Annotated in this window: 107 protein-coding genes, 1 tRNA gene and 1 pseudogene (2 of these 109 cut by a window edge); 35 read left to right on the plus strand and 74 right to left on the minus strand. The window is 69.5% G+C overall.

What is annotated here, in order from left to right:
• Positions 1-310 carry the 5' portion of an ArsR/SmtB family transcription factor gene (locus tag EV141_RS04405; protein ID WP_130484720.1) on the minus strand. Its footprint begins 89 nt before the window's first position, so the window shows 310 of its 399 coding nt (coding positions 1-310); the start codon lies at positions 308-310; its stop codon lies beyond the left edge, outside the window.
• Between the two features lie 128 nt (positions 311-438).
• On the opposite strand from EV141_RS04405, the gene EV141_RS04410 reads away from it, so the two are divergent.
• Positions 439-1218: an aminoglycoside phosphotransferase family protein gene (locus EV141_RS04410; RefSeq protein ID WP_130484721.1), complete on the plus strand. Its 780-nt coding sequence runs from the start codon at positions 439-441 to the stop codon at positions 1216-1218.
• On the opposite strand, the gene EV141_RS04415 is transcribed toward EV141_RS04410, so the two are convergent.
• From EV141_RS04415 to EV141_RS04430, 4 genes are read right to left on the minus strand one after another with little or no spacing between them, the layout of a single operon-like run.
• Positions 1209-2009, minus strand: a complete 801-nt coding sequence (locus EV141_RS04415; protein WP_241969003.1) for an ABC transporter permease — start codon at positions 2007-2009, stop codon at positions 1209-1211. The two genes, EV141_RS04410 and EV141_RS04415, sit on opposite strands and share 10 nt — an antisense overlap.
• Positions 2006-2992, minus strand: coding sequence for an ABC transporter ATP-binding protein (locus EV141_RS04420; RefSeq protein ID WP_130484722.1), 987 nt, complete (start codon positions 2990-2992; stop codon positions 2006-2008). The genes EV141_RS04415 and EV141_RS04420 overlap by 4 nt, the downstream gene beginning before the upstream one ends.
• Positions 2989-3285, minus strand: coding sequence for a transcriptional regulator (locus EV141_RS04425; RefSeq protein ID WP_130484723.1), 297 nt, complete (start codon positions 3283-3285; stop codon positions 2989-2991). The genes EV141_RS04420 and EV141_RS04425 overlap by 4 nt, the downstream gene beginning before the upstream one ends.
• Positions 3282-3956 (minus strand): hypothetical protein, encoded by a 675-nt coding sequence (locus EV141_RS04430; RefSeq protein ID WP_130484724.1) that lies wholly within the window; start codon positions 3954-3956, stop codon positions 3282-3284. Before EV141_RS04430 ends, EV141_RS04425 begins: the two co-directional genes overlap by 4 nt.
• A gap of 119 nt (positions 3957-4075) precedes the next feature.
• On the opposite strand from EV141_RS04430, the gene hrpA reads away from it, so the two are divergent.
• Positions 4076-8035 (plus strand): ATP-dependent RNA helicase HrpA, encoded by a 3960-nt coding sequence (gene hrpA, locus EV141_RS04435; RefSeq protein ID WP_130484725.1) that lies wholly within the window; start codon positions 4076-4078, stop codon positions 8033-8035.
• Positions 8036-8150: 115 nt separating this feature from the next.
• The gene (locus tag EV141_RS04440; RefSeq protein WP_130484726.1) at positions 8151-9119 is read left to right on the plus strand and encodes a DUF2332 domain-containing protein; all 969 of its coding nucleotides are present in this window, start codon (positions 8151-8153) and stop codon (positions 9117-9119) included.
• On the opposite strand, the gene EV141_RS04445 is transcribed toward EV141_RS04440, so the two are convergent.
• From EV141_RS04445 to EV141_RS04475, 7 genes are all read right to left on the minus strand, one after another.
• The gene (locus EV141_RS04445) at positions 9109-9717 is read right to left on the minus strand and encodes a hypothetical protein (RefSeq protein WP_130281245.1); all 609 of its coding nucleotides are present in this window, start codon (positions 9715-9717) and stop codon (positions 9109-9111) included. The genes EV141_RS04440 and EV141_RS04445 overlap by 11 nt on opposite strands.
• A gap of 104 nt (positions 9718-9821) precedes the next feature.
• Complete coding sequence (locus tag EV141_RS04450) at positions 9822-11192, minus strand: GntP family permease (RefSeq protein ID WP_130281243.1); 1371 nt, start codon at positions 11190-11192, stop codon at positions 9822-9824.
• Complete coding sequence (locus EV141_RS04455; protein ID WP_157985501.1) at positions 11189-12451, minus strand: glycerate kinase; 1263 nt, start codon at positions 12449-12451, stop codon at positions 11189-11191. Before EV141_RS04455 ends, EV141_RS04450 begins: the two co-directional genes overlap by 4 nt.
• Positions 12452-12544: 93 nt before the next feature.
• Entirely contained in the window at positions 12545-13672 is a 1128-nt protein-coding gene (locus tag EV141_RS04460) for a sugar diacid recognition domain-containing protein (RefSeq protein ID WP_185740088.1), read from the minus strand.
• Positions 13659-15410, minus strand: a complete 1752-nt coding sequence (locus EV141_RS04465) for an amidohydrolase (RefSeq protein ID WP_130484730.1) — start codon at positions 15408-15410, stop codon at positions 13659-13661. The genes EV141_RS04460 and EV141_RS04465 overlap by 14 nt, the downstream gene beginning before the upstream one ends.
• A gap of 37 nt (positions 15411-15447) precedes the next feature.
• A complete protein-coding gene (locus tag EV141_RS04470) occupies positions 15448-16437 on the minus strand; it encodes a ribonucleotide-diphosphate reductase subunit beta (RefSeq protein ID WP_130484731.1) in 990 nt (329 codons plus the stop codon).
• Positions 16438-16647: 210 nt separating this feature from the next.
• On the minus strand, positions 16648-19143 hold the full coding sequence (locus EV141_RS04475; protein WP_185740089.1) for a ribonucleoside-diphosphate reductase subunit alpha: 2496 nt from the start codon (positions 19141-19143) through the stop codon (positions 16648-16650).
• A gap of 319 nt (positions 19144-19462) precedes the next feature.
• Here EV141_RS04475 and EV141_RS04480 point away from each other — a divergent pair, with 319 nt between their 5' ends.
• Positions 19463-20668 (plus strand): MFS transporter, encoded by a 1206-nt coding sequence (locus EV141_RS04480; RefSeq protein ID WP_130484732.1) that lies wholly within the window; start codon positions 19463-19465, stop codon positions 20666-20668.
• Here the strand turns inward: EV141_RS04480 and EV141_RS04485 are convergent.
• A complete protein-coding gene (locus tag EV141_RS04485) occupies positions 20665-21228 on the minus strand; it encodes an NADPH-dependent FMN reductase (protein WP_130484733.1) in 564 nt (187 codons plus the stop codon). The genes EV141_RS04480 and EV141_RS04485 overlap by 4 nt on opposite strands.
• Positions 21229-21321: 93 nt before the next feature.
• Between EV141_RS04485 and EV141_RS04490 the strand changes: the two genes are divergently transcribed.
• Positions 21322-22173 carry an aldo/keto reductase gene (locus tag EV141_RS04490; protein WP_130484734.1) on the plus strand — a complete coding sequence of 284 codons (852 nt, stop codon included), beginning with the start codon at positions 21322-21324 and terminating at the stop codon, positions 22171-22173.
• Between the two features lie 130 nt (positions 22174-22303).
• Here the strand turns inward: EV141_RS04490 and EV141_RS04495 are convergent, their stop codons facing one another.
• The 5 genes from EV141_RS04495 to EV141_RS04515 form a co-directional block, all read right to left on the minus strand.
• Positions 22304-23155 carry an endonuclease domain-containing protein gene (locus EV141_RS04495; protein ID WP_157985502.1) on the minus strand — a complete coding sequence of 284 codons (852 nt, stop codon included), beginning with the start codon at positions 23153-23155 and terminating at the stop codon, positions 22304-22306.
• 324 nt (positions 23156-23479) lie between these two features.
• The gene (locus EV141_RS04500; RefSeq protein ID WP_130484736.1) at positions 23480-24448 is read right to left on the minus strand and encodes a siderophore-interacting protein; all 969 of its coding nucleotides are present in this window, start codon (positions 24446-24448) and stop codon (positions 23480-23482) included.
• Positions 24449-24551: 103 nt separating this feature from the next.
• Positions 24552-25934 (minus strand): MFS transporter, encoded by a 1383-nt coding sequence (locus tag EV141_RS04505; protein ID WP_157985503.1) that lies wholly within the window; start codon positions 25932-25934, stop codon positions 24552-24554.
• A complete protein-coding gene (locus EV141_RS04510) occupies positions 25931-26917 on the minus strand; it encodes an aldo/keto reductase (protein WP_130484738.1) in 987 nt (328 codons plus the stop codon). Before EV141_RS04510 ends, EV141_RS04505 begins: the two co-directional genes overlap by 4 nt.
• 9 nt (positions 26918-26926) lie before the next feature.
• Complete coding sequence (locus EV141_RS04515; protein ID WP_130484739.1) at positions 26927-27772, minus strand: alpha/beta fold hydrolase; 846 nt, start codon at positions 27770-27772, stop codon at positions 26927-26929.
• A 302-nt stretch (positions 27773-28074) separates the two neighbouring features.
• On the opposite strand from EV141_RS04515, the gene EV141_RS04520 reads away from it, so the two are divergent.
• Positions 28075-29025: a DUF4349 domain-containing protein gene (locus EV141_RS04520; RefSeq protein ID WP_130484740.1), complete on the plus strand. Its 951-nt coding sequence runs from the start codon at positions 28075-28077 to the stop codon at positions 29023-29025.
• Here the strand turns inward: EV141_RS04520 and EV141_RS04525 are convergent.
• The 6 genes from EV141_RS04525 to EV141_RS04550 all read right to left on the minus strand — a co-directional run bounded on the left by EV141_RS04525 (position 28949) and on the right by EV141_RS04550 (position 34409).
• A complete protein-coding gene (locus EV141_RS04525; RefSeq protein WP_130484741.1) occupies positions 28949-30097 on the minus strand; it encodes a mannitol-1-phosphate 5-dehydrogenase in 1149 nt (382 codons plus the stop codon). The genes EV141_RS04520 and EV141_RS04525 overlap by 77 nt on opposite strands.
• A 6-nt stretch (positions 30098-30103) precedes the next feature.
• Entirely contained in the window at positions 30104-30541 is a 438-nt protein-coding gene (locus EV141_RS04530; RefSeq protein ID WP_130484742.1) for a PTS mannitol transporter subunit IIA, read from the minus strand.
• Between the two features lie 100 nt (positions 30542-30641).
• Positions 30642-32096, minus strand: coding sequence for a PTS mannitol transporter subunit IIBC (locus tag EV141_RS04535; RefSeq protein ID WP_130484743.1), 1455 nt, complete (start codon positions 32094-32096; stop codon positions 30642-30644).
• Positions 32097-32146: 50 nt separating this feature from the next.
• Positions 32147-33826 (minus strand): phosphoenolpyruvate--protein phosphotransferase, encoded by a 1680-nt coding sequence (ptsP, locus tag EV141_RS04540; protein ID WP_130484744.1) that lies wholly within the window; start codon positions 33824-33826, stop codon positions 32147-32149.
• On the minus strand, positions 33826-34089 hold the full coding sequence (locus EV141_RS04545) for an HPr family phosphocarrier protein (RefSeq protein ID WP_130484745.1): 264 nt from the start codon (positions 34087-34089) through the stop codon (positions 33826-33828). The genes ptsP and EV141_RS04545 overlap by 1 nt, the downstream gene beginning before the upstream one ends.
• Positions 34090-34091: 2 nt before the next feature.
• The gene (locus EV141_RS04550; protein ID WP_157985504.1) at positions 34092-34409 is read right to left on the minus strand and encodes a PTS sugar transporter subunit IIB; all 318 of its coding nucleotides are present in this window, start codon (positions 34407-34409) and stop codon (positions 34092-34094) included.
• Positions 34410-34570: 161 nt separating this feature from the next.
• Here EV141_RS04550 and EV141_RS04555 point away from each other — a divergent pair, with 161 nt between their 5' ends.
• Positions 34571-36481: a BglG family transcription antiterminator gene (locus EV141_RS04555; protein ID WP_130484746.1), complete on the plus strand. Its 1911-nt coding sequence runs from the start codon at positions 34571-34573 to the stop codon at positions 36479-36481.
• Positions 36482-36512: 31 nt separating this feature from the next.
• Here EV141_RS04555 and EV141_RS04560 read toward each other — a convergent pair whose 3' ends face one another.
• From EV141_RS04560 to EV141_RS04575, 4 genes are all read right to left on the minus strand, one after another.
• Positions 36513-36908 (minus strand): hypothetical protein, encoded by a 396-nt coding sequence (locus tag EV141_RS04560; RefSeq protein ID WP_241969005.1) that lies wholly within the window; start codon positions 36906-36908, stop codon positions 36513-36515.
• Positions 36909-37043: 135 nt separating this feature from the next.
• On the minus strand, positions 37044-38414 hold the full coding sequence (locus EV141_RS04565) for an AAA family ATPase (protein ID WP_130484747.1): 1371 nt from the start codon (positions 38412-38414) through the stop codon (positions 37044-37046).
• A gap of 50 nt (positions 38415-38464) precedes the next feature.
• The gene (gene sufU, locus EV141_RS04570) at positions 38465-38941 is read right to left on the minus strand and encodes a Fe-S cluster assembly sulfur transfer protein SufU (RefSeq protein WP_130484748.1); all 477 of its coding nucleotides are present in this window, start codon (positions 38939-38941) and stop codon (positions 38465-38467) included.
• On the minus strand, positions 38938-40269 hold the full coding sequence (locus EV141_RS04575; protein ID WP_130484749.1) for a SufS family cysteine desulfurase: 1332 nt from the start codon (positions 40267-40269) through the stop codon (positions 38938-38940). Before EV141_RS04575 ends, sufU begins: the two co-directional genes overlap by 4 nt.
• Before the next feature lie 65 nt (positions 40270-40334).
• On the opposite strand from EV141_RS04575, the gene EV141_RS04580 reads away from it, so the two are divergent.
• From EV141_RS04580 to EV141_RS04590, 3 genes are all read left to right on the plus strand, one after another.
• Positions 40335-40730, plus strand: coding sequence for a hypothetical protein (locus tag EV141_RS04580; protein WP_130484750.1), 396 nt, complete (start codon positions 40335-40337; stop codon positions 40728-40730).
• Positions 40731-40941: 211 nt separating this feature from the next.
• Entirely contained in the window at positions 40942-42225 is a 1284-nt protein-coding gene (locus EV141_RS04585) for an MFS transporter (RefSeq protein ID WP_130281190.1), read from the plus strand.
• Positions 42212-42967, plus strand: coding sequence for a helix-turn-helix domain-containing protein (locus EV141_RS04590; RefSeq protein ID WP_157985505.1), 756 nt, complete (start codon positions 42212-42214; stop codon positions 42965-42967). The genes EV141_RS04585 and EV141_RS04590 overlap by 14 nt, the downstream gene beginning before the upstream one ends.
• 2 nt (positions 42968-42969) lie before the next feature.
• Here the strand turns inward: EV141_RS04590 and EV141_RS04595 are convergent, their stop codons facing one another.
• The 10 genes from EV141_RS04595 to EV141_RS04640 form a co-directional block, all read right to left on the minus strand.
• Positions 42970-43470, minus strand: a complete 501-nt coding sequence (locus EV141_RS04595; protein WP_130281186.1) for a Na+/H+ antiporter subunit E — start codon at positions 43468-43470, stop codon at positions 42970-42972.
• Positions 43470-45245, minus strand: a complete 1776-nt coding sequence (locus EV141_RS04600) for a complex I subunit 5 family protein (RefSeq protein ID WP_157985506.1) — start codon at positions 45243-45245, stop codon at positions 43470-43472. Before EV141_RS04600 ends, EV141_RS04595 begins: the two co-directional genes overlap by 1 nt.
• Entirely contained in the window at positions 45245-46780 is a 1536-nt protein-coding gene (locus EV141_RS04605; RefSeq protein WP_241969008.1) for a complex I subunit 5 family protein, read from the minus strand. Before EV141_RS04605 ends, EV141_RS04600 begins: the two co-directional genes overlap by 1 nt.
• Positions 46777-48234: a complex I subunit 5 family protein gene (locus EV141_RS04610; protein ID WP_130281182.1), complete on the minus strand. Its 1458-nt coding sequence runs from the start codon at positions 48232-48234 to the stop codon at positions 46777-46779. The genes EV141_RS04605 and EV141_RS04610 overlap by 4 nt, the downstream gene beginning before the upstream one ends.
• Complete coding sequence (locus EV141_RS04615) at positions 48234-48530, minus strand: NADH-quinone oxidoreductase subunit K (RefSeq protein ID WP_198674338.1); 297 nt, start codon at positions 48528-48530, stop codon at positions 48234-48236. The genes EV141_RS04610 and EV141_RS04615 overlap by 1 nt, the downstream gene beginning before the upstream one ends.
• Positions 48527-49507: a hydrogenase subunit MbhD domain-containing protein gene (locus EV141_RS04620; protein WP_130281180.1), complete on the minus strand. Its 981-nt coding sequence runs from the start codon at positions 49505-49507 to the stop codon at positions 48527-48529. The genes EV141_RS04615 and EV141_RS04620 overlap by 4 nt, the downstream gene beginning before the upstream one ends.
• Positions 49504-49827, minus strand: coding sequence for a cation:proton antiporter (locus EV141_RS04625; protein ID WP_130484753.1), 324 nt, complete (start codon positions 49825-49827; stop codon positions 49504-49506). Before EV141_RS04625 ends, EV141_RS04620 begins: the two co-directional genes overlap by 4 nt.
• Complete coding sequence (locus tag EV141_RS04630) at positions 49827-50090, minus strand: MrpF/PhaF family protein (RefSeq protein WP_130281176.1); 264 nt, start codon at positions 50088-50090, stop codon at positions 49827-49829. Before EV141_RS04630 ends, EV141_RS04625 begins: the two co-directional genes overlap by 1 nt.
• A 10-nt stretch (positions 50091-50100) precedes the next feature.
• Positions 50101-52830: a cation-translocating P-type ATPase gene (locus tag EV141_RS04635; RefSeq protein ID WP_130484754.1), complete on the minus strand. Its 2730-nt coding sequence runs from the start codon at positions 52828-52830 to the stop codon at positions 50101-50103.
• Between the two features lie 179 nt (positions 52831-53009).
• On the minus strand, positions 53010-53501 hold the full coding sequence (locus tag EV141_RS04640) for a cupin domain-containing protein (RefSeq protein WP_130484755.1): 492 nt from the start codon (positions 53499-53501) through the stop codon (positions 53010-53012).
• Between the two features lie 68 nt (positions 53502-53569).
• Between EV141_RS04640 and EV141_RS04645 the strand changes: the two genes are divergently transcribed.
• Positions 53570-54394, plus strand: a complete 825-nt coding sequence (locus EV141_RS04645) for an aldo/keto reductase (protein ID WP_130484756.1) — start codon at positions 53570-53572, stop codon at positions 54392-54394.
• 323 nt (positions 54395-54717) lie between these two features.
• Here the strand turns inward: EV141_RS04645 and EV141_RS04650 are convergent, their stop codons facing one another.
• Together EV141_RS04650 and EV141_RS04655 are read right to left on the minus strand one after the other, a co-directional pair.
• Positions 54718-55812, minus strand: a complete 1095-nt coding sequence (locus EV141_RS04650; RefSeq protein ID WP_130484875.1) for a HigA family addiction module antitoxin — start codon at positions 55810-55812, stop codon at positions 54718-54720.
• Positions 55813-55827: 15 nt separating this feature from the next.
• On the minus strand, positions 55828-56121 hold the full coding sequence (locus EV141_RS04655; protein WP_241969010.1) for a type II toxin-antitoxin system RelE/ParE family toxin: 294 nt from the start codon (positions 56119-56121) through the stop codon (positions 55828-55830).
• Positions 56122-56415: 294 nt separating this feature from the next.
• Between EV141_RS04655 and EV141_RS12490 the strand changes: the two genes are divergently transcribed.
• Both EV141_RS12490 and EV141_RS04660 read left to right on the plus strand, forming a co-directional pair.
• On the plus strand, positions 56416-56550 hold the full coding sequence (locus tag EV141_RS12490; protein WP_260437764.1) for a hypothetical protein: 135 nt from the start codon (positions 56416-56418) through the stop codon (positions 56548-56550).
• 118 nt (positions 56551-56668) lie between these two features.
• Positions 56669-57346, plus strand: a complete 678-nt coding sequence (locus EV141_RS04660; protein ID WP_130484758.1) for a DUF3223 domain-containing protein — start codon at positions 56669-56671, stop codon at positions 57344-57346.
• Between the two features lie 254 nt (positions 57347-57600).
• Here EV141_RS04660 and EV141_RS04665 read toward each other — a convergent pair.
• The 4 genes from EV141_RS04665 to galU all read right to left on the minus strand — a co-directional run bounded on the left by EV141_RS04665 (position 57601) and on the right by galU (position 60301).
• Positions 57601-57673: transfer RNA gene (locus EV141_RS04665), tRNA-Ala, on the minus strand.
• Between the two features lie 72 nt (positions 57674-57745).
• Positions 57746-58729, minus strand: a complete 984-nt coding sequence (locus tag EV141_RS04670; protein WP_130484759.1) for a hypothetical protein — start codon at positions 58727-58729, stop codon at positions 57746-57748.
• 18 nt (positions 58730-58747) lie between these two features.
• On the minus strand, positions 58748-59398 hold the full coding sequence (locus EV141_RS04675) for a GNAT family N-acetyltransferase (RefSeq protein ID WP_130484760.1): 651 nt from the start codon (positions 59396-59398) through the stop codon (positions 58748-58750).
• A 9-nt stretch (positions 59399-59407) separates the two neighbouring features.
• Entirely contained in the window at positions 59408-60301 is an 894-nt protein-coding gene (galU, locus tag EV141_RS04680; RefSeq protein ID WP_130484761.1) for a UTP--glucose-1-phosphate uridylyltransferase GalU, read from the minus strand.
• A 57-nt stretch (positions 60302-60358) separates the two neighbouring features.
• Between galU and EV141_RS04685 the strand changes: the two genes are divergently transcribed.
• From EV141_RS04685 to mscL, 3 genes are all read left to right on the plus strand, one after another.
• Entirely contained in the window at positions 60359-60946 is a 588-nt protein-coding gene (locus EV141_RS04685) for a 5-formyltetrahydrofolate cyclo-ligase (protein WP_130484762.1), read from the plus strand.
• Positions 60947-61015: 69 nt separating this feature from the next.
• Entirely contained in the window at positions 61016-61330 is a 315-nt protein-coding gene (locus EV141_RS04690; RefSeq protein ID WP_130484763.1) for an FmdB family zinc ribbon protein, read from the plus strand.
• A 44-nt stretch (positions 61331-61374) separates the two neighbouring features.
• A complete protein-coding gene (gene mscL, locus EV141_RS04695; RefSeq protein WP_130484764.1) occupies positions 61375-61809 on the plus strand; it encodes a large conductance mechanosensitive channel protein MscL in 435 nt (144 codons plus the stop codon).
• On the opposite strand, the gene EV141_RS04700 is transcribed toward mscL, so the two are convergent.
• Genes EV141_RS04700 through EV141_RS04710 form a run of 3 tightly spaced genes read right to left on the minus strand, consistent with a single transcriptional unit; the run spans position 61806 to position 66278 of the window.
• Positions 61806-62237 carry an ACT domain-containing protein gene (locus EV141_RS04700; RefSeq protein ID WP_241969012.1) on the minus strand — a complete coding sequence of 144 codons (432 nt, stop codon included), beginning with the start codon at positions 62235-62237 and terminating at the stop codon, positions 61806-61808. The genes mscL and EV141_RS04700 overlap by 4 nt on opposite strands.
• Positions 62234-62443, minus strand: a complete 210-nt coding sequence (locus EV141_RS04705) for a hypothetical protein (RefSeq protein ID WP_130484765.1) — start codon at positions 62441-62443, stop codon at positions 62234-62236. The genes EV141_RS04700 and EV141_RS04705 overlap by 4 nt, the downstream gene beginning before the upstream one ends.
• Positions 62444-62462: 19 nt before the next feature.
• Positions 62463-66278, minus strand: a complete 3816-nt coding sequence (locus tag EV141_RS04710; protein WP_375880245.1) for a DEAD/DEAH box helicase — start codon at positions 66276-66278, stop codon at positions 62463-62465.
• Positions 66279-66448: 170 nt separating this feature from the next.
• Between EV141_RS04710 and EV141_RS04715 the strand changes: the two genes are divergently transcribed.
• The gene (locus EV141_RS04715) at positions 66449-67699 is read left to right on the plus strand and encodes a hypothetical protein (RefSeq protein WP_130484767.1); all 1251 of its coding nucleotides are present in this window, start codon (positions 66449-66451) and stop codon (positions 67697-67699) included.
• Positions 67700-67812: 113 nt separating this feature from the next.
• Here EV141_RS04715 and EV141_RS04720 read toward each other — a convergent pair whose 3' ends face one another.
• The 12 genes from EV141_RS04720 to EV141_RS04775 all read right to left on the minus strand — a co-directional run bounded on the left by EV141_RS04720 (position 67813) and on the right by EV141_RS04775 (position 83105).
• A complete protein-coding gene (locus tag EV141_RS04720; RefSeq protein WP_241969014.1) occupies positions 67813-68481 on the minus strand; it encodes a response regulator transcription factor in 669 nt (222 codons plus the stop codon).
• On the minus strand, positions 68474-70042 hold the full coding sequence (locus EV141_RS04725; RefSeq protein WP_130484768.1) for a sensor histidine kinase: 1569 nt from the start codon (positions 70040-70042) through the stop codon (positions 68474-68476). Before EV141_RS04725 ends, EV141_RS04720 begins: the two co-directional genes overlap by 8 nt.
• Positions 70043-70171: 129 nt before the next feature.
• Positions 70172-71047, minus strand: coding sequence for a class I SAM-dependent methyltransferase (locus tag EV141_RS04730; RefSeq protein WP_130484769.1), 876 nt, complete (start codon positions 71045-71047; stop codon positions 70172-70174).
• A gap of 45 nt (positions 71048-71092) precedes the next feature.
• Positions 71093-71566, minus strand: a complete 474-nt coding sequence (locus EV141_RS04735; protein ID WP_130484770.1) for an SRPBCC family protein — start codon at positions 71564-71566, stop codon at positions 71093-71095.
• Positions 71567-71676: 110 nt separating this feature from the next.
• Positions 71677-74676 carry an alpha-mannosidase gene (locus tag EV141_RS04740; RefSeq protein WP_130484771.1) on the minus strand — a complete coding sequence of 1000 codons (3000 nt, stop codon included), beginning with the start codon at positions 74674-74676 and terminating at the stop codon, positions 71677-71679.
• Positions 74677-74695: 19 nt separating this feature from the next.
• Positions 74696-75565 carry a carbohydrate ABC transporter permease gene (locus tag EV141_RS04745; RefSeq protein WP_375880242.1) on the minus strand — a complete coding sequence of 290 codons (870 nt, stop codon included), beginning with the start codon at positions 75563-75565 and terminating at the stop codon, positions 74696-74698.
• Positions 75562-76497, minus strand: coding sequence for a carbohydrate ABC transporter permease (locus EV141_RS04750; RefSeq protein WP_130484772.1), 936 nt, complete (start codon positions 76495-76497; stop codon positions 75562-75564). Before EV141_RS04750 ends, EV141_RS04745 begins: the two co-directional genes overlap by 4 nt.
• Before the next feature lie 64 nt (positions 76498-76561).
• The gene (locus EV141_RS04755) at positions 76562-77932 is read right to left on the minus strand and encodes an extracellular solute-binding protein (RefSeq protein ID WP_130484773.1); all 1371 of its coding nucleotides are present in this window, start codon (positions 77930-77932) and stop codon (positions 76562-76564) included.
• A 107-nt stretch (positions 77933-78039) separates the two neighbouring features.
• A complete protein-coding gene (locus EV141_RS04760; RefSeq protein WP_130484879.1) occupies positions 78040-79254 on the minus strand; it encodes an ROK family transcriptional regulator in 1215 nt (404 codons plus the stop codon).
• Positions 79255-79344: 90 nt separating this feature from the next.
• Complete coding sequence (locus tag EV141_RS04765; protein ID WP_130484774.1) at positions 79345-80244, minus strand: SMP-30/gluconolactonase/LRE family protein; 900 nt, start codon at positions 80242-80244, stop codon at positions 79345-79347.
• Between the two features lie 9 nt (positions 80245-80253).
• Positions 80254-82353 carry a heavy metal translocating P-type ATPase gene (locus EV141_RS04770; RefSeq protein ID WP_130484775.1) on the minus strand — a complete coding sequence of 700 codons (2100 nt, stop codon included), beginning with the start codon at positions 82351-82353 and terminating at the stop codon, positions 80254-80256.
• Positions 82354-82385: 32 nt separating this feature from the next.
• A complete protein-coding gene (locus tag EV141_RS04775; protein WP_157985507.1) occupies positions 82386-83105 on the minus strand; it encodes a CDP-alcohol phosphatidyltransferase family protein in 720 nt (239 codons plus the stop codon).
• A gap of 193 nt (positions 83106-83298) precedes the next feature.
• Here EV141_RS04775 and EV141_RS12330 point away from each other — a divergent pair, with 193 nt between their 5' ends.
• A complete protein-coding gene (locus tag EV141_RS12330; protein WP_185740090.1) occupies positions 83299-83463 on the plus strand; it encodes a hypothetical protein in 165 nt (54 codons plus the stop codon).
• 86 nt (positions 83464-83549) lie between these two features.
• Here EV141_RS12330 and EV141_RS04780 read toward each other — a convergent pair whose 3' ends face one another.
• Positions 83550-84206: a class F sortase gene (locus EV141_RS04780; protein WP_241969017.1), complete on the minus strand. Its 657-nt coding sequence runs from the start codon at positions 84204-84206 to the stop codon at positions 83550-83552.
• 17 nt (positions 84207-84223) lie between these two features.
• A complete protein-coding gene (locus EV141_RS04785) occupies positions 84224-84943 on the minus strand; it encodes a CHRD domain-containing protein (protein WP_130484777.1) in 720 nt (239 codons plus the stop codon).
• A 124-nt stretch (positions 84944-85067) separates the two neighbouring features.
• Between EV141_RS04785 and EV141_RS04790 the strand changes: the two genes are divergently transcribed.
• Positions 85068-85403: a ribonuclease E inhibitor RraB gene (locus EV141_RS04790; protein WP_157985508.1), complete on the plus strand. Its 336-nt coding sequence runs from the start codon at positions 85068-85070 to the stop codon at positions 85401-85403.
• 19 nt (positions 85404-85422) lie between these two features.
• On the opposite strand, the gene EV141_RS04795 is transcribed toward EV141_RS04790, so the two are convergent.
• The gene (locus tag EV141_RS04795; protein WP_130484779.1) at positions 85423-87156 is read right to left on the minus strand and encodes an amidase; all 1734 of its coding nucleotides are present in this window, start codon (positions 87154-87156) and stop codon (positions 85423-85425) included.
• A complete protein-coding gene (locus EV141_RS04800) occupies positions 87153-88199 on the minus strand; it encodes an agmatine deiminase family protein (RefSeq protein WP_130484780.1) in 1047 nt (348 codons plus the stop codon). Before EV141_RS04800 ends, EV141_RS04795 begins: the two co-directional genes overlap by 4 nt.
• Positions 88200-88395: 196 nt before the next feature.
• Here EV141_RS04800 and EV141_RS04805 point away from each other — a divergent pair, with 196 nt between their 5' ends.
• Together EV141_RS04805 and EV141_RS04810 are read left to right on the plus strand one after the other, a co-directional pair.
• Complete coding sequence (locus EV141_RS04805; RefSeq protein ID WP_241969018.1) at positions 88396-89127, plus strand: nucleoside/nucleotide kinase family protein; 732 nt, start codon at positions 88396-88398, stop codon at positions 89125-89127.
• Positions 89128-89129: 2 nt separating this feature from the next.
• Entirely contained in the window at positions 89130-90122 is a 993-nt protein-coding gene (locus tag EV141_RS04810) for a LacI family DNA-binding transcriptional regulator (RefSeq protein ID WP_241969055.1), read from the plus strand.
• Positions 90123-90184: 62 nt separating this feature from the next.
• Here EV141_RS04810 and EV141_RS04815 read toward each other — a convergent pair whose 3' ends face one another.
• The 3 genes and pseudogenes from EV141_RS04815 to EV141_RS04825 form a co-directional block, all read right to left on the minus strand.
• Positions 90185-90943: an ATP-binding cassette domain-containing protein gene (locus EV141_RS04815; RefSeq protein WP_130484782.1), complete on the minus strand. Its 759-nt coding sequence runs from the start codon at positions 90941-90943 to the stop codon at positions 90185-90187.
• A gap of 2 nt (positions 90944-90945) precedes the next feature.
• On the minus strand, positions 90946-91977 hold the full coding sequence (locus EV141_RS04820; protein WP_130484783.1) for an ABC transporter permease: 1032 nt from the start codon (positions 91975-91977) through the stop codon (positions 90946-90948).
• 89 nt (positions 91978-92066) lie between these two features.
• A pseudogene (locus tag EV141_RS04825) lies at positions 92067-93176 on the minus strand (substrate-binding domain-containing protein).
• 158 nt (positions 93177-93334) lie between these two features.
• On the opposite strand from EV141_RS04825, the gene EV141_RS04830 reads away from it, so the two are divergent.
• The 5 genes from EV141_RS04830 (at position 93335) to EV141_RS04850 (ending at position 96223) form a co-directional block, all read left to right on the plus strand.
• Positions 93335-93964 (plus strand): TetR/AcrR family transcriptional regulator, encoded by a 630-nt coding sequence (locus EV141_RS04830; protein ID WP_241969019.1) that lies wholly within the window; start codon positions 93335-93337, stop codon positions 93962-93964.
• 130 nt (positions 93965-94094) lie between these two features.
• Positions 94095-94391 (plus strand): hypothetical protein, encoded by a 297-nt coding sequence (locus EV141_RS04835; RefSeq protein WP_130484784.1) that lies wholly within the window; start codon positions 94095-94097, stop codon positions 94389-94391.
• A 107-nt stretch (positions 94392-94498) separates the two neighbouring features.
• On the plus strand, positions 94499-94816 hold the full coding sequence (locus EV141_RS04840; protein ID WP_130484785.1) for a DUF7882 family protein: 318 nt from the start codon (positions 94499-94501) through the stop codon (positions 94814-94816).
• Positions 94813-95019 (plus strand): hypothetical protein, encoded by a 207-nt coding sequence (locus tag EV141_RS04845; RefSeq protein WP_130484786.1) that lies wholly within the window; start codon positions 94813-94815, stop codon positions 95017-95019. The genes EV141_RS04840 and EV141_RS04845 overlap by 4 nt, the downstream gene beginning before the upstream one ends.
• Before the next feature lie 85 nt (positions 95020-95104).
• Positions 95105-96223, plus strand: a complete 1119-nt coding sequence (locus EV141_RS04850; protein ID WP_130484787.1) for a glycoside hydrolase family 26 protein — start codon at positions 95105-95107, stop codon at positions 96221-96223.
• A gap of 13 nt (positions 96224-96236) precedes the next feature.
• Here EV141_RS04850 and EV141_RS04855 read toward each other — a convergent pair whose 3' ends face one another.
• The 4 genes from EV141_RS04855 to EV141_RS04870 form a co-directional block, all read right to left on the minus strand.
• Positions 96237-97046, minus strand: coding sequence for an ABC transporter permease (locus tag EV141_RS04855; protein ID WP_130484788.1), 810 nt, complete (start codon positions 97044-97046; stop codon positions 96237-96239).
• 11 nt (positions 97047-97057) lie between these two features.
• Entirely contained in the window at positions 97058-97969 is a 912-nt protein-coding gene (locus tag EV141_RS04860) for an ABC transporter permease (RefSeq protein ID WP_241969021.1), read from the minus strand.
• Between the two features lie 93 nt (positions 97970-98062).
• Complete coding sequence (locus EV141_RS04865) at positions 98063-99238, minus strand: ABC transporter substrate-binding protein (RefSeq protein WP_130484789.1); 1176 nt, start codon at positions 99236-99238, stop codon at positions 98063-98065.
• Positions 99239-99330: 92 nt separating this feature from the next.
• Entirely contained in the window at positions 99331-100407 is a 1077-nt protein-coding gene (locus EV141_RS04870) for an ABC transporter ATP-binding protein (RefSeq protein WP_130484790.1), read from the minus strand.
• Between the two features lie 163 nt (positions 100408-100570).
• Here EV141_RS04870 and EV141_RS04875 point away from each other — a divergent pair, with 163 nt between their 5' ends.
• The gene (locus tag EV141_RS04875) at positions 100571-101332 is read left to right on the plus strand and encodes a FadR/GntR family transcriptional regulator (RefSeq protein ID WP_130484791.1); all 762 of its coding nucleotides are present in this window, start codon (positions 100571-100573) and stop codon (positions 101330-101332) included.
• 52 nt (positions 101333-101384) lie between these two features.
• A complete protein-coding gene (locus EV141_RS04880) occupies positions 101385-102077 on the plus strand; it encodes a cache domain-containing protein (protein WP_130484792.1) in 693 nt (230 codons plus the stop codon).
• On the opposite strand, the gene EV141_RS04885 is transcribed toward EV141_RS04880, so the two are convergent.
• On the minus strand, positions 102074-103132 hold the full coding sequence (locus EV141_RS04885; protein ID WP_130484793.1) for a Glu/Leu/Phe/Val dehydrogenase dimerization domain-containing protein: 1059 nt from the start codon (positions 103130-103132) through the stop codon (positions 102074-102076). The genes EV141_RS04880 and EV141_RS04885 overlap by 4 nt on opposite strands.
• Positions 103133-103348: 216 nt before the next feature.
• Here EV141_RS04885 and EV141_RS04890 point away from each other — a divergent pair, with 216 nt between their 5' ends.
• The 5 genes from EV141_RS04890 (at position 103349) to EV141_RS04910 (ending at position 110431) form a co-directional block, all read left to right on the plus strand.
• Positions 103349-103951 (plus strand): PadR family transcriptional regulator, encoded by a 603-nt coding sequence (locus tag EV141_RS04890; protein WP_130484794.1) that lies wholly within the window; start codon positions 103349-103351, stop codon positions 103949-103951.
• Between the two features lie 90 nt (positions 103952-104041).
• Positions 104042-105682 (plus strand): ABC1 kinase family protein, encoded by a 1641-nt coding sequence (locus EV141_RS04895; RefSeq protein WP_130484884.1) that lies wholly within the window; start codon positions 104042-104044, stop codon positions 105680-105682.
• Between the two features lie 101 nt (positions 105683-105783).
• The gene (locus EV141_RS04900; protein WP_241969023.1) at positions 105784-106806 is read left to right on the plus strand and encodes a 3-oxoacyl-ACP synthase III; all 1023 of its coding nucleotides are present in this window, start codon (positions 105784-105786) and stop codon (positions 106804-106806) included.
• Positions 106803-109460, plus strand: coding sequence for an alpha/beta fold hydrolase (locus EV141_RS04905; protein WP_130484796.1), 2658 nt, complete (start codon positions 106803-106805; stop codon positions 109458-109460). The genes EV141_RS04900 and EV141_RS04905 overlap by 4 nt, the downstream gene beginning before the upstream one ends.
• On the plus strand, positions 109457-110431 hold the full coding sequence (locus EV141_RS04910) for an NAD-dependent epimerase/dehydratase family protein (RefSeq protein WP_130484797.1): 975 nt from the start codon (positions 109457-109459) through the stop codon (positions 110429-110431). The genes EV141_RS04905 and EV141_RS04910 overlap by 4 nt, the downstream gene beginning before the upstream one ends.
• A gap of 17 nt (positions 110432-110448) precedes the next feature.
• On the opposite strand, the gene EV141_RS04915 is transcribed toward EV141_RS04910, so the two are convergent.
• The 3 genes from EV141_RS04915 to EV141_RS12420 all read right to left on the minus strand — a co-directional run bounded on the left by EV141_RS04915 (position 110449) and on the right by EV141_RS12420 (position 111643).
• Positions 110449-110877, minus strand: a complete 429-nt coding sequence (locus tag EV141_RS04915; protein ID WP_198675497.1) for a TraR/DksA family transcriptional regulator — start codon at positions 110875-110877, stop codon at positions 110449-110451.
• A gap of 172 nt (positions 110878-111049) precedes the next feature.
• Positions 111050-111289, minus strand: coding sequence for a hypothetical protein (locus tag EV141_RS04920; RefSeq protein WP_130484798.1), 240 nt, complete (start codon positions 111287-111289; stop codon positions 111050-111052).
• 96 nt (positions 111290-111385) lie between these two features.
• On the minus strand, positions 111386-111643 hold the full coding sequence (locus tag EV141_RS12420) for a serine hydrolase (protein ID WP_338418558.1): 258 nt from the start codon (positions 111641-111643) through the stop codon (positions 111386-111388).
• Here EV141_RS12420 and EV141_RS04930 point away from each other — a divergent pair.
• Together EV141_RS04930 and EV141_RS04935 are read left to right on the plus strand one after the other, a co-directional pair.
• Positions 111585-111884: a substrate-binding domain-containing protein gene (locus EV141_RS04930; protein WP_185740092.1), complete on the plus strand. Its 300-nt coding sequence runs from the start codon at positions 111585-111587 to the stop codon at positions 111882-111884. The two genes, EV141_RS12420 and EV141_RS04930, sit on opposite strands and share 59 nt — an antisense overlap.
• Before the next feature lie 101 nt (positions 111885-111985).
• Positions 111986-113427 carry the 5' portion of an L-aspartate oxidase gene (locus EV141_RS04935; protein ID WP_130484800.1) on the plus strand. 298 nt of this gene lie beyond the right edge of the window, so the window shows 1442 of its 1740 coding nt (coding positions 1-1442); it begins with the start codon at positions 111986-111988; the stop codon falls past the right edge of the window.

Here is a 113427-nt window from a genome sequence, read left to right on the forward strand (position 1 = left end):
GTTCGCTGCCGTCGAGGTCGATGTCGTCGATGGCAGCAGCCTCGCGCAGGGCGAGGAGGTGTTCGACGATCGCAGCGAGCGCCCCGATCAGTCGCGGATTGAGTCGATAGATGCGGGCATTCTCGTCGGGCCTCGCGCTCACGAGCCCCGCCTCGCGCAGTGTCGTGAGATGCTTCGACACGGCCTCGCGGCCAATGCCGTGATGATGCGTGATGTCGGCGGCGAGTTGGCCGGCGGTGTGCTCGCCGCTCGCCAAGATCTCGACGATGCGCCATCGCACGGGGTGAACCACGAGATAGAGGATGTCCATCTCGCGAATGTGCCCTGCACGGCACGTGCCATGAGGGGCACATTCGCCAAACGCCAGACCGACATTCGCGAGAAGCCTGTCGGGAGGAGCCGCGTCGTCAGGATCGCGTGGCCGCGTACCCTAGCTCGGTGGGTAAGCGACTCGAGGGCGGCAATATGAACGCGGTCGAGCGCGAGGGCGACACCGTGCTGCGGAACGCGGGCCCGTGGACCCCAACGGTGCACGCGCTGCTGACGCATCTCCGCGCGGCCGGAATCGACGGCGTCCCCCAACCGCTCGGCATCGACACGACCGCGAACCCGCCGCGTGAGCAGCTCACGTACATCGACGGACACGTTCCGCTGCACCCCTTGCCTGAGTGGGTGTGGCACGACAACGTGCTCAGCGACGGCGCGAGTTGGCTTCGCCGCATGCACAACGCCAGTGCCACGTTCCCTCGTGACGGACAGACGTGGCAGCAGCCGGTCCGCGAACCCGCCGAGGTGATCTGCCACAACGATTTCGCCCCGCACAACCTCGGGTTCGATGCCGATCACAGGCTCATCGGCGTCATCGACTGGGACATGTGCTCGCCCGGCCCACGCATCCGCGACCTCGCCTACTTTGCCACCCGCGCCGTGCCTCTGATGGCCGAGCCGCCCGCGGGCGCACCATCCGGCGACCAGGTTCGCCCGCGCATCCAGCGCATAATCGACGCGTACGGCAGCGATGCGAGCGTTGACGAAGTCCTCAAGCAGGCAGTTGCCGGCCTGCGCGAACTAGCCGCCTACTCACGCAAGGCGGCTGACCGGCTCCACAAGCCCGAACTGCGCGAGCACGCCGCGCTCTACGACCGCGACGCCGCCGCGATCGAAAGCGGCGACATCGGCAGCTCCGAGCGGAGGAGCGCGACCGACGCTCAGCGGTAGCGGCGGCCCTCATCTCGGCGGTACAACCAGAGGGCGAGTAGCGCGGTGCCGAGCGTCCAGGCGATCGCGCCCGCGAGCATCCACAGTTCGGGGGTTGTTCCCTCGACGGCGGCGAGCGTCAGCTCGCGCGCGTGACGCGACGGGAAGAAGCGCGACAGCGTCTCCAACCACTCGGGGAACAGCTGCGGAGGGAAGAACAGCCCGCCGCCGAACGCGAAGCCGAACATGCCGACCTGAATCACCGCGATCGCCGCCTTCGACGAAAACGCGTAGCCGATCGACGCGCCCAGCAACAAGAACGGGATGCTCGTGACTGCCAGCGCGACAAGCCCCGCCACCAGCCCGATCACCGACACGCTCGCCTCCGTCGCCACCGCGCCGACGATCAACACCGGCACGATCGCGAGAAAGCTGAAGACGGCCGTCGACGAGATCTGCGCCGCGATGCGCACCATCGCCGGCAGCGGGAGGCTGCGCAGGTACGGATCCCACGGCTTCTCGCGGTTCTCGGCCACCGTCAGCCCCAAGTTGAAGAGGGCGCTCACCATGACGGCGAACACGGCGAGGCCAAGCACCGCCTGCGTCGCAAACACCGGATCCTCGGCCACCGCGCGGTTCGGCACCACAAAAAACAGCAGGCTCAGCGCCGGAAACGCCATCGTGCCGATCACCGCGATCGGAACCCGCAGGGTCTCGATCACGAGCATCCGCAGATGCATCGCATACAGCGGCAACGCTGGGGCGGTGGATGCGCGGGGCGCGTCAGTGGGGCGGGCGGCGGTCGACGTCATGATGCGCTCCGATCGGATGCGGCGAGCGGGGTCGCCTGCTCGGTGAGGGTGAGAGCGAGGAAGGCCTCCTCGAGGGACGCGCCGCGCACCGTGAGGCGCTCGAATGCCGCACCGCTCGTCACGAGCTCGCGCACGAAAGCGTCAGCATCGTCGACGGTGAGGCGCAGGCGGCCGGCGGCAGCAGCTCCCTCCCCCACCACCTCGTCGCGCACGACGTGCGGCAGGGCCGCGACGCGAGCCGGCTCCGGTGACGTGAGTTCGACGACCGCCGACATCACGCGATCGCGCACCGCGGTGAGCGTGTCGTCGGCGAGCACGCGGCCGTGATCGATCACGATGACCCGCTCGGCGAGCGCCTCAATCTCCTCCAGGTAGTGGCTCGTGACGACGACCGTCGTGCCGGCCGCGTGGTGGCGGCGAATCGCCGCCCACAAGACGTGGCGCGCATCCACATCGAGCCCCGTCGTGGGCTCGTCGAGCAGCACCAGCTTCGGGCGACCCACGAACGCCAGGGCGACCGCGATGCGGCGCTTCTGCCCGCCCGACAGCGAACCGCACTGGCGGCGCAGCAACTCGGAGAAGCCGAACTCGTCAGCGATCTCGGCGGTCGGCACGCGGTCGGGGTAGTGCGCGGCGACCAGGTCGACGACCTCACCGACGCGCAGAGTGTCGGGCAGCGCCGTTTCCTGCGGAGTGCTGCCCAGGCGCAGCCGCGAGCGGGCGTCGCTCGGCGAGCCTCCGAACAGCTCGACGGTGCCGGAGGTGGGGCGCCGTCGACCCTGGACGAGGCTCAACAGGGTCGACTTGCCGGCCCCGTTCGGGCCGAGCAGGCCGATGAGTTCGCCCGCGTTCACGTCGAGCGTGACGTCGTCGAGAGCGGTCAGCTCGCCGAAGCGGCGGGTGGCGCCGACGAGGCGCGCGAAGGGCGCGTCGGTGGACGCGAGCGTCGCGGCGCCGGTCGCGCCAGAGGCGTGAGCTTTCATGCGTTGTCTCCCAACAGTGATCGAAGCGTGTCGGTGTAGTCCTCGAACGCGCGGCGGCCGCGGCGGGTAAGGGCGACATAGGTGACGGGCGTGCGGCCCTTGTGGGCCTTATCAACGACGACGTACTCGGCGTCTTCGAGCTTGCGCAGGTGGGTCGACAGGTTGCCGGCCGTCATGTCGAGCAGTTCCTGCAGTCGCGGGAAGGTGATGCGGTCGCCCTCCTCAAGGCTCGCGAGCGTCGCCGAGATGCGCAAGCGCGCGGCGGCGTGGATGACCGGGTCGAGTTCGGTCACGCCCGTCGCCCCCTCCGCAGGTTCAGGTGCATGACGAGGCCGGCGACGAGAAACGAACCGCCGCCGAGCAGCGCCATGACGAGGTTGTTCGTCGGGGCGCCGAAGAAGGGCGCCACGACACTCGCCACGATGATGATCACGCCCAGCACCAGCTGATCGACCGACCGCCACAGGGCAGCTCCCATGAAGTAGAGCAGGCCCGCGACGAGACCGTACGCGGCGGGATAGTAGAGCGACAGCAGCTCGGCGCTCGCCCCCTCGCGCGCAAACGCGATGCCCAGCAGGTACACCGCGATTGATCCGGCCCACCAGCCGAAGCCGTACACCGCTCCCGAGAAGCCAGAGGCGCCGCGCACGCCCCGGCTGATGCGGATACCCAGTACCGCTGACGTCACGATGGCGCTGACGAGCAGCACGCCAAAGATCGTGCCCGCGACCGGGAGCGGCAGTAAGAACCACGGGTTGCCGCCCTCGTAGCCCGACCAGAGGGCCAGAAAGCCGACACCCCAGGCAACGCCCCAGACGCCGAGGATCCACGGGATGCCCGAGAGCTGCTGGCGTGCGACATCCGCGTTTTGCTGCTGAATGAGTGCGAGCGCGGCTGCGGGGTCAATGGGCTCGTCGTCGACGGCGTCGGGCGATGGACCGGGGTCGTTGTGGGGCGTGGTCATAAGTACTTTGTAACGCAAAGTACTTTTCGAATCAAGAGAGTTTGTGGATGCGCAGCACACCTCGGCAGCGCCGGCACCGCAGCATCCGCGCAGGCCCCGCGCCGTAGACTGGCGGGCTGATGATCGCCGACGCCGCGCCGGGACCCGCCCCGCGCATCCACTACCCACCGGATCTGCCGGTGTCGCAGCGGCGCGACGACATCCTCGAGGCCCTCCGCGACAACCAGGTCGTGATCGTCGCCGGCGAGACCGGCTCGGGCAAGACGACGCAGCTGCCGAAGATGCTGCTCGAGCTGGGGTTCGAGCGCATCGCCCACACGCAGCCACGGCGCATCGCGGCGCGCACCATCGCTGAACGCGTCGCCGAGGAGCTCGGCACCCGCGTCGGCGAAACCGTCGGCTACAAGGTGCGCTTCACCGACGAGGTCACCGACGCGACGCGCCTGACGCTGATGACCGACGGAATCCTGCTCGCAGCCCTCCGCGGAGACCGCGAGCTGAACCGCTACGACGCGATCATCATCGACGAGGCGCACGAGCGCTCGCTCACCATCGACTTTCTGCTCGGCTACCTCAAGCAGCTGCTGCCCCGCCGCCCCGAACTGAAGCTGGTCATCACCTCGGCGACCATCGACCCCGAGAGCTTCGCGAAGCACTTTGCCGCTGGCGACGGCAGCCCGGCGCCCATCATCGAGGTGAGCGGGCGCACCTACCCGGTCGAGGTTCGGTACCGGCCGCTGGTGCCCGACGCCGTCGACCCGGGGGGCGGCAGTGCGATCGGCAGTGCGGGCGACGACGGCGACGAGTCGGACGGCGCCGACGCCCCCAGCACCCCCGACGACGCCGTCGACATGATCGAGGGCATCATCGCGGCCGTCGACGAGCTCGAACGCGACACCGACGGCGACGTGCTCGTCTTCTTCAGCGGAGAAAACGAGATTCGGGATGCGGCAGACGCGCTCCGCGGCCACTTCCAGAAGCGGGGATCGCGAGGCGCCGCCACCGAGGTGCTGCCGCTGTACGGGCGGTTGTCGGCCGCCGAACAGCATCGCGTTTTCGAGAGGCCAGCCCCGGGCATCCGTCGCCGCATCATTCTCGCGACGAACGTCGCCGAGACGAGCCTGACGGTGCCGGGAATCCGCAGCGTCGTCGACACCGGCACCGCGCGCATCTCGCGCTACTCGGCGCGGGCGAAAGTGCAGCGCCTGCCCATCGAGCCGATCTCGCAGGCGAGCGCCAACCAGCGCTCGGGCCGCGCGGGGCGCACGAGCGACGGCATCGCGATTCGCCTGTATTCGCAGCTCGACTACGAGAAGCGGCCCGAGTTCACCGACCCCGAGATTCTGCGCACGAACCTCGCCGCGGTGATTCTGCAGATGATCTCGCTGGGGCTCGGCGACATCGAACGCTTCCCCTTCCTCCAGCCGCCCGATAAACGGGGCGTCAAGGACGGGGTCGACCTGCTGATGGAGCTCGGCGCCGTCGAGAAGCGCGGCGACGAACTGCGCATCACCCGCGTCGGCCGTGCGATCGCGCCGCTGCCGCTCGACCCGCGCTACGCGCGCATGGTTGTCGAGGCGCAGAAGCTCGGCGTCGCGCGCGAGGTCATCGCGATCGTCGCGGGGCTGAGCATTCAAGACCCGCGCGAGCGGCCAGCCGAGCACCGCGAGAAGGCCGACCAGCTGCACGCGCGGTTCCGCGACCCCACCAGCGACTTCATCACCCTGCTGAACCTCTGGAAGCACCTGCAGCGGCGGCAGAAAGAGCTCAGTGGCAACGCGTTCCGGCGCGAGGTGCGCGGCGAGTTCCTCAACTACCTGCGCATTCGCGAGTGGCAGGACGTGGAACGCCAGGTCAGGCGTCTGCTACCGAAGAACGCCGTGCCCGGCGGCGCGATGCCCGATGCCGCAGACGCCGACACGGTGCACCGCGCGCTGCTCTCGGGCCTACTCAGCCACATCGGGCTGCGCGACGACCGCGACGCGGGCAGCCCTACGGCGACGAACAAGGGCCGCGACGGCCGCTCCCCCGGCCGCGCAGCCCGTGGGCGCGAGTACCTCGGGGCCCGGCAGCGGCGCTTCGTGATCTTCCCCGGCTCGGGGCTCGCGAAGAAGCAGCCCGCCGCCGTCATGGCCGCTGAACTCGTCGAGACGAGCCGGCTGTTCGCCCGCACGGTCGCGCAGATCGACCCCGCATGGGCTGAGCCACTCGCGACGCACCTCGTGAAGCGCCAGTACTCGGAGCCGCGGTGGGAGAAGCGCCAGGGCTCCGCCGTCGTCGACGAGAAGGTGACGCTGTTCGGCGTGCCGATCGTGCCGCGCCGCCGCGCGCAGCTCGCCCGCATCGATGCGCCGCTCGCCCGCGAGCTGTTCATCCGCCACGCCCTCGTCGAGGGTGACTGGGACACCTCGCGCCTCGACAAGCGCCTCACCGCGTTCCACCGCACGAACGCGCAGCTGCGCCGCGAGCTCGAAAAGCTTGAGGAGCGCCAGCGTCGCCGCGACATCCTGCTCGACGACGAGCGGCTCGTCGACTTCTATGAGGCGCGGCTGCCGGAGGAGGTCACCGACGTTCGCCGCTTCGAACGGTGGTGGCGGGATGCGCGCCGCGAGCATCCCGATTTGCTCACGCTGACAAAAACCGACCTGGTCGACGCGGAGGAGTTGCCGCAGGCCGACGACGACGCGTACCCGACCCGGCTGACGCTCGGCGATCAGACGCTGAGCGTCGGCTACCGCTTCGAGCCGGGCAGCGTCGACGACGGCGTCACGGTCACGGTGCCGCTGCCGCTGTTGCCGCGGCTCGACGACGCGGGCTTCGACTGGCTGGTGCCGGGCCTGCGCCACGACCTCGTCACCGCGCTCATTAAGACGCTGCCGAAGTCGGTCAGGCGCAACGTGGTGCCGGCCGCCGACTGGGCGACGCGGTTGCTCGAGGCGGTGCCCGATGGGGCCGACCTGCGCGAGCTGCGCATCACCGAGTTTCTGGCGCGCGAGATTCGCCGGCAGACGTTCACGCCGGTCGAGCCCGACGACTTCGACCTCGAGCGCCTGCCCGCGCACCTGCGCATGGGCTACGCCGTGGTCGACGACCGCGGCCGGCGCCTCGCCCGCGGCACCGACCTGGCCTCGCTGCAGGAGAAGCTGAAGACCCGCACCCGCGACTCGGTGGCGCGCGTCGCCACGGCGGCGGCGAGGGCTCCGATCGAGCGCGGCGGCGTCACGGTCTGGGATGACGCGCTCGGCGAGGCGGGAACCGTGCCCCGCCAGGTGGAGGTGCGGCGGGCCGAGACAACCATTCGGGGGTATCCGGCGCTGGTTGACGAGGGCGCGGCGGTGGCGCTGCGCCTGCAGGTGTCGATCGACGACCAGCTGCGCGCGCACCGCGCGGGCGTGCGGCGCCTCGTGCAGTTGGCCGTGCCGTCGCCGCTGTCGTATGTACAAGAGCATCTGACCCACGCCGAGAAGCTGTCGCTCGCGGCCTCCCCGTACCGGTCGACGGCGGCGCTGATCGACGACGCGCTGCGCGCCGTCATCGACGCTGAACTGGATGCTCGGGCTGAGTTGCCGTGGACGCGCGCCGATTTCGAGGCGGTCCGCGACGCGGTGAATCGCGGTTTGCCGGACCGGTTGTTCCAGATTGTGGCGACGGCAGCATCCGTGTTGGCGGCGGCCCGCGAGGCGGACGTCGCTATCAGCCGCACCTCGTCGCTCGCGCTGATGGCGCCGCTCGCCGACTGCCGCGCGCAGTTGGGGCAGCTGGTGTTCGACGGCTTCATCGGCCGCACGGGGCTCGAGCGCCTGCCGCGACTGGTCGTCTACCTGCGCGGCATCGCGCACCGCGTCGAGAAGCTCGCCGACAACCCGGGCCGCGACCGCGCCGGCCAGACCGAGTTCGAGACGGCGCAGCGCCTGTTCGAGCAGGCGGGTGGGAGTCTGCCGCTCGCGGCGGATGCTGCGCCTCGCCTGAACGCGGTGCGCTGGATGCTCGAGGAGCTGCGCCTGTCGCTCTTCGCCCAGCCGCTCGGCCCGCAGGGGCCGATCTCGGTGCAGCGGGTGCGGAAAGCGCTCGCGGATTAAGCGATTCGCGGTTCCCCCGGGCCAGGCTGCGACGTCTGCGCGGGAAGGCGGCAATGCGGTTGGCGGATGTGCCGTTTACGGCACACAGCTCGATGGGGATCGCTACGGTTGTCGGATGGATTCGCTCTCGAGCAGGTGGGATCGCTGGGCGCGGTTGGAGGCAGACGGGTCGAGCCCGCAGTACGCCGCGTGGGCTCGCGCGATCGCGGCGAACAACGCGCTGATCGACCTCATCGACGCTCTCCCGGCCGGGAAGAAGCAGCCCAATCTGGTGTTCGCGGCCGCGCGCTGGCACGGCGCACCCTCGGGGGCCGACGCGTTCATCGACCGGCTCAGCGCGCACTGGGCCGCTGTGCGCGAGACGGTGCTCACTCGGTCGACCCAGACCAACGAGGCCGCCCGCACCGCGTACCTCGCGGTGGCGCTCGCGCGCATCCCTGGGCCGATCGCCCTGCTGGAGGTGGGGGCCGCTGCTGGCACCTGTCTGATTCCCGACTACTACCGGTATGCCTTCGATGTCGATGGCACGCGGTCAGAACTCGTGCCCCGTCACGACGCCGGGCACGTGACGATCACCTGCGAGTTGCGGGGTATGGCCGCCCCGGCCGCGATGCCCCACATTGTGTGGCGGCACGGCATCGACCTCAACCCGGTTTCGCTCGACGACGCCGACGAGGTGGCCTGGCTCCAGACACTTGTCTGGCCCGAGCACACCGAGCGCCGCGAGCGTCTCGATCGAGCGCTGCAGACGGTGGCCGTGGCGCGCCCTGCGATCACGCGCGGCGACCTGCGCGACGATCTCACGGCGCTCGTCGCCGACGCTCCCGACGACGCGACGCTGGTGGTCGTGCACAGCGCCGTCTTCGCCTACCTCACCCCCGACGACCGGATGCACGCGGCAGCATCGCTGCGCGCGCTCGCCGACCACGTCATCAGTCTGGAGGGGCGCGATGTGATGGCCGACGTTCAGGTTTCGGCAGCCGACCACGAACGCGCGGAGCGACTGTTCGTCCTCGCGCTCGACGGCGAACCGCTCGGGCTCGCGGCTCCGCACGGCGGGCGGCTTGAGGCGCTCAGTCGCTGAGCTCGCCCGCTGGGCGCAGCAGCACGGTCAGCAGGGTGACGACGAGCACCACAATCGCGAGCGCCACAAAGCCCGCGAGCGCCGCGACCACCAGTTCGGTCACGAGTGATTCGAGACCCCCGCCCAGCGCGCGCAACGCGACGATCGTGGCAACCAGCGCAAGCATGAGAGCGACGATGACCCCGCCGGCCGAGAACGTACGCCGGCGCACGCGGTTCGACAGCCCGCCGAGCACGCCCAGAACGGGCAACGCCAGCCCCACGTTGGTCACCGACGGAGCCGATGCCGAGGTGACAAGAACAGCCACCAGGAGGGGCGCGGCGAGCGCCGTCGCGACGGCAACCAACAGACGCGAGCTCGTCGAGGCCGTGTCACGCTGCCGCGGCGCCCGCCATGCCGCTCGCAGCACGATGGCCGCGAGCGCCACGAGTCCCGCCAATGACAGAGCGACGCCTGCGGTGTCGAGCGCGGCGGGGCCGGCAACCGTCAGTGCGATACCGGTGCTCACGGCCAGTACCGCCCACGCGGTGAGCGAGGAGGCAAGCACGACAACCCAAGGAGACACAGACCGCGTTGCGTTCTTCGCCGGCACACTCATGCGAGCGAGTCTGCCATCCGACCATTTGACGCATGTGCAGCATCCTCAGACGCCTGTGGGCGCGGGCCCGTCCCCGGAACCCACGCCCACAGCATCCCCCACCCCTAGAGGAGGAACAGCGACAGCACCCACACCGCGGCGAAACCCGCGACGCCCTGAACGGCGGTGGCCGGCGTCAGCGTGCGGTACGCCGTGGCGACAGGAATGCGGCTGAGCTGCGAGACGACCCAGAAGTAGCTGTCATTCGCGTGCGACACGACCATGGCTCCCGCGCCGGTCGCGAGCACCGCGAGCACGGCGCCGATCGGGCTGTCGAGGCCGAGGGAGCCGAGCAGCGGGAAGAGCAGCGTCGACGTGGTCACCAGCGCCACCGTCGACGAACCCTGCGCCGACTTAAGCGCTGCCGAGACGAGGAACGGCACCGCGATACCGAGACCGAGGCTGGCGAGCGTCTCGCCCAGCACGTCGTCGAGCGTCGACGCGGCGAGCACCGCGCCGAAGCTCGCGCCCGCCGCCGTGATCAGCAGAATCGGCGCCGAGACGCGAATACCCTCCGCGACGCGGTCACTGAACGAGTCGTTGTCGCGGCGCGCACCCCCGAGCGCGAGAGCCGCAACGATCAGACCGACGGCCAACGCGACGGCGGGCGCACCGAGCAGGCGGAAGGCGATCGTCAGCGGCGACTCCTCGCCGAACGGCGCGGTCGGCAGCGCCGCCACCGAACCGAGGCAGATCAGGATGATCGGCACGAGAATGGGCAGGAACGATACGAACGCGCTCGGCAGCTTGCCGTAGCTGGCGCGCAGTTCCTCCCACGAGGCGTTGGCCGCGATAGCGTCCTCCGACTCCTCCGGAAGCAGGGGGATGTCGGACTTGCGGTACAGCTGCGCGAACGCGAGCCCGGCCGCGGCGGACACGGCCGCCACGATCAGGCCCAGGCCGATGATGAGGCCCAGCTGGTCGAGCACGTCGTAGTTGCCCGCGGCCGCGATCGGGCCCGGCGTCGGGGGCACGAAAACGTGGGTCGAGTACAGCCCCGTCATAAGCGCGATCGTCATGACGATCGGGTTAGCGGCGGTGCGCACCGTGACCGCCTTCTTCAGCGAGTTGAGAATCACGAAGCCCGAGTCGCAGAAGACCGGAATCGACACGATGTAACCGATGATCGTCATTGTGAGACCCGGGAATCGCTTGCCGAGCACGCGCAAGATCGCCTCGGCCATCGCGATCGCGGCGCCCGTGCGCTCGAGAATCACGCCGATGATCGTGCCGAACACGATCACGATGCCGATGTTGCCGAGCGTGCGCCCGAAGGCCTCGGTGATGGTCGGCACGATGTCGAGCGGCGCCAACCGCAGCGCAAACGCGCCCACGAACGCTGCGCCGAGCAACGCGAGGAACGGGTGCAATCGGAATCGGGCCGTCGCGACGACGATCGCCGCGACAAGCACCAACAAGATGATGACGTCGATCATGAACCTTCTCCTTTGATGGTTCCTGCAGTGGTCGGCCCCGCGGACGCGGGGTCGGCGGAAGACACGGGCTCAGCGCTCGAGAGCGAACGCCGACCCACCGTGACTCCGAGGTCAATGAGGCTCGCGACGCGGTGCGCGGCCGCCTCAACGAGAGCGCCGGCGCGGGCCTCGAGCTCGCGCAGCTCGGCCGCGCCATCAGCGATCGGTACGGCTGCGGCGATACCGGCTGAGCGCAGCTCGTCAGCGCTCAACGCGACGCGACCGGCAATGACGACAACGGGAATACCGGCCGCGCGAGCGATCGCCGCGATCGCGCCGGGAGCCTTCCCGCGCAGCGACTGCGCATCCAGAGCCCCCTCCCCCGTGATCACGACATCGGATGCGCGAATCGCCTCCTCGAGGCCGATCGCGTCCGCGACCAGGTCGATGCCCGGCTCGAGCTGCGCCGACATGACGGCGTGCAGCAGCGCGGGGATGCCCCCGGCCGCGCCGCCGCCTGCGACGGTGCGCATGTCGACGCCGGTGCGCGCCTGCACGACCGTCGCCAGCCGGTCGAGACCGGCGTCGAGCGCGGCGATGTCGTCAGCGTTCGCCCCCTTCTGCGGGCCGAACACGGCCGCCGCGCCGTCGTCACCGACGAGCGGGTTCGTCACATCGCACGCAATGCGCCAGCGCGCGGCGAGCGCACGGCGGTCGAGCGCGCTGAAGTCGACTGCGTCGAGTGTGGCGAGCGCGCCGCCGCCCGAGGCGATCTCGCGACCCTGCGCATCCACGAATCGGGCGCCCAGCGCGCGCAGCAAGCCGACGCCGCCGTCGGTCGTGGCAGAGCCCCCCACCGTCACGAGCAGCTCGTCTGCCCCCGCATCGAGTGCGGCGCGAACGAGCGCGCCCACACCGGCCGAATCGGCCTCGACGGCGCGCAACGGCTGGTCGGCGACGTGCGGAAGCCCGTTCGCTTCGGCCGCCTCGATGATGGCGCGGCCCGACGGCATGACGGCGATGCGCCCGAGCCGGGGCCGACCGAGGGCGTCGGTCGTCGGCACCTCGACGACGCGCGCCGTCGTCGCGGAGGCCAACACATCGAGGGTGCCCTCCCCGCCGTCAGCGACCGGAAGAAGGCGAATCTCAGCCGCGGAGCCCAGCGCAGCCGTGACGCCGGCGGCGATGTGCGCGGCCGCAGCGTCAGCGGTCAGGCTTCCCTTGAAAGAGTCGGGAGCGACCAGGACGCGGAGCGGCGATGCCGACGACGATGTGAGCACGTCACGAGCGTAGAAACGGATGCACCGCGCGTCACCGGCGATGTGCCCAATATTTTGCCGTTCGCGCGTCGAAATACTGGGCGATATGCACCCTTACGGCGAGGTGCGCGCCTCGGCCCGGTCGGCGAGCAGTGCCAGCGCGATCCGCGGAATCGCCCCCGTGTCGGTGATCGACCACCCCGCGCGGGCCTCGATGCGCTCGATGCGAGCGGCCACCGAGTTGCGGTGCAAGCCCAGCTGGGCGGCGGCCCGCGACACCGAACCGCTCGCGGCGACAACGGCGCGCAGCGTCTCGCGCTCCCGCGGCGTCAGGCGCCCCAGCGTGCGGTCGATCAGCTCGCGTCGTGCTGCTGACGGCATCGAGGCGACCACCGCCTCCGCCTCCAGCTCGGCGAGCTCGGCGCCCCCCGCCGGCACGAGAGCGGGAGCCGTCAGCAGCGCCCGAAGGCGACGCACCGCGTCGCTGAGCGCTGCGGCCGTGGGCAGCAGCCCCGAATCGAGGATGCTCGCCTCGGCTTCGCGCGCCCGCACCCGAAACGCGTCGACCCGCTCCTCGCTGGCGCCGCCCACGACCAGCCACAGTCCATCCAGGTCGACGACGGCGAGACCCACACCGACGGCGCGCGCCGCGCGCAGCAGGCGCGCGGCCGCGGCAGGCGCCGTCGCCGGTCCGCTCGCCGCGTCGCGGAGGCTGCGCGGATCGACCGCGACCACGACCCGATAGGGCGCGGCGAGCATCCCGCCCGCGGCCGCAGAACGGGCGGCCAGCTCGCCCTCGCCGAGCGACCCGGCGGCGAGACCCGCGATCAGATCGCGGGCGATCGCGTCGCGGGCCGTGCGCGCATCCTGCTCAGACTCGGCGTCGAGGATGAGCCGCAGCGCCAACAGCAGCAGGGTCGCGACCTCGTCGACCTCGGCCGGATCACCGGTCACCCCGACGACGCCGAGCACGGCACCGTCGACGATGAGCGGGGCGTTCACGCCGGCGCGCACATCGTCGCGCGCCTCGTGCGGGTGCACCCGCACGGCGACGCGCTCGGCCGCGGCACGCGCCGCCGCCCAGTGGGTGCTGCCCACCCGATCTCGGTCGAGGGAGGCGATGATCACCCCCTCGGAATCCATCAGGTTGACGTTGTGCGCGACCGACGCGGCCACCTGATCGACGAGGCGCTGCGCGAGCGCCGGATTCAGGGCACCGTCGGCACCGCTACCCGACGACACGGCGCCCGGCGATCCAGGTGGCCACGTTCCGCGTCTCGTGGATGCTGCCCGCCGGCCCCGCAAACGGGTCGCGGTCGGTCGCGGCGAGGTCCGCGACAGCGCCCACCTCGATGACGCCGGCGCCGCGCGCGACGCGACCGCGCGCATCCACAACCGGGTCGGCCGGGCCGCGACCCGTGATCCAGGCGGAGCCAGCGGTGTAGGCCTGCAAGGCCTCACCGAGGGTGAGCGCCTCGTCGGCGAGCAGCGGTTCGGGGTCGTGCTCGGGGTCGGAGGCCGGCAGCGCACGGTTCACCGCCACGTGGATCGCGTGCCAGGGGTCGGGGGTCGAGACCGGCCAATCGCTGCCCGCGCACAGGCCGGGTGCGTGTGACACCGGAGCGCCTGCCCCGTGCGAGCGCAGCACCGACGCGAACGGGTACTGCGTCGCCGCGCGCTCGGGGCCCACGATGGGCACCGTCAGCTCGCGCATCTGCGGCTCGTTGCACGCCCACAGCGCCTGCATGTTCGCCGTCACGCCGAGCGCGGCGAAGCGGGCGACGTCATCGGGGTGCACGAACTGCAGGTGCGCCAGGTGGTGGCGGCCGGGGGTGCTCCAGCCGTTGCGCTCACGTGCGGCCGCGAAACCGTCAAGGGCGTCGCGCACCGCCCGGTCGCCGATGACGTGCACGTGGGCCGAGAAGCCCGCCGCGTCGAGGGCGACGATCGCGTCGACCAGATGCTGCCCGCCGACAAACGCAATGCCGCGAGGGTGCTCACCCTCGCCGAGCGGGCCGAGGAACGGCTCGAGCATCGACGCCGTGCCGTTCTCAACCACGCCGTCGGCCATGATCTTCACCGCCGGCAGGCGGAAGCGGGCGCCCTCGCCGAGCTCGGCCACCAGGGCGTCGCGTCGCGCCGCCAACGCGGGCACCTGCTCGACGCCACGGTCGCGGTCCCACCAGAGCGCGCCCGTCACGTCGACCAGCAGCCGACCCTCGTCGAGGGCTCGGCGGTAGACCAGCGCCGTATCCGACGCCCCGAAGTAGTCGCCGACGATCGCGTCTTGCCACCCGGTGATGCCGAGGCTGAGCGCGTAGCGCTGCGCCTCGAGCAACGCCGCGAACTCCTCGTCGGGCGTCGGGTCGGGGGCGACCGCCGCGACAAGCTTCGCGGCCCCCTCGTGCAGGGTTCCCGACGGCGAGCCGTCGGGCAATCGCTCGATGCGGCCGTCGGCCGGGTCGGGGGTGTCTTCGGTGATGCCGGCCAGCGCGAGCGCCGCCGAGTTCGCCCACGCGCCGTGGTGGTCGCGGTTGAACAGGAACACAGGCCGAATCGGCTCGACCGCGTCGAGCAGGGCCGCCGTCGGCGTGCCGCCGGGGAAGGCGCTCATCGCCCAGCCGCCGCCCGTGATCCAGGCGCGGGAGGCGTCGCAGCCGCGGGGCGGGTTCGCCGCGGCAAACCGCGCCACGATCTCGAGGTACTCCGCGAGCGACGAGCCCTCGCTCAGGTCGCACGACAGCCGCTCGAGCCCACCCTGAATGGGGTGGATGTGCGCGTCGACGAAACCCGCGTGCAGCAGGCCGCCCGCCAGATCGACTACCTCGGTGCCGGGCCCGCGCAGGTGCGCGAGATCAGCATCCACCGCGACGATGACGCCGTCGGAGACGGCGACGTCGAGGCGCTCCGGAAACGACGAACCGCCCGTGCCACGCCAGACGACCCCGTTCGTAAACAGGAGGTCGCAAGGCGCGGGCACGGGCGGTTCGATCGAGCGCTACAGCAACAAGAACCGACTAGCTGCGCGAGCTCGAGCCCGAGTTCACCTCGTAGGAGGTGTTCACCGACTCGAAGAAGTTCACGAGCTGCAGGGTGTCGTTCGCGGTCGCCATCCACTTGGCCGGGTTCGCCACGTTGTACTCGGCCTCGAAGCCCAGCTCCTCCAGGCGACGGTCGGCCAGGTACTTGACGTACTGGTTGATGTAGTTGGCGTTGAGGCCAAGGATGCCGTTCGGCAGGAGGTCGTGGTTGTACGCCTCCTCCATTTCGACCGCGTCGAGAATCATCTGACGGATCTCGTTCGCGAACTCTTCGGTCTGCAGGTCGGGGTTCTCTTCGAGCACCGTGAGGATCAGGTTGATGCCGAACTTCAGGTGCAGCGACTCGTCGCGCACGATCCAGTCGACGAGCGAGCCGAAGTTGCGCAGCAGGTTTCGCTGACGGAACGACAGCGCCACCATGAAGCCCGAGTAGAACCAGATGCCCTCGAGGATCACGTTGTACGCGACGAGGTTGCGGATGAAGTCTTGCTTGCCCTCGGTCGTCGTGATGTCGAGGGTGTCTTCGGTCATGCGCTTGATGAATGTGACCTCGAACTCTTCCTTACGCGCCATCGACGGCACGTCAACGTGGCTGTCGTAGGCAGCAACGCGGTCGATCGGGAAGGTCTCGAGCACGTACTCGAAGCTCATGCAGTGGTTCGCCTCTTCCCACATCTGCTTCGCGAGGTACAGGTGCGCCTCGGGAGCCTTGACGTAGGGGTAGACGCCGAACGCGAGCGCCTTGTTGACGAGCAGCTCGTTCGGGTTGAAGTACGACATGAGGAAGGTGATGGCGTGACGCTCTTCGTCCGTCATCTTCTTGAAGTCGGCGATGTCTTCGCCGAGCTGGACCTCGTTCGGGAACCAGGTGTTCGCCACAGCCTGGTCGTACAGGTCCATCGCCCACTTGTAGGTGACGGGCTTCAGAAGGAGGCCCTCCTGAATGCCGGTGCCAAGGATGCCCATGTGCGTCTCGCTTCTTTCTCGTGAGAGGGAGGTGGTGCGGATCTTCTGATCGGGAAGTCGGTGGGCCCCGGATGCGCGTCATGCGCACCCGGGGCGGGTCACGGAGTGGTTACTGGCAGCTCTCGCAGTGCAGCTCGTCCATCGGGTCGACCGGGACGACGTAGTCGAACACTGACTCAGAACCGCCCGAGCGGGTCGACGACGCGCCCATCACTCAGCCGCCTTGGAGGCGCCGCCGAAGCCGAAGCCCTTGCGTGAGGGCGCGACGCTGGCCTGCGTCGCGCCGGCGCTTGCGCCGGTGTCGGCTGAGGAGCCCGCGGCTGAGGGGCCGCCGGCCGCGCCGAAGCCCTTCTTCTGGCCGCCGCCGATGGCCTCGGACTTGTTGACCTTGACCGTCGACTGCTCGGCCGTGTGACGCGGCTTCATGTGCAGGTAGTAGGTCGTCTTCACGCCCTTCTTCCACGCCGCCGAGTAGATGTCGACCATGTCGTCGATGTCGCGCGTCTCGAGGTACATGTTGCGGCTGATCGCCTGGTCAATCCACTTCTGAGCACGGGCCGCGACCTCGAGGAAGGCGTACGGCGACAGCTGGAAGCTGGTCTTGTACGACGCCTTCACGTCTTCGGGGATCTCGGGGATGCTCTGGATGTCGCCCTGGCTACGCAGGATCGACTCGCGGGTGCGCTCCCAGAGACCCCGCTCCTTCAGCGCCTCGACGAGGTTGCGGTTCACCTCGAGGAACTTGCCCGAGCTGGTCGAACGGCTGAAGATCTGCGAGAACTGCGGGTCGAGACCCGGCGTGGTGCCCGCAACCAGACCAATGGATGCGGTCGGCGCGATTGCCATGAGGGTCGCGTTGCGCACGCCGCCCTTCACGCGCTCGCGCAGCGCATCCCAGTCGAGACGCGTGGTGCGGTTGACCTGCACCTCGATGCCACGGTCGGCCTCGGTGAGGTCGATCGTGTCGAACGGCACGAGGCCCTGCGACCAGCGGCTACCCGCGAAGTTGTCGTAGGCGCCACGCTCTTGGGCCAGCTCGACCGAGGCCTCGATGGCCGCGTACGAGACGTGCTCCATGATCTCGTCGATCAGCTCGAACGACTCTTCCGAGTCGTACGAGTAGCCGAGCTTCTCGACGAGGTCGGTGAAGCCCATGACGCCGAGGCCGATGGCGCGGTTGGTGGTGTTGGCGTGGTCGGCCTCGTCAACACTCGACACGGTGATGTCGATGAGGTTGTCGAGCTGACGCACGGCGAGCTTCGCGCTCTCGGCGATCTTCGCGAAGTCGACCTTGCCGTCGGTGAAGTGCCGGCTCAGGTTGATCGAGGCGAGGTTGCAGACCGAGATGTTGTCGCGGTCTTGCGGCAGGCAGATCTCGGTGCAGAGGTTCGACAGGTGGATCGTGCCCGTGTTGTTGTTGATCGCACGGTTGTTGATCGTGTCTTTCCACGTCAGCCACGGGTGGCTGGTGGACTGCAGCGAGATGAGAATCTGCTTGAACTGCTCGCGAGCGCCCAGCTTCTTGAACATTTTGATCTCGCCGCGCTCGGCCATCGCCACGTACTCGGCGTAGCGCTTCGAGAACTCTTTGCCGTACAGCTCGTTGAGATCGGTGACCTCGAGCGGGTCGAAGAGGTACCAGTCGTCGTCGTTCTGCACGCGCTTCATGAACTCGTCGCTGATCCAGACGGCGGTGTTGGCCGTGCGGGTGCGGCGGTAGGGGTCACCCGAGTTCTGACGCAGGTCGAGGAACTCGGGGAAGTCCATGTGCCAGTTCTCCATGTAGAAGCACAGGGCACCGAACTTCTTGCCACCACGGCTCACGGCGCGCAGCACCGAGTCGATGGTGTGCATGAACGGGATCGGACCGGTCGAGGTGGTGTTGTTCGAGCGGATCGGCGAGCCCTGGGCGCGCAGCTTCGTGACCGACAGGCCGATGCCGCCGGTGCCCTTGGTGAGCCACATGACGTCGCGCACGCTCTTGGCGATGTGCTCGATGTCGTCGTGCATCTCCATGACGAAGCAGTTCGACAGCTGCGGGTAGCTGGTGCCCGCGTTGACGAGCGTCGAGCCGGCGGCGAGGTACTCGAGCGCCGACATCTTCTTGTAGAAGGCGATGGCGTGCTCGGTGGGGTTCGCCTCGTTGAGCGACAGGCCCATCGCGACGCGCATCCAGAAGTACTGGGGCACCTCGAGGGGCTCGTTGTTGCGGGCCTTGATGCCGTAGCGATTGTTCAGCGTGACGACGCCGATGTACTTAAGCAGCTCGTCGTTCTCAGGCTCGAGCTCGGCGGCGAGCGCCTCGAGGTCGAACAGGCCCGAGGTGAAGCGCGGGTCGAGCAGCGCCTCGTCGACACCGCGCGCGATCGTCGCGGCGAAGTGCTCGCGGTGCAGACGCTTCAGGTCGGCGGCGTCGGTGTAGTCGCCGAGCACGCGCTTGTAGATGGTCTTGAGCAGCAGGCGAGCAGCGACCTGGTCGAAGGCCGGGTCGTCTTTCACGTTCTGCAGCGCGACCTGAATGACCGCCTCGTCGAGCTGCTGGGTCGTGATGCCGTCGAACAGCGTCAGCTCGAGCTCGCTCGCGATCTGCGTCACCCAGGTGATGTTCTCGTCGAGGCCCTCAGCGGCGTGCTCGATGGCGATGTTGATCTTGTTGGCGTCGTACGGCTCTCGGCTGCCGTCACGCTTCACGACCGTGATGCTCACTGGTGCTCCATTCGGGCCCGCCCGGCGGGTCTTCGATCGGCCGGTTTCCCGGCGGTTCTGCTGTGGTTTCGAGGGTGTGTGGCCCGGGTCTGACCGGGTCGATCGCGGCATCCCCTTGCCGCGGTCTGGCCACTATATATCGGGGCACTGACAAACATCACCCCCTATATCTAGTGGGCGTGTCGTCCACAGCTGTGCATAACTTGTGGGGCTTATCCACAGCATGGCGGGTACCTCCGACACGCGGTCGGGATGCGCAAAAACGGGGTGATCGCAGGCGACAATTCGCCCTTCATCCAGCCCGTAGGCTGGTGCTCTCGTGAGCGGCTACATCGACCTGTTGAAAACCCCGGGAGTGGCGCGGATCATCTCCGCCCAGCTCGTTGCCCGGCTTCCCTCCGGCATGCTCTCGCTCGCCTTCCTGATCCACATCGAGACGATCTTCGAGTCGTACGGCGCGGCCGGCCTCGTGCTCGCGGCAACCAGCATCGGTCAGGGCGTCGCCGGCCCGCTGACTAGCCGCTGGATGGGCCGGCTTGGCATGCGCCCCGTGCTCATCACCACCCTCATCATCTGCGCGACCGGCATCGCGCTCATCGCCTTCGCCCCGCTGCCGCTCTGGGGCTACATGCTCGTCGCGCTGATCACGGGACTCTCGAACCCGCCCATTCAACCGGCGGTGCGCACCATCTACCCCAAGATGGTCACCTCGAAGCAGCTGACCCCTCTCTTCTCGCTCGACGCCTCCGCGCAAGAACTCATCTGGATCAGCGGCCCAGTCGTCACCGTCTTCCTCGCCCTGCAGGTCTCCCCCGTGGCCGCCATCTCGGTCGCCGGAACCTTCCTGATCCTCGGCGGCACCTGGTTCATCGCGAGCCCCGAGGTGGGCAAGGTGCGTATTCCGCCCAGCAAGCACCGCATCGGCGTCGTGCTGAAGAACCGCGCCGTGCTACTCGCCACGATCACGGGCTTCCTCATGATCGGTTCGGCAGCCGCGATCGAGGTGGGCGTCGTCGCCGTCTTCGGCGAGGGCGGGTCGGAGGCAGGATTCCTGCTCGGCATCTGGGCGATCGCCTCACTCATCGGCGGCCTGTCGATGGGTCACCTGCCGATCGGCCCGTGGGCCCTCACCCGCCGCTTGTTCATCATTTTCGTCGGCATGGCCATGGCGCCGTTCGCGCTCGAGTTCTGGTGGCTCGCTATCGCGCTCATCGTCGCGGGCATCGGCATCGCCCCCGCCCTCGCCGTCATGTTCGCGATCGTGTCAGCGAGCGTGAAGTTCAGCGCCACCGCCGAGGCGTACGGATGGCTCGGCACGGGCCAGCTCATCGGCGCGGCCCTCGGCTCGGCCATCGCCGGTTTCGCGATCGACGAGCTCGGGCCCGTGGGCGGCTTCTCCACCGCCATCGGCTTCGCCTTAGCCGCGACCATCGTCGGGGCAATCTTCGTCAGCTGGCACCCCGACCTGCGCGGTCGCGACGCGTCGCCGCTGCCCGACACCGAGCCGGTCGCGACGATCAGCTAGCTGCGCGCCTGCAGGGGCCGCAGCGCCTCGCCATAGGCGACCACCTGCGCGATCAGCGCATCCAGACCGTTTGCCTGACGCTCGTCGGCGGCGAACGCGCCATCCTGCACCTGCTTCGCCGCACCCGACAGCGCCACCTCGGTCGGCACCTTCACGAGGCCCACCGACGACAGCACCGGCTCGATCGAGTTGACGCCGCGCAGGCCCCCGGCCTGACCGCCGTAGCTCACGAAGCCGACGGGCTTCGCCTGCCACTCGGTGTACAGGTAGTCGATCGCGTTCTTGAGCGCCGGCGAGTAGCTGTGGTTGTACTCGGGGGTCACGAAGATCAGGGCGTCGGCGGCGTCGACGCGGGCGCTCCAGACGCGGGTGTGCGCGTGCTGGTAGTCGCGCTTGATGGGGTGGCTCGGCTCGTCGAGGAACGGCAGCGCGAGCTCTTTCAGGTCGGCGAAGTCTACGTCGTGACCGGCCTCCTCCACCCGCGAGCGCACCCACTCGGCGATGGGCAGGCCGATACGACCAGGGCGAACAGAACCGACGACGATCATCACGTGAGCCATGCTGAAAGCCAACCACGTGCATCCTGAATCAATTCCGACGGGGTCTGGATGCACGCTGTGCGTTTTGCCCGCCCGCTTCGGAATACTGGCCCCATGACCGCCGCCGAGCCCCTCGCCCCGCGTATCGCCCTCGCCGACGGCACGAGCATCCCGCAGCTCGGGCTCGGCGTGTACAAGGTGCCCGCGCCCAAAACCGCGGAGCTCGTCGCTGGCGCGATCGAGCTCGGCTACCGGCACATCGACACCGCGGCGCTCTACAAGAACGAAGCCGAGGTGGGCGCGGGGGTGCGGGCGAGCGGTGTCGACCGCGCGGAGCTGTACCTGACGTCGAAAGTCTGGAACGACGCGCACGGCGTCGAGGAAACCCGCGCGGCCTTCCTCGAGAGCCTCGACAAGGCGAGGCTCGACTACTGGGACCTGTACCTGATCCACTGGCCGGCGCCCACGCAGAACCGCTACGTGGAGGCCTGGCGGGCGCTCATCGCGCTGCGTGAGCAAGGGCTCGTGCGCTCGATCGGCGTCAGCAACTTCGAGCCGCACCACCTGCAGCGACTCGTCGACGAGACCGGGGTTGCGCCCGTCGTCGACCAGGTCGAGCTGCACCCGTGGCTGCCGCAGCGCTCGCTGCGGGCGGCGGCATCGGCGATGGGGGCCGCCGTCGAAAGCTGGAGCCCGCTGGCGCGCGGAGGGGTGCTCGCGCCCGGGTCACGCGACCTCGAGGTGCTGACCGCGATTGCGTCGCGACATGGGAAAACCCCTGCGCAGGTGGCGCTGCGCTGGCACGTGCAGCAGGGTCTCATCGTGATCCCCAAGTCGACGTCGCTGGCGCGCGTGGCCGAAAACGCGGCGATCTTCGACTGGGAGCTAACCGCTACCGACATGGCCGAGATCGCGCAGCTCGAGACCGGCGAGCGCACGGGCAAGCACCCCGACGACCTCGGGTAGCGCGGGGGTGCGGGTCGCACCGACCGCCGCCTCTAGGGCTGCCGTCGCTGCGGCACTGCCGCGCCCTCGCCGTGACGTATTGCAGGAAACCAGGAGGGCCCACCGCGAAAACACGGGGGCACGCAGGTCCTCAGCGCGCTGATTTCCTGAGAAACATCACGCCAAGCTCGAGCCCTGACCGGGCCGACGCCGCCCGTGTCACCGCCGCGACGACCAACTCGATGTGGTCAACCACGTGCGCGTAGTCCACCCGCACGACGTGAAAGCCGCGCCGCAAAGACTCGAGGTCGCGGCGATAGTCACGCTCCTGCTCGCCCCGGTGCCACTCGCGGCCATCAACTTCGACAATGACGCGCCCCTCGACCAAGAGATCAACACGGCCAATCCCCGCCAGGTTCACCTGGCTGGCGACCGCTAAGCCCGCACCGCGCAGGGCGACCCTCGCGATCGACTCGATGCCCGATTCCGCCCCCGGGTCGAGATCGTCGAGGTTGAGGCGGAACTTCGCTGGCACCGTCCCGTTCACGCTCTCCAGCACCGAAAGACCGGCCAGCCCGAGTCGCAACGCACTGTCAGCGATCGCAATCACGGCGGGTCGCGGCTGACACATCAGAGCGTGTCGAAGCGCCACCTCCACACTGCTGCACGGGCCGCTGACCTCGTCCGCCGACCAGTGCACGGTGAGATCGGTCGCGCCAAAGGGCGGCCGCCCAAGGCGGGAGGCTGTGCGCGGGACGGCTATGTGAAGTCCAGACCTCGGAGGGCGCCACGCTCCACTCAGGGTGAGCGCCGACGTGCAACTGAGACTGCCGCCGACGGCAAGGGCTGCCTGCAGGGCGTCCGGCATATCGGGGCTGACGTAGACGTCGCGGCGAAGCCGTCGGATGGCGCTATGGGCGACCGCCCGACGAACGGCGCTGATGGGCGCGACGGCCAGCAATTCGGAACGAGTGTAACTGCGGTGAGTTTCGAGGTGAACCATGGCCGCACGGTGGCGCAGCATGCATGCATACGGGTGGGCCGGCGCGGGAAGCGTGGCCCCACCGACGCGGGCGGCCACTGTGGAGGGCTGGCGTGACGTAACGCAGGAATCGAGCTGCTCCCTAGGCCGAAAACTGCGGACATTCCGCGGCCGCGCTCTCTGGATTCCTGCAATACGTCACGACGTGCGGCGCCGCACGAAGCGGCGGCACAGCTCGCCGGGGTCCGCGCCCCTGCGCTCCAAGGGCGGGCTGGGTGGGCTCCCGCACTGTGGGCGGTCTCCCGCACTGTGGGCGGTCTCCCGCACTGTGGCGGGCTGGACGGGCTACGGCGTGCGCTTCCAGTAGCCCTTGGCCACCGCGTTGTCGGGGTCGATGTTCCAGCGCGCGAGCGTACGGCGGGCCGCGGCGACGAGCGACTGCTCGGCGCAGGCGAAGAGCAGCACGTCGGCTGTCGAATCCGGGGCGACGGGGGCGGGCAGCGGGCGGGGCAGCGCCTCGAGCGCCGCGGCGAGCGCCGCCGTCGGCGTCGCGCTCGGCTCCAGGATGCGCACCTCGACCCCCTCGGGAACGTCGAGCTCCAGCTCGTCGACCGCATACCGCGTCTCGAGCAGCACGAGGCCCGAGCGCGCCCCCGGGTCCGGGCGCACTTCGCCGCCCGTGCTGGCGGGCCCGGCAGCACCAGCCGGACCGAGCGCCGCGAGGTACCGGCGCACGGCCGGCACCGCGGAGTCGTCGCCCGCCAGCACCCAGGCTTCTGGCGCTCCGCGCATGAGCACCGAGCCCTTCGGGTCGGCCACTACCACGGGCGACCCGATCGGGGCGGCCTCGGCCCAGGGCCCGATCAACCCAACCGCTGCACCCTCGGCGTTGCGGTGCACCAGCAGGTCAAGGTCGATCCACCCCTCGTCGGCCGAGTAGCCGACGACGGTTTCGATGCGAAACTCCCCCGTCGGCACGCCGAACTGATCGACCGGCACGTCCCAACCATCGCCTGCCCGACCGACGTACACGCGACCGTGGTCACCGGCGCCCGGCGCACGGTAACCATCGAGCGCGCGGCGGCCGGCGTGAACGGCGGAATCTGCAGCCGCGGGCGCGGGCGCGGGCGGCGCAGCGGAAACCGACGATGCGGAGGCGACTGCAGACGCGCCAGCCGGCATGGCCGCCACGGCCCCGTCGTCATCGACCGTCAGCCGCACGCGCCAGAAGTCGGGCGCGATTTCGCGACGCGACGCGAGGCGGAGGGCGCGAAACGCCTCGGGGTACTTGTCGCGGTACAGGTTCACGGGCACGCGGCCGAGCCTACGCCGCGCCGCCCACGTCACCTCGGCGCACGCGGCGCGCAGCGCGCGGCGCCTCACTCGCGACGAACACCCAGCCCCAGCCCCACCGCCCCTACTTGTCGGCGGCCGGCTGCCCCGGCGGAACGCCCGGGCCCACCGTCGGCAGCGCGTCGGTGACGGGCGGCGGCTCGTCGCCGTTGTCGATGTCTTCGGGGTTCGGCAGGCTCATCAGGAAGCGGAAGAACACGAGTGCGAGCACGACCATGACGCCACCGCCGATGATCCAGGGCAGGCGCAGGTCGAGGAGGGCGATGGCTCCGCCGAGCAACGAACCGAGCGGCATCGACCCCCAGAGCAGCGTGCGCCAGGTGCCGTGCACGCGGCCGAGCAGTCGGCCCGGCACGATCGCCTGGCGGTACGACATCATCAGGATGTTCCACACGGTCACCGACCCCGACGCGAGCGCAAAGCACAGCACGCCGACCGCGGCCACCGGCACGAGCCCGGTCACGAGTGTCGCGATGCCCGAGACGAGGTTCATGATCGCCATCACGAGGCCGAGCCCGAAGCGCCCCTGCAGTCGCGACGCGACGAACGAGCCCACGATGCCGCCGACGGCCCCCGACACGAGGAACAGCCCGAACGCCGCCTCCGGAATCGCGAGCGTCTGCAGCACGAACAGCACGAGCGTCGCCGACGACGCGGCGTACAGCAGCCCGGTCGCCGTCGTGAAGAACCACAGCGTCCGGAGCTGACGGTTGGCGATGATGAAGCGCCAGCCGTCGGCGAGCTGCTTGCGGAACGGGACGGGCGCATCGTCGCCGCCGCGCGCATCCGCCCCGTCATTCGATTGCGAATCGGATACGCGCCCCGCGCGAGAACGGAACTGCCGCCCCGACGCCACCTGCGGCAGCAGCACCGCGAGTACGACGGCAAGCCCGTACGCCGCGCCCATGACCCCCAGGGGGATCAGTACGGCGACCGCGAACAGTGCCGAGGTGATGGGCGCCGCGGCGAAGTTCTGCACGACCAGCTCGGCGCCTTCGATGCGCGAGTTGGCGCGCGACAGGTTCTTCTTGCGCACGACGCTCGGCACGACGGCGCGGATCGCCCCGTCGTAGAGGGTCTCGCACGCGCCGTAGACGAAGATCAGCAGGTAGAGCCACCAGATGGTGAGCTCCCCCGTCCAGACGAGGGCGAGCAGGCCGACGGCGAGAACCGTGCGCACGGTCGCGGCGAGCGCCAGGGCGTGCCGGCGGTCCATGCGGTCGACGAGGATTCCGCTGGGCAGGGCGAACAGCAGCCACGGCAGCATCGACAGCGCAGCCAGGCCCGAGATGAGTACGGGGTCGTCGGTGAGGCGGGCGGCGAGCAGCGGCGCCGCCGTGCGGGCGATGCCGTCGCCGAGACTTGAGGCGAGGTTCGCCGTGAAGACGTTGCCGAAGGTGCGGCCGAGGCCGCGCCGCTCACTACCCGGTGACGTCGCCGAGCTCACCAGCGCGGGTGCACGGCGGCGCGGAAGTACTCGTCGTACAGCGCCACCACGTGGGCGTGGAAGTCGTCGCCGAGGGGCTCGACGTTGCCGGCCGCGGCGTTCATGCGGGCCTGCTCGGGCGAGCGCGCCCCCGGGATGACCGTCGAGATGCCGGGCAGGTGCACGAGCCACGCGAGCGCCGCCGTCGCGGGGGCGAGGTCGTGTTCGGCGGCGAGCGCCGAGAACTTCTGGGCCGCCTCGACGCCAGCGTCGTAGTCGACGCCCGAGAAGGTCTCGCCCACGTCGAAGGCGTTGCCCTCGCGGTTGTAATTGCGGTGGTCGTTCTCGGCGAACGTCGTTTCCCGGGTGTAGCGGCCGCTCAACAGACCCGAGGCGAGCGGAACGCGCGCGATGATGCCGACGCCCGCATCCTGAGCGGCGGGAAGAACCGCATCCAGCGGCTTCAGGCGGAAGGCGTTGACGATGATCTGCACGCTCGCGACGTTCGGGCGGGCGATCGCGGTGAGCGCCTCGTCGACGGTTTCGACGCTGACGCCGTAGTGGCGCATCCGCCCCTCGGCGACCATCGCGTCGAGGTCGTCGTAGATGCGGTCCATCGAGTAGAGGGCGGTCGGCGGGCAGTGCAGCTGCACGAGGTCGAGCGTGTCGACCTGCAGGTTTTGGCGGCTGCGGTCGTTCCAGGCGCGCAGGTTCTCGGCCGAGTAGTTCTGGGGCAGCTGCGGCAGGCGACGGCCCATTTTGGTAGCGACGAAGACGGATGCGTCGGGCCGCTCCTGCAGGTAGCGTCCGATCAGCTGCTCGCTACGGCCGTCTCCGTAGACGTCGGCGGTGTCGAAGATGGTGACGCCCGACTCGACGGCGGCGTCGAGCACGGCGTACGCGTCGGTCTCGCTGACCTCGCCCCAGTCGGCTCCGAGTTGCCAGGTTCCGAGGCCGATCGACGAGACGGTCGCGCCGGTGCGACCCAAGACAGATGTATGCATCTGAACAGACTAACCGCGCTCGTCTGCCGCGTCGTCTGCACCTTGATCGCCGCGAACGACAGCCGCAACGGCCTCGGCGAGACGCGGGCGCACGAGGTGATCATTGCCCGACACGCGGTGCGCGGTGACGTGCCGCAGACGCTCGGCGATGCGCAGACCACCGGGCGCCAGGAAGGGGTCGAGTGTGCCGTAGACCAGGTCGACGGGCGCGTCGACGGCGGCCAGGTCGGCGACGGTCGTCTGCGACTCGATCGCGTTCTGCAGCGACCGGGTGAACGGCACCCAGTTCTCGGGCGTCACTTCGAGCACGTTCTTGATGGGGGCAATGCGGGCCAGCGCCGCGGCGGCCCGCACCGTAAAGTCTTGGTTGCCGCGCAAGAACTCGTACGCCGTGAAGTAGGCACCCATGCCGGTGCGGTCGACACGGTCGCCGATCGTCTGCGGCGGCAGGTAGATGGGCGGGCTGACGAGCACGAGGCGCGTCACCCCGTTGGGGTGGCGGGCTGCGTACCGCGTCGCGATGAGGCTGCCCAGCGAGTGCCCGACGAGGATGAACGGCTGCCGCAGCTTCAGCGATCGGATCGTCGCGTCGAGGGCAGCCGCGTGCTCGGCGAGCGTGTAGTCCCAGTCGGGCGGTGCGGGCGACTTGCCGAAGCCCAGAATGTCGATGGTGATGCACCGGTGGTCGCTTTCGAGCAGCGGTACGAGGTTCTGAAAGGTCACCGACGACGACGCGATTCCGTGAATCATGACGACGACCGGTCCGTCTCCGCCCGTGTCACCCGCGACGTGCAGCACGGGCGCGCGGCGGCGACGCAACCACGCACGGAAGCGGTCGGCGGGTGACGTCGTCATTGGCGCATTCTGTCGGAGTCGAGCGACGGGGGCGAGACGCAACACGGGGGCCGGCTGAGCCGACCCCCGTGCCCTTCGCGTCCACCCCTAGTCGCGCAGGTCTTTCGTGGAACCCGCGCGGACCCCATCCGAAATGGGGTGCCGCGCGAGGTCGTGCCCCGACGGTATCGGGATGCGCGCATCCCGTTTCGCGTTTTGCACCGGACGCTCTGTCTGCTGTCAGGCATCGCTCAGATAACGGTTGGGCATCCGGTTGATTACGGCCGTATCCGCGGCGCGAGGCCGGGAGTAGCGTCGCGCCCATGAGCCCCGTTGACGCCCCTCGCACGCTTCCCCGTCGTCGCTTTGCCGCAACGTCGGCCAGCGTGATCGCGGTCGCCCTTCTCGCTCTGAGCGGATGCTCGGCCGCGAACGAATCAAGCAGCGACGCGGGCGGCGGCTTCGTGGGGCAACCGGCGCCCGACATGCCGGTCAACAACGGCGGCGCGAGCGGCGGTGACGGCGACTTCGGCGGGGAGGAAGGGGCGCCCACGGCACCCGGCGACGGCCGCAGCGTCATCACGACCGGCTGGATGTACGTGACGGTCGACGACCCGCTCGAGGCCGCCGCCGACGCGGCCCGCATTGCCGAGCGGGCGGGCGGCCGCGTCGATGGCCGCACCGAGTACGCGCCGAATGACAACGATGCGGGCGGCGCCGAACTCGTGTTGCGCATCCCGAGCGATGACCTGCAGCCAACGATTGACGAGCTGAAAGAGTTGGGTGAGCTCGAAGAGCTGAGCCTCAGCGCGAACGACGTCACCCGCGAGGTGCAAGACCTGGATGCACGCATCACGGCCCTCGACGCGTCGCTCACCCGCTTGCTGGCGCTGTTGGAGCAGGCCGAGAACATCGACGACCTGATTGCACTCGAAGCAACCGTCTCCGATCGGCAGGGTCAGCTCGAAAGCCTTGAGGCCCAGCGCCGCTCGCTGGGCGAGCAGGTCGCCCTGTCGACGCTGACGCTGACGCTCGGCTCGGAAGACGTTGCGCCGCCGAGCGACCCCGACTCGTTCGTCGACGGTCTGCGGCAGGGCTGGGACGCTCTCGTCGCGTTCGCGTCGGGCGCCCTCGTCATTGCCGGCGTGCTGCTGCCGTGGCTGCTCGTGCTCGCCGTGATCGGCGGGATCGTGTGGCTCAGCGTGCGCGCTGCACGGCGGCGACGCGGTCAACGAGCGCCGGCCGAAGCGGGTGCCCAGCCTCCAGCCCCGTGACCGTGTCGACGATTTCCTCGGCGCTCTGGCGCGCGAGCAGCTGAGCGAGTTCTTCGCTTTCGGGGTCGCCGGCGACGCCAACGAACTGCAGGGCGGCACTCACGACCTCGAGCAGGGCGACCGGGTGCACTCCCTGCTCCGCGAGTGCGGCCGCGGGCTCGATCAACCGTTCGTGCCGCGACAGCTTGCGCAGCGGCTGCCGCCCGACCCGCTCGACGGGGTCGGCCAGTGCGTCGTTGGCAAAGCGGCGAAGCGCTGTCTCGCGGTACGCATCCTGCGTCGCGGCGTCGAAGCCGTGTCGCGCGACCAGCAGGGCCGACGTTTCGCGGAGCGCCGCGTCGACCGCGTCACGCACCGCGGGCATCCCGATCGCCTCGTGGACCGTGGTGGCCCCCGCGAGCCGACCCACGTACGCCGTCGCGGCGTGACCCGTGTTGACCGTGAACAGCTTGCGCTCGATGTACGGCGCGAGCTCGTCGACAAAATGGGCGCCCGGGATGCTCGGCACGCTTCCCGCGAACGGCGCGGATTCGATCGCCCACTCGCAGAACGGCTCGACGCGCACATCGAGACCGTCGGTCGGGTCGGCCGTCGGCACGATGCGGTCGACCGCAGTGTTCGCGAAGACCGCGCGGTCGAGCGCCTCGCTCGAGTCGCCGAGCGCCTGCTCGACCTCGGCGCGCAGGGCGTCGGTTGCCTGCAGGGCGTTCTCGCACGCCATCACGATCAGCGGCGCGAGGTGCGCCGGGCGCGCTCGCAGCGCATCCGCAATGACGGGCGCGATGAAGCGCAGAACGGTGGGGCCCACCGCGGTTGTTGCGATGTCGGCCGTGGCGACGGCGGCGACAGCGGCATCCCGGTCGTCGGCGCTGTTGATTGCGCGGAAACCCGTCACGACCGTGTCGCGCCCGCCCGGCCCGATCTCGATGACGCGATACGCGTCGGCCGCGGAGAGCGCCTCGATGAGGGGAGCGTTGACGTCGACGAACACGAGATCGTGGCCGGCCTCGTGGAGCAGGAGGCCGATGAAGCCGCGCCCAATATTGCCAGCGCCGAAATGGACGGCGGTCATGAGGCCCTAGCCGTTGACGTCGCCGAGCACGGCGAGCACGTCGTCGGTGGTGGTGGCTGCGAGCACGCGTGCGACCGACGCGTCGTCGCTGAATGCGAGCGCGAGTGACTGCAGCACCGCCATGTGGCCGCCGTCTTTTCCGGCGATTGTCGCGACGACGCGAACGGGGTTGCCGTCCCAGTCGATGGGCTCGTCGTACCGGACGAGCGTCATCGCCGAGCGAACGATCGCGTCTTTCGCCTCGTTGGTGCCGTGCGGAATCGCGAGGTGGTTGCCCATGTAGGTCGAGACGGATGCTTCGCGTTCGTGCATGGCGGTGACGTACGAGGCCTCGACCGCTCCGGCGGAGACGAGCAGCTGCCCGCCCTCGTCGATGGCCTCGTCCCGCGTGCGGGCGGTGCCGCGGAGGATGATGCGGTCGGTGGTGAGAACGTCACTGCTCATGGTCTTGTCCTTCTGATGACGTCGTTCGGGGCGAGAAAAGGATGCACGGGGGCACCGCGGCGGCGCAGCACACGATGCCCCCGTGACAGTGTCAGCGAGCCTAGGCGCGCTGGTTCGTGACGAGGGAGACGACCTCGTCGTACTTCGGGCTCGACATGAAATTCTCGACCGAGATGTGCTGCGCCTGAGGCGCTGCCTCGGTCGCCCGAGCCGTGAGGTCCTGGTGTGTGATGACCAGGTCGGCCGTCTCATCGAGGTTCGCAATCGAGACGTTCGTCACGGTCACGTCGGTGAGGCCGGCGTCGGCAAACTTCTTGCGCAGGATCGTCGCGCCCATGGCGCTTGAGCCCATTCCCGCGTCGCAGGCGAACACGATCGTGTCGATGCGCACGGCGGTGGCGGTGTCGGTGCCGAGCAGGCTCGCCACCTTCGAGTCGCCGCCCTTGTTTTCGGCGTTCTGCGCGACCGACGCGCCGAAGCGGTCACCGGTGCTCTCGAGCGCGGCGAGGTCCTTCTTGCGGCTGGCGCGCAGGATGAGGCTGGCGACGAGGAAGGACACGGTTGCCGAGAGAATCACCGACAGGATGACGCCGATGAAGCTGCCCGCCGGCGTCTGGATGGCGACCGCGACGATCGAGCCGGGAGAGGCGGGAGCCCGGAGCCCGGAGTCGAAGATCAGGTTGGTCGTGATTCCGGTGGCACCACCGGCGATCATCGCGACGATCAGGATCGGCTTCATCAGCACATACGGGAAGTAGATCTCGTGGATTCCGCCGAGGAACTGGATGATGATCGCGCCCGGGGCGGAGGCACGGGCAATGCCGACGCCGAAGAAACTGAAGGCCAAGAGCAGACCCAGACCGGGGCCAGGGTTCGCCTCGAGCAGGAACAGAATTGACTTACCGGTCTCGGCAGCCTCCTGAATGCCGAGCGGGGTGAGCACGCCCTGGTTGATGGCGTTGTTGAGGAAGAGCACCTTGCCTGGTTCGATCACGAGGCTCGCCAGCGGCAGCAAGCCCGTCTCCGTCAGGAACCGCGCGCCCGCGCCGAGTGCGTTGCTGAACAGCGTGACGACGGGGGCCATGCCGAAGAAGCCACCAAGTGCCAGCAGGAATCCGAGGATTCCAGCCGAGAAGTTGTCGACGAGCATCTCGAAGCCGGCGCGGATCTTGCCCGCCCAGAGCTTGTCAATCTGCTTCATCAGCCACGCGGCGAGCGGGCCCATGATCATCGCGCCGATGAACATCGGAATCTCGGTGCCGACAATGACACCCATCGTTCCGATCGTGGCGACGACCCCACCGCGCACGCCGTAGACCATGCGGCCACCGGTGTTCGCGATCAACAGCGGCAGTAAGTAGAAGATCATCGGGTCAACGAGCTGGACAAGCTGCTCGTTCGGGGTCCAGCCGGTCGGGATGAAGAAGGCGGTGATGAAGCCCCAGGCGATGAAGGCGGCAATGTTCGGCATGATCATGCCGCTGAGGAAGGTACCGAACCGCTGAACGCGCACGCGCGCGCCCGAGCGGGCCGGAGGGGCTGACGTCGTCGTCATGGTGTGTCTCCTTGTGTGGGGGTGGTAATTGACGGGGTGTGGGACAGGGGTCAGGAAGAGGGGTTCAGGGGCCGGGCGTCGGTGACGGCCCGCCGGGCCGCCTCCGCGCTCGGGGCGGCGACAGCAATCGCCGCGAGACGCTGAGCGTCGTCGAGGGTGTGCTGTGCGAGTTCGGCGCGCACGTCGGCGATCGACGTCGATGACATCGACAGCGTCGTCGCGCCGAGCCCGACGAGCACGACGGCGAGCAGCGGGTCGGCGGCGGCTTCGCCGCAGATGCCGACGGGCACGCCGTTCGCCGCGCCCGCGCGCCCGACCGACTCGATGAGGCGCAGCACGGCGGGGTGCCACGGGTCTTGCAGGTGCGCAACCGTGCCGAGCAGCCGGTCGGCCGCGAAGACGTACTGCGTGAGGTCGTTGGTGCCGATCGAGACGAAATCGGCCTCGGGCACCACGTGGTCGGCGAGGATCGCCGCGCTCGGCACCTCGACCATGACGCCGGCCGTGCTGATGCTCGACTCGTGGGCAATGGCACGGAAGTACGCGGCCTCCTCGGCCGTCGACACCATCGGCGCCATCACCTGCACCTCGGCGTCGCTCGCCGCCGCAGCCGTCGCGAGCGCCGTCAGCTGATCGCGCAGCACCTGCTCGTGCGCCTGCAGGGCCCGCAGGCCCCGGCGACCGAGCGCCGGGTTCTCTTCCCCCTGGTCGGTGAGGAACGCCAGCGGCTTGTCGGCGCCCGCGTCGAGCACGCGCACGACGACCTTCTGACCGGGAAACTCGGCGAACACCGCGCGGTAGGTGTCGGCCTGCTCGTCGACGCTCGGCGCCTTCTCGGCGCCGAGAAACAGCACCTCGGTGCGAAACAGTCCGACTCCTTCCGCCCCGCGGGCCGCCGCCTCGCGTGCCGAGTCGACCGAGCCGACGTTGGCGAGTAGCGGTACCGCGTGGCCGTCGGCAAGGCGGCCGGGGCCGCTGCTCGCCGAGCGGATCGCGGCGAGGGTTGCCGTGCGCTGCTGCGCGAGGGCGATGCGCTCGGCGTCGGGGTTGACTTCGACCGTGCCGTTTTCGGCGTCGACGAGAACGGTCGCGCCGTCGGCGAGCTCTGCCGCCGCACTCGCCCCCACCACCGCGGTGATGCCCTTCTCGCGGGCGAGGATCGCTGTGTGCGAGGTCGGCCCGCCGTCGGTCGTCACGAGTGCGAGCACGCTGTCGAGATCGAGCGTCGCGGTGTCGGCCGGCGCGAGGTCGCGCGCGACGAGGATGAACGGGGTCGATGACTGCGGCACGCCCGGCTCGGGAAGGCCCTGTAGTTGTGCGATCGCGCGCCGCGCGACGTCATCTAGATCCCCGGCCCGCTCCCCCAGGTATCCGCCCATGGCGGCGAGCACGTCGCGGAATGAGCGCATCGCGGCGTGGATGGCGTACTCGGCAGTGGCTCCGTCGGCGATGCGGGTGCGTACGTCGTCGGCGAGCGACGGGTCCTCGGCCATCATGGCCAGCGCATCCAACACCTCGGCGGCGGTGCCGCCCGCCACCTGGCCGCGCGCACGCAGGCGGGCGGCGGTCGCGGACAGCGCCTCCTCCGCCCGCGCGCGCTCGTCGTCGGGGGTCAGCGTGCTGGGACGGTCAACGGGGTCGGCGACGGGGTCGGGCATCCGCACGACGGGGCCGACGGCGGTGCCGCGGCCGATACCGACGCCGCGGATGAGCTCGAGGGTGGCGCCCATCAGGCGTCGTGGTCGGTCGAGAGGAAGGCCGCGAGCTCGTCGAGCGTGGCGTCGGCGTTGTCGCCGTCAACGGCGAGGGTGACGTGGTCGCCGTGCTCGATTCCGAGCGATACGACCCCGAGGATGCTCGCCGCATTGATCGAGCGCTCACCCTTTGTGAGGGTGACCGTCTGGCCCGAATCGGTGACGGTCTTCACGAACAGCGCGGCGGGTCGGGCGTGCAGCCCGTTCGCGGAGGCGACGGCGAGAGTGCGTTCGGCCATGGTCAGTGTCCTTCCATCGGGGTGCGGTCGGCCGTGTGCTCGGCAATCACGCGAACGGCCTCCGTGATGACGGTGGCGCGGTCGTCCGTGCTGAGCACGACGAGGGGCGCCGCGGTAGCCGCGGCCAGCTCGCCGGCGGTGCCGCGCAGGTGGTGCGCGATCAGCAGGAGTTCGACATCGGCGACCACGGTGCGATCGGCGGCCATCGGCTCGAGCTCGACGGTGTCGAGGCCCGACTCGGCGAGAGCGGAGCGCACGGCGTGCGCGAGGAACGTGCTCGACACCCCTGCCGCGCACACGAGGCCCACACGGAACGTCACGGTCGCCTCCTCGCGAAACAGCAGGTGGTGCGGATGCGCGCAACCGGCCGGTTGCGGATGCTTCCTATCGTGCGCGGCACGCGCATCCGGCCGCCAACAGACCTCTTTCCGCGGGAGCGGAAGATCGGGCCGCGGGCGCGGTCGCCTACAGTGAACGCACGATGGCCGACAAGTACGAGCGGATGCTCGAGCTCTTGGCGCAGACCGACGACTGGATGACCGCGTCGGAGCTCGCCGATCAGCTCGGCGTGACGACGCGCTCCGTGCGCAACTACGTCGCGGCGGCGAAGACGGCCGCCCACCCGCTGCCGATTCTGGCGGCGTCGACGGCGGGATATCGCCTGAACCGCGACGCCTACGCCTCCTTTGTCGACCGGGGGCGTGCCCGCGGCGAGGCGGCGCAAACCCCGAACGAGCGGGTGCATCACCTGGTGCGGCGCCTGACCGAGTCTGACGCGGGCATCGACATTCACGCCCTCGCCGACACCCTGTTCGTGAGCGAGTCAACCCTCGAGGGCGACCTGCGAAAGGTGAAGGCGATCGCCGACGAGGCGGGGGCGCGGCTCGAGCGCGCGGGCAGTAGCGTGCGCCTCAGCGGTACGGAGGGCTCACGCCGGCGCCTGCTCAGTCGGCTCTTGCAGGCCGAGAGCAGCCGCGGGGTCATCGATCTCGAGTCGGTCGAGGCGGAGTTCGACCTGGCGGGCCTCGGCGAGTTCAAAGCTGAACTCATGCAGGCGCTCGAAGCCGACGGCTTCTTCGTCAACGAGTACGGCATCGACGCGGTGCTGCTGCACATCGCGATCGCCGTTGACCGGGCGCGCCGCGACCAGCACCTGTCGGAGGCGCGGGTGCACACCGACCCCCAACATGCGCCGCTCGTTGCGGTGTTGCGCGGCCTCATCGCCGGGCACTACGCCGTCGACCTCGCGAGCGCCGACCTCGAATACCTCGCGCGTCTACTCGTCACCCGCGTCGTCGCCCCCGGCAACCGGGCGGCCGAGACTCCCGCCATCGACGCTGCCGACCAGGCGACCGTCGAGCGCATCGTCGACAGCGTGCTCGAGGAGTACTCGGTCGACTTTCGCGACGACGCGTTCATGGCGCGGCTCGCAATTCACCTCGGCAACCTGGTGACCCGATCGCGCGAGAACGCGCGCAGCCGCAACCCGCTCACGCGCTCGATCAAGAGCTCGTACCCGCTGATCTTCGACATCGCCGTCTTCATCGCCTCGATCGTGCAGCGCGAGCGAAGCATCACCGTCGACGACGATGAGATCTCGTACATCGCGCTGCACCTCGGTTCGCACCTGGAACGGGTGTCGCGTCGCGAACAGCGGGTGAGCTGCGCGATCGTCTGCCCGAGCTACTACGACCTGCACCAGATCTTGCGTAAGAAGGTCGAAGCCGAGCTCGGCGACCAGGTCAGCGTCGAGTACGTCGTGACGCGGTCAGACGTCGACCCCCGAGACCTGTCGAGCGAGATCGTCATCACGACGGTGCCGTCGATGGTGGCGCGCGACGGCGTCGTGGTCGTCCAGCCCTTCCTCACCGACGACGACATCGACGCGGTGCGAGCGGCCGCCTCGCGCGCGCGGCGTGCCCGCCGTCGTGCGGGCATCGCCGACGAACTGCTCGAGTTCTTCGACGCCGAGCTGTTTTTCGCCGAGCCGCCCGGCGACACCCCCGAGTCGATCATCCGAGGGCTCGGTCGCGCGCTCGTCGACGCCGGCGCCGCCGACGAGCAGTACGTCGAGGGGGCTCTCGAGCGAGAGCGCATGTCGTCAACCGCGTTCACAGAATCTCTCGCCGTGCCGCACGCGATGGGCTTGAGCGCCGCGCGAACGGCGATCGCCGTCGCCCTCTGCCCGTCGCCCGTCGCCTGGGGGGATGCGCGGGTGTCTGTCGTCGCGTTCATCGCGTTCAGCGCCGAGGGGCGCGCCCGCTTCCAGCCCCTGTTCGACCGCTTCGTGGGGGTGTTCGCCGCGCGGCGCGATGTCGCCTCGCTGGTGCGAGACAGCCCCGACTTCGACGCCTTTATCGCCCAGTTGGCGCACCTCATCGAGGAGGGCTGACCGCGGTCAACGAGCGCCGCAGTAGCCCGCGTCAGCTGTAGGTCTTCACGACGCGCCAGCGCCGCGGATCGCCGGTGTCGCGAATGTCGAACACCCGCGTCTCGCCGTGCTCGCCGGTGGCCTGAAAGCGCCAGCCGACGCACTCGGCGGGCGCGAGGTCGAGGTCGGTGCCGTCGGGGTCGACGCGCCACCACCACGATGCCGGCGCCGTGATGACGGTGGGGCGGTCGGTGACCCGCCACCGGCGGCCCGCCCAGATGAGCCGCAGCGGCCGGCCGGCGTCGTCAGACCAGACGACCGCATCGAGGTCGGGCACCGAGGCGGCCGAAACGCGCTCGGCAGGCACGCGCTCGCCGGGCGCTTGCTCAGCGGCGCGTTCTCGGGTGCGCTCAGTGTGAGCGTGAACAGCGCGGATGGCGTGGGCCATTCGCCTCACCTCCGGCACGGGTGGGGGTCAGCGCGCACCGCGACACGCGGCCCGCATTCGAACGTGTGTTCGAATGCTCGATAGTATGCCGCGCTCCCCCGACACGCCAAGAGGCGATTCTGGCTACTGGCCCGGCTAGCCGAAACCGCCGAGCATGCTGGCCGACAGCGACTCGGCCTCGGACAGCAGCGCGTCGAGCGCCGCGGCGAGGTCCGCATCCGTGGCGTTGCGTCCGGCGACGGCAGCAGTCAGCAGTGCGCGTCGCACCAGCTCTTTGGCGAACGAGCCGGTGACACCTTCGGCACGCGCCGCAACCTCGGCGATTGCCTCGGCGCTGAACGGAGCGCCGCGTCCCGCGAGGGCGAACAACTGCTGCCGCTCAGCCGCGGATGGCCGAGGAAGTTCCACGGCGAGATCTACGCGGCCGGGGCGCTGCGCGAGCGCCTCCTCCAACACCTCCACGCGGTTGGTCGTAAGCACGAATGCAATGTCAGCATCCCCATCGAGGCCTTCGAGCGCATCGAGCACGGCGAACAACAGCGGCTGCGACCCACCCGTGTGCATGTCGCGGTCGTGGGCAATGAGGTCGACATCTTCCAGAACCACGAGACTCGGCTGCAGTGCCCGTGCGAGCGCCGCCGCCTCGGTCACGAAGGCGATGGACGGCCCGGTCAGGAGAATACAGGTCACCCCCTCGGCTGCGCCGACGAGGTGCGAGACGGTGAGCGTCTTGCCCGTTCCGGGAGGCCCGTAGAGAAGGATTCCGCGCTTCAGGTGGGCTCCCTGGGCGGTGAGAGTTGTCGCATGCTCGCGCACACCGAGCACGTGCTGGCGCACGCGGTCGAGCACACCCTCCGGGAGCACGATAGACGCAGGGTCGACGGCGGGTCGTTCGCGGAACTGCGCCGTGGCCTGTCCGTAGTTCTCCGCCGACGGCTGCATCGTCAGCACGTGCCCGCGAAGCGTGCTGCGCGCATCCATTTCATGCCGGATGCGCGCGATCACGGCCGTCGCGATCTCGGGTTCACGCGCGATGACTTCCAGGCGCGCGGTGGGAATGCCGCGCTGCGGGTCGGCCCCCCGCTGCAACGCGGCGACGGACTGACCGTCAACGGTGATCAACCGGAGCCCGAAGGCGACGGCCGTGCGGGTCGAACCCGGCCCGTCTGCCACCACCGTGTAGTCGACTTGGCCGGGCGCAAACCGCTGGTGCGCGTGCGTCAGAAGATCGGGGAAGCGCTCGAAGTACTTGCTTTGTCCGCCACCGACGCCGAGCAGTTGGGCCTCCGGATCCAGATGCTCAATGGCGGCCTCGAGGTCGGCGAGCCGATGCGTCGGAATGTCTTCCTCCACCGCGGACAGGGTTGACACGTCGGCGGCGAGATACTCGCCGACGCGCTCACCGAGTGGGGTGACGGATGCGCCGCCCTCGTAGGCCAGTTGCGCGTTGCGCTCGATGAATCGCTGAAAGAGCCGGGCGAACTGGAGGTCATCGTCGTCGGTCATGAGCCGACTCTAGTGATGCTCACACTTTGGGGCCCGAAGCGCCTCGCCGGTCAGCTGCCCGCGGCCTTCCGCGTCAGCAGGTCTTCGGCCGCCACCCACGCGAGCATCGCGCACTTGACGCGGGCGACGAACTTCGACACCCCGCTCAGGGCGGCGGCGTCACCAAAGCGCTCCTCGTCGAGCGGAATCTGGCCGCGCGAGCGCAGCGCCTCGCGGAACTCGTCAATGAAGGCCTGCAGGTCGTCGGGGGTCCAGGCGTTGCCCGCCTCGGCGTCCTCGGCCGCGAGCGTCGCGAGCGTCGCGAACAGTGACGCACTCGCCTGCGAAATCGAGCATCCCGAGCCCTCCCAGGCGACTTCCTCGACGCGCGTGCCGTCCGCGCTCCAGCGCAGCGCCAGCGTGACCTCGTCGCCGCAGACCGGGTTGCGCTGGTGGCTCGTCACGTCGCCCTCCGTTAGGCCGTAGCCATGCGGCGACTTCGAGTGGTCCATGATGATCTGCTGGTACAGCTGCTCGAGCCCGCTCATGCGTTCTCTCCCGTCAGTCCGAAGAAGTGGCGAACGCCCGCGATGGCGGCGACGGCCTGGTCGATCTCGTCGGCCGTGGTATGCACGCCAGCACTGACGCGCAGGCTCGCCGTCACTCCGAGGCGGCGGTGCAGGGGCTGCGCGCAGTGGTGGCCGACACGCGCGGCGATGCCGACGTTGTCGAGCACCTGACCCGCATCGTGCGCGTGCACGCCGTCGACGACGACGCTCGCGAGCGCTACCCGCGGCGCGTCGATGCCCGCCCCCAGCACGCGGATACCCGGCAACTCAGCGAGCCCCGCGAGCAGGCGCGCACCGAGCTGGTGCTCGGTCGCCGCGATGCGGTCGAAACCCAACTCGTCGACGAAGCGGATCGCCTCGGCCAGCCCGATCGCCTGCGCGATGCGCGGCGTGCCCGGCTCGAAGCGCTGGGGTGCCGGCAGGTACTCGGCGCCCTCCATCGTGACGGTCGTGATCATCGACCCGCCCGTGAGGAAGGGCGGCAGCGCGTTGAGCAGCTCGGCGCGGCCGTAAAGCACGCCGATGCCGGTCGGGCCGTAGAGCTTGTGCCCGCTGAACACCGCGACGTCGACGTCGAGCTCGCGCGGGCGCAGCGGGAGGTGCGGCGCCGACTGGCACGCGTCGAGCACGACGAGCGCTCCGGCCGCGCGCGCGAGCGGAACGAGCGTCTCGAGCGGGGAATGCGCCCCGGTCACGTTCGACACGTGGCTGACGGCGAGGATGCGCGTGCGCGCCCCGATCACGCCCGTTGCAGCGTCGACGTCGATCGCCCCGCTGTCGTCCACTGGGATGAATCGGAGGGTCGCGCCTGTGCGGGCGGCGAGCTCTTGCCACGGGATGAGGTTCGCGTGGTGCTCGAGCTCGGTGACGACGATCTCATCGCCCTCGCGCAGCGCGTAGGGAGCGGCCGCCGCTCCCCCGCGACCGAGGCTCGCGTTCCCGATCGCGTACGCGATCAGGTTCAGGCCCTCCGTAGCGTTCGACGTGAAGATGACCTCGTCATCGTTGACGGCCAAAAAGCGCGCGACGGTGCCACGAGCATCCTCGTAGAGCTCTGTCGCCTCGCCGGCGAGCGTGTGCGCGCCGCGGTGCACGGCGGCGTTCGCCTCGCGATAGAAGGTGGCCTCGGCTTCGATGACGCGGCTCGGCTTCTGCGCGGTCGCCGCCGAGTCGAGGTAGAGGAGGGGATGCCCGTGCAGGTCGCGGCGCAGAATCGGAAACTGCGCGCGAATGTGCTCCAGCTCAGCGGAGGAGAACGGGGCGGCCTCGGTCACCCCTCCAGCGTAGGGGGCAGGGCTGAGGGTCATATTGGGGTAACGCCTGAGCGGCCTCGGATGTTCCGCCGATCGCTCGCGCGTGGCACAGTGACAGGGTGAGCACTGTCGAGCTGCCGACCCGACTGCCGCGCTGGCTGCTCGTGCGTCGGGGGAAGTCGTTGCCCGTCGAGCGCATGCGACTGCGACTCGCCGCGTACGTGTACGGCGGGATCCTGGTCCTCGGGGCGATCGCCGTGGCAAACGGTGAGACGATCGCCGACGGTCATGCGGCCCTTGTCGTCGCGGCGACGACGGCGACGACGGCGACGACGTATCTCGCGCACGTGCTCGCGCACCGGGTCGGCGAGCAGATCGGGCGGCCGCGCGGCACGGAACGCGATCACTGGCGGCAGGAGGCGCGCGACTCGACTCCGATTCTGTTTGCCGGCGTGACACCGACGATCGTGCTGCTGCTACCCACCGTGACGTCGCTCCCCACCGAGGCCGCGTAGCTCATCGCGGGCGGCTGGATCGCCCTGCAGTTCTCGTTCCTCGGCGTCGATGTCGCCCGCCTCAGCGGCCGCCGGCCGACGCTCCGCACACTGTGGAGCGGCATCGCGCTGGCGTTAGCAGCGGGAGTTGTCGTCGTGCTGAAGGTGACGCTGGCGCACTGACTACGGGGCCGCTTGACCCCGACGTAACGTCATAGTTTCAGATGGGGGCATGCGACTCATCCCCACTGCGTATCTGGCGTCATACTTCCTGTCGACGCTCGGCAACTCGATCGCCGCCATCGCGCTGCCGCTTATCGTCTTGCTGACCACGGGAAGCGCGCTGGGCGCCGGAACGGTCGCGGCGGCCACGGCGCTGCCGGCCGTTGTCGCGGGCCTGCTCATGGGCGTCGTGATCGACCGCATCAACCGGCGAACCTCCTCTGTCGTTACCGACCTCGTCTCGGCGGCGGCGATGGCGGCACTTCCCATCGTCGACGCGATCACGGGACTCACCATCGGGTGGTTCGTGCTGTTCGGCATCCTCGGCTCGATCGGCGACGTGCCGGGCATCACCGCACGCGAGGCACTCCTCCCGGCGATCGTGCGGCACGGGGCGATGAGCGCCGAGCGACTCATCGGTCTGCGCGAGATGCTGGGCTCGGTCGCCTTCCTCATCGGGCCAGCGCTCGCCGGGCTACTGGTGACCCTCCTCGACGGGTCGACGGTGCTGTGGGTGACGGCCGGCACGTCATTTCTCGCCGCGATGGTGACGCTGGCGATGCCTCACCGAATCGGGCGCATCAGCGCCGACGTGCCCGTTGCGACCGCGGGCGCACCCGGCACGCCCACGCCTACACCCACCCCCACGCGGTCGCCCTGGCGCGATCTGAGCGAGGGATGGCGAACGCTTGCCCGCGATCGCTTTCTCGTCACTGTCACCGTCTTCAGCGTCATTGTGGCGATGGTGCTCGCCGCCTACCAGGGCCTGATTCTGCCGGTGTACGTCACCATTCAGGATCAGGCGGGAATGCTCGGCCTCATCCTGTCGGCCCTCGCCGGCGGCATCCTGCTCGGCGCTGGCCTGTTCGCCGCCGTCGGCACGCCGGGCCACCGACGAGCGTGGTTCATGGGCGGACTGCTGCTCGCGACCGCGGGCTTCTTCGCCATGGCCTCGCTGCCATCGGTGCTGATCGTCATCGGTGCCGCCGCACTGGTCGGCGCGGGTGGCGGAATCCTCAACACGATCATCGGGGTCGTGCTCATCGAGCGCATTCCCGAAAGCATGCGCGGCCGCATCTTGAGTACGCAGAATGCCGCACTCACGGTGGCGGCACCGGCAGGCATCATGGCCGCGGCGTTGCTCGTCGAGTACGCCACGCTCGAGATCGCGTCGTGGTCGATCGCCTCCCTCTGGCTCATTGCCCTCGCTGTCTCGCTGGTCTCGCGATCACTCCGTAGTCTGAACTCGTCGACGCCCCCTGCCGATGAGGATCCGACCGATGCGCAGCAGTGACCTCGCCCACCTCGCCGGCGTCACGGTGCGCACCCTGCGGCATTACCACCAGCTCGGCCTCCTCGACGAGCCTCCGCGGACGACCAACGGATACCGCGAATATTCGGTGCACCACCTGGTGCGCGTGCTGCGTATCGTCCGACTCGCGTCGCTCGGTTTCCGCCTGGGCGAACTGGCGCCGATGCTCGACCGCGACGGCAAGGACACGGCAGAGGTGCTCGAGCGGCTCGACGATGAGACGGCCCGGGAGATCGAGCGCCTAACCGAGCGTCGAGCGCTGATCGCACAGCTCATGGCGTGGAACGCCGCGCCCGACTTGCCCGATGCCTTCGCGCCGCACATCGCGCTCTTCGCCGCACGACTCGGCGACTCTACGCTGGCCCGCGTTGACCGCGAGCAGGCGATCCTGATCGGCCACCTGGCGAGCCCCGAGGTGCTCGACGAGTTGGCGGGGTTGTACGCGCGCTTCTCGGAACCCGCGCTGCTCGAGACGTCACTCACGCTCACCCGCCGCCTCGCCGACCTCGACGCGGATGCTCCGGATAGCCTCGTCGAGGCGATCGTCGCCGACATGGTGGCGACGTACGGAGACGTCATCAGAGCTCTTCGAGACGACGAGGTGTCGTTCGACCCGCGAGCAGTTGCCCTGTTGGCGGAGTACTCGAATGACTCCCTGAACGACGCGCAGCGTCGGGTGGTGGAACGGGTGGAAGCCGCGCTCGACACGGCATCCCCCGCCTGACATCACGCCATCGCGCGTTCGATGGCCGCGATGCGGGTTTCGAGCGCCGTCACCGCCGCGTCCACATCGAGCTCATTCGTAATGACGTGAATCTCGAGCTCGTCCCCGTCGATGCGCGCGCTGAGCGTTCCGGGGGCGAGGTTGATGGCGAGGGCCAGGGTCACGCGCCCCGCCGCGGTCCCGAGGGTGGTGCGCCGGGTCACCCATGCGGGGTCCACGTCGGGGCGCGGCAGCCACAACGCCCGGCGCGCGACGTCACCGCCGCCCAGGATCGCGCTGCGGGCGATCCAGCCGACGAAACGCAGGCTCGCGGCCGTCGCCGCGACGCCCCGAGAGAGTCGCAGCGAGCCTCCCCGCGCGGGCATCCCGGTCACGAGGTACGTAGCGGCAACCCCCACGGGCACGGCCGCGAGCGCGTAGACGATTGCCGAGGGGCGCAGTTCCGTCACAGCGAACCACGCCGCCGCGATGACAATCGTGCGAAAGATCACCGAGACCACCATCAGCCGCCCCCTCCCGCCAGCACCACGAATAGGAGGGCGCCGGCCAGGGCTGCGACCGCAAGCGCACCCGACACCACCCAGGTTCCCAGCCGCGCCTGAACGCCGCTGACCGTCGGCATCGGCGACGGCCCCCGCCGCACGCGCTCCACGAGCGCGTCGCGCGTCGCCCCCAGAACACCGGATGCCCGGATCACGCCCCGCATCGTGCCGCCGGCAGCCCGCTCAAGCAGCACCACGACGTCGCCCTCGGGCACGATGTCTCCGCGCGGATGCAGCAGGCGAGCATCCCGGAATCGTGGCCGACGCGCGAGCGCGGCCGCGGCCAGCGCGAGGGCGATGCCGAGCAGGAACGGCCACGACTGGTCGACGACGGGGCCGGGCGAGAACCAGCCGGGCACGGTGAGCGGGGGTGCGAACCCGGTCGCGAGCCACCACACGGGGGCGGCCGCGGCGAGCGCCAGCACCGCCCAGGCCGTGGTGCTGATCGGCTTACCAGCGGTGCGGCGGCGCGATCGGCGGCTCATGGCGATGGCGAATCGGGCGAGCAGCACGGTCGACCCAACGGCAAACCACGGGAGGAGGTCGGCGAGCGCGACCACCGGAAGGCCGGGCAATGCGACGTCTCCGAGCGACTCTTTCGACACGTACTTGGCGATGAAGCCCGCCGTCAGCGGCGCTCCGGCAAGGCCCAGCGCGGCCACGGTCTGGGGCACGACGACAGCCCAGGTGGGGGCGCGGCTGAGATCCCACACCTGGATGCTGAAGAACAGCGCGCCCTTGATCAGCCCGTGGGCGACGCTGTAGACGACGGCGGCGGCGATGGCCGCGGGCGCGATCGCCGGCTCAAGCAGTGCCGCACCGATGAGCGCGGTAATGAAGCCCATCTGGCCGATGCTGCTGTACGCGAGAATCACCTTCGGGTTGTCATGCAGTACGCCCACGACGGCAGCGAGCAGCCCCCCGACGAGGGCGAGCGTGACGAGCAGACCGCCCCAGAGCGGTTCGGCGGCGCCCTCGCCGAGCGGCAAGAAGCGCAGCAGGCCGATGATTCCCGCCTTGAGCATCACACCCGACAGCACGGCGCTGGCCGGGCTCGGCGCGGCGGGGTGGGCAAGCGGCAACCACACGTGCAGTGGAATCGTGCCGGCCTTCACCCCGAAGCCGATGATGAGCAGCGCCACGATGACGTCGCGAGCGTCAGATGCGGCGACTGCCGCAGGCACGTCGAGAACGTCGGTGACGCCCTCGGACGCGATGAGCAGGAATGCGCCCAGCACGGCCAACTCTCCGAACACCGTCATCACGAGGTACACCGCACCGGCCCGGCGGGCCGACGTCGTGCGGTCGTGCACGACGATCGCGTAGCCGAGGAAGCTCATCGCGGCGAACACGAGGTAGAAGGTGACGAGGTTCGCCGCAACGAAGACCCCCACGTTCGCGGTGAAGCACAGCAGCAGGAAGCCGTTCAGCCCGGCGGGGCGCTCGGAGATCGACCGCGGCACGAACGCCAGCGCGATGCCGTACAGGATGACCGCGAGCAGCACGAGCGGGCGCCCCACCTCATCGAGGCGGATCGCGGTGCCGAACAGCATCCAGTCGACCGTTTTCAGCGCGCCGTCGTCGAGGCTCGCGACGATGCCCGTCGGCACGACCGCGAGCCACGCGTACTGCACGACGAGCTCGCGGGCGCGGGTGCGCGCCTCGCCCGCTCCGAGACTCAGCGCGGCGATTGTCGCCGCCACCAGAAGCGGGACGACGAAGGAGAGAGCCCACATCACGGCCATGCTCCCTCCCCCACGATCTGCGCGAGAACCCAGGGCGAGTAGTCCCAGCCGGCGGCGACGCCAAACAGGATGACGAAGAGTGCGGTCGCGACCGCGGGCAGCAGGAGGCTCGCGGGCGCCTCCCAGCCCGACCGCCGGGCGGGTGCCGGGAACGTGCCCTCATCGCTGCCCTCCGACTCGGATCGCGGCGACGTCCAGATGGTCGCGATGATCGGCAGGAAGTAGGCGGCGTTCAACACCGTGCTTGTCAGCAGCACGGCGATCACCCATGGCTGGCCCGCGTCGAGCCCGCCCAGCCCGAGGGCCCACTTCGAGATGAAGCCGGCGAACGGCGGCAGCCCGATCATGCCGAGCGCGGCGATGGTGAAGGCGGCGCTCGTGACGGGCATCCGTCGGCCGACCCCGGCGAGTTGGCTGACCTTTGACAGCTTGAGCTCTTCGGCGAACAGGCCGGCGCAGAAGAACAGTGTGATCTTCATGAAGCCCTGGTTGACCATGTGCACGATCGCCCCGGCGGTGGCGATCGGCGACAGTAGCGCCGCGCCGAGCGCGATGTACGACACCTGCGACACCGTCGAATACGCGAGGCGCTTCTTCAGGTCATCCTGCGCGAGCGCGCGGACGGACCCGTAGACGATCGTGACGGAGGCGACGACGGCGAGCGCCTGCAGCATCCCGAGCTCGGCGAACAGGGCCAGGCCGAAAACGTCTTCGACGATGCGGATGATTCCGAACGCGCCGGCCTTCACCACGGCGACCGCGTGCAGCAGGGCACTCACCGGCGCGGGGGCAACCATGGCAATCGGCAGCCAGCCGTGCAGCGGGAACAGCGCGGCCTTCACGCCGACGCCGAGCAACAACACTGCGCCGATCACCGTCGCGGTGAGCGGGTCGCGGGCGGCGAATTCCGCCACCTCGGGGATGCCGCCGGCACGGAACTCGACCGGCCCGACCTCGAGAGTCAGCCAGGCGACGCCGAGCAGCAGGGCGACGCCGCCGCCGAGCGTGTACGCGAGGTAGATGCGGGCGCCGCGCAGGGCCGCCCGCGTTCCGCGGTGAGCCACCAGCGGGTAGGTGACGAGCGTCAACAGCTCGAAGAAGATCAGGAAGGTGAGCAGGTTGCCGGCCAACGCGATACCGACCGTGGCCGTGACGCACAGGCTGAAGAAGCCGAAGAACCGGCTGCGGTTGGGCGAGCCCTCCAGGTAGCCGACGGCGTAGATCGTCGTCGCCAACCACAGGCCCGCCGAGAGCGCGACGAAGAACAGCGAGAACGTGTCGGTGACGAAGACGATGTCGAGCCCGGGAATCCACGTGAACTCGGCGCGTAGCTCCTCGCCCGCCACGACGCGCGGAATCAGCACGATCACGAGCACAACCTTCGCGATCGCGCCGGCGAGGTTCAGGGTGGTGCGCAGTACCGTCTGCTTCTCGCGCAGCGCGAAGATCAGCAGCGCCGGCACGAGCGACGTCAGCAGAAGCACGACCGGCAGCGCGCTCATCACGGTGACCGTGTCGTCGTTCATGCGCCACCTCCCATCGGCGCGGCACTCAGCACCTCAATGAGCAGCCACGGAATGAGACCCAGCACCACCGACAGGGCGGCGAGTGCCAGCGGCACGATGGCCACGGTGCGCGCGGGCCGGGTGAGCTCGCGGGCGCCCGAGAAGTCGCCGGGCGGGTTGAAGGTGGCTCGCAGCATGCGCGCCGTGTAGGCGAAGGTCAGCAGCCCGCCGCCGAGCAGCAGAGCCAGCCACCACCAGGCGCCCGCGTCGAGCGAGGCCTGCACGAGCATCCATTTGCCGACGAAGCCGAGCGTGGGCGGAAGCCCCGCGAGGCTGACGCCGGCGAGCCCAATCGCGGCGACCGTCCACGGCATGCGGCTGATCGTGCCCTCGAGCCCGTCGAGCCGACTCGTGCCGGCCGCGGTGGCGAGCGCTCCGGCGGCGAGGAACATGGCGACCTTCGCGACGCCGTGAGCCAGAGTGATCAGAATGCCGCCGATCCAGGCCACCTGCGGGTCGCTCGCGGTGAACACGAGCGGCACCAGCAGCACCATGTACCCGACTTGGGCGACCGTCGAGTAGGCGATGATCGACTTCAGGCGGTCGCGTCGCAGCGCGAGCACCCCGCCCCACAGCACGGCGGCGGCGCCCGCGACGCCCACGGCGGTCGCGAGCGGCGCGGCGAGGTCGGTGAGCGGGCCGAAGTACTCGACGATGCGCCACAGGATCACGATCGACGCCTTGATCACGAGCGCCGAGAGCAGGGCACTGACCGCCGCAGGGGCGGCGGGGTGGGCGACCGGCAGCCACGAGTGCAACGGGAACAGCGCCGTCTTCGCGGCCATGCCGACCACGGTGAGCGCGATGATCGCCCCGACGATGACGGTGTCGTCGGCGCGCTCGGCGGCCCGCGCCAGGTCGACGGTGCCGGTGTGCCCGTACGTGAGGGCGACCGCGAGCAGGAAGAACAGCGAGCCGGTCACGGCAACGAAGAGGTAGCGCAGGGCGGCTGCGGCCGATCGCGTGCCCCCCAGGGCGACAAGCGCGACGGATGCGATGGTCAACAGCTCCAACAGCACAAAGGCGGTGAACACATCGCGCGCGACAAAGACGCCATTGACGGCCGCCGCCGCCGCACCGACGAGCGGCCAGAACGCGTGCCCTCCCGCGAAGTGGTCGTCGGCGGCGGCAACGAGCGTCGCGGCCAGCACCGCGATCGCCGACAGGCCGATCATGACGACCGAGAGTCCGTCCGCGGCGAGAAGGATTCCGACGGGCGGCGCCCAGCCGGCCACCTCCAGCCGCACGGGGCCCGCGTCGAGCACGGCGATGCCCAGCAACACGGCGACCATCAGCGTGGCGACGGCCGCGATGACCGTCAGCGTCGCCGCCGCCCGCCGAGGCAGCACGGCCGACAGCGCGCCGACCGCGAGGGGCAGAAAGACGGGCACGAGCACGAGGGCTGCGGCCGACATCACTGCTCGACCTCCTCGAGGTCGTCGTCGAGCTGCTCGACCCGTCGCGCCAGCACGATGGCGATGCCTGTGACGGCCGCCATGACGACGATGCCCGTGAGCACGAGTGCTTGCGGCACGGGGTCGGGCTCGCCGTCGCCGCGATCGGCGAGCGCCAACAACAGCAGCATGACGCCTCCGGAGGCGACGTTGAGGGCGATCAGGCGGCGAATCAGGTCGCGTACCAGCAGGGTCGCGGCAACCCCCAGCACGAGGATGAACGCACCGGCATACATAAACAGCTGCAGGGTGGTCACGGGGCACCCCCCAGGGCTGGGGCGTCTGCCGCCCGGTCGGCGGCCGCCGCGTCGTCGCGCGAGCCGGCGGCGAGGAAGAGCATGGCGAGCGCGACCCCGATGCTGACGGTGAGCAGGGTCTCGATGGCGAGAATGGCCGCGAACGCCCAGCTGAGGTCGAGCGCGAGCCACGTTCCCGTCGCCGCGAGCCCGATGCCGCCGAGCAGGATGAACGCCAGCAGGCCCGCCACGACGAGCACGAGCGCGCGCCCTCCGGCCGCGCGGGCGGGGCGCACCCCGCACAGGTGGGCGATGATGAGCGCGGCACCGAGCACGGCACCGGCCTGGAAGGCACCCCCGGGCTCACTGGTTCCGGCCACGAGCAGCCAGGCGGCGAGCAGCACGAGAGCCGGCACGATGATGACGGCGATGACGCGCCGAACCGGGCCCGGGTCGGTCACGGTGCGGATGCGGTCACGCGACAGCGCCGCGGCACCCACCGCGGCGAATACGACGACCGCGATCTCGAGCAGCGTGTCGAGGTTGCGGAAGTTCAACAGCACCGCGGTGATGGGGTGGCTCACGCCGCTGCGCTCGACGGCCTCCAGGGCGAGCGGCCCGAGGTCGGCGGGCTCCGCCGTGAGACGCGACAGCACGGTCGCCAGGGCGGCGAACGTCACCGCACCGAGCGCGGCGCCGACCGCCGTGATCGCCACCGCGCGACGACGGTCGCGATTCGGCTGCGCGGGCTGTCGCCGGTGGAGAGCATCGACCAGCAGCGCCCCCGCCACCCCACCGCCGAGCGCTGCCTCGGCAATCGCCACGTCGGGCGCGGCGACGCGTGCCCACAGCAGCGCGAGCAGCAGGCCGAAGACGAGGAAGGCGATGGTCGCGCCGACCCGGCGAGGAATCGCGATGGCGAGTATCGCGGTGACGGCGACGGCCGCCACGACGAGCATGTCGAGCACGTCGACGTCGGAGAAGGCGATGACCGTCACGGCTCCTCCTCCGTCTCCCCCTCAGCCCGCCGCCTGCTGCCCGCCACGAGGTGGGCGTTCGCGGCGGTGCCGATGAGGGCGAGAATCCAGATGAGGGCCAGCTTCGCCACCACGCCGACCGCTGCCCATCCCGGTTCGGTGATGAGAAGGTGCAGGGCGAGCGCGGTGGCGATGAGTCCGAGGCCGAGGACGTCGGCCTTCGACACGGCGTGCAAGCGGCTCGCGAGGTCGGGAAAGCGCAGCAGCCCCACCGTGCCCGCCACGACGAAGAAGACACCCCCCGCGAGCAGGGTGATGACGAGCACGTCGATGATGACCATCAGCGCACCGACCGCCGAGTGAACACGACCGCGACGATGGTGGCCAGGCCGACGACGACGATCGCGACGTCGCGCAGGGCCGGCAGGTCGGCGATCGCCGCGAGCACGATGAAGAGGGCGGCACCGCCCGCGCCCAAGAGCACGAAAGCGGTAAGCCGGTCTTCGATCGTCGGGCCCGCAACGGCGCGCCACAGCCCCGCCAAGATGCAGGCAAACAGGATGAAGGCCGCCACGATCAGGGCGACACTGACCGCGGCGCTCACAGGGTGTCCGTCATCGCGGCGCCGCCTCGGGCATGAGTCGGCGCGTGATCGCCTTCGTCACCTCGATGGCGACGTACACGGCGGCCGCGATCGCGAACGCGAGCGCCCACGAGCTGGCGGGCAGGGGAGCCGAGCCGAACAGGGTGTTCATGAACGGCGCGTACACGAACAGCGCCTGCAGCACGAGCAGTCCGCCGATCGACAGCCACACGATGGGGTTCGAGAACCACTGGGCCGGCGACACTGTGGCCCCGCGCAGGTTGCGGCAGGTCAGCAGGTACCCGATCTGCGCGACCGCGAGGGTGGTCACGGCGAGGCTCTGCGCCTGCGGGTCGTCGACACCCTGACCACGTGCCAGGTAGTACATGGCGAACGTTCCCCCGCCGATGAGCAGCGAGGCGAGAGCGATCTGGATCAGGTGGGCCGCGCCGACAATCGGGCGGTCCGGGACGCGCGGGGCGCGCTTCATGACGTCTGCTTCTGCCGGTTCGAACGCGAGCGCGAGCGACAGGGTGACGGCCGCGATGAGGTTGACCCACAGGATCTGCACGGGGGCGAGCGGAATCGACAGCCCGAGTAGCACGGCGACCAGCAGCACGAGCGACTGCGCGCCGTTCGTCGGCAGCAGGAACACAACCGACTTCACGATGTTGTCGAACGTGCGCCGCCCCTCCTCGACCGCGCGGGCGATCGTGGCGAAGTTGTCATCGGCGAGCACAATCTCGGCGGCCTCCTTGGTCGCCTCGGTGCCCTTGATGCCCATGGCCACGCCGACGTCTGCCCGGCGCAGAGCGGGCGCGTCATTGATGCCGTCGCCGGTCATGGCGACGACCTCGTTGTGCGCCTGGAGCGCCTCGACGATGCGCAGCTTGTGCTCGGGGCTCACCCGGGCGAACGTGTCGTAGCGCTGCACGATGTCGCGCAGTTCGTCGTCGCTGGCGGCGTCGAACTCGGCACCGGTGATCGCCTCGTCAGCGTGGTCGTCGTCCGGGTCGATGATGCCCATCTGGCGGCCAATCGCCGTCGCCGTCCCCGCGTGGTCGCCGGTGATCATCTTGACGCGAATGCCCGCCCGCTTCGCGTCCTCGATCGCCTCGATGGCTTCCGGGCGAGGCGGGTCGAGGATGCCGACGACACCAACGAACACGAGGTCGTCGTCGAGGTGGGCGAGCGCGAGATCGCTCGTGTCGGGTTCGGCGGCACGCTGCGCTGCGGCCAGCACCCGCAGGCCGTCGGCGCTTAGCTCAGCGATCCGGGCGTGCCAGAAGTCGGCGTCGAGCGGCTCTGACTCGCCGTTCGCGCCGAGTTGGGCTACGCACCGGTCAAGAACGCGGTCAGGGGCTCCCTTCACGTGCACCGTGACGTCACCCTCGGGACTGCGGTCGAGGGTCGCCATGAGTTTGTGCTCTGACTCGAACGGGACGGCCGCAAGGCGCTCGAAGCCGACCGGAACAGCCTGCGCCTTGTGCGCGAACGTGATCAGCGCACCTTCCGTGGGCTCGCCGACGATCGACCACGTGTCGTCCTTCTCGCGAAGGCCCGAGTCGTTCGCGACCGCCATGACCGTGACCAGCTGGCGTAGAGCATCCTGAGTGCTGATGTCGACGTCGCCGCCGTCGAGGCGGATACCGCCGCGCGGGTCGTAGCCCGTGCCCGTCACCTCGTAGCTTGCTGCGGCGGTCACCACCCGCTCGACCGTCATTTCGTTCTTCGTGAGCGTGCCCGTTTTGTCCGAACAGATCACGGTGACGGATCCGAGTGTTTCGACAGATGTGAGCCGCCGCGTGATCGCGTTGCGGCGAGCCATCGCCTGCACGCCCAACGAGAGCGTGATGGTCACGATGGCCGGCAGCCCCTCGGGAATCGCAGCGACAGCGAACGCCACCGCAACGGTCAGCAGCAGGGGCACGGGGTAGTCGTGCACGGCGAAGCCGAAGACGATCAGTAGCACCGCAACGGAGAGGATGATGCGCGCCAGCAGAATGCTGAAGCGGTGTATCTTGCGCTCGAGCGGGGTCGACAACTGCTCGACCGACTCGATCATCGTGCTGATGCGGCCGATCTCGGTGTCGGCGCCGGTCGCGACGACGACACCGGTGCCGCGGCCGCTGACGACGAGGCTTCCGGAGTGGCCGATCGACGTGCGGTCGCCGACCCCCGAGGCCTCGTCGACCGGGTCGGCGCTCTTCGTGACAGGCCCGGACTCGCCGGTGAGCCCCGCCTCTTCGGCACGCAACTCGGTGGAGTGGGTGATGCGAATGTCGGCCGGGATGCGGTCACCCGACTTCACGCGCACGACATCGCCGGGCACGAGCTTCTCAGCGTCGGTGCTCACCCACTCGCCGTCGCGACGCACCTGAGCGCGCACCGACAGCATGCTGCGCAGGCCGTCGAGGGCGCGCTGGGCCCGACCCTCTTGAATGAAGCCGATGAGCGCGTTGATGATCGCGACCGCAAGGATGACACCGACGTCGACCCATTCGAGCAGGAATGCCTTCAGCACGGCGGCCGCGAGCAGCACGTAGATGAGCACGTCGTTGAAGTGCCGCAGCAGGCGCTTCCACGCTGGGTCGGGTGCCTTTTCTGGCAGGCGGTTGGGCCCGACCGTGTCGAGTCGGCGTGCAGCCTCGTCGGCGCTCAGCCCCTCGGGCGTGACGTCGAGGGCGGCGAAGGTCTCGTCAACGCTGGCGGCGTGCACGGCCGCGGGGGCGCGCAGCGCGGTGTCCGATGCGTGCGTCATGGGGCTCCGAACGGGTCGAGCACACGAGATACAGCCTCAACTTCCTGCAAAATGTGCCACTAGACTACCGGGTGGCCGGTGTCCGTTCCTGAGCGTTTCCGCCAAACTACCCGGACGCGCGGGCCCGTGGGAAGGACTGTCAGGTGTTCACCGGTCTACCGCCAGACCACGGCGGACACCTAGAAAGCGAGCCCGTGGCGCTCGACGAGCGGCATCGTCGCCTCGAAGTCGACCTCCGCGCCGTACTCGGCCGCCAGGGCGGGAAGCGTCTCGGGGTCGTACTCGCCGCCCGGCTCGGCCAAACGTCGGAACAATTGCTCGATACCCCCGGGCACGATGATTTCGAGCACGTGCAACTCGTCATCACCGGCGTTCCAGAAGGTGTGCCAGTGGCCGCGCGGCTTAACGACCACGTCACCGGCACCGGCCGTGACCTCGACCCCGTTGTCAATGACGCCGAGTGTGCCAGCCAGCACGTAGCTGTACTCGTCTTCTCGGGTGTGAAGGTGCATGGGGGCGGCCAGCACCTTGGGCGCCAGCACGTGCTCGACGACGGCGAGCGCGCCACCCGATGCGGCGCCCTCCAGCAGGTAGCGGTCCAGTGATCCCGGCTCGCCGGTGACATCGACCTCGCTAGAGCGGATGACGCGTGGACCGTCGTCGGTCTCCATGGCCCCCGATGGTACGCCCGGCGGGGGTCTCTGTACAGAGCCGGAGGGCGGCGCGGTAGCGTGCATCCATGCCTGAATTGAACGACGGAACGACCCTGCCCGACATCGGCTTCGGCACGTACCCGCTGCGCGGCGAGGAGGGCACGGCCGCGGTGCTGAGCGCCCTGTCGCTCGGCTACCGCCTCATCGACACGGCCGTGAACTACCAGAACGAGGATGCTGTGGGTCGCGCCATCGCGGAAACTCCCGTTCCGCGCGACGACATCATCGTCGCCACGAAGGTGCCGGGCCGCGATCACGGTTACGACGAGACGCTGCGCTCGTTCGACGGCTCGATGGAGCGGCTCGGGCTGGACGTGCTCGACCTGTATCTGATCCACTGGCCGAACCCGCGCGTCGACAAGTACGTCGATACGTGGCGCGCGATGGTGCGGCTGCGCGAGGAGGGCCGCGTGCGCTCGATCGGCGTCTCGAACTTCACCGCCGACTACCTGAGGCGTGTCGCCGAGGAGACCGGCGTCATGCCGTCGGTCAACCAGGTCGAGCTGCACCCGTTCTTCCCGCAGGAGGAGCTGCGCGCCTTCCACTCCGAGCACGGCGTCGTCACCGAGGCCTGGAGCCCGCTCGGCAAGGCTGCTCCCGTAAAGGAGTCGGCACCGGTCGCGTCGGCGGCCGCGGCGCACGGGGTGACGCCCGCCCAGGTGATCCTGCGCTGGCACCAGCAGATCGACTCGCTGCCAATCCCGAAGTCGGCGACGCCCGCACGTCAGCAAGAAAACTTCGAGCTCGGCGGGTTCACACTGAGCGAGGCCGAGGTCGCGGCAATCACCGCGCTCGGCCGCCCCGACGGTCGCCTGTTCGGCGGCGACCCCACGACCCACGAAGAGATGTAGTCGTACGCCGCGAAACGCGGGTCACAAGTGAAGCAGTGACGGCAACTTAGGCCCCCAACTGGAACCTCTTGCGCCGGCAGGATCGCCTTCATGCCGCGTTAATTCAGGGATCTCTGGTCCTCTAGGCATCGTCGCGGCTCGTGTGCGATCAGGGTGTCGACGCCGTTGAGAACCCTCTTAGACGTAATGAAACGCCTCTGATGGAGAATGGAGAAGTAGAAGCTATTCGAACCGCTCGGGTCTGCGATGAGAGCGTCGTGTCGATTGCCGAGCGGTTCGAGGTCAGCCGGATAATGGTGCGAGAGAAGACGCGATGACGTCGATCAGGCAGGACCGCGCACCGTCCACCGCTCGAGCTGATCAGTAACGTTAGGCGCGTCACGAACAAGGGTCGTTTTCCACGACAGGAGACCATCCTTCTGAAGCCGGCCGATCAACGTGATTGGGTGCACGCCTAGTGCGTCCGCCTGCGCCCGCACCCAGGTCACACTTGGCCGTTCTGGAACGACAGGGAGCGGCTCCGAGATAGCCAATTCACCAGCAAGCTGATCAGCGTCCCTTTCCTCGTCCTGACTCTCCTCGGATAGGTCGTCAACGATAACTCCCCCGTCCTCCGAGACGTGACCCAGCAGAACATGGGCGGTTTCGTGGAGGATTGTAAAGAGGACCTTGTCTAGCCGCTTCCATCGACCGGAGATGCCGATCACGGGAGTTCCATCAACAATCAGTGCGCATCCATCGAGCTTCCCTCCAGGGAACGCTTCAACGTAGATCAGCTTCACTCCGACTTCTGCGAAAGACGATTGGAATGCGGCGAACTCCTCCGGGTTACGCGCCCTTTCTGAGAGTTGCTCGGCCAACTCTCGAAGCCCATCGTGAGAATACGGCGCAACCTCCAGCTCACGCGCACTGGCCTTGACGCATGCGACCCAGGCCAGTTGCAGCACAGTGACCGCTTCGTCCGTATTGCTTCGCCGCGCGGCGAATCTGACCGCCGGCTCTTCCTCAAGGCTCTGCATCCCAAACAGTTGCAGTACCTCTTCCGATTGCCCGTCTGGATCGGAAGCGGTGATGAAACCACGCTTCCTCAGCAAGGCGACCGGTGCCAATGCGCGCAATCTGGCGCGGGTCTTCACTGCGTCAAGGCTCTCCCGAGTACGCAAATTCTGTGCTTGCTTCCACAGGAGATAGGAGTCCTGGAGCTTGAGCCAGAACTCAGCGCTTGTCCCGAGCGCGGCTGCGATCTGAGCGGCAGACTCGCGAGTGATCTCCTTCTTGCCGGAGATGATCTCGGACACAAACTGTGCCGGTCGTCCTAGAACCTCCGCAAAATCGGCCTGAGTCCAGCCGCGTGCGTCGAGTTCGTCAGCCAGGTGCTCCCCGGCCGGGAACACCTCGGCAACTATCGGCGTACTCATGATCGTCATTCTCCTTTAGTGGTAATCAACCATCTCGATGACAGTGACCATCCGGCCTTCTTCATCTGTCTCGAACTTGATGATGAGCCTGAACTGGTCATTCAGGCGGATTGATGAGGTACCGGCCCGGTTGCCCCGGAGCCGCTCCAACCGGAGGGAACGCATCGCATACAGGTCTCGTTCATCAGTAGCCGCGCGCAGTACCTGGATTTTCTTTCGGTACGCCTTGATGATGTCCGCGCTCCAGCGCCGCGGCGCATAGGACGCGTCCTCGGCCAGGCGCCGAAGATCATCATCCTCGAAGACCACACGCAACCGCTCCACCTCACCCAGACAACATGGGAACAACATGGCCAGGTCTACGCTACCGGATCCCGAATCTCATCTACTAGTTATAGGCTCATCACCCTTTGCATGAATCATGGTAGCCTAGTAACATCGGTTCCGCAAGGGATCGTGTCCTGCAACACGAATGGGCCGCCTCGCTCCAACGAGACGGCCCACTGCAAAGCTCCGAGAACAACTGCTCAGAACCCGTATCCGTTCGACGGTAGTGGAGAACTCTCCTCTCGGGCGTGAGAAACCCGAGAGGAGGTGGAGATTATGGCTCGCAATTCGAAGCAGACCGGCAAGGCTGCCGCGAAGGCCGCCAGCAAGGTTCTTCGCGGCAACTACAGCGCCGCGGCAAAGAAGGCCGCTGGCAGCGCCCTATCCCAGACCCCCAAGCGGGGGAAGTGAACGATCGATCGGCAGCCCGAGGTCATTGCCCGGGCTGCCGATCACCTGAACGATCGAGAAGAAGGGGCACGAGAGCGCGCCATGACACGCCGTTCGAACAGACGAGAAGGAGGCCCACGTGGGCATACGGAAGCCAGTGAACCTCCCGAGCACGCAGTTTCCTAGCCGGAAAGCCGCGAAAGATTGGGTTCGAGATGCAATCAAAGACCACTGCGACCTAGAGGAATCCGTCACGGACCCACTGCACATTGCGGTTCTCTTCGACCTTCTCGACCGCGACGACGATGCAACTGAAAAGGTAGGCGCTGGAGTAGCCGAGTTTTTCATCAGGCTTACCTCCCGCGGCCAAGGACACATTCGGTACGTCAAGCGAGACGCCCGTGGTATCTGGATTCGCCGAGTCGACGGCTCCGAGGACGACTGGAGCTACACGAGCGCCGTCGACCAGGAGGGCATCAAGTCGGATGTCAAGGATGCATTGCGTGCGGTGATCAACGACGAACGACTCGCCTTTCGCGAATCGGCTTTCAGCGCCGGAGGGGTTCATTGCGCTCGCACCGGCGTACTTATCGGTTCTCTTCAGGATGCCGAAGTGCGCTACGAGAGACCCTCATGGGCACAACTCACCGAGGGCTTCGCTGAGGACCAAGGAGGATGGGAGAACATTGCACTCACAGCGGGCGACGGTCAGACACAGATATCCGGAAGTCTCGCGGACGCCAATCAGCTGCAGGCGTGGAAGAGCTATTGGCATGAGAACGCGCGGCCGGTCATCGTCGCAAAACTAGGTCGGTAGCCTCAACACGATCCGCCGGAGTGCCGGGGCGCAAGACCGAGCCCAACGAACCCTTCGCCACCAACACCCAGCGCGGATGGACTCCGGGGAAGTTTAGTCGCCTCAGTAGAACCACCCGGACAACTGAACATTCTTCTCGAACTACCCTATGCTGCCCTGTAAACCGGCCTGTGATCGCGGGTTTCCAGTGAGCAAGGAGACGCGTGGGGGTGACCTCACAAGCGTCAACTGCAGTTTTGACAAGAGCAACTAGGTGGACCTGAGGGGAATCGAACCCCTGACCTTCTCATTGCGAACGAGACGCGCTACCAACTGCGCCACAGGCCCTGATGCGTCGACAACCTTATCACCGAGAAACGGGGCGGATGCACACGGTCGCCCCCTCCAGGACGGCTCCGGCTATCCGGCGGCGCGTCGGCGCTCGAGCACCTCGTCGAGGTCGGGCGCGCGCGTCGGCAGGCCGTCGACGAGGCCCATGCGGGCGAAACGGCTGGGCGCCTCGGCGGCCGGCTCGACGGGCGTCGCGACCGGGCGGGGCGCGGGAGTCTCGGTGGGAGCTGAGGCGGCACCGACAGCACCGACACCAGCACCGGCAGCCGGCAGGCCCGCCGCAGCCCGCTGCGCCTTCTCGGCCTCGGCCGCCGCAGCCGCGAGCACCGCGGCGTGGTCGATCGCACTGCGGCGCAGCTCGGGGCGCGGGGCCGCATCCACTGCGGTGTCGAGGTAGAGGGGCTTCGGGAGCGGCACGGGCGTCCAGGCGCGGGGGGCGCGACCCTTGTCGGCCTGCGGCGCGAGGTCGACGAACGCCGAACCCGAGCGCTGGCGAGGCGCCGCACCGGCGACAGCCGAGCGGCGTCGGCCCGCACGCGCGAGCCCGGCGAGCAGCACTACACCGCTGAGGGCGACAACCGCAGAGAATGCCGTCCACGCGACGGCGCCGGCCACGGCAGACACCACGATGCCGACGAGTGCGAGCAGGGTCACGAGAGAAGAAATGGCGCGCGATTGCCGCAGGCGACGCTGACCGGCGCGGGCAGCATCCACTTCGGCGACGAGACCGGGCACCTCGGCGGCGAGCCGGGCGCGCACGGCGCGCTGCGCCGCGACCTCCTTCGCGCGGGCGATCGCCGCCTCCTCGCGCTGGCGCGCGGCGAGCGAGCGCTGCTGGGCGGCGACCTCGCGGGCCGTCATCTCGGCGCGCACCGCCTCGGGCAGCTCGGTCGTCTGCGCCATGATGCGCAGGGTCTGCTGCAGCCGAACCGCGTTGCGTTCGGTCGCCAAGTATTCGCGCCGTCTGCGCCAAATCGGCACCAGGTAGAAGAGCCAGAGCGCGGCGGCGAGTGCCATCAACAGGGCCGTTCCGGCCCCCGAACCCTCAGCCATGCGACGAGGGTATGGCCGCTACGTCAGTCGCAGGCCTCGCCGCGCCGCGATGCGATCGACCTCGGGAATCTGCGACACGTGCTCGGGCACCCGCCCCTGCTTCCAGCGCTGCAGCACGCCGACCGGCACCTCTTCGACCGTGAGCGCGAAGCAGAAGTGGTCGCGCCAGTCACCGTCGATGTGGATGTATCGGCGGCGCAGCCCCTCATAGCGAAAGCCGAGCTTCTCGACCACCCGCAGAGAGGGCGCGTTCTCGGGCCGAATACAGATCTCCATGCGGTGCAGGCCCACCGAAAAGAACAGGTGGTCGGTCGCCAGCGCCACCGCCGTGGGCGTCAGCCCCTTGCCGGCGAAACGCTCGGCGACCCAGTAGCCGAGCGTCGACGAGGCGAGCGAGCCGTACGTCATCTGCGACACGTTCAGCTGGCCGGCAAAGGCGCCCTCGTGCTCGATGACGAACGGCAACCCGCTGCCCGCACGCGCCTGCTGCAACAGGCCCCGGATGCTGCCCTTCGTATCCCACGCCACGTTCTGATTCGGGCTGGTCGCCTCCCATGGGCGCAGCCATGAGCGGTTATCGACCAGTTCGCGTTCCAGGATGCGCGCATCCCGTACCCGAATCGGGCGCAGCACGGTCGCGCCGCTGCGCAGCGTGGGAATCGTCGACACGCCTCGAGATTACGCCGTGAGCTGGGCGACGAAGCCGTGCAGCCACGCCCGAAGCTCAGGGCCCAGGTCGTCGCGCTCAGAGGCGAGCTGCACGATGGCCTTGATGTAGTCGAGTCGGTCGCCCGTGTCGTAACGACGGCCACGGAACACGACGCCGTACACACCGCCGCTCGACGCGTCGTTTGCGAGCTCAAGAAGCGCGTCGGTGAGCTGAATCTCGCCGCCCTTGCCGGGCTCGGTGTGCTCGAGCACGTCGAAAATCTGCGGCTTCAGCACGTAGCGGCCGATGATCGCCAGATTCGACGGCGCCGTGCCGGGGGCCGGCTTCTCAACGAGGTCAGTGATCTTCACGACGTCGTCGACATCGGTCGCCTCAACCGTCGCCACGCCGTACATGTGGGCCTGTGCGGGGTCGACCTCGAGCAGCGCGACCACGGTGGCGTCGCGTTCGCCCGCCACGTCGATCATGCGGGTGAGCAGCGGGTCGCGCTCGTCGATGATGTCGTCGCCCAGCAGCACCGCGAAGGGGTTGTCGCCGACGTGGGGGCGCGACATCAACACGGCATGACCGAGGCCCTTCGGGTCACCCTGGCGTACGTAGTGCATGTCGGCGAGGTTCGTCGACTCCATGATCTTCGCGAGCTTGACATCGTCGCCCTTGCGCTTCAGGGTCGCCTCGAGCTCGGTGACGCGGTCGAAGTGGTTCTCGAGGGCGTACTTGTTGCGCCCGGTGACCATCAGCACGTCGGTGAGGCCCGCAGACACCGCCTCTTCGACCACGTACTGGATGGCCGGCTTGTCGACGACCGGCAGCATCTCTTTCGGCATGGCCTTCGTGGCGGGCAGGAAGCGGGTTCCGAGACCTGCGGCAGGAATAACGGCCTTCGTGATCGGTTTCGACATGATCTCAGCGTATCGGCCCCCCACCGACGCCGGGCGGATACGCATACCATGCTGAGCATGCCGAGTGACGCGAGCGAGACCATCGCCGCCAAGCGTGCCCTGCGCGCCGAGCTGCGCGAGCGGCGCCGCATTCGACCGGCCGGCGAGCGGGAGGCGAGCGCCGCCTCCCTCACCGAACAGCTCGTTGCGATCACGAGTGAATTGAACGCGCGCACCGTCGCCTGCTACCTCTCGACGCCCGATGAACCGCCGACCCGCGCCTACCTCGAGTGGGCGCGCGCGAATGGCGTCGACGTGCTCTTGCCGGTGTCGCGCGACGATGGGCTGCTCGACTGGGCGGCCTACGACTCTGACGACGAGGGCGAAGACGTGCTCGGCTTGCCCGTGCCGCTCGGCGGCATCGTTCCGCCCATTCGCGTCAACGAGGTCGACCTGATGCTCGTGCCCGCCGCCGCCTGCGACCGCAGCGGCATGCGCATGGGCTGGGGTCGCGGCTACTTCGACAAGACTCTCGGCTCGATGGACCGCCGCCCGCCCGTCTACGCGGTCGTCTACGACGACGAAATTGTGGATGCTCTTCCCCGCGAACCGCACGACCAGCCGGTTGACGGCGCGGTCACCCCGTCGGGCCTGCACCGCTTCTGAACGCTCCGGCGGCGGTCACGAGGGGCCTCGCAGCCGACGTATCCTTATCGCCGGAGGACACCAGCCACCATGCCTACGTATTCGTACCGCTGCACCGCCTGCGAGAACGCTTTCGACGTGTCGCAGGCCTTCACCGACGACGCGCTCACGGAGTGCCCGGCGTGCCAGGGGCGTCTGCGCAAGATCTTCTCGGTCACCGGCGTGACCTTCAACGGCTCGGGCTTCTACCGCACCGACAGCCGCGCGGGCGCGGGCAAGCCGGGGTCGGGGTCGGGCTCGTCGAGCGACAGTGGGGCCTCGGGGTCATCCGGGGCGTCGGGCTCGTCGGGCGACTCGGGCTCGTCAAGCGCGAAAAACTCCTCCCCGGCGGCCGCCGCCAGCTAGGGTCGGGGACGTCAGCGTCCCTCATACCTCCTGGAGGAGCCACCGTGCTCACGGGCTTCAAAGAATTCATCCTGCGCGGCAACGTCATCGAGTTGGCGGTCGCGGTCGTCATCGGTGCGGCATTCACCGCGATCGTCAACGCCATCGTCGCGTCACTCATCAATCCGGCAATCGGGGCACTGTTCAACGCCGAGTCGCTCGCGACCTCGCTGGTGGTGTCGATTCCGACGACGAGCGGCAACACGGCCGACCTCGCGTTCGGAGCCGTCATCGCCGCCGCGATCCAGTTCGTGATCGTCGCGGCCGTCGTCTACTTCGCGCTTGTGCTGCCGATTAACACCCTCAAGCGCCGCGCCGAGGAGCGCCGGAAGGCCGGCGAGCCGGTCGTGTCGGAGGACGCTCCCCCGACCGAGACCGAGCTGCTCGCGGAGATTCGCGACCTGTTGCGGGCTCAGCGCGGCGAAACTCCCGCGAACTAGCGCCGCGCATCCCCCGCCCCGAGCGCCCGCAGGGCGTCAAGGGCGTCGGATGCGCGCTGCCACGGCACGAAGACGTGGTCGTGGAAGTAGCCGGCGACGACGTTCGCCGGGATGCCCTGCCCGGCGAGTGCGGACGCGATCGCGGCCGTGAGGCCCACCGCCTCGAGGTCAGAGTGCACGGTGAGCGTGATGCGCGCGAACGGTGCGCTCAGCTGCACCTCCGGGGCGAGTGCGCGTGCGTCGTCGAGGTCGCGCTCGCGCACGACGGATGTCACGCCCTCGCGCTCGACCACGGTCACGGCCGCGTCGGGAAGCGCCGTCGCCGCCGTCGCGAACACCCACGGCTCGGGGTCGAGCTCGGGCCGCATCGACGCCAGCAGCTCGGCGAGCGCAGTCACCCCGCGCTCGGGGCGTGCGGCGTCGCTCACGCGTAGTGCGGCGGCTTGTCGGCCCGCAGCCGGTCGTCGTTCTCGCCGGCGCCGTGGCGTTCCGGCTCGGAGGTCAGGGGCGCGCGGGCCGGCGCCGGGTCAGACCCGGGCGGAGGCGTCGTGGTGACGCGCCGGCGACCGCGACGGGCGCGCGCGGAATCGCGGCGTGCATCCGCCGTGTCGCCCGTCGTGCCTGACTCGCTCACGTGACCAGGCTACGCGCGATCAGAACAGCGGTTGCGTCTCGCTCTGTGCCGACTGGGCGCGCTGGGCGGGCGACGGTGCGGCGGGCGCGGCCGGAGCCGCGGACTGCACGGCGATCGGCCCGGTCGACGCCTCGCGGTCGATCGGCTGTGTCTCGGCGGGCGCGGCGGTCGGACGCGCCGGAGCTGCTGCCGCGGCGGCCGGGGTCGGAGCGGGCGTCGGAGCGGGCGGCGCCTGCACAGCAACCGGCTTCGCCATGGCGGCGATGCGGTCGGCGACGGCGTCGGGGTTCGAGAACAGTTCGAACACGTGCACGCGCGCGTAGTGCCAGCCGAGGCGACGCAGCAGGTCGGGGCGCAGGCGCAGCGACTCGCGCAGGCTCATCGTGCCGAGCGAAGCGTCGGTGTCGACCGCGATGCAGTAGCCGCCGCGGCTCGCGACGAGCTTCAGCTTGCCGCGGTGTCCGAGCGCGGTGCGCAGGCCCCGAGCCTCGAGGCGCCGCGCCAGGTCGATCAGCATGGGGTCGCTGTCGTCGGGCACGTCAACCGCGGTGCGCCGCGCCTCGGTGTCGGCGAGCAGCTCGGCGAGCGCACGGGCGCCGGGGCCCATGCGGTCGTCATCGAGGTCATCAGCGCGGATGCACGACACGATGCGCACAAATCGGCGCGCGCGGGTCATCGCGACGGCGAGCAGCCGGTCCCCACCCGGGCGCCCGAGGGCGCCAAACTCGCTCAGCACGCGGCCGTGCGGGGTGCGGCCGAAGCCGATCGAGAAGATGACGCGGTCGCGCGACTGGGCCACGGCCTGCTCGATGGTCAGCACGGCGAACGGTTCGGCGCGGTCGCCGAGGAAGAAGTCGTGCAGGTCGGGCCGCGACTGCATGGCGTTGAGCGTCGCCGTCTGCACGCGGGCGGCGTGCTTGGCGCTCGCGGTAATGACCATGAGCGACTCGTTCGGCCGCGCGGTCGCGTGCTCAAGCACGCGCGTCACGACCTGGTCAACCTCGGCGTCGACCGACTCGATCGTGCCGGTGACGTCGTCGGGCATGCCGTTGCCGTCGTCGAGGTAATCGACCGCGATCGACGGGTGGCCGAGGAACGACCCCGCCCACGGCAACGAGTCGATGCGTCCGGCGTAGAAGCGGCGGTTGACGAGTTCGGCAAGGTCTTCGCCGCCAGCGCGGTACGAGCGGGTGAGGCCGAGCGTCGGAAGCAGCTCGGAGAGCTGCACGAGCGCGCTCGAGGCGTGACGCGCCTCCTCGTCGGATGCCGTCGGCGGCGCGTCGCTGACCGCGATTGAGAACGGCGACGGCGTCTGCGTGACCGGATCGCCGATCGCGACCACCTGGCGTCCACGACGGATCGCGGTCGACACCTCGGCCATCGTGACGGCGCCGGCATCGAGCACGAAGACCGCGTCGAACGGGATGTCGTCGCTGATCTCGGCAACGTCGTACGGCGAGCTCAGCCAGATCGGCGCGATGGGGCGGCTCAGGTGCGGCGCGCACTTCTGCAGGTCGCCGGGGGTGAGCATGCCGCTGCGCAGGAGGTCGCGCAGGGCCTTCGCCTCGTCGGGCCAGTCGGTGATGCCGATCGACCAAGCCTCCGACAGCTGCCACGCCATCATGGCGGCGCTGCCCGCGGCGTGCGCCTCGTCGACGAGACGGAAGTCAGACTCGAGGCGGTCGAGCACGTCGACGTCGGCGCCGAGCAGGGCGCGGTCGGCCTGCAGCAGGCTGTCCAGCGCGCTGCGCCACCAGGCGAGCTCGAGCTCGGCGGCGACCTGCTCGTGCGGCACGTGGCGCTGCGCGAGGTCGTCAAGCAGGGCGTCGAGGCCCCACGGCTGCATCTCGCGCATCAGCTCGGTGCGCTCCTGCAGGTTCGCGAGCACGTCGCTCTCGGCCGCGAGGCCGGCGAGGGTGCGCTGCAGCTCGTCGATGCGGCGATTCAGCAGGTGCTTTTCGCGCGTCGTGTGGCCGAGCGGAGCATCCAGAGCCTCGAGGTCTTGCTCGACCTGCTGGTAGGCGACCGCGACATCCGCAATGCCGACGGGCACGGTCGGCGTGATGCCGACCGGCGCGAACCGCTGCCACAAAATGCGCTGTTGCTGGATGCGCGTGAGCGCGTCATGCAGGTCGCTCACGTGAACGCCCGGGCGCACGTACTCTTTCGCGAGCGCCTTCAGGCGGCGGCGCGTCGTCGCGGGCATCGTCGAACCCTCGCGGCGGGGGGCGGTGGCGGCGATCAGCTCGCTCAGCGAGCGGTCGAACACCGACGGCTGGAACTTGTCGAGCGTGTCGCGCAGCTCGGTCAGCAGGCGCAGGTAGGTGCCGAGCTCGGCGAGCGTCTCGAACTGGCGCATCGGCGTCGCGGCGACGAGCGCGACGGCGCGGTCGAGCAGGCGCGGCACGAGCTCAGAGTGCAGGCGGCGGGCGCGCTCCTGGGCGCGGGTCGCCTCCTCCCCCGTCGAGAACTCGGCGCCGTACCAGGGCGAGTCGCCCGGGCCGTAGCTAAATTGCCCCAGCTTCGCGGCCTGCACAATCACCTGCGCGGCGTGCGCGCGATCGTGGGCGAGCGTCTCGACGGCAGCGCGGGTGAGTCGCGCGCGCGTCGTGGGCGGGGTGGGCAGCAGCGCGAGGCGGCTGAGTTCTGAGACGCAGTCGTACACGCTGATGCCGAGCTTGGGGTCGGGGCGGCCGAGAGCCTCGCGGTAGTCGAGCAGCACGCCGCGCAGGCGCACGAGGGCCTCGTTGACGTCGGCAACACGGGGCTTCTGCGCCTTCTCGTTGCGGCTGATGCCGCGAATAACGTCGCGTCGCAGGCTGCGCGGGGTCACCGTGACGCCGGGCAGGCCGATGTCGGTGAAGCGGCGCTGGATCGAGCTGAGAGCCGCGCGTCGCGAACTCACGACGAGCACCCGCTTGTTCTGCGCGATCAGCGTGCCGAGGGCGTTGACCACCGTCTGGGTCGCGCCCGTACCGGGCAGCGTCTTCACGACAATCGAGTTGCCGGCGGCGACGTTCGCGATGACGTCCTCCTGTTCGGCGTCGGCGTCGAGCAGCAGCAGGTCGGTCTCGGGCGGGCGCTGGTCAGCGGGCACCGGGGTGACCGTGGTCTGGCTCTCTTGAACCGCCCAGCGGGCGCTCGTGTTGCCGGCGATCGCATCGAGCACGGGGTGCGACAGGTCGCGGGCGTCGGCGGCGAGCGCCGGGCCCACCTCGGCAAACGTCGACACGACGAGCCGCGGGGTGATCGTGAAGCCGTCGAGGTGCGCCGTCAGACCGCGCAGTCGATCGAGCGGCGGGTTCGGCTTGAAGGTGCCGTCGTCGTCGGCGAGGGCGACGAAGGCCTCCTCGTCGAGGTGCAGCGAGAACTGGCGCGCGAGCTCGCGGGCCAGCGCCGGGTTCAGCACGAGGCGGTCGAGCAGCGTCAGCTCGACCTCACGGCCGCGGCGGCGCAGGCGCAACGGGCGCAGCAGCAGCGGCGCGCGGAACGTCTCGCCGCCGTGGCTCCAGACGACCATGCCGATGCCGAGAGCGATCGCGTCGATGCCACGCACACTCGACAGCTCGAGGCCCTTATCGGCGATGCGTTCGGCGGCGACGCGGGCAGTGCGCAGCGCCACGTCGTCGCGCACGAGGTTGCTCAACAGCGTCGGGCTACCGGCGATGAAGCGGGCAAGGCCCCCCGGGTGGCTCGTGCCGAGCTCGATACGGCCGCGCGGGTCGTCGTCGAAGTGCAGCAGCGGGCTCGCGCCGCCGAGGGCCGCGAGCTCGTCGCGCCAGCGCTGCCAGGTATCGCTCGCCACATTCATCGGGGTCACCGCCGGGTCTCCCATGCTCAGTGCGCCCGGCTCCACGCCGGGAGCCGCCACGGGAGCATCGTCGTCTAGCTCATGATCGTCGTATCGGTCGGCACGCCACACGCGGTCACCCTACGACCGTCCCGCGCATTCGCCCGGTATTCCGCGCCGCCCGCGCCAAGACCCGGCGCATACACTGCACAGTCGTGGAACTCTTCGGCGGTCTCATCTCGGGAATTCTCACGGCCGTCTTCACGGTGGGCGTGGTCGTCGCCGGGGTGCTCGTCGGGGGCGTCGTCCTCGTCTCGCGCCGCCGCCACCGGCCCGAACGGGCGCTCGAGGATCAGCGCACCCGCGCGGGAGTCGCTCTCGTACGCGCCGACGACGCCATCCAGACGGCCGACCGCGAGCTGGGCTTCGCCCTCGCCCAGTTCGGCGAGCGCGACACCGCCGAATTTCGGGCAGCGCTCGACCAGGCGGCCGAGGATCGCCGCGAAATCTTCCGGCTGCACGGGATGCTCACCGACGACCCAGCCCCGGGGTTACGTCAGCAAGAACGCGCCGACCGCATCGTCATGCTCGCGGGACGCATCGAGGCGGCACTCGGCGAGCAGGAGCAGGCGTTCCGGCGGCGGCGCACCGCCGAATCCGGCGCGCGAGAGCGCCACTCGCGGCTGAGCGAACGCATCACCGCGGTGCGCGCGCGGCTGCGGGACGACGAGGCCGCCCACCAGCGTGACGCCGAGCGGTACACCGCCCGCGCCCTGGGCGCCGCCGCGACGGCCCCTGCCCTCGCGGCCGCGCAACTCGACACCGCCGACGCCGCCCTTGCCCGGGTCGCCGACGCGCTGGCGGCCGCCGTGCCGCCGCCCGTGGCCGCCGAGCTCGACTCCGCCGACGTCGCCGTCGCCACCGCCGAACGCCTGCTCGACGACCGCGCGGCCACCGTGGCACGGCTCGACGACGTGGCCGCCGCCCTCACCGGCCTCGCCGCCGACGCTCGGGTGCAGCGCACCGAGGCGCTCGAGGCCACCGACATCGCGCCCGACGCCAACACGGCCGCCGGCATCACCCGTGCCGTCGTCGACGTCGACGCAGCCATCGCCGACGCCGCGGCGGCGGATGCCCGCGACCCGCTGCCGACGCTCACCCGGCTCCGCGGCGCCCTCGACGCGCTCGAAGTATCACTCGCCGCCGCCCGCTCACAGGCGCAGCGACTCAGCCACGCGCGGGAGGCGCTCGATGCAGCGCTCGCGACCGCGCGCATCCAACTCGCCGAAGCGGAGGCGGCCGGCCGCGGACGCGGCGCCGCCGGAGCCCGCGCCCGCCTCGAGGATGCGCGCCGCGAACTGGCGCTCGCCGAACGCGAAGCGTCGACCGACCCGGTCGCCGCGCTCGACGCGGCCCGCCGCGCCATCACGCACGCACGCGACGCCGACGTGCTCGCCCGCTACTAGCGCGCCGAGGTCCGCTCCTGAGCGGGAGCCAGTTCGGTGGGGTGGAGGCACTTCGAGCCCTCACCATCTCACCAAAGCGACTCCCGGCGCGGGCGGCAGAGCGGCGAGCCGGCTCAGCGCTGCAGGTACGCCAGCACCGCCAGCACGCGGCGGTGGTCGCCCTGCGCCTCGTCGAGCCCGAGCTTCGCGAAGATCTGCGACACGTTCTTCTCGACCGCTCCGACGCCGATGAACAGCCGATCGGCGATCGCCGCGTTCGTGCGGCCCTGCGCCATCAGGTCGAGCACGTCACGCTCGCGGGGCGTCAACGACTGCAGCGGGTTCGCCCGGCGACCCATCAGCTGGGCGACAACTTCGGGGTCGAGCACCGTTCCGCCCGCCGCGATGCGGGTGAGGGCGTCGCGCACGTCGTCGAGTGACACGACCCGATCCTTCAGCAGGTACCCCACCCGCCCCTCGCCGCCCGCGAGCAGCTCGGTCGCGTAGGTCAGCTCGACGTACTGCGACAGCAGCAGCACGGCAACCTCGGGGCGTTCGCGCCGCAGCCGCACCGCGGCGCGCACCCCCTCGTCCGTGAACGTCGGGGGCATGCGCACGTCGAGCACGACCGCGTCGAGGGTGAGGCCCGGCAACGCCGCGGACAGCGCCTCGGCGTCGCCGAACGCGCCCACGACATCCATGCCGGCATCGCCCAGCAAGCGCACCAGCCCCTCGCGCAGCAGCACCGAATCGTCGGCGACCGCCACCCGAAGGGCTGGTGCGGCAGAACTCATGTCAGGCATCGCCACCATTCTGCGGGGCATCGGGCGTGGGGTCGGACTGCGACGCAGCAGCGGGCGTCGTGGTGGTCGGCTGCGCGGCGGTCGGGGCCGCGGGTGCCGCCACGCCGCCCACGGGCAGCGTCACCCGAATCTCGGTCGGTCCGCCCTCGGGGCTCGACAGGGTGAAGGTACCGCCGAGTCCGACGGCCCGGTCGCGCAGACCCGCAAGCCCGTGGTGCGGGGTCTCGGCCGCCCCACCCCGCCCGTCGTCGGTGACCGAGACGACCAGATCGGCGCCGTCGCGGGCCACGACGAGCGCGATGCTCGACGCCTCCGAGTGCTTGGTCGCGTTCGCGATCAGCTCGCTCGCCACAAAGTAGGCGTTGCGCGCCACCTCGTCGGGCAGCTCGGCGGTCGCCCCGAGCGTCGTCTGCAGGGTCACCGGGATGCTCGATCGCGTCGCTAAGGATTCCAGCGCCGCAAACAGCCCGCGATCGATCAACAGCGGCGGAGCGAAGCCGCGCGACAGGTTGCGCAGTTCGTCGAGCGCGTCTTGTGCCTGGCGACGCGCATCCGCGATGAGCGCCTTGGCGGCGTCGGGCTCGTCCTCGACGCGGCGCTCGGCGGCCGAGAGATCCATCTGCAGGCGAATCAGTCGCTGCTGCGGGCCGTCGTGAATGTCGCGCTCGATGCGGCTGAGCGCGCTGCCCTCGGCGGCGACCGCGGCCGAGCGTGCGGTGAACAGGCTCGAGACCTGGCCCTCGAGCTCCTCCGACTTGAAGCGGCCGAGCAGCGGGCGGGCGATCGCGGCGTGCACCCAGGTGAGGGCGCGCACCAGGTAGGGCAGCGTCAGGATGGCCCCGATAGCGAGCACGACGAACAGCACGACAAAGACGCCGGACAGAGGCGCGGCGACGTCGACGCCACGCTCGATCGCCCAGCCGTAGCGATTCTCGAAGACGTCGTAGCCGGGGCCGAAGCCGCCCGCACCGCCGATGCGGTCGATGATGCGATCGAGGTCGGGACCGTTAATGCTCCGAACGCCGAAGATCAGCGCGAAGGGCGAGAGGATCGCCCCCACGATGACCGAACCCCACAGGGTCAGCAGCACAAAGCTGATCGTTGCCACGATTGGGGCGACGATCGCGCCGTGCAGCAGGCTCAGCCAGTAGTGCCCGTTGGCAAAGGGGGTCAGCGCCTTGCGCCACCAGGGCAGGCTCGGGTCGATCGACCAGTTCGGCTCGGTGATGGCGCGCTCGCCCGACCAGCGCAGGCGCAGCACCTCGAGGCTGCCAGCGAAGCGGGCGACGAACAGCGTGGCCGCGATGAGGAACAGCCCCACGACGACGATCAGCAGGCTGAGGCCGGTCGAGAACAGGCTGTTGAGCACGACGCTGACGGTGACCGCGATAGCGAAGGTCGGCACGAGGTAGCCGAGGCCGCGGGGCAGGCGCTTCCAGACGGCGCGGTAGCTCCAGTCGTCGAGCGGCGGCAAACCGGCCGGAGTCTCGGGGTGCGCCATTGCGGTGCGCGTCGCGCCGACGGCGGGTGCCGGGGCGGTGTCGGGGATCGGGGAAGTCATGGTGTCGTCTCCGGGTCAGGATGGCATGCGCGCGGCTCTCACGCGATGCCACCAGCCTTCCGATCGGCGCATTCCCGCGGCATCCGGCCGCCTCCCGAACCCGGGGTGGGGTTAACCCCCGTCGCCCTCTCAGCCGGGGCGGCGCAGGGTGACGACCGTGACGGCGACTGTCAGCTCGCGCCGCTCGGGGCCTGCGGCGAGCGCCGCCTCCACTGCTTCTCGCTTCTGGTGGAACGCGTTGGGCCCCATGAACACGGCGTCGGCTGCGGCGGCACGGTCAACCGTGACGGTCTCGCGCACCGTCACCCGGGCCTCCTCCGTGAGGGCGGGCAGCGCGGCAACCAGCTCGTCGGCCTTGACCGCCGGCACCTTCAGCAGCTTCAGCCCCTGCACGAGCTCGCGGTGGTGCTCAGGCTCGGGGATCGCCGCGACGAGCGCCCCTCCGGGCGCAAGCACTCTCACGATTTCGGCGGGCGGCCCCGGAGCAAACACCTTCAGGACGAGGGCGGCCGCATCATCGCCGACGGGGATGCGCGACCGCAGGTCCGCGGTCGCCGCCGCGATTCGCGGGTGGCTGCGCAGCGCGCGTCGCACCGCGACGGCTGACGCATCGAGAAGGAGGCCGCGCATCCCGGGCAGCGCGTCGAGGACGTGACCCAGGTGCCATCCGGGCCCGCCCGCGAGGTCAACGACCCAGCTGTCCGCAGCGCCGGCGGCACCCGGGGCGAGCGCGGCGCTCACCGCCGCGTCGCGAACGGCGGCCGCGACGGCGTCGTGGTGACCGGCGCCCTGGAAACGGTCGCGCGCATCCACCATTTCGGCGGTGTCTCCGGCGGCGGGCGCCCCCATGCCGCGAGCGGCGACGCGCAGCCCGAGGTATCCCTGGCGGGCGCGATCGTGGTGGTGACCCGCCGCACATGACGCACCCCCGGCGACGGCCTCGAGGCCGCCCCCGCAGTGGGGGCAGCGCAGAATTGCGAGGTCGTCGACGGGGGCGGTGTTCACCCGGTCAACGCTAGCCGCCGGGGAGCGGGCGGGAATCCGGCGCGATTAGCGGCCAGTGGCGTCGGGGGCGCGGTCGACGTCGCCGCGCCAGGCGCCCGACTCGAAGCCGTTGTCTTCCATCAGTTCCTTGAAGCGGTGCAGGTCGCGGTCGATCTGGATGTCGTCGACCTGCAGCAGCGCGCCAACCTTCTCGACGACGCCCTGGGGCTCCCAGTCGAGCTGCAGCGCGACGCGGGTGCGGGCGTCGTCGATGCGGTGGAAGGTAACGACGCCGGCGTGGTGCTCGCCGCCGACCGAGTTCCAGGCGATGCGCTCGTCGGCGTGCTGCTCGACGATCTCGGCGTCGAACTCGCGGTCAACGCCCGCGATCGAGACCTCCCAGTGGGTGAGGGTGTCGCTCACCTGGCGCACCTCGTCGACTCCGGACATGAACTGGGGGAACGACTCGAACTGCGTCCACTGGTTGTAGACCGTGGTGATGGGGGCGTCGATGTCGATCGTTGCGGTGACGGTGCTCATGGGTGTTGTCTCCCTGTCGCGTCGATTGGTCGGCCGGGTTCGACCGAACGCACGCCACGGTACGGAATCGTCACCGTCGTGTCATGGGGTTGACATCACAGGTAGGCACATCAGGAAGCACTCAGGATACGTACGGTTGCGATCTCAAAGGGGCGCAGCGGCAGGGCGATCGTGTGCTCATCGACCTCCAGCCCGTCTCCGTCAACATCTCGCTCGAGCAGATCGACGCGACGCGCTGATTGCCACGCGGCGTCGATGGTGAGCACGGTGGATGCGGCCCTCCCCTGCGACTCGTACAGGCGCACGATCAGATCGCCACTGCCATCGTCGGCCAGCTTGACGGTCTCGACCACGATCGATCCGGCGGATGCGCGCACCAGCGGCGCGACGGACCGCGCGCCCGTGATCGCGCGAGCGGGCCGACTGAGCCGATACCCCTCCGCGACGGCTCCCCCGATGTCGGCAACGGGCCGCAGCGAGAGACGGAAGCGCTGCTCGACCCGATCTGCCTGCGGGTCGGGGAACCGTGGAGCGCGCACGAGGGTCGCCCGCATCTGAGTGCCCGCGCCGCGCCCGTCGATCACGAGGCGTTCCGTATCCCAGCCATACGAGCTGGCGTTCGCGATGGCGAGGCCCTGGCCCGGCTCTTCGACGTACACGAAGCGGTGCGCGACCGTCTCGTAGCGCGCGGCATCCCAGGACGTGTTGGGGTGAACGGTGCGCCACACGTGCCCGAACTGTGTCTCGGCAGCGGTGCGGTCGGCGAGCAGGGCAACGGGGAAGGCGAGCTTCAGCAGCTTTTCGTCTTCACGCCAATCTACGGCGACATCGAGATCGAGCGCACCTCCGTCGCGCGACAGCGACCAGCGCAGGGTGACCCGCGAATCGCCGAGCTGCCGATCTACCTCGACGGTGTCACCCACGACGTCGACCGCAACCTCACCATCGAGGGCGACGGGCGTCCGCCGATAGTGCTCTTCGATGTCCCACGCGTCCCACTGCGATGGACGGTCGTGGAAGAGCTGCAGGGCGCCCGCAGGCACACCCGGCACGATGAGCTCGCGGCCTGTGCGGGAATCGACGAGCGACGCGATCTCGCCGCTCGCGTCGATACGCACCGTGAGCTGCTCGCTCTGCAACACCGCCCCTCCGGCGGAATCTGCGGTCGCCTCCGGGCAGGCGGTACCGACCGCGTCGACGATCGCGAACGCTGCGGCACTGTGCGGCGTCGGATGCGCTTCCAGGGCGAGGTCGCCATCCCTGGCGAGCACACGCAGCGAGCGCTCGATGATGCCGGACGCAATGGACGCCACGTGGGCGTGCACTCGCTCGGCTTCCTCGTGAACCCACCCGATCGAGGTGCCGGGAAGGATGTCGTGGAACTGGTTCAGCAGCGTGAGACGCCACGCCTCATCGAGTTCATCGTGCGGGTAGGCGAGGTCCTCGCGCCAGGCTGCGGTCGCCGCCCACAGTTCGGCCTCGTGCAGCAGCGCCTCACTGCGCCGGTTGCCCTGTTTCGTGCGCACCTGACTGGTGAACACGCCGCGGTGCAGCTCGAGGTACATCTCTCCGGACCAGACGGGCGGGTCGACGAGCTCGCCCCGCGCGGTCGCGAAGTAGTCGGCGGGGGTCGCAAAGACCACCTTCGGCGAGCCCTCGAGGTCGGCCTTGCGCCGCCCCGTCTCGACCATGTCGCGGGTCGGCCCGCCCCCGCCGTCGCCCCAGCCGAACGGCACGATCGACTGCGTCAGCACCGACTTTTCGGCGAACTGCCGCTCGGCCTTCGCGAGATCGGTGGCGCCGAGGTCGCTCATGTAGCTGTCGACGGGTGGGAAGTGCGTGAGGATGCGCGTGCCGTCGATTCCTTCCCACGCGAACGTGTGGTGCGGCATCCGATTCGTATCGCCCCACGACAGCTTCTGCGTGACGAAGCCCGTGGCGCCCACCCCGCGGAAGATCTGCGGCAGGGCGCCCGAGAATCCAAAGGAGTCGGGAAGCCAGACGATGTCGGAGCGCACGCCGAAGGCCCGCTCGAAGTAGCGGGTGCCCTGCGCGAACTGCCGGATCATCGATTCGCCGCCGACCATCGTCGCGTCGGACTCGACCCACATGCCGCCGATCGGCACGATGCGGCCCGCCGCAACCGCGGCCTGCACACGGGCGAACAGCTCGGGGTAATTCTCTTCGACCCACGCGTACTGCTGGGCAGACGAGGCGACGAAGCGGAATTCGTCGTACTCGTCGATGAGGTCGAGCACGTTCGACAGGGTGCGGGCGAACTTGCGCACGGTCTCGCGCGTGGGCCAGAGCCACGCCGAGTCAAGGTGTGCGTGCCCGACAGCGATGGCGGTGTGCGCGCTCGCGCTTGCCGGCGCAGCGAGCTCCGGCGCGAGGATCGCGCGCGCTGCGGCGACACCGTCACGCGGGTTCGCCGCATCAATAACGTCGACGACGCGGGTCAGCGCCTCGAGAATGCGCGCGCTGCGCACCGAATCAGCCGGCAGCTGTCGGGCCAGGTCGAACAGCGTCGTCGCGTCCCACCACAGAGCGCTCGTCTCGCGGTCGCGCAGCACAACGTCAAAGGCGCGCGCCACGTACTGCAGAGTGTCGCCAGCCGTTTCCTTCCGACCAAGTGGGGTGCTGCGGAACTGAAAGCCGTCGGCGATGTTCGGGTTCGCTGCCGCCTCGATGTAAAACTCGAACTCTCCGGCAGGGCCGGCCTCCGCCACCGGAGCATGCCGGTTGAGGGGCTCGAGCCCTTTCACGATGCGACCATCGGCCGTATACACGATGCCCTCGGCCTGGAAGCCAGGGAGCCGGTCGGTGTAGCCGAGGTCGACGAGCAGTTCGATGGCCCCGGAGCCCTGCCACTCGCTCGGCACCGCGCCGGTGACGCGGAACCAGACCGTGTCCCACGCGCTGCCCCAGGGGGAGCCGGTCATGAACGGTGCGTACTGGGCGGCACGGGCGGTCGCGAACGGCACTGGCTCGCCGCCGACGACCCAGTGCTCGACCGTCAGCGCGCGGTGATCAGCAACGCGAGCGGGGTCGAGCACGTCGCGAAGAAAGCGAGCGATGCGAGCGTCGCGCTGCGGGAGATTCAGGTGCATCGGATGAGCCTTTCAGCACTCAGCCCTTGACCGAGCCGGCGAGCGCGAACGACCCGCCGATGAGGCGAGAGGCGAGCACGTACAGCACGATGACGGGCAGCGAGTAGAGGATCGAGAAGGCGGCCAGCTGACCGTAGGCGATCGAGCCGAACTGGCCGAAGAAGGTGTAAATGCTCGTTGCCGCTGGCTGCTTCTCGGGCGAGAAGAGCAGCACGAACGGCACGAAAAAGTTCCCCCAGGCCTGCAAGAACACAAACACAAACACGACGGCGATGCCGGGGCGCATAAGCGGCACGACAACGGTGCGCAGCGCCTTCATCGCCGACGCCCCATCGATCCAGGCGGCTTCCTCGAGCGAGACGGGCACCGCATCCATGAAGTTCTTCGTCATGAAGATCGCCATCGGAAGCGAGGACGCCGTCAGAAACAGCACCGTGCCGAAAAACGAGTCGAGCAGGCCGAGGAAGACGAAGACGCTGTAAACCGGCACCATGATCGCGGTGATCGGCAGGCAGGTGCCGAAGAGCACGGCGTAGAGGAAGCCCCGGTGAAACCGCGAGCGGTACCGCGACAGCGGGTAGGCGGCGAGCAGCGACGCCAGCACCGTGAGCGTCGCCGTCAGCCCTGCAAGGGCCACGCTGTTCATGATCGGGATGAACGTGGTCTGGGGTGTGAGGACCGCGGCGAAATTGTCGAGCGTCAACGACGACGGGATGCGCGTCTGATACGTCGCACTCGGATCGAACGCAGCGAGCAGGAGCCACGCCAAAGGAACGAGGAAGGCAATAGCGACGACGGCGAGCGACACCGAGGCCCACATTCGAGAGGCGCCGCGCGCGGGCGACGCGGCGCTCAGGCGCGCGGCGGTGACCGGAGTCGCGGCGCTCACCGGTCGGCCTCCGCTCGGCGCAACACGGCGATGTAGCCGAGCGAGAAGACGGCACCGATGATCAGCATCACGGTGGCGATGGCGGTGCCGTAGGCGACGCTGCCGAAGCGGAACGCCTCCTGGTAGGCGAAGACGGGCAGCGTCGAACTGGCGTTACCCGGTCCGCCCGCCGTCATGACGTAAATGAGGGTGAAAACCGACAGCGTCTGCAGTGTGATGAGCATGAGGGTCGTTGCGATCGTGCCCCGCAAGACCGGCAGGGTGACCCGCATAAGGCGCTGCCAGGCGTTCGCGCCATCGATCTCCGCTGCCTCGATGAGCTCGGGCGGCACCTCGGCGAGCGCTGCCCGGTAGATCAACATCGAGAAGGCGGTACCGCGCCAGACGTTCGCGAGGATGATCGTGGCCATGGGGGCGATGAACAGCCAGTTATCGCCGGCGAGCCCCACGACACCGAGTAGCTGATTGAGGGTGCCATCGCGACTGAAAAAGGCGTAGGCCACAAACGCCGCGACGATCTCGGGCAGCACCCAGGCGAGCACGATGACGCCGCCGCCGATTGCTGCCATACGTCGGTGAGCGCGCGTCATGGCGAAGGCGATAGCAAAGCCCAGCACGTTCTGGCCGATCACGGCCGACGCGACGGTGAAGACGACCGTGAGCCACAGCGACAGGCTGAAGTCGGGGTCTGCAAAAAGGCGCTCGTAGTTCGCGCCGCCCACCCACTCGGGCGATGTGGCGGTCACGCCGGTAAGGGTCGCGTTGGTGAATGAGCCCACGAACGCCCACAGAATCGGGACGATGAGGAAGACGGCGAGCAAAATCGCGGCGGGCAGGAGGGGCCCGCCGCGCACGAGCGCACGCACAACAGTGGTACTGCCGGTTCTCCTCCGCGACGGCGGAGGAGAACCGGCAGTGGTCGATCGCGTCATGCTCGAGGGTCTCCCGTCGGCGCCGCCCGCGATGCGAGCCGCGCCGACGCACTCGAGCGGGCGATCACGGAGCGATCACCTGATCGGCTCCGACGATGGATTCGACCTCACGGTCGTACTCCGCAGCCGCTTCCGCGGGGCTCGCCTGGCCGGTGATGACCGCCTCCGTCGCTCGTTGAACGGCTGCAGAAATCTGGTTGTAGTCGCTCGTCGCGGGTCGGAAGTAGGTGAATTCGACGAACTCGGTGACGGCCCCGACGAACGGGTTTGCCTCGGTGTAGCTGGGGTCGGCGGCAACGTCGGCGCGAACGGCGATCTGCGAGTTCTCGTTGACGTACGACAGTGAGTTATCGAAGCTGAGCGCCATCGTCAAGAACTCGAAGGCGAGGTCGGGAGCATCGGTCTGAGCCCCCACAGCGAGCGTCCAACCGCCCGACATGCTGACGCCCGGGCCGTCGCCATTCTGAGTCGGGAACGCGGCGACACCCATGTTGTCGGCGTAGGAATCCCATTCGAACGAGCCACCCGGCACCCAGAACGACGGGGTGTAAGACCCTTCGATGGTGGCGCCGAGCGCATCGCCCGGGAACAGTTCGCCGAAAACCGACTGCCACACGTTCGGGTCGAGGGCCCGGTCAACAGGAAGCGCGTAGCCCTCGTCGTACACAGTCTGGACGAACTCGAGCGAGTCGATGAAGCCCTGCGAGCCAACGACCCACTTGCCCGACTCGGAGTCGTATAGGGCGTCACCGCCGAGTTCGGTGCCGTAGAGCAGCTGGTAGAAGCCCTGCATGTTCGAGCCCTCGCCCGTGCCTGTTCCCGCGTAGAGCATGAACGGCACCGCGTCAGGGTCAGACGACTGCACAGCCTCCGCCATGGCGAGTACGTCGTCCCAGGTTTCTGGTTGCCACGGTGTCTCGATACCCGCCGCCTCGAGCACGGGGATGCTGTACCAGAGCCCTCGGGTGTCGGTGCCGAGCGAGACGGCGTACGTCTGACCGTCGTTACCCACGCCCGCTTGCTTCGCCGCGTCGCTGAACTGATCCCAGTCTTCCCACTCGGCGAGGTAGTCGTCGAGCGCGAGGAGGTAACCGGCTTCTGCGTCGGCGCGAACCGTTGTCGTGTCCTGGTAGAAGATGTCAGGGGCCGTGTCGGCCGAACGGTGCGACAGCGCGAGACGCGTCTTGTAGTCCTCGTCGTTTGCCGACGCGGGCTGAAGTTCGACGGTGACTCCGTCGTTGTCGGCCTCGAACTGCTCTTTCGTGGTCTGCATCAGGGTGTCGAGCGCGGTGAACGCATCGGTCCGGATGTAGCTCACGGTGAGCGTTTGCTCGTCGCCCGACCCGCCGCCAGACGCGGGGGAACACCCGACGATGCCGATGAGGGAGCCCGCTGCGATCGCACTGAGGGCAATGGCCGAACGTCTGGCACGCATGAGGCGCTCCTTTGTGTTTGTGCAAGCACGCGCCGTCGTCGCCGCGTGCGGAATGCGCATCGTCGCGCGCTCCATACGAGTAAGTCAATCGAATGGACTTACTCCGGTCAAGCACTAGATGACGGAAGAAGTAACGATTCGGTACGCGGCGAGAACCAGCGATCAAGAACGAGGGACGCAGCACCCATGGCGGCAACCGCATCACCCAGCGTCGTTCCCCCAATCGCCACCGGGTGAATGCTGCGTGCGGCGCGCATGCGATCGAGCTCTGCCGGGATGATCGTGACGAAGCGATCGGCAACCCGGTTCCAAATGGGCCCACCGAGAACGATCCGATCAAGATCGAGAAGGTTCGCGATCACGGCGAGAGCACGAGCGATGCGCGCAGCAGCGCGGTCAAGAACCGCGACGGCACCCGCCTCACCCGCTTCCGCGCGAGCGGCAAGCATGGTGAGCGCCGCATCGACCGCGGTCGTGTCGTCGCCCGAATCGAGAGAGTCGAGCAGACCCTCGGCGATGGCGTCACGCACGATCGCTTCTGGAGTGCAGGTGACCGCCACACAGCCGCGCAGCCCGCACCAACACGGGGGGCCATCCTCGACGACAACGATGTGGCCGATTTCCCCGGCGTTCGCCAGACTGCCCCGAACGACCTCGTGGTTGATCGCCAAACCCGCACCGAGCCCGGTACCGAGGTACAGGAAGACGAACGACCCGGTGGACGCTGCGGGCGTGCCGGCCCACAGTTCCGCAATCGTCGCTGCAGCAACATCCTTCTCCAGGACCGTGACGAGCCCCAGCCTGCGGCTCAACTCGTCGCGCAGGGGAACGCTGTGCCAGCCGGGCAGATGGGGCGGCTCCACCAGGGCGCCCGCGATGGGGTCGATGGGGCCGGGAGCGGCAATGCCCATCCCTGCAACTCGCGCCCGATCGACGGCGCTATCGGTCAGCACCCCCTCAACCATCTCGACAAGAGCGTCGATTGCGGTCTCGGGGTGCTGACCGAGTGGCGTCAGGATGCGACGCTCGAGAACCACGTCACCGGCCAGATCGAGCAGCACCGCGGTGGTGACCGTGGGGTCAAGGTGCACGCCGACCGCGTACAGCGCCGGCGGGTTGAGGCGCAATATCGTTCGCGGCTTCCCCGGCCCGATTGACTCTTTGCCGGCCTCGACGATCAGCGCTGCATCAAGAAGTCGGCGGGTGATGTTCGTGACCGTTTGCGCTGACAATCCGGTAAGCACCGCCAACTCGACCCGGCTGAGACCAGCAGGTGAACGGCGCACGGCGTCAAGAATGACAAGCTGGTTGAAGTCGGCCATGGCGGGAAGGTTGGTTCCCCGTCGACGGCCTGGCTCGGCAACGCCCCGTTCGGTGTGCGCGCCGTCGCTCATGAGGCGACGATAGCGCCCTCAGTCAGGCAGGGGCCCCGGCCGCCACCGATAGGCCGGCAGTCCCGTCGCGCCGAGATCGGAGACGACGACAAGCCGGCCCGCGTCGGGGAACCGTGCGCGCGCATCCTCATCGAGGTCGCGCATGGCGGTCGTGACCAGCGCGTGCTGCAGGTGCGAGCCAATGAACGCAATCGCGGTGACGTGGGGCGCGTCGATCGCGAGCTCGCGATCGAGCGCGCCATCGGGGGTGTAACGCCGCACTGCTCCCCCACCCCAGAGCGCGACCCAGAGGCCGCCGTCGGCGTCGACGGCGAGGCCGTCGGGCTCGACACCCTCGTCGTCGATGTGCACCGCGACCCGGCGGGGGCCCACAGCGCCCGTCTCGGCGTTGTAGTCACGCGCATAGATGTCGCCGGCCGCACTGTCGACCGAGTACAGGGTGCGCCCGTCGGGCGAGAAGGCCAGCCCGTTCGAGATACCGAGTCCGTCGTCGAGCGTCGTCACCGCGCCGTCGTGCTCGAGCCGCACCAGCACGTTGCCCTCGTGCGGCCCGGCCGGGTCGCGCGACGTCGAGCCGACGATGAGGCGGCCGGCGGGGTCGATGACGCCGTCGTTAAAGCGCTGGTGCTCGGGCAGGAGGTCGCGCGACGTGGTCACCTCGCCAAGTGCGGAGGCGAATCCGAGGCGGCGACCCACCGCGAGCAGGTACCGGGCGTCGCCGAGCCGGAACGCGCATCCGACCGGCTCGTCGAGATCGAGCGTGCGCAGAATCTCGAGCTGCGCGTCGGGCAGCGGGCGGGCGACCGTGAGCCGACCGGCCGGAATATCGACCCAGCTCATCGTGCCGGTCGCCACATCCCAGCGCGGGCTTTCGGCGAGTTCGTGGCGGTCAACGGGCAGGACGGTGACGGCAGCCATCGCTCCAGCCTACGAGAGAGCCTCGATACTCGCCTCGGGTCGCAGGTCGAGCCGCCGCAACAGCTGCGCATTCAGCGCCACGACGATGGTCGACAACGACATCAGAATCGCACCGATCGACATCGGGAGGATGAACCCGATGGGCGCCAGCACGCCGGCAGCGAGCGGCACCGCGGCGAGGTTGTAGCCGGCCGCCCACCACAGGTTCTGGCGCATCTTGGCGTAGCTCGCGCGCGACAGCCGGATCACTGAGAGCACCGACCGCGGGTCAGAGCTGGCGAGGATGACGCCGGCCGAGCCGATGGCCACGTCGGTGCCGGCGCCGATCGCGATGCCGACGTCGGCCTGCGCCAGCGCCGGGGCGTCGTTCACGCCGTCGCCCACCATCGCGACGCTCAGCCCCTCCGTCTGCAGCTCGGCGACCTTCGCGGCCTTGTCTTCGGGGCGCACGCCCGCGAACACGCGGTCGATTCCGAGCTCGTCGGCAACGGCGTGCGCGACGGCTTTCGCGTCGCCGGTGATCATGACGACCTGCACGCCGAGCGCGTGCAAGGCGTCGACCGCGTCGCGCGACTCGGCGCGCACCTCGTCGGCCAGCTTGAGTGCGCCGGCCACGTCGCCGTCGACCACCACGTGCAGCACGATGGCGCCGTCGTCGCTCCACGCCTCGGTCGCCGTGAGGGCCGAGCCGCCAACCTCGTCGAGCAGACGGGGCCCGCCGACGCGCACGGTGCGACCGTCGACGGTCGCGGTGACTCCGAGTGCCGCCTCCGAGCGGAAATCGCGGGCGGCCGCCACCGAGAGCTCACGCTCGTCGGCGGCGCGCACGATCGCGCGGGCGAGAGGATGCTCGCTGTCGGCCTCCGCGGACGCCGCGAGCGCGAGCACCGCGTCGGCGTCGTGGCCATCAGCCGGCTCAACCTCAAGCACGGTGGGCGCGCCGGTCGTGAGTGTGCCGGTCTTGTCGAAGAGCACCGCGCCGATGGTGCGCATGCTCTCGAGAGCGAGGCGATCCTTCACCAGCACGCCGGCGCGGGCGGCCCGCTCGGTCGCGATCGAGACGACGAGCGGAATGGCGAGACCGAGCGCGTGGGGGCAGGCGATGACGAGCACCGTCACCGTGCGCACGACCGCGAAGTCGGGCATTCCCACGATCGACCAGACGATGGCGGTGATGACGGCCGAGCCGAGCGCGAACCAGAACAGCCACGCGGCGGCGCGATCGGCGAGCCTCTGTGCGCGCGAGCTTGAGGCCTGCGCGTCGGCAACAAGCTTGCGAATGCCGGACAGCGCCGTGTCGTCGCCCGTCGCGGTCACCTCGATACGCACGCCGCCGTCCGTGGCGACCGTGCCAGCGACGACCGCATCCCCCTCGCCGCGGCGCACGGTGCGCGATTCGCCCGTGATCATCGATTCGTCGAATTCGGCCTCGCCCGAGACGATGCGGCCGTCGGCGGGCACGCGGCCACCCGGGCGCACCAGGATGGTGTCGCCCGTGGCGAGCTCATCGGGAGTCACCGTCTCGGTACCGCCGTCAGCGGTCACCCGCTCGGCCTCGTCGGGCAAGAGGGCGGCGAGCGAGTCAAGGGCGCTCGTCGTCTGAGCCAGCGAACGCATTTCGATCCAGTGGCCGAGCAGCATGATGACAACGAGCAGCGCGAGCTCCCACCAGAAGTCGAGCTCGTGCGGCAGAAGGCCGAGACTCGCGCCCATCGACGAGACGAAGGCCACGGTGATGGCCAGCCCGATGAGCAGCATCATGCCGGGGCTACGCTGCCGCAGCTCGTCGACGGCACCCGTGAGGAACGGGCGGCCGCCCCACACGAAAATGACGGTGCCGAGCACGGGCGAAATCCAGGACCAGATGCCGCCCATGGGCAGCTCATAGCCGATCAGGTCGGCGAACATCATGCTGAACGCGACGACCGGCACGGCCAGGATCAGGTTCAGCCAAAACAGTCGGCGGAACTGCGCGACGTGATCGCCGTGACCGCCGTGACCGGCGTGGCCGCCGTGCGCCCCGCCGCGGCTCTCGTGCTCCGCGTGGTGCTCGTGCTCGTGCTCGTGCTCGTCTGCCTGCGTGTGGTGGTTTCCGGTCGCATGAGTCATGTCCGGCACGGTAGTACCCCCCGGGGGTACTGTCAAGCCCTTCGGATCAGGTGCCCAGAAACCCGGCGCGACGCCCACCAGCGCCACAACACCCGTCCGCCGATCAGCACTTCGACGGCCGCCGCCGGTCGAAACCATCGCGAACGCGGCAGGTCGACCATGCCTCCGCGCGCAAAACTCACCGCCGTGACGCCCAGCACCGGGGCGGCCCACGCGGCGAACGTCGCCACGCGCCAGGCGGCGCTGCGTTCGTGGCGCAGCACAAACCAGGTCCACAGGGCTGTGTCGGCCAAGAAGTCACCCTGGGCGCCGAAGCGGGTCACGCTTGCCGTGCCGCGGGCGAGCTTGCCGTCGGCAAAGTCGGTCGCGAGCGCGAGCGCGACGGTGGCCGGCGAGCCCAGGCGGTGGCCGGCAGCCGGCAGCGCGCCCCGCGCAACGGTCAGAACGTTGGCCGCGCCCAGGTCACGCCGCCCCTCCAACATGCCGAAGTGAGTCACCGCCATCAGCCAGCTCGTCACGATCCACGGCAGACCACGCCGGCCGGCGAGGGCGCCCACGGCTACGTGCACGGCGGTTGCCTCGACGACCGCGCGCGGTCGCTTTCGCGCCTCCCGCCAGCTACGCAGGGTCGCGTCGGCGATGAAGCCGCCGAGGGCCCGCGGGGCAAAGCCACCGCGTTGCAGCCCTGCCAGCAACTCGTTGGTCGCCGCGCGGCTGTCTCGCCCCGCCAGCACCCGCGCCCGTCGCGTCATATCGCCACCGTAATCCGCCCTCATCGACCTTCAGCGCACCTGGGCCGAAGCTGGGAGTGACATGCAAGCCGCATGAAAAAGGTACCCCTACCCCCCATTCGGGGGCCTACGGTCATAAACGCCCCGATCAGGCTTGATTCGTCACGAGCGCATCTCCGGATCGGGGGCACACCCCGATCACATAAGGAGAATCATGAACCTCTTGCTCATCATTGCGGGAATCATTGCCATCATCTTGCTCGTCACCGGCGGCCTCATCGAAGCCGTCAACTTCCTGCTGTACGTCGGCATCGTGCTGCTCGTGTTGGCGCTCATCGTTTTCCTCATTCGCGCCCTGACCGGCAACAAGCGGGTCTAACCGCCACGCCTTCCGCCGCCTCCACGCGGCGAATACAACGGGGATGCACGCCACGCGCGCATCCCCGTTGTCCCGTTAACCCGCACTCACCCCTCGACGGGCTCGGCCGTCACCACCAGGTTGTCGAGATAACTTCCCCGGTCACGGTCGAAGGCCCCGTCGCAGGTAATGAGGCGGAGCACGTCGTCGGCGGATGCCGCAAACACCGCCGCTGTCGGAAAAGCGTCCTTCGGATACTGCGCCCGGTCCGTAACCCGGTACACGTGCCCGTCACCGTCACTCGTCGTGACCTCCACCAGGTCGCCGACTGCCAGCTCGTCGAGTCGGATGAACGCGGCGGGCCCGGTCGGCGAATCCACGTGCGCGGCGATGACGGTCGGTCCGGCAGCGCCAGGCCGACCGCCGCCGCTGAACCAGCCGATGTCATCGAAGTTGGTCGGCACCTCGAGACTGCCGTCAGCGGCGATGCCGAGATCGATGAGCGGTCGATCGACCCCGATGCGGGGGATCGTCAGGGCGACAGGGATCGCCACCTCCAGGGGCTCCGACCGCTCACGGGGCGGCGCGGGCGTCGGGGCCTCCGCGGCGCGGGTCGGCGCGGTGGAGGCGACCGGCCCGGCTACCGAGTCGCCCGCGATCGGCGGCGACGCGCATCCGACCATCACCCACACCACGCTGGCGGCGACGAGCGCGAGCCCGCCACGCGTCCGCGCGCGCGTCGAGTGACCGGCAGTACCGACCACTCGACACGCGACCGGCATCATCGGGTGACGTGCTCCGGGCGGCGACGGGCGACGACGAGACCTGCGGCGGCAAGGCCACCAAGCAGGGCAACCCCCGCGACGAACGGCAGTGCTGTGGTCTCGGTGGCGGCGCCACCGGCTCCCGTGTCGACACCACCGACCGGAATCTGCTGCAGCTGACCGCGCACGACACCGGCGGTGAACTCGGCCGTGTGTGAGTCGGCCGAGAAACCAGCCGGGTTCGCCTCAATCGCAGCGAGCGAGAAACCGTCGCCCGTGTCGGCGCCGTTCGCCTCGATGCCCGTCGTGAACGGGCCCTGCATGCAGCCGGATGCCTCGCGCGTGCCGTCGCCCGTGTCCTCCGGGTTCGGGAAGGCGATGCGCGGCGGGCCACCCTCGCCGGCGTTCGCCTGGTGGATGTGCGTGGCGGTGCGCGCCGGGCTCTCGTACTCGCCGGTCACGCCCTCGAGCACGATGTCGTAACAAATGATCTCGAGGTCAGAGTTGATGCGGAACGTGAACGAGCCCGTCGCTCCCTCCTCCCCCGGCGCGGGGTTGCCGTCGGCATCGACGACGGCGTCAGGCGTCGCCATCACCGTGAAGGCGCTGGTGAAGGCGTCGGGTTCAGGCACCTCGGTGTCGGCGTAGGCCGGGCTGGGAGCGAGCAGCAGGGTTCCGGCGGCAACGGCCGCCGTGCCGACGAGCGCACTCGATCGGCGAAAAACGGAGCGGGGCATGACAGTCCTTCCGGTCGGGGCGCCTCGATGCGCCCAGTCACCGGTAGTTCGTCACCCCCATTCGGGGGGTTTGGTCGCGAATGGGCGACTGCCGTTCGGCGCGAGAGCGGATTACACTCCCGGGGTGGCTGATCTCCAGCATCACCTGTCGGGCAACGTCGAGCAGTACGTGCAGCGCATCAAGATGCACGACGACGTCGACGCTCCGCGACGGGTCGAGCACTTCGCCGAGTTCCGTCGCCTCGCCGACGCTCAGGCGGCGGCGACGACCCTCGAGCGCGCTGGCTGGGCGGTGCGCGTCGAACGCCGCCGCATCACACAAGGCCGCTTGATCGCCGCCCGCACGACGACTGTTGACGTCGAGACGGCCGATCGCTGCACCGAAGAGGTGTTCGCAGCCGTCGCCGAACATCGCGGGCGCTACGAGGGCTGGAACGCCCCCGTGCTTCGCAGCCTTTAACGGCCGACGTCGGCCGACGTCAGCCGAGCTCGGGCGTGCGCGCGGGCGCGCGCCGGGTGCGCCCCACCGCCGAACCCTCGCGGTTCGCCGTCGCCTCCATGGCGGCCGCGTACCGCAGCAGAGCCGAGTCGTCGTAGGCGCGACCGGCGATCGTGAGCCCAACGGGCATCCCGATATCGCTCATGACACCGATCGGAACCTGCACCGCAGGAATGCCGAGATGCCGGGGCACGAGGTTGCCGTTCGCGACCCACGTGCCGTTGCGCCACGCCCGCTCGGCACTCTCGGGGTTCACGTCTGCGTCGGCCGGACCCACGTCGGCGACCGCCGGGAACGCGATCGCGTCGAGGCCCTGCTCGTCGAGCCAGGCCTCGAAGAGCTCGCGGCGCGCCCGCTCGAGCCCCGCCGCCCCCTCGGCAATGTGCGGAATCTCATCGAGCGCTGGCACACCGTGCTCGCGAGCCCGGTGCACGTAGTCGGCGAGGTCGACGTCTTCCGGGGCGAAGCGGCTGAGGTGGTCGTCGTACTGCCCCGGCAGGGCGCCCGGTGGTTCGGGGAAGATCAGCGAGGGCTCGACGTCGGCGAGGCGATGCAGCGCCGGGTCGCCGTTCGCCTGCAAAAACTCCTCCCACCCCCACATTGACAGCTCGTACAGCTCACTGTCGGCGAAGCCCTCGGGCACGTAGCCGCGCGCGACGAGTGACCGGTCGGGCGTTCTGCCGCGCGATTCGTAGTTGGTGACGACGGGGAAGTCGACCTCGACAACCTCGGCTCCGGCAGCCTCGAGATCGCGACGGACGGCGCGCCACTGATCGATGACGGATGCGCGGGTCGCGATTTTCTCGCCGCTCGCGTCATCGCCCCCGATGTAAAGCTTCGGCACCCCCAACCGGCGCCCGGCCAGCCCGGCGGTGCCGTCGCCGGCAGCTGCGCCGGCGAGCGCCGGGTACGACGCGGGGCGCACGGACGACGCGGCGGGCACCGTGACCCACGGCTGGACGCGCCAGAAGTCGCCGCGCGTCTCGGGGTCGTCGGCAACGATCGCGTCGAGCACGACGAGCAGGTCGACGACCGTGCGGGTGTACGGCACCACGACGTCCATGGTCGGCACGAGCGGCCAGTTGCCGCGCACCGAAATCACGCCACGACTCGGGGTGTAGCAGACGAGCCCGTTGTTCGACGCGGGGCCCCGCCCGCTGGACCACGTCTCTTCGGCGAGGGCGAAAGCGGCAAGGGATGCGGCGAGCGCCGACCCCGAGCCGTTTGATGACCCCGACCCGAACGGCGCCGTCAGGTAGTCGGGGTTGTACGGGCTTTCCGCGCGGCCGTAGAGACCGCGCTGCATGCCGCCGTTGGCCATGGGCGGCATGTTGGTGAGGCCGAGGCAGATCGCTCCGGCCGCGCGCAGGCGCTCGACGGTGAAGGCATCGCGCTGGGCGACCAGGTCGGCAAACGCGGGTGAGCCGCTCGCGACCGTCAGGCCACGCACCATGTAGCTGTCTTTCGCCGCGTACGGGATGCCGTCGAGCGGGCCGAGCGCCTCACCACGGGCGCGCCGCTCGTCGCTTGCCCGGGCCTCGTCGAGCGCGTCGGGGTTCATCACCACGTACGCGTTGAGCGTGGGACCCGACCGGTCGTACGCGTCGATCCGCTCGAGGTACCCGGTGACGATCTCGACCGCCGTGGTGCGCCCATCTGCCAGCGCCGACGACAGGTCGACGACGCTCGTCTCGACGAGCGGAATGCGCGTCACGCGCCGGCCTCGCCACCCGACGCGCCGGTCGCCGGCTGCTGTTGCGTGATGCAGTGAATGCCGCCGCCGCGCGCAAAAATCTCACGAGCATCCACGGTGACGACGGTGCGCCCCGGGTACGCGGCCGACAGGATCTCGCGGGCACGCGCATCCGCGAGATCGTCGCCGAAACCGCACGCGATGACGCCGCCGTTGACGACCAGGTGGTTGACGTAGCTGTAGTCGACGAAGCCCTCGTCGTCGGTCAGCTGCGCGGGGGCGGGCAGCTCGATGAGTTCGAGCGAACGCCCGCGAGCGTCGGTTGCCTCGCGCAGGGCCGCGTAGATCTCGGGCATGACGGCGTGGTCGGGGTGCGCCGGGTCGTGCTGCGCGTGCACGAGCACGCGGCCGGGCGCGGCGAAGGTCGCGACGATGTCGACGTGACCCCGCGTGCCGAGCTCGTCGTAGTCGCGGGTGAGGCCGCGCGGCAGCCAGATGACCGTCGAGACGCCGAGGGTGCGCGTCAGTTCGGCCTCGACGCGCTCTTTCGTCGCCCACGGGTTGCGGTCGGGGTCGAGCTGCACGGTCTCGGTGACGAGCACGGTGCCCTCACCGTCGACGTGAATGCCGCCGCCCTCGTTCACGAGCAGGCTCGGGATGCGCGTGGCCGCGACCTCGCCGATCACGCGTTCCGCGATCAGCGCATCCCGCTCGCAGTCGGCGCCCTGCCCCCAGGCGTTGAAGATCCAGTCGACGCCGCCGAGGGCACCGGTCGCGTCATCGATGACGAACGTGGGGCCGAAGTCGCGCATCCAGAAGTCATCGAGCGGCGCCTCGACGATGTCGATGCCGGCGTCGAGCATGTCGCGTGCGCGGGCCAGTTCGCTCGGGTCGACGACCATAGTGACCGGCTCGAAGGGCAGGATCGCGTGGGCGACGGCGGTCCAGGCTTCGTAGGTCGCGGCGCGGGCGGCTGAGCTGTCACCCATCACGTCACCCTGGCGCGGGAAGGCCATCCAGATGCGGGACTGCGGGGCAGTTTCGGCGGGCATGCGCCAGACCATGGGATCTCCTCGTCGCGACCACAGGTGTTATTGAGCACGTGGTCAATAAGCACCGCTGACGCTACCGCCGTGCGTGCGCCGTGTCAATCATCAACGCCCGTCGCCGCGGGGCGCACCCGATTGCGCAATCGCATGCGTCACGGCAGGATAGAGGCGGTGGAATGACCCACCCCGGCGCGAGAAGGGCTCGATTCAGGTGAAGCAGCGAGACGGGTACGGCACGACGCCGCCCCACGTCACGGGTGCCGAACGCGACGTCATCGCCACCCTCAGCGCGCGGCTGACTGCGGCTGTCGAGTGCGGCCAGGCCCGCGTGATCGTCGGCATCTGCGGCGCCCCCGGTGCGGGAAAGTCACGCCTGGCTGAGGCCCTCGCCGAGAGCCTGGGGCCCGAACGCGCGGTCGTCGTCCCCTTCGACGGATTCCACCTCGCCACCTCGGTCATCGAGGGCACGCCACTGATGAATCGTCGCGGCGCGCTCGACACCTTCGATCTGGGGGCCTTCCGATCGATCATCGAGCGCATCCGTCGCCGGGACGAGCAGACGGTGTTCGCACCGACCTACCGCCGAGGGCTCGAAGAACCCATCGCCTCGGCGATTCCTGTGCCCCGCGACGTGCCCATCGTGATCACCGAGGGCAACTACCTCTTGCTCGACGAGCCGGCACTCGTCGCCGCCCGCGCGCACCTCGACGAGGTCTGGTACCTCGACACCCCGAACGACGTGCGCCTTCCCCAACTGGTCGCCCGCCACGTCGCCTTCGGGAAGCCGGCCGACGAGGCCGCAGCGTGGGCGACCGGCACCGACCAGCGCAATGCCGAACTCATCGAGTCAACCCGCGATCGCGCCGAACTGCTCGTTACTGTTGTGCGTGACGACGCCGGAGAACTGTCGGCGACCGGGCGGGAGGAGAGACCATCGTGGTGACCATGTCGGATGTGGCGCGCGTCGCCGGGGTTTCCGCCACGACCGTCTCGCACGTCATCAACAAGACCCGCCGCATCGAGCCCGAGACCGAGCGCGCGGTGCTCGAGGCGATCGAAACCACCGGGTACCTGAACGACCGCGTTGCCCGCTCGCTGCGCACCGGCAAGACGATGACCATCGGGCTCGCGATCTCCGCGATCTCAAACCCCTATTTTGCGGATGTTGTGCACGCGATCGAGAGGATGGTGTCGGCCAACGGCCACTCCCTTCTGCTCGCCGACACGCACGACGATCCCGACCACGAACTGCGCGCCGTGACCGATCTGCTCGCCCATCGACCAGACGGGCTGCTCATCGCACCGTCGCCCGACCCCCACCGAGCACTGCACCGCATCGCCGCTCGCGGCATCCCGACCGTGCTGATCGATCGCATCGTCGACGACCCTGAGGACGGGCCGTTTGATGCCGTGGGCGTCGAAAACACCGAGCCGATGGCCGAACTCATCGACCACATCGTCGAGCGGGGTCACCGCCGCATCGGGTTGATCGCCGGAAAGCAGGGCCTCCAGACGGCCGAGGAACGCATCGCGGGCTTCCGCCTGGGGCTCAAGCGGCACGGGCTCAGCGACCAGCACGACGCGGTCGTCTACGGCGACGACGACACCGGCCGCGCGCTCGACGAGCTTCTGGCCCGTGACGGCGCCCCCACCGCGATCGTCATGGGCAACAACCAGATCACCATCGACGCGATGCGCCGCCTCGCCGAGCGCGAGTTGCGCATCCCCGACGATCTGAGCATCGCCTGCTTCGACGATTTCCCGTGGGCCGACCTTTTCCACCCGCGCCTGACGGCCATTCGCCAGCCGGTCGACGCCCTCGGCACGAAGGGGGTGACCATGCTGTTCGAGCGCATGGCCACTCCCGAGCTCGCTGCGCGCCAGGTGCGGCTCGAGCCGCAGCTCATCGTGCGCGACTCGGTTCGACCGCTCGCCTGACGCGACAGCGGCGCCCGACTGCGCGGTGCGCGAGCCGGGCGCCGGTACCGGATGCCGCGCGCCTACGCTGCCGCGGCGCCCGTCATGATCGCGACGACATCGGTCATCGAGTGTGATTCGGGCGTCACGACCCCGGCGCGCTTCCCGAGGCGCTGAATGTGGATGCGGTCGGCCACGTCAAAAACCTGCGGCATGTTGTGGCTGATCAAGACGACCGAGACGCCGTTGTCTTTCAGCCGGCGGATGAGGTCGAGCACCTGGTTCGTCTCGCGAACGCCGAGGGCGGCGGTCGGCTCGTCGAGGAAGACGACCTTCGAGCCGAAGGCGGCCGCGCGGGCCACCGCGACCGCCTGCCGCTGACCGCCAGAGAGGTTCTCGACCGGCACCGTGACATCTTGCAGCGTCGTGATGCCGAGTTCAGACAGCTCTTGCCGCGCGCGTTCGCGCATCCCCTTCGTGTCCATCATGCGAAACACCGAGCCGAGCACGCCCGGTCGCCGAACCTCGCGGCCGAGAAACAGATTGGATGCCACGTCCAGCGCTGGCGAGACCGCAAGGCTCTGGTAGACGGTCTCGATTCCCAGGTCGCGGGCGTCCTGCGTGCGCGAGATGCGCACCGGTGAACCCTCAAACTCGATCGTGCCGTCGTTCGGCACCTCGGCACCCGTGAGGCATTTGATGAGCGTCGACTTGCCGGCGCCGTTGTCGCCGACCACGGCGAGAACCTCACCCCGGTGCAACTCGAAGTTCACGCCGTCGAGGCCCACGACACGGCCATAGGTCTTCACCAGGCGCTCAGCCTTCATGATGATGTCGCCCATGATCAGTTCGCCTTCCGAATCCAGTGGTCGACCGAAACGGCCGCGATGACGAGCACGCCGACGGCGAGCGTTTGGTAGAGCGTGTCGACGCCCGCCAGCGACAGTCCGTTGCGGAACACGCCGACGATGAGCGCGCCGAGCAGCGTGCCCCAGATGATGCCGCGGCCGCCGAAGAGGCTCGTGCCACCGATGACGACCGCCGTGATCGAGTCGAGGTTGATGTCGGCGGCGGCATTCGGGCCAGCCGCGTTGCTGCGACCAATCTGCAGCCAGGCCGCGATCGCGAGAATCGCCCCCGCCGCAATGTAGACGCTCATGAGCACCCGATCGACGCGTATGCCGGCAAGACGGGCGGCATCCTTGTCGTCGCCGACCGCGTACACGTGACGACCCCAGGCGGTGCGGCCGAGCATGAACGCGAGCGCGATGTAGACCGCGACCATGATGAGCACACCGGTCGTGACGCGCACGCCACCGATTTCAATGGCCTGCCCCGTCCACGTGAGGAGTGCGGGCAGGTCGGCACCGATGACCGTCTGGCCGCCCGAGTAGAGCAGGGTCAGCGCGACGAAGATGTTCAGCGTGCCGAGCGTCGCGATGAACGGCGGAAGCTTCAGGCGCGTCACCAGCAGGCCATTGAGTGCGCCGGTCGCCATGGCGACGACAAAGCCGATGAAGAGGGCGATGACCGCGGGAAGGCCACCGGCCGTGGCCGCGAGCTGCGCCATCACCATCGAGGCGAACACCATGGCGGCACCCACCGACAGATCGATACCCGCGGTGAGGATGATGATGGTTTGCGCTGCGGCAACCGTGCCGACGATCGCGACCTGCTGGGCAATCAGCGACAGGTTGTTGGGCGCCAGGAAGTTGCTGTTCAGCGCTCCGAAGATGATGACGGCAATGACCAGCACAATGGCCGGGCTCAGCGCCGGGTATCGCAGCAGGATGTCGCGCGCTCGCGACGCCGGCGTCGAGCGGTCAAGAAACTCGTCGGCGAGATGTATGCCGTCGGTGGGCGGGTTGGATGACATGGCGACTTCCTCCTCGGTGAGAAAAGTGGGAGCGTGCCGGCCCGACGCTCTCGTCATCGGGCCGGCACGCGGTTGATGTCAGGCGGCGGCTAGCCCCAGCACAACTCGTTTGCCTCGGCGGTGTCAATGCTCTCGACACCATCGACCGGAACGTCGGTGACCAGCGCAACGCCCGTATTGAAGAAGTCGAGTCCATCAGTGACCTCGGGGGTCTCGCCCGTCTGCGCGAAGTTCACCAGTGCCTCGATACCGAGCTGGGCCATTTGAGCGGGATACTGCTGCGCCGTGGCGTCGATGACGCCGTCGGCCACGTAGCCGACGCCCGCGCATCCACCATCAACCGAGACGATGAGAACGTCGTCCTCACGCCCAGCGGCTTGCAGCGCCTGATACGCGCCGAAGGCGGCCGGCTCGTTGATCGTGTAGACGACGTTGATGTCGCCGTTGCGCGACAGCAGGTTCTCCATGGCGGTGCGGCCGCCGTCTTCGGCGCCACCCGTGGCTTCGTTGCCGACAATCTCGTACTCGCCGCCCGAGTACTGGCCGGTCGGGGCCTCGTCACCGGTGCGGTTCGGGTCGGCGACATCGATTCCCATGCCCTCGAGGAATCCGTTGTTGCGCTGGTAGTCGACGCTCACGATGCGGTCGTCGAACACGTCGAGCAGCGCAATGACGGCACGCTCACCGTCGAGCTGGGCTGCAGCCCACTGCCCGATCAGGTTGCCAGCGAGACGGTTGTCGGTCGCGAAGGTGATGTCGGTCACGTCGATCGGGTCGGGCGGCGTGTCGAGCGCAATCACGTACAGGCCGGCGTCGCGCGCCTGCTGAATCGCGTTGTTGACGCCGGGGCCGTTGAGCGTGATCAGGATGCCGTCGTCGCCGCGGGCGATGGCGTTCTCGATCGCGGCGATTTGCGTCGCCTCGTCGCCGTCTTCCGTGCCCGCTTCGAATGTCAGCGAGACGCCCTACTCGGCGGCCGCTGCCTCGGCGGCCTCGCGCATAGCGATGAAGAACGGGTTCGACGCGGTCTTGACGATGAGCGACACACCGATGGTGTCGTCGTCACCGGAGCCGCCGTCGGCGGGTCCTCCGTCGGTGCCGGTGGCGCATCCGGCGAGCAGGGCTACAGCGGATGCGAAGCCGAGGGCGGCGGTCGTACGCCGGCGAAGGCGGCGCGTCCGGGGGGTGTGACTCGTCATTGAATCCTCCTAGTGAAGTGGCAACCAGCGGTGGTGCTCATCCCAGTGAAACAGGTGCGCATGCGTTTGCGCAACCGTATACGCACACGAATGCGCACCGAAGGTGTTCGCATGCCGTTTAGGGTGGGGGCACTACTGACGGCGTCGAGGAGGCAGCCGTGTCGATCGAAGGCACCGAGCGCGAGCGCGCCACCCGCATCCCTGCCGCCCTGCGCGCCGAGCAGATTTACGAGGCCGCCCAGCGGGTCGCTCTCGATCGTGGCCTTGCGGGGGTCACCCAACGCGCGGTCGCCGACGAAGCGGGAGTCACCGCCGCGCTCGTGGCCCACTACGCGCCCAGCATGAGCGAGCTGGTCGCCGACACCTTCCGTGCCGTGGTCGCCCGCGAACTCACCGAGGTACGCGCACACGTCAACGCCGTGCGCGACCCGATCGCCCGCTTACGCACGCTGCTCAGCACCATGCTCGACGGCACTCGCAATGAGGTGACGCCGGTGTGGGTCGACGCGTGGGGCCTTGGCCGCCGCAATCCCGACCTTGCCCAGGCGATCATCGAAGAAATGACCGACTGGCACGACGCCCTGGTCGAGGTGCTCGAGGCGGGTATTCACTCGGGCGCGATGCGCGACGCCGACACCTCATTGCTCGCCGCGCAGGTGCTCGCCATGATTGATGGCCTGAACGCGCACGAGATGGTCGATTACGGCCGACAGCACAGCTCGCTCCGACTCATCGGGCGCGCGCTCGAGTTGGAATTGGGGCTCCCCGACGGCATTCTCGGGCAGTAGCCGAACCCACCCCTCGAACGAGGGGAAGACGGCGCGTACCACTACTCGCCTTTCCCTGAAAAAACAACCCCTCGTCGACGATGCCTCACATGCCCTAGCGTCATGGCTGACCGTGGAAAGGGCCACCACCATGACGACGCTCAACACCCGCACCACCCGCTCCCCCGAACCGGAAATCGTCGACACCCCCGTCACCGGTTTCCGCGCAGCACCCCGCGCTCTCGAAGATGTGCGACTCGATCGCGTTTCGTCGACCGAGTGGCGCGTCAGCGATCGACGCTTCCTGACCGAGACCGGCCGCGCTGTCATCGGCGTCGTCGACCGGGTCGGGCCTGCCTATCGCGTGACCGTGTTGAATCACCCCGACCACACCGAGTTCTACGGCTCGCTCGCCGCGGCACGCAACGCCTTCGTCGAACGCGAATAACGCGACCCCCCGGGGCGCGCGCATACCCCCACGGGGATGCGCGCGCCCGCTTTTTGCCGACAGAATGTTGCCCGGGCCGCGCAATGCGGATGCACCGGGAGGCTTACTTGGGAACACTCACCTACGACTCGACGCTGTCGGCCGACTTCGACGACCGTACGCTCGCGCATCTTCAGATCGTGATCGGCGCAAAATTGCGTCGCAACGAGGCCTTTTACTTCAGCTGGAAGGACGACGAGTCGATCGGTGACGGGCGCAGCGTGATTTGGCTGCACCCGACCATCCCCATCTCCTTCAAGTTTTTCGGAGGACGACAGCCGAGCATCAACCGCGCATGGATCGACGAGCTGATGTTGCTCGCAAACACCCCGAACGGGCTGCACCTGGTGCCCGAGCCCGAAGCGGGCGGAATGGACGGCGAATGACTCGGGCGACAATTCTCTACGGCGGCCATGAGTACGTGGTCGCGCGGTCCGAATCAGACGTTCGCGACGAAGTCGACGTGATCGTCGCTGGCGGCGGCGGGTGGTTGCGCGTCAACCACGGTCGCGGGCGCCTGCAGGTCGCTCACCTCTACGTCGATCGCGGCACACCGATCGCGGTCGTCGACACGACCGAACCGGAGTAGCGAGCTGCGGCGTGTTCTTTTCGCGAACATGCCGCCAGCAGTCGGGTGACCCCACGGCGTAGCCTCAGCGCAACCAGGGGGCACCATGACACTTTCCCGACGCCGAGCCACGATCGCGACGGTCGCGATTGTCGCGATCGTGGGCACCGCATCCATTGCTCTGCCCTCGACAGGACTCGCTGGGTCAGCGTTCGACGGAGCTGCGGCATCTGCCGCTGCGAGCGGGCGAACCGCCCTGCTGGCACCGACCGCACGGAAACCCAAGCCCAGCCCGTCGCCCACCCCAACGGCAACGCCGTCACCCACACCGACGCCGACGCCGACGCCGACGCCGAGCGAGCCGACCGTCGATGCGCCCCTGCGCTTCGGGGTGTCGACCCCGCAGGGGCCGCTCGTTGCCAGCGAGATCGCCGCGGTCGCCGCGACCGTCGGCGAGCAGCCGAGCATCGAGCTCTGGTACGAAGACTTCCGTCAGCCGCTCAGCGCCGCGAAGCTCGCGGCGGTTGACGCACGCGGCGCCACTCCCCTCATCACCTGGGAGCCCTGGGCGTGGGGAGGCGGGGCGACGCAAACGGCGTACCGCTCGTCGCGCATCACCGCGGGGGCGCACGATGCCCAGATTCGTCAGTGGGGCCAGGCCCTCGCGGCGTGGGGCAAGCCCGTTCTGCTGCGCTATGGCCACGAAATGAACGGCGATTGGTACCCGTGGGCTGACGGCGTCAACGACAACAAGCCGGGTGACTACGCCGCGGCGTGGCGGCACGTGCACACCCTCGTGACCGCCCAAGGCGCCACCAACGTGCGCTGGGTGTGGAGCCCGAATGTGCCGTACCCGGGCTCGACACCGCTGACGCAGCTCTACCCCGGTGACGCCTACGTCGACGTTGTCGCCCTTGACGGCTACAACTGGGGCAGCAGCCAGTCGTGGAGCAGCTGGCAGAGCCCCGACACGCTCTTCGGCCAGGGGCTCGCCGAACTGCGCGCCATCGCCCCCGGCACCGAGATCATCATCGCCGAGACGGCGTCAGCTGAGCAGGGTGGCTCGAAGGCCGACTGGAACACGCGCCTCATCGCCTACCTCGATGCGCAGCCCGACGTCAGCGCCGTCGTCTGGTTCGACTACCAGAAGGAGGCCGACTGGCGCATCAGCAGCTCGGTCGCATCGGCGAGCGCGCTAGCGGCCGCACTGGCCGCGCGACGCTAGCGCAGCATCCGAATTATTCGTCTTCTTCTGCGCGCGACAGGCGCTGCGAGATATAGACCGGAATCAGCGACAGCAGAATCAGCACGGTCGCGACGACGTTGACGAGGTTGCCCTCGTTGGGCCGCGCCATGGTGTTGAGAATCCACAGCGGCAGGGTGTCGACGCCGGGGGGCGCCGTAAAGATCGTCACGACGACCTCGTCGAAGCTGAGCGCGAAGGCGAGCAGGCCGCCGGCGGCGAATGCCGTGCGGAACTGCGGGAAGGTCACGAGCCGGAAGGTCTGCCCGATGCCGGCGCCGAGGTCCATCGACGCCTCCTGCAGGTTCGGGTTCATGCGGCGCAGGCGCGCGAAGACGTTATTGAAGACCATGACGATGCAGAAGGTGGCGTGCGCGACGATCATGCCGAAATATCCGATTTGGATGCCCGCCGGCTCGAGGATCGAATTGAACGTGTTCGAGAACGCGACACCCGTGACCACACCCGGCAGAGCGATGGGCAGCACGATCAGCAGGTTGACGGTCTGCTTGCCGTAGAAGCGGAAGCGCGAGAGCGCGAACGCCGACAGGGTGCCGAGGATCAGCGCGATCACGGTCGCGCCGAGCCCCACGATGACCGAGTTGAGCACGGCCGCGCGGATCGGCTCGGACACGGCCGCGACCTCCCACCAGCGCAGAGAGAACTCGGTCACGGGGAACGACGCGATGCGCGAGCTGTTGAAGGCGTTCAGCACGACGAGCGCGAGCGGCACGTACATGAACACGAGGACGATGCCGACGATGACGCCGAGCACGATCTTCGACGAGCGGCCAAGACGCAGCATGGTGTCTCCCCCTACATCCGCTCGAGGGCGCCCGTGCGACGGGTGACCAGGAGGTAGATGACGACGAATGCGATCGGCACGACCGAGAAGGCGGCGGCGACCGGCGGGTTCAGGTTGATGTTCGAGGCGATGATCGAGCCAATCATCTGACTGTTGGCCCCGCCGACGAAGCGCGCGGCGAGGTAGTCGCCGAGGCTCAGTGAGAAGGTGAACACGCTGCCGGCGATGAGGGCGGGCGTTAGCAGCGGCATGACGACCGTGCGGATCGTGGTCCAGCCGCTCGCGCCGAGGTCCGCCGAGGCGTCGAAGAGGTTGACGGGGATTTGGCGGATCGCCGTGTAGACCGGCAGCGCCATGTACGGGAACCACAGATAGGTCAGCGTGATGATCACCGTCGGAATGCCGAAACCGGGGCCCGAGAGTCCGAACGCGCCCGCGACAGTGTTGAAGAATCCCTCCTCGGTGAAGGTGATGCGCATCGCAACGATCTTCACGAGGTAGCCAGCCCACAGCGGAAGCGTGATCGCGACGGCGAGCACCGCGCGCATCCATGGCGAGGCGATCTTCGCCATGAAGATGCCGAGCGGAATCGCGAAGGCGGCGCTCAGCGCCGTCACCGCGAGCGCGATGCCGAGCGTGCGCAGCGAGGTTGAGATGTAGGCGGGGTTCGAGAACAGCAGCGCGAAGTTGTCGAGCGTGAACCCGGGGCGAACGAGCGAGGTGAAGGGGTCGACGAGCCAGAACGCGGTGATCAGTAGCAGCGCGAGCGAAAAGATATAGAGGCCGACGAGCCACGTCAGTGGCAGCGCCAGCAGCGCGCCGAGGCGCACGCGCGGCCGCTTGTGCAGCGCGGTCGAGATCGGCCGGTGCAGCGGCACCGCGGTGGCGGTGCGCTCGGCGCGATTCTGTGCGGTGGTCGTCACGATCTCTCCCTGGTCGTCATCGAGAGGGGTGGGCGGGGTGATGCGAAGCGGGGGTGCGCGGGCGGGGCGTGATGCCCCACCCGCGCGAGTGGATCAACCCTTGACGGTCAGCCAGGCCTCGGTCCACTGCTGGAAGTTGGTGCAGGTGACGTCGGTACGGCCGTCGACACACTGCTCAATCGGAGTGGTCCAGAACCAGACGTTCGAGAAGTACTCCTCGTCCGTGGCGTTGAAGTCCTCACAGTGCTGTGCGGCCTCGTCGCTCGTCTCGCAGAACGCGGCGTTGGCCGGGGCCATACCGAAGTTCATCGCGATGGCACCGTTCACCTCGGGCGAGCTGGTGTAGTCCATCCAGAGGTACGCGCAGTTGGGGGCGTCGGCCTCGGACGAGAGCATCCAGGCGTCCGACCAGCCGGTCGAGCCCTCGACGGGCAACGTGCCACCGAACTTCTCGGTGTCCTCGGTGAACTTGCGCAGAACCTCCCACGAGGTGCCGACGACGGTGGTGCCGCCGACGAACGACGTGATCTGCGCGACCGGGTCGGCCCAGTACTCGGCGACGATCTCGTTCTGCTGCTGCAGCAGTTCGACAGCTGCGGCGAGCTGCGTCTCGTCGAGCGCATAGGGGTTCGTGATGCCGAGGTCGGGCTCGTGGGTCATCAGGTAGACCGCCGCGTCGGCGATGTAGATCGGGGCGTCATAGGCGATGATCTGGCCGGCGTAGGGGCTGTCGGCCTCCCACACCACATCCCAGCTCTCGGGCGTCTCGGTGACGACCTCGCTGTTGTACTGCAGGATGTTCGCGCCGCGACCGATCGGAACGCCGTAGCTCTGGCCGTTGATCGTGTCGTAGATCTGACCCTTCATGCCTTCGACGATGTCGTCGCCGAAGTTCGGGATCAGGTCGAGGTTGATCGGGGCCACGTCGCCACCGGCAATGAGACGAAGGCTCGCGTCGCCCGACGCCGAGACGAGGTCGTACTCGCCGGTGCGCATGAGGGTGACCATCTCGTCGCTGGTACCGGCGACGCGGCGGTTGACGACGCATCCGGTGTCTTCGGTGAACTGGTCAGACCATTCGGGCTCCACGAAGCCCGACCACGCGACGATGTCGAGCGAGGCGTCTTCGGCCGCGCCGAGCTCTTCCGCCATCGGGATGTCGGGAACGTCGATGAACAGGCCGTCGCCGGACTGTCCGTCGCTGCTACAGCCCGCGAGCACCAGCAACGCTGCTGACGCGAAGGCGGGGACGAGCAATTGCTTCTTCATTGCTTCTCCTTGTGTTCACTGTGGGTTGGTGCCGGGGTGTCGGCGGGTGGAACGGTGGGGCGATGGCCGGATGCGCGCATCCGGTCAGCGGGTCAGGGAACGAGCGCGGCGTGCTCGCGGTGCCAATACACGCGGACGGTGTCGCCGCGGCGGTAAGGCGCGGTGTCGTTCGGCGCGTGGTCGTTGTGGCGTTCGGCGATGATCGTGAGCCCGAACTCGGTGGTGACGATGTAGCGCGTGGCGGGGCCGGTGTAGACCGTTTCGGTGATGGTGCCGACCACGCTGGTCTCGTCGGGGGCGCGGGTGCTGTCGACCGCCGCGAGTCGCACGCGCTCGGGGCGCACGCTGATGGCGCCGTCGGCGCCGGCCAGCTCACGCGCGAGTTCAGCCGGGATCAGGTTCGAGACGCCGAGGAAGCTCGCGACGAAGGCGGTCTGCGGGTATTCGTAGACCTCGCGCGGGGTGCCGACCTGCTCGACCCGGCCCTCGTTGAAGACCGCGATGCGGTCGCTCAGGGTGAGCGCCTCTTCCTGGTCGTGGGTGACGAACACGAAGGTGATGCCGACCTCGCGCTGAATCTGCTTGAGCTCGATCTGCATCTGCTCGCGCAGCTGCTTGTCGAGGGCTCCGAGCGGCTCATCGAGCAGCAGCACGCGGGGGCGCAGGATCAGGGCGCGGGCGAGCGCGATGCGCTGCCGCTGTCCGCCCGACAGCTGGTGGGGCAGCCGGTCGGCGACGTGCGACAGGCGCACCTGCTCCAGCGACTCGCCCACCCGGCGCGCGATCTCGTCTTTGGCGGTCTTGCGCACCTTGAGGCCGTAGGCGACGTTTTCGGCGATCGTCATGTGCGGGAAGAGCGCGTAGTCCTGGAACACCGTGTTGACGGTGCGATCGAATGGCGCTGCCGCTGTCACGTCCTGCCCGTCGAGCAGGATGCTGCCGCTCGTGACGTCTTCGAAGCCGGCGATCATGCGCAGCACCGTGGTCTTGCCGGAGCCCGAGGGGCCGAGCATCGAAAAGAATTCGCCAGGGGCGACCGTGAGATCGAGCTCGCGCACAGCGACGGTGTCGCCAAATCGCTTGGTTACGCCGCGCAGTTCGACGCCGGCGGTCTCGTGGGAAGGAGCGTCGGGGGCGGTCGTTTCGGCCGTGGTGTCCGTACCGGGCATGGTCGGAAAACTCCTTCGAGCGTCGTTGGGTCGAGGTGTTGAACGCTAAAGCTATAGTTTCATAACTTATATTTCAAACTCGTGACGACGGAGTAACGAGATGAGCACGATCGCCGGGCCAGGGCACACGCCGCCCATAGCCGACGTGCGCCACAATGAGGCCATGTCCACCGGCCGCACCAGTCATCGCGCCGGCCGACCCGCCCGGCTCTTGAGCGCCGTCTTCCAGCCCATCGGCGATGAGGGCCGTGCCGCCCTCGTCGAACGCCGCATCTCGGAAGCGATCACGGGCGGCGTGCTGCACGCGGGCGAACGCCTGCCCTCAGAGCACGACCTCGCCCAGGCATTCGGCGTTGCGCCGGCCACCGTGCGGGAGGGCCTGCTCGCCCTGCGCACCCGCGGACTCGTCGTCACCCGGCGCGGTCGCGGGGGCGGAAGCTTCGTGGCCGACAGCGCCGACCCGACCGCGTTCACCCAGGCGGCGCTGCGCACCACCACGCGCGTCACCCTGCGCGATGCCGCGACCCACTACCTTGCGATCACGCGTGCGTGCGTCGAGTTGGCCGCGCGCCGCGCCGACCCGAGCGAGGTCGAACTCATTCGCGCGCGCATCCACCGGGCGCACGGGGGTGACCTTCGCTCGTGGCGCCGCATCGTCGACGACGCCGTCATCGAACTCGCCGCGCTCAGCCAGAGCGCGCGCCTCACCCGCGAGCAGATGCGTCTGCAGGCCGAGCTGTCACCCTTCTTCGCCCTCGTCGACCGCGAGCCGGCCGAGCAGCAGCGCCGGCTCGACGCGCTTGACGCGATCCTCGACGCGGTGACCGCCGCCGACGCCGACACCGCGGGTCACCTGGTCGCCGACGCCGTCGCGCACGATGTCTCGTGGCTGGTCGACTACCGGGCCCGCTTGGAGGCACAATGAAGGCCACCCCATCCGCGCCCCGCGCGTTCGAACCGTCGAGGAGGACCGTTCGATGACGACGACCCATGTCGAGACCCCCGCCGTGATCGTGGCCGACTACTTCGGCCAGGCGATCGACGAGCTCGAGGGCTGGAAGGCGCGCTTCGCCACCGAGCTCGCCGCCGCCCGGGCGCGCGGCCCCGTCACGACCGATGTCCTGGATGCACTGGTCGCCCCATACGCGCTGCGCACCTTCGACGCGCTCGCCCTCCCCGTGTACGGCTCGGGTTTCATTGCCGCCCTCGACTCGCTCTCCGACGCCCGCAGCCACCTCGCGTGGTGGCAGGGCGCCGACCGCGGCAAGCTCGTGCTCGCCGCGCAGTCGGTCAATAAGGAGGCGATCGACTACTCCGAACTCGAGTGGTACCGCGTGCCGCACCAGACGGGCGAGGCCCACGTCGCTGGGCCCTACGTCGACTACCTATGCAGCGACGAATACACGATCACCATCGCGTCGCCCGTTTTTCTCGACGACGAGTTCGTGGGCGTGGCCGGACTCGACCTGTTGATCGACCAGGTCGAGCGCGACCTCACTCCGAAGCTCGCCCCGCACGGCGCCGACATTTCGATCGTCAACGGAGTGGGGCGGGTGCTTCTGTCGACGAGCCCGCACCGCGAGACGGGCGACACCGTGCGCGGGGCAGAGCTCGATGCACTGACCCGCACCGAGTGCCCCGGCATGGCACTGGCCGTACTCGCCGGCTAGACGCTGACGCGACCCCCGCGCACGCGGTCCATGGCGAGGGCCTCCGCCGCATCGAGCGGGGTGATGCCGTCGGTGCGCGCGATGCGGTACACCTCGTCGAGCGTGTCGCCGATGCCGTCGAGTCGGCGCTCGATCTCGTCGACGGGCGCCCCGCGGCCGGCGAGCGCAAGGTGAATCACGCCGCCTGCGTTCACCAGAAAGTCGGGGGCGTAGACGATGCCGCGCGCCGCGAGGCGCGCCGCGCCCGAGCGTTCGGCGAGCGGGTTGTTGGCGGGGCCGACGACTGCGCGCACTGGCAGCGCGTCGATCGTCGCATCCGTGAGCACGCCGCCGAGGCCGGCTGGCACGAAGACGTCCGCGGGCGTGGTGAGCGCAGCATCCACCTCGATCCAGTCGGCGCCGAGCTCGTCGGCGAGCGCCCGGCGCGACGCGACGATGTCGGTGACGGCGAGTGAAGCGCCAGCAGCCGCGAGGCGACGCGCGAGGCGACCGCCCACCTGGCCGAGGCCCGAGATCACGATGCGGCGACCAGCGAGCGCAGCCGAGCCGTCGAGCTCGGCCAGCGTGCGCTCGATCGAGACGTAGACGCCGTGCGCCGTGCCGTCGGCCGGCTCACCCTCGCCGCCCTCCTCGGGCGGCAACCCGACCACGTGCTCGGTGCGCTCGCGCACGACGAGCATGTCGTATTCGGTCGTGCCGACGTCTTCGGCCGTGATGTAGGCGCCGTCAAACTGCTCGACGAGGTCGCCGAGATCGCGCAGGGCGGCCGTGCGGCGCTCAGCGTCGAGCTCGTCGTCGGGGCCGAGGGCGATGACGGCCTTGCCGCCGCCGTAACCGATGTCGGCGAGGGCGTTCTTGAGCGTCATTGCGGCAGAGAGGCGCAGCACGTCGCCGAGACCGTCGCTCCAGTGGGCGTAGCGCCACATGCGGCAGCCGCCGAGGCCGGGGCCGAGCGCTGACGAGTGCAGCGCCACCGCCATCGTGAGTCCGCTGCGACGGCCAACCGCCGTCGTCACGCGTTCGTGGGTGAAATCGGGCAGGGCGTGCAGGGTCATCGTTGTCCTCGCGGGGTCGTGCGCGCTGGCTTCTGGCCGGCGGCGTGCTGCGGCAGCGCGGGGTACCGCGATGCTCCCCCTCATGATGCCAGCAGGATGCGCGCCACCGCACCCAGCGCGCACTCGCGTCGCGTCGGGCTGGCGCCCAGCGATCAGACGTACCGTAAGACGCGCGCGATCGTGCGTCGCGCATCCGCCTGTTCGGAAGGGAACCCCATGCGCAGCAGCTCGTCCTCGTCCCCGATGTTCGACCTCCGCGAGGCCGTCGAGGGCCTGCGCGACGCGTTCACGCCGCGCTACGGCGGAAAGGGTGGCGATCACGGCCACCACGGTCACCACGACGTGCGGTCGGCGGTCATGATCGCCCTGCTCGACCACGCCCGCACGGGCGCCGAAGTGATTGAGGCCATCGCCGCCGAGTCGGAGGGCCACTGGCGCCCGAAGCCCGGTGCCGTGTACCCGCTGCTGCAGCTGCTCGTCGACGAGGGGCTCGTTGCGTCCGAGCAGCGCGACGACAAGAAGGTGTACGCCCTGACCGAGGCGGGGCGCATCGCCGCCGAGGCGGCGGCGGCCGAGCACGCCGCACACGACCACGAGCACGTGGGCCACGATCACGCGCGTTCGGGCCGCGACGGCTGGAAGGCCCCGAACTTTCCGCGCATGAGCGAGCACGACGTGCTCGTGCCAAAGTCGGGTGCGAAGCTCGCCCAGGCGGCCGCGCAGGTGGCGCAGGTGGGCACGGCCGACCAGAAGAAGCGGGCCGCCGAGCTGCTCGACGAGACGCGCAAACGCCTGTACGCGATCCTCGCCGAGGACTAGCCCGTGCCCGAGCCGTCGGCGCCCGCCTCCGCGAGGCCCGCGCCGACTCCCGATCAACAGCGTGCCCTGAAGGCTCGCTACCGCCGCATCATGCGCTTCGCGACGCGCGTGCTCGTGCAGGCGTGGTGGTTCGAGCTCGTGCTGCCGCGCTTCGGCCTGGGCGCACTCGCCGCGCGTGGCCGCATTCGCCGGTTACAGAAGGCCGCGCGTCGCTTTCACCGGCTCGCCGCCGATCTCGGCGGCCTCATGATTAAGGCGGGACAGTTCCTGTCATCGCGGCTCGACGTGCTGCCCCGCGAGATCACTCAAGAGCTCGAGGGTCTGCAAGACGAGGTCGCCCCCGAGCCGCTCGACCGCATCGTCGCGCAGGTCGAGCGCGAGCTCGGGATGCCGCTCTCGGTCGCCTTCGCGTCGTTCGATGAGACGCCGATCGCGGCGGCCTCGCTTGGCCAGGCCCACCGCGCCCGCCTCTCCCCCGGCCTCGCCGCCGAGCTGGGCATCGACGACGTCGTCGTCAAGGTGCTGCGCCCCGGCATTGAAGAGATCGTCGAGGTCGACCTGGCGGCGCTGCGCCGCGTCGGCCGCATCCTGTCGCGCGTGAAACTCGTGGCGAACCGCACCGATGCGCCCGCCCTCGTCGAAGAGTTCGCCACGACGAGCCTGGAAGAGATCGACTACCTCAACGAGGCCGCGTACGCCGAGCGCTTCGCCGCCGACTTCGCCGACGACCCGCGCATGCGCACGCCCGCCATCATCTGGGAGCGTTCAGCCCGCCGCACCCTCACCCTGCAAGACGTTTCGGCGATCAAGATCACCGACGTCGCCGCCCTCCGCGAGGCCGGAATCGATCCGGATGCCGTGGCCGGCGAACTCGCGCGCGTCACCTTCCAGCAGCTCTTCATCGCTGGGTTCTTCCACGCCGACCCGCACCCGGGCAACATCTTCGTCACCCCCGGCCCCACCGGCGGGGCCGACGACTGGACCATCACCTATATCGACTTCGGCATGATGGGCGAGATCACGCCGGGCCTGCGCGCGGGGCTGCGCTCGTTCATCCTCGCCGCCGTCGGCCGTGACGGGCCCGGCCTCGTGCAGGCCATGCAGCGCCTGGGAGTGCTGCTGCCGACGGCCGACATCGACGAACTCGAGCGGGCGATGACGGCGCTGTTTGATCGCTTCGGCGGTATGGGCGTCGCTGAACTCACGCAGGTCGACCCGCGCGAGCTCGAGCAGTTCGCTCGCCGGTTCAGCGAGACGGTGCGCACGCTGCCGTTCCAGCTGCCCGAGAGCTTCCTGCTCTTGATTCGCACGGTCTCGCTGCTGTCGGGCGTCACGAGCGCGCTCAACCAAGACTTCAATATTTGGGATGCGGTTGACCCGTTCGCGAAGACCCTTGTGCAGGCAGGGCGCTCGGGCGGCATCGACGGGGTCGTCGAGCTCGGGCAGCAGGCCGTCGGCTATGCGGCGACGATCGCGCGCCTGCCGCGACGCATTGACCAACTCGCGGCGAAGGCCGAGCGGGGCGACCTCGCCCTGCGGGTACCCGAGACCGATCGGCGCATCCGCTCGCTCGAGCGGTCGATCGGGCGAGCAACGTCGGGCCTGCTGGTCATCGGGCTGCTGATCGCAGGCGCCGTGTTGCGCTCGTCGGGTGACCCGCTCGGCACGGTGCTCATGATCGCCGCCGCGGTGCCGCTGCTGCACATTGTGGTGAGCTCGCGGTTCCCGTAGGCGGTCAGCATCCGCCATATGCCACCGCCGCCATGCGAGGCACGGTTAGGCTAAAACGTGCTCCCGCAAGGGGCGGCACACCGATCTCCAGAGGGGGCCCAGTGGCCGGAAACGCCACCGTTCGATTCGAGAACGTCGCACTGCTCTCAGTAGCCAGCGTGCTGCCGAGTCGCGTGACGACCTCCGACGACATCGAAGCGCGCCTGGCGCCGTCGCTCGATCGCCTGAAGCTGCGCAGCGGATTGCTCCGCCGCGTTGCGGGCGTCAACGAGCGCCGCAACTGGGGTGAGGGCGAAACGGTCGACGCGGCCACCATTAGCGCGGGCACGAAGGCACTCGCGGAGGCCGGGGTTCACCCCGACGACGTGGGGCTGCTCATCAACACCTCGGTCACGCGCATGAACCTCGAGCCGTCCGTCGCCGTCGCGCTGCACCATGGGCTCGGCCTGCCCAGTTCGGCCATCAACTTCGATGTCGCCAACGCCTGCTTGGGCTTCATCAATGGTCTTTCGCTCGCCGCCACCATGATCGAGTCGGGCCAAATTCGTCACGCCATCGTGGTCGCGGGCGAAAACGCCGACGACATTCAGGTGAACACCATCGACCGCCTGCTTGCCTCCGACGGCAGCCGCGACGACTTCATGCAAGAGTTCGCGACCCTGACGCTGGGGTCGGGGTCGGCGGCGGCCGTCCTCGGGCGCGCTGACGAGCATCCGAACGGTCACCGCATTCTGGGCGGCGTGACGCGCGCCGCGACCCAGTTCCACCAGCTGTGCGTCGGCAGCGTCGACGGCATGTTCACCGACGCCAAGGCGCTGCTGAAGGGCGGTCTCGACCTCGTCGTCTCGGCGTGGAAGGACGCGTCGACCGAGTGGAACTGGTCGTCGATGACCCGCTACATCACGCACCAGGTGTCGTCGATTCACACGTCGTCGCTCGTGAAGGCGGTCGGGCTCGACCGCTCGCGGGTGCCCACGACGTTCCCGAACTACGGCAACGTCGGGCCCGCCTCGGTGCCGATCACGCTCGTCGAGGAGAAAGACTCGCTGATCCGCGGCGACCGCGTGCTACTCGTCGGCGTGGGCTCGGGCCTGAACACGGCGATGCTGGAAATCGCGTGGTGAGCGGCGCCGACTCGCCCCTTCCCGCCGGGCTCGCGGACCTCGCCGAGCTCGACCCCCGCTGGAGCCGCACACTCGGCGTGACCGACTCACTCACCGGCGAGACTCACGACTGGCACCTGCTCGACACCGAGGCCGAGCTCGATCGGCTGGGCGTGACGCCGGTCGGCACCGTTCTCGCGGTGCACGGCAACCCCACGTGGTCGTATCTCTGGCGGCGCATCGTCGCGGCGTCGCTCGCGGCCGCTGAGGCGGGTGCGCCCGCGTGGCGCGTCATCGCGGTTGACCAGCTGAACATGGGATTCTCGGCCCGAACGGGCGCCGCGCGCCGGCTCGAGCAGCGCGTGCGCGACCTTGGCGAGCTCACCGACACTCTCGGACTGAGCGGCCCCGTGGTCACGCTCGGCCACGACTGGGGCGGCGTCGTCGCCCTCGGCTGGGCCGTCGACCACCCCGAACTGCTGGCGGGCATCGCCTCACTCAACACCGCCGTGCACCACCCGCTCGGCGTGCCGATTCCGGCTCCGCTGCGCCTCGCCACCGCGCGCGGCGTGCTCGCCACCTCGACCGTGTCGACGCCCGCCTTCCTCGAGACGACCCTTTCGCTCGCCCGCCCCGCGCTCAGCGTCGAGGTGAAGAACGCCTACCGCGAGCCCTACCGCTCGGCCGCCGACCGTGCGGGCATTGGCGCCTTCGTCGCCGACATCCCCGTCGACGAGCGTGATGTGAGCTACCGCGAGCTGCGGCGCATCGCCGCGGGCGTGTCGATGCTCACCGTGCCCGCGCTGCTCTTGTGGGGCCCCGACGACCCGATCTTCGGCGACCGCTACCTCGACGATCTCGTCGACCGGCTGCCGCACGCCGAGGTGCACCGCTTCGAGGGCGCGAGCCACCTCATCGCCGAAGACCGGCCGTACGCGGATGCGGTGCTCACCTGGCTCGCCGACCGCGTGGCCCCCGGGGCGCCCGCCTCCGCGATGGCGGCGGATGCGCATCCCGCGATCGACGACGCCCCGTACGCGCCGCTGTGGGCCGCCCTCGACGCGCGCCGCGACGACGACGCCGACGCGATCATCGACATGGCGACGCGCGATGGCTCCGTGCGCCACGTCAGCTGGCGGCGCCTGAATGACCGCGTGCGCCGCATCGCCGCGGGGCTCGCGAGCATCGGCGTGCGCCGCGGCCAGCGGGTGTCGGTGCTGGTGCCGCCCGGGCCGACGCTCACCGCCGTCATCTACGCGTGCCTGCGCATCGGGGCGGTCGTGGTCGTCGCCGATGCGGGCCTCGGCGTGAAGGGCCTTTCGCGCGCGGTGCGCGGCGCGTGGCCCGACGTCATCATCGGCGAGGTGAAGGGCCTCGCCGCGGCGAAGGCGCTCGGCTGGCCGGGCCTGCGCATCTCGACGGCGACGCTGCCGTGGGCGAGCCGCCGGGCGCTCGGCGTCTCGGACAGCCTCGCCGGCATCGCCGCCCGCGGAGCTGACGCCGCGCTGCCCGCCGAGCCGTCACCGCACGACCTCGCGGCGATTCTCTTCACGTCGGGCTCGACGGGCCCGGCGAAGGGCGTGCGCTACACGCACCGTCAGCTGTCGGCCGTCCGCGACGTGCTCGCCGCGCACTTCGGCATCACCGCCGACACCGGCCTGGTGACGGGATTCGCACCGTTCGCGCTGCTCGGCCCCGCGCTCGGCACGCGCTCGGCGACCCCCGACATGGATGTCTCGGCACCCCGCACCCTCACCGCCCGCGCGGTGGCCGCCGCCGTGCGCGAGGCGGATGCGCGCATGGTGTTCCTCTCCCCCGCCGCGATCCTCAACGTGGTCGCGACAGCGGGCGAGCTGACCGCCAACGACCGGGCAGCGCTCGAGGGCGTCGGCACGTTCCTCTCGACCGGTGCGCCCGTCGGCGAGCCGCTGCTCGCGGCAACGGCGGCCCTTATGCCGAACGCCGAACCGCACACGCCGTACGGCATGACCGAGTGCCTGCTCGTCACCGACATCACGCTCGACGGCATCCGTGCGGCAGCCGACGCCCCCGACCGCGGCGTCTGCGTCGGCGCCCCGATCGGCGACAACCGCGTGCTGATCAGCGCCCTCGACGCGTCGGGACGTCCGGTCGGCGAGCCGGGCAGCGCGCCCGGTGTGCTGGGCGAGGTCGTCATCTCGGCCCGGCACCTCAAGTCGTCGTACGACCGGCTGTGGCTGACTGACCGCGCCGCGACCGCCGACACCCCCGGTGACGGCGGTCGCTGGCACCGCACGGGCGACGTCGGTCACCTGGATACGCAGGGTCGCCTCTGGATCGAAGGTCGCCTTCCGCACGTGCTCACGACCGCCGACGGCCCCGTCGCTCCGGTCGGCACCGAGCAGCAGCTCGAGCAGAGCCCGCGCGTGCGCCGCGCAGCGGTCGTCGGCGTCGGCCCCGAGGGCCTGCGGCAGGCGGTCGCTGTGGTTGAGACGGTGCCCGCCGCGAGCAAGCCGGGGCTCGCCGACGCCGATCTCGCGGCCGAGCTGCGCGCGCTGTCGAGCCTGCCGCTCGTCGCCGTGCTCGTCGTTCCCGAGCTGCCGACCGACATTCGCCACAACTCGAAGATCGACCGCCAGCGCCTGTCTGCCTGGGCTGAGGCGACGCTCGCCGGTGGGCGCATGGAGCGACCGTGATTGTGACGGTGACCGGAGCATCCGGCTATCTGGGCGGCGCCGTCGCCGCGACGCTCGTGGCCGACGGGCACGAGGTGCGCACGCTGCAGCGGCGACCCTCGGGCGTCGACGGAGCGCGCGATTTCCTGGGCTCCGTGACCGACGATGCGCTCGTTCGCGAGGCATTCGACGGCGCCGAGGGCGTCATCCACCTGGCGGCGAAGGTGTCGCTCGCGGGCGACCCGGCCGAGTTTTCGCGCGTCAACGTCGAGGGCACCCGCATCGTGCTCGACGCGGCCGAGGCCGCCGGGGTGGCGCGCTTTGTGCAGATCTCGTCGCCGTCGGTCGCGCACGCGGGCGCGGCGCTCGCGGGCGTCGGTGCCGAGCCCGCATCGCCGGCGGATGCGCGGGGCGAGTACGCGCGCACGAAAGCGGAATCGGAATTGCTGGCCCTCGCCCGCGACTCGGACGCCATGCGCGTCGTCGCGATCCGCCCGCACCTCGTGTGGGGGCCGGGCGACCCGCAGCTGGTGGCGCGCATCGTCGACCGCGCGCGGCGCGGCCGCCTGCCGCTGCTCGACGGGGGCCGGGCGCTCATCGACACCACCTACATCGACAACGCGGCCTCCGGCATCGTGGCGGCCCTCCGCCGCGCCGACGTGGCCCACGGCCGTGCCTTCGTGCTGACGAACGGCGAGCCGCGTCCCGTCGGCGAACTGCTCGCCGGGATCTGCACCGCCTCGGGCGTACGCCCGCCCGCGTGGAGCCTGCCCGCCGGCATCGCCCGCGCCGCCGGCTCGCTCATCGAGCGGGTCTGGGCCGTGCGCCCCGGAACCGACGAGCCACCCATGACGCGTTTCCTCGCCGAGCAGCTGTCGACCGCGCACTGGTTCGACCAGCGCGAGACGCGCGAGGCGCTCGACTGGGCGCCGACGGTCACGCTCGACGAGGGGCTGGCGCGCCTCGCCGAGCACACGGCTGCGCGCGCGTAGCGGCCCCGCGGCCCACATCAGCGCGCCGCGATCCGGGCGCAGTCGATGCACAGCGTGGCGTCGGGTCGCGCCTCAAGCCGAGCGGGAGCGATCGCTTGGCCGCAGCGCTGACACACCCCGTACGTGCCGGCCTCCAGACGCCGGATCGCCGTGTCGAGGTCGTCGAGTTCGCGCTGCGCGGCCTCGAGAATGCCGACCGACTGCGACCACAGCTGCGAGGTCGTCGCCCCCTCGGGGTCGTGCTCGTCATCGTCGGAGTTCTCGGAGCGCAGCCGCTGCACCGCATCCAGTTCGCGCCGCAGACTGTCAACCCGCGCCGCCACCTCGGTGCGACGCCGCTCAAGCGCCGCGCGCGCGTGACTCACGTCGCTCCCGCTGCCGTCGCGCTCGTCGTTCGCGTCGCCCACGGCATCACTGCCGCCGTTGCCGCCTGCCCGCTCGCTCACCCCTCCAGTGTGCGCCACGGCACCGAGCCGTCGCCGTGGCGCAACTCAGTTGCCTCTTGTGGCGAAGCAAACCCCGGCGCGATCACCACAAGGGGCAACTCACCCCTCGACCTACGTGCCTGCGCGCCCCAGCGACGGCGAAAACCGGCACGAGCGGCGCTCAGCCCGCGACTCAGCGGGGCGGGTCGACCGGCCCGCGGCCGTCACCCGGGGCGCGGCCGCCGTTGGGGTTCTGCTTGTCGATGAAGTCGCTGGCCGCGCGGTGCAGCTTGTCGACGGCCGACGCGTGTTTGCCCTGGCCGAACTGGCGGCCGGCGCCGGCGGCCTTGTCGAGGGCGGAGCGCGCGGCCTGCTGGCCCTTCTCCGACTTCAGGGCCTGCTGGGCTGCGCTGAGCAATCGCGTGAACTTCATGTCGTCCATCCTGCCGCGCGACACTGTGCCGTTTCTGGCTGCCGCCTATGCGCCGGCTCAGCCGCCGCGCGTCGCAGCCCGGCGGCACGAGCCACCTCAGCGCGCGACGAGCACCTCGCGAAGCGCATCCACGACGCGGGTCGCGCGGTCGTCACCCGCCTCCATCTCGTTTGTCAGGAACGCGAAACCCACGCGGTGGTCGGGGTCGGGAAAGGCCACCTGGCCGCCGGCGCCGTCGTGCCCGAGCGAGGTCGGGGTCAGATAGCGACGGGCCTCCGAGTCGAGCTGGAACCCCATGCCCCAGCGCAGCCACGGCCCCGGCGCGGCGAAGTGCGGCGCCCCTTCGGAGCGCACGCGCGTCGCGCGCTGGCGCGTTCCCGCATCCGGGATGCGCGTGCCCGACGACGTCTCGATCGTCTCGTTCGACAACGACGAGCTCGCCGCCTACCTGCGCCCCGGCCTCACCACCATCGCGCTCCCCCACGAAGACATGGGCCGGCGCGCTGTGGACGCGCTGCTCTCGCCGGGCGACACGGGCGAGCTGCTCGTCCCCATGCCGGTCGTCACCCGCGAATCGATCGCGACGCCGCGGTAGACCGGGCCGTTACCAAACCCACTGGCACTTACCAGCCCCGCCCAAGGCGCCGCTCAGGCCCCGGCGAGGGCCTGCCCAGCGCTCAGACATAGCGTTCTCCTATGACTCCTCGAACCAGGTCTGACCGTCGAATTTACACGTCTGTTCTCGTCATCGGGACGGGCGGATCGGGCCTGCGTGCGGCGATCGAACTGTCGGAACGCGGGGTCGACGTGCTCGCCGTCGGCAAGCGGCCGAAGAACGACGCCCACACGGCTCTGGCCGCAGGTGGCATCAACGCTGCGCTCTCGACGATGGATGAGGACGACAGTTGGCAGCAGCACGCCGCCGACACGATCACCGAGAGCTACATGCTCGCCAACCCCCACACGGTCGAGACCGTCACGAAGTATGCCCACCGCGGCATCGAAGACCTCGAACGGTGGGGCATGCCCTTCGCGCGCGAAGCAGATGGGCGCATCAGCCAGCGCTACTTCGGCGCACACAAGTACCGCCGCACAGCCTTTGCCGGTGACTACACGGGGCTCGAGATTCAGCGCACCCTCGTCTCGCGCGCGACCGAACTGCAGGTGCCGATACTCGACTCGGTCTACATCACGCGCATTCTCGTCAGCGACAACGTGGTGTTCGGCGCCTACGGTTTCGACCTGCGCGACGGCACCCGGGTGACGATCATCGCCGACGCGGTCATCATCGCGGCCGGCGGTCACAACCGCATCTGGCGACGCACCTCGAGCCGCCGCGACGAGAACACCGGCGACTCATTCAAGCTGGCCGTCGATGCGGGCGGCCGTCTGCGTGACGCCGAACTCGTGCAGTTCCACCCGAGCGGCATCCTCGAGCCCGAGAACGCCGCCGGAACGCTCGTCAGCGAGGCCGCTCGCGGGGAGGGCGGACACCTGCTGAACGCTCTCGGAGAGCGCTTCATGGAGAGGTACGACCCCGAGCGCATGGAGTTGTCGACGCGCGACCGTGTCGCCCTGGCCGCGTACACCGAAATCAAGGAGGGCCGCGGCACCGAGAAGGGTGGCGTCCTGCTTGACATCTCGCACCTACCGCGCGAAACGATCATGACGCGCCTGCCCCGCGTCTACCAGACCTTGCTCGAACTGCAGGTGCTCGACGTGACGACGACGCCGATCGAGATTGCACCGACCGCCCACTACTCGATGGGCGGCGTGTGGGTGAACTCCGACGACCACTCGACCGACGTGCAGGGCTTGTACGCGATCGGCGAAGCATCGAGCGGCCTGCACGGTGCCAACCGTCTCGGCGGCAACTCACTCGTCGAGCTGCTCGTATACGGCCGCATCGTCGGCGAGGCGGCCGCAAACTACAGCGCTGGCATCGTGCACCAGCACCGCTCGCGCGAGGCGATCGAGGCCGCCGACAACGAGGTGACCGAACTCCTCATGTCGGACGGCACGGAGAACGTGCGGGCTCTGCAGCGCGATCTGCGCAACACAATGACCGACCACGGCGGTGTGGTGCGCGACGAAGCGGGGCTGCTCGAGGGTCTGCGCCAACTCGACGAGCTGGAGGA

Source organism: Microcella putealis, from assembly GCF_004216575.1.
GTDB lineage: Bacteria > Actinomycetota > Actinomycetes > Actinomycetales > Microbacteriaceae > Microcella > Microcella putealis.

What these genes read in the sequence shown, in the direction of transcription:
- EV141_RS04930 (WP_185740092.1), top strand. Translation starts at nt 111,585, where the DNA reads ATGCCCCAGCGCAGCCACGGCCCCGGCGCGGCGAAGTGCGGCGCCCCT.
- EV141_RS04720 (WP_241969014.1), bottom strand. Translation starts at nt 68,481, where the DNA reads ATGCCTGACATGAGTTCTGCCGCACCAGCCCTTCGGGTGGCGGTCGCC.
- EV141_RS04835 (WP_130484784.1), top strand. Translation starts at nt 94,095, where the DNA reads ATGACGACGCTCAACACCCGCACCACCCGCTCCCCCGAACCGGAAATC.
- EV141_RS04875 (WP_130484791.1), top strand. Translation starts at nt 100,571, where the DNA reads ATGTCCACCGGCCGCACCAGTCATCGCGCCGGCCGACCCGCCCGGCTC.
- EV141_RS12330 (WP_185740090.1), top strand. Translation starts at nt 83,299, where the DNA reads ATGAACCTCTTGCTCATCATTGCGGGAATCATTGCCATCATCTTGCTC.
- EV141_RS04645 (WP_130484756.1), top strand. Translation starts at nt 53,570, where the DNA reads ATGCCTGAATTGAACGACGGAACGACCCTGCCCGACATCGGCTTCGGC.
- EV141_RS04525 (WP_130484741.1), bottom strand. Translation starts at nt 30,097, where the DNA reads ATGACCGCCGTCCATTTCGGCGCTGGCAATATTGGGCGCGGCTTCATC.
- EV141_RS04535 (WP_130484743.1), bottom strand. Translation starts at nt 32,096, where the DNA reads ATGACGACGACGTCAGCCCCTCCGGCCCGCTCGGGCGCGCGCGTGCGC.
- EV141_RS04815 (WP_130484782.1), bottom strand. Translation starts at nt 90,943, where the DNA reads ATGGGCGACATCATCATGAAGGCTGAGCGCCTGGTGAAGACCTATGGC.
- EV141_RS04810 (WP_241969055.1), top strand. Translation starts at nt 89,130, where the DNA reads ATGTCGGATGTGGCGCGCGTCGCCGGGGTTTCCGCCACGACCGTCTCG.
- ptsP (WP_130484744.1), bottom strand. Translation starts at nt 33,826, where the DNA reads ATGGGCGCCACCCTCGAGCTCATCCGCGGCGTCGGTATCGGCCGCGGC.
- galU (WP_130484761.1), bottom strand. Translation starts at nt 60,301, where the DNA reads ATGTCGAAACCGATCACGAAGGCCGTTATTCCTGCCGCAGGTCTCGGA.
- EV141_RS04610 (WP_130281182.1), bottom strand. Translation starts at nt 48,234, where the DNA reads ATGTCGGCCGCAGCCCTCGTGCTCGTGCCCGTCTTTCTGCCCCTCGCG.
- EV141_RS04515 (WP_130484739.1), bottom strand. Translation starts at nt 27,772, where the DNA reads ATGACGACGTCACCCGCCGACCGCTTCCGTGCGTGGTTGCGTCGCCGC.
- EV141_RS04690 (WP_130484763.1), top strand. Translation starts at nt 61,016, where the DNA reads ATGCCTACGTATTCGTACCGCTGCACCGCCTGCGAGAACGCTTTCGAC.
- EV141_RS04770 (WP_130484775.1), bottom strand. Translation starts at nt 82,353, where the DNA reads ATGACTCATGCGACCGGAAACCACCACACGCAGGCAGACGAGCACGAG.
- EV141_RS04605 (WP_241969008.1), bottom strand. Translation starts at nt 46,780, where the DNA reads ATGAACGACGACACGGTCACCGTGATGAGCGCGCTGCCGGTCGTGCTT.
- EV141_RS04710 (WP_375880245.1), bottom strand. Translation starts at nt 66,278, where the DNA reads ATGGGAGACCCGGCGGTGACCCCGATGAATGTGGCGAGCGATACCTGG.
- EV141_RS04890 (WP_130484794.1), top strand. Translation starts at nt 103,349, where the DNA reads ATGCGCAGCAGCTCGTCCTCGTCCCCGATGTTCGACCTCCGCGAGGCC.
- EV141_RS04560 (WP_241969005.1), bottom strand. Translation starts at nt 36,908, where the DNA reads ATGGCCCACGCCATCCGCGCTGTTCACGCTCACACTGAGCGCACCCGA.
- EV141_RS04510 (WP_130484738.1), bottom strand. Translation starts at nt 26,917, where the DNA reads ATGCATACATCTGTCTTGGGTCGCACCGGCGCGACCGTCTCGTCGATC.
- EV141_RS04735 (WP_130484770.1), bottom strand. Translation starts at nt 71,566, where the DNA reads ATGAGCACCGTCACCGCAACGATCGACATCGACGCCCCCATCACCACG.
- EV141_RS04740 (WP_130484771.1), bottom strand. Translation starts at nt 74,676, where the DNA reads ATGCACCTGAATCTCCCGCAGCGCGACGCTCGCATCGCTCGCTTTCTT.
- EV141_RS04415 (WP_241969003.1), bottom strand. Translation starts at nt 2,009, where the DNA reads ATGACGTCGACCGCCGCCCGCCCCACTGACGCGCCCCGCGCATCCACC.
- EV141_RS04430 (WP_130484724.1), bottom strand. Translation starts at nt 3,956, where the DNA reads ATGACCACGCCCCACAACGACCCCGGTCCATCGCCCGACGCCGTCGAC.
- EV141_RS04870 (WP_130484790.1), bottom strand. Translation starts at nt 100,407, where the DNA reads ATGCCCGGTACGGACACCACGGCCGAAACGACCGCCCCCGACGCTCCT.
- EV141_RS04485 (WP_130484733.1), bottom strand. Translation starts at nt 21,228, where the DNA reads ATGGCTCACGTGATGATCGTCGTCGGTTCTGTTCGCCCTGGTCGTATC.
- EV141_RS04470 (WP_130484731.1), bottom strand. Translation starts at nt 16,437, where the DNA reads ATGGGCATCCTTGGCACCGGCATTCAGGAGGGCCTCCTTCTGAAGCCC.
- EV141_RS04885 (WP_130484793.1), bottom strand. Translation starts at nt 103,132, where the DNA reads ATGACCCTGCACGCCCTGCCCGATTTCACCCACGAACGCGTGACGACG.
- EV141_RS04670 (WP_130484759.1), bottom strand. Translation starts at nt 58,729, where the DNA reads ATGGCTGAGGGTTCGGGGGCCGGAACGGCCCTGTTGATGGCACTCGCC.
- hrpA (WP_130484725.1), top strand. Translation starts at nt 4,076, where the DNA reads ATGATCGCCGACGCCGCGCCGGGACCCGCCCCGCGCATCCACTACCCA.
- EV141_RS04785 (WP_130484777.1), bottom strand. Translation starts at nt 84,943, where the DNA reads ATGCCCCGCTCCGTTTTTCGCCGATCGAGTGCGCTCGTCGGCACGGCG.
- EV141_RS04755 (WP_130484773.1), bottom strand. Translation starts at nt 77,932, where the DNA reads ATGCGTGCCAGACGTTCGGCCATTGCCCTCAGTGCGATCGCAGCGGGC.
- EV141_RS04850 (WP_130484787.1), top strand. Translation starts at nt 95,105, where the DNA reads ATGACACTTTCCCGACGCCGAGCCACGATCGCGACGGTCGCGATTGTC.
- EV141_RS04895 (WP_130484884.1), top strand. Translation starts at nt 104,042, where the DNA reads ATGCGCTTCGCGACGCGCGTGCTCGTGCAGGCGTGGTGGTTCGAGCTC.
- EV141_RS04855 (WP_130484788.1), bottom strand. Translation starts at nt 97,046, where the DNA reads ATGCTGCGTCTTGGCCGCTCGTCGAAGATCGTGCTCGGCGTCATCGTC.
- EV141_RS04440 (WP_130484726.1), top strand. Translation starts at nt 8,151, where the DNA reads ATGGATTCGCTCTCGAGCAGGTGGGATCGCTGGGCGCGGTTGGAGGCA.
- EV141_RS04530 (WP_130484742.1), bottom strand. Translation starts at nt 30,541, where the DNA reads ATGAGCAGTGACGTTCTCACCACCGACCGCATCATCCTCCGCGGCACC.
- EV141_RS04685 (WP_130484762.1), top strand. Translation starts at nt 60,359, where the DNA reads ATGCCGAGTGACGCGAGCGAGACCATCGCCGCCAAGCGTGCCCTGCGC.
- EV141_RS12490 (WP_260437764.1), top strand. Translation starts at nt 56,416, where the DNA reads ATGGCTCGCAATTCGAAGCAGACCGGCAAGGCTGCCGCGAAGGCCGCC.
- EV141_RS04490 (WP_130484734.1), top strand. Translation starts at nt 21,322, where the DNA reads ATGACCGCCGCCGAGCCCCTCGCCCCGCGTATCGCCCTCGCCGACGGC.
- EV141_RS04765 (WP_130484774.1), bottom strand. Translation starts at nt 80,244, where the DNA reads ATGGCTGCCGTCACCGTCCTGCCCGTTGACCGCCACGAACTCGCCGAA.
- EV141_RS04750 (WP_130484772.1), bottom strand. Translation starts at nt 76,497, where the DNA reads ATGACGCGATCGACCACTGCCGGTTCTCCTCCGCCGTCGCGGAGGAGA.
- EV141_RS04725 (WP_130484768.1), bottom strand. Translation starts at nt 70,042, where the DNA reads ATGACTTCCCCGATCCCCGACACCGCCCCGGCACCCGCCGTCGGCGCG.
- EV141_RS04845 (WP_130484786.1), top strand. Translation starts at nt 94,813, where the DNA reads ATGACTCGGGCGACAATTCTCTACGGCGGCCATGAGTACGTGGTCGCG.
- EV141_RS04775 (WP_157985507.1), bottom strand. Translation starts at nt 83,105, where the DNA reads ATGACGCGACGGGCGCGGGTGCTGGCGGGGCGAGACAGCCGCGCGGCG.
- EV141_RS04575 (WP_130484749.1), bottom strand. Translation starts at nt 40,269, where the DNA reads ATGACCCTCAGCCCTGCCCCCTACGCTGGAGGGGTGACCGAGGCCGCC.
- EV141_RS04520 (WP_130484740.1), top strand. Translation starts at nt 28,075, where the DNA reads ATGAGCCCCGTTGACGCCCCTCGCACGCTTCCCCGTCGTCGCTTTGCC.
- EV141_RS04640 (WP_130484755.1), bottom strand. Translation starts at nt 53,501, where the DNA reads ATGGAGACCGACGACGGTCCACGCGTCATCCGCTCTAGCGAGGTCGAT.
- EV141_RS04445 (WP_130281245.1), bottom strand. Translation starts at nt 9,717, where the DNA reads ATGAGTGTGCCGGCGAAGAACGCAACGCGGTCTGTGTCTCCTTGGGTT.
- EV141_RS04820 (WP_130484783.1), bottom strand. Translation starts at nt 91,977, where the DNA reads ATGTCATCCAACCCGCCCACCGACGGCATACATCTCGCCGACGAGTTT.
- EV141_RS04495 (WP_157985502.1), bottom strand. Translation starts at nt 23,155, where the DNA reads ATGGTTCACCTCGAAACTCACCGCAGTTACACTCGTTCCGAATTGCTG.
- EV141_RS04450 (WP_130281243.1), bottom strand. Translation starts at nt 11,192, where the DNA reads ATGATCGACGTCATCATCTTGTTGGTGCTTGTCGCGGCGATCGTCGTC.
- EV141_RS04625 (WP_130484753.1), bottom strand. Translation starts at nt 49,827, where the DNA reads ATGGTCATCATCGACGTGCTCGTCATCACCCTGCTCGCGGGGGGTGTC.
- EV141_RS04555 (WP_130484746.1), top strand. Translation starts at nt 34,571, where the DNA reads ATGGCCGACAAGTACGAGCGGATGCTCGAGCTCTTGGCGCAGACCGAC.
- EV141_RS04585 (WP_130281190.1), top strand. Translation starts at nt 40,942, where the DNA reads ATGCGACTCATCCCCACTGCGTATCTGGCGTCATACTTCCTGTCGACG.
- EV141_RS04420 (WP_130484722.1), bottom strand. Translation starts at nt 2,992, where the DNA reads ATGAAAGCTCACGCCTCTGGCGCGACCGGCGCCGCGACGCTCGCGTCC.
- EV141_RS04760 (WP_130484879.1), bottom strand. Translation starts at nt 79,254, where the DNA reads ATGGCCGACTTCAACCAGCTTGTCATTCTTGACGCCGTGCGCCGTTCA.
- EV141_RS04590 (WP_157985505.1), top strand. Translation starts at nt 42,212, where the DNA reads ATGCGCAGCAGTGACCTCGCCCACCTCGCCGGCGTCACGGTGCGCACC.
- EV141_RS04565 (WP_130484747.1), bottom strand. Translation starts at nt 38,414, where the DNA reads ATGACCGACGACGATGACCTCCAGTTCGCCCGGCTCTTTCAGCGATTC.
- EV141_RS04545 (WP_130484745.1), bottom strand. Translation starts at nt 34,089, where the DNA reads ATGGCCGAACGCACTCTCGCCGTCGCCTCCGCGAACGGGCTGCACGCC.
- EV141_RS04880 (WP_130484792.1), top strand. Translation starts at nt 101,385, where the DNA reads ATGACGACGACCCATGTCGAGACCCCCGCCGTGATCGTGGCCGACTAC.
- EV141_RS04920 (WP_130484798.1), bottom strand. Translation starts at nt 111,289, where the DNA reads ATGAAGTTCACGCGATTGCTCAGCGCAGCCCAGCAGGCCCTGAAGTCG.
- EV141_RS04865 (WP_130484789.1), bottom strand. Translation starts at nt 99,238, where the DNA reads ATGAAGAAGCAATTGCTCGTCCCCGCCTTCGCGTCAGCAGCGTTGCTG.
- EV141_RS04635 (WP_130484754.1), bottom strand. Translation starts at nt 52,830, where the DNA reads ATGACGCACGCATCGGACACCGCGCTGCGCGCCCCCGCGGCCGTGCAC.
- EV141_RS04600 (WP_157985506.1), bottom strand. Translation starts at nt 45,245, where the DNA reads ATGTGGGCTCTCTCCTTCGTCGTCCCGCTTCTGGTGGCGGCGACAATC.
- EV141_RS04595 (WP_130281186.1), bottom strand. Translation starts at nt 43,470, where the DNA reads ATGGTGGTCTCGGTGATCTTTCGCACGATTGTCATCGCGGCGGCGTGG.
- EV141_RS04800 (WP_130484780.1), bottom strand. Translation starts at nt 88,199, where the DNA reads ATGGTCTGGCGCATGCCCGCCGAAACTGCCCCGCAGTCCCGCATCTGG.
- sufU (WP_130484748.1), bottom strand. Translation starts at nt 38,941, where the DNA reads ATGAGCGGGCTCGAGCAGCTGTACCAGCAGATCATCATGGACCACTCG.
- EV141_RS04650 (WP_130484875.1), bottom strand. Translation starts at nt 55,812, where the DNA reads ATGAGTACGCCGATAGTTGCCGAGGTGTTCCCGGCCGGGGAGCACCTG.